This is a genomic window from Streptomyces sp. NPDC002209, from assembly GCF_042890265.1.
In the GTDB taxonomy this organism is placed as follows: domain Bacteria; phylum Actinomycetota; class Actinomycetes; order Streptomycetales; family Streptomycetaceae; genus Streptomyces.
In genome coordinates, this window is record NZ_JBIARX010000009.1 from 1 (window position 1) to 110,157 (window position 110,157).

Genomic DNA, 110,157 nt, shown 5'->3' on the forward strand with positions numbered 1-110,157 from the left:
GCCCGAGTACTGGATGTACTCGGGCGCCCCGACAACGCGGCGAGGTGCGGTGCCAGGCGGCGCGGGTCAGGCAAGATCCGGAAGAGACGGCCTAGTCCGAGCCGACGCAGCAGTGCGGGCCGCCACCCTCCCCGGGTGGCGGCCCGCACTGCTGCACTGTCCAAGGGCCCCCTGGGCTCGCCCTGCGTTCAGGCCCGCTGCCTGACCGCGACCAGGGCGTCCTTGACCTCCTGCGCCACGCGGGCCGCGTCCTCGGGGTTGTTCACCACATCTGTGTGGTTCATGTCGACGACGAGGACTTCGCTGGCCGAGTAGTGCTTGTGCACCCAGTCGTCGTAGCCGGACCACAGCGTCCGGTAGTACTCGACGAGGCTCTCGTCCTGTTCGAAATCGCGGCCCCTCAGGCCGATGCGGTGCAGGACCGTTTCGAAGTCCGCCTTGAGGTAGACCATGAGATCGGGTGCCTTGCGGTACGGCAGGCCGTCGATTTCGCGCATCATCTCGCCCAGCAGTCCCTCGTACACCTGCATCTCGAGGGAGCTGATCCGGCCCAGGTCGTGGTTGACCTTGGCGAAGTACCAGTCCTCGTAGATCGAGCGGTCGAGGATGTTGTCGCCCTGCTTGTACGCCTCCTTGATCGAGGCGAACCGTGTCTGCAGGAAGTAGAGCTGGAGCAGGAAGGGGTAGCGCTTGGCCTGGATCTCCTCGGGGCTCGCCGTGTAGATGAGCGGAAGGATCGGATTGTCTGCCACGCTCTCGTAGAAGACTTCGCTGCCCAGCTCCTTGGCGAGCAGCTCGGCCACGCTCGTCTTGCCGATTCCGATCATGCCTCCGACGCAGATCACTGGCATACCTCGCTTCTCCCTGGGGGTCTTCTGTTCGTGGGCGGGTGGGCCGGGCACCTCACACCACTGAGACGCACGCCGACGGGCGCGCGATTCCCCGGGAGCTTCATGATCAGCATCACACGGTCCCCGTCCGGACCGGAACCCTGACACAGGCCGCTCTCATCGACTGGCCGGCCCGCCCTTTCCGCAGCCGCCCACAGCGACGAGCCGCGGCCCCGCGGCCAGCCTGAATCTTAAATGACGATTTGCTCCGTGCCGGCCAGAGCTTCGCCACCCGACTCACCCTCGCCTCTGACACGCGGCCGGGCCGGGCGGGCGGGGGCTGTCAGACCGGCCTCGTAGCGTCGAAGGCGAGGGCTCGGAGCGGCCGGGTCGCTGAGGACGAAGGAGCAGCCCATGGGCGAGATCAGTGTGGGCAGGCAGCACCTTGACCGGCTGCTGGCCGACAGCGCAGGTACGTACGGCGCCCCCTACCAGCGGGCCTTTGCCGAGCTCGCCGAGGTGCGTCGCGGTCGGCCCGTCGCCGAGATCCTGCCGTTGCTCCGGCGAGCCGCCGACGAAGCGCTGCTCGGCTTCACGGAGGCGGACCTACGGGAACAGGCGCAAGCCATCAGTACGGGCGAGCCGTACGTCCTGCGCGTCACCGTCACCTGATCCGTTGATCCGTCCGGCCTGGTACGCGATCGCTCGCCGTCCGGCCGGCCTCGCCCGGGGTCGCCGGGTATCCGGCACGTACGAACGGGACTGGCCGGAGCCGCGGGCTCCGGTGGCTCGGTTCAGGAGGCCGGGCCGGCCCCGGCGAGGTCGCGTACGGTCGCCATGTCGCTGAAGGGGAGGAGCTCCTCTCCCACGATCTGGTGCGGTTCGCTGCCCTTCCCGGCGATCAGGACGATGTCGTCGGGCCGCGCGGCGGCGAGCGCGAACCCGATGGCCCTGCGCCGGTCGGCGGAGCGTTCGTACGGGGTGCCTGTGGCCGCGATGCCGGGGGCGATCTGGTCCAGGATGGCCTCGGGGTCCTCGGTGCGGGGGTTGTCCGAGGTCAGGACGCACAGGTCGGAGTGGGTTCCGGCGATCCGGCCCATCTCGGCCCGCTTCGTGGTGTCCCGGTCGCCGCCGCAGCCGAAGACGGTGATGACCCGGCCGCGGGCGAAGCCCCGGATGGCCGTGAGGACCTTGTCGAGGGAGTCGGGCGAGTGCGCGTAGTCCACGATCACCGACGTGCCGGCGGGGGTCACGAAGCGCTCGAACCGGCCCGGTACGGGCGGCATCTGCGCGAGTGCGGCGACCAGTCCGTCCAGGTCGTGCCCCAGGACCCGGCAGGCCGCCACGGCCGCCAGCGCGTTGGACACGGAGAACCGGCCCGGCACCGGGACGGCCGCGGGGTACGCCCGGCCCGCGTGGTGCAGGGTGAACCGAGTGCCGGAGGCGTCCGCGACCAGGTCGGCGGCGCGGAAGTCGGCCTCCGCGTCGAGTCCGTACGTGGTCACCGCGCCCGGCATCATCGCCCGGATCCCGGCTCCCACGGCGTCGTCCACGTTGACCACCGCGTGCCGGCAGAGCCCCTGGAACAGCCGGAGCTTGGCGTCCGTGTAGCGGCCCATCGTTCCGTGGTCGTCCAGGTGGTCCTGGGTCAGGTTGGTGAAGACGCCGACGTCGACGAACGTGCGGTCCATCCGGTACGTCTGCAGCGCCATCGAGGTGGCCTCCAGTACCACGCTGCCCGTGGCCCGGTCGCGCATGTGACCCAGGAGGTACTGGAGGTCGGGCGATTCCGGAGTGGTCAGCACCGACGGCGGCATGGGGATCACCTCGTCGCCGATCCTGCTGCCCGCCGTTCCGATGACGCCCACCGAGGCGCCCTCCGAGATCCTCAGCAGCGACTCGACCATGTACGAGATGGAGGTCTTCCCGTTGGTCCCGGTGACCGCCACCACGTCCATGTGCCGTCCCGGCTCGCCGAAGTAGCGGGAGGAGGCGACGGCGGCGGCCTTGCGGGTGTCCGCCACCCGTACGACGCACACCGCGGGTGGCAGTTCCCGTTGCGGCGGCGCGGCGGCGGCTCCCGCCGCGTCGACGAGCACGGCCACCGCCCCGCGCGCGAGCGCCGCGCCGATGGCGGCGGGGCCGCCTCCTCGGTGGCCGGGTACGGCGATGAAGAGCGAGCCCGGCACGACCCGGTCGACGTCGAAGGTGGTGCCCGCGGTGATCCGCGTCGATGCGGCGTCACCCTGGATGACGTCGTGCTCGTGGCCGGTCAGCAACCCGCTCAACTTCACGGTGGTCCCTTCGGGAGCGGCGGCGGCCCGACGTGCGGCCCGCGCCTGGCGGCAGCGCCGACGGATCGCCGGCACTGCGGGTCATGGGGTGAGGGGCGAGGGGTCGCCCCGGGCGACGGGACCGGGAGGGGTCGGGGCGCGGTGGTCCGGCCGGGGCGGGCCGGAGGCGGGTGGGCTGTCCCGGGAAGGGGTACGGGAGGGGCCCGGATGAGGTGGGGTCGGCGGGGGACGGCGGCGGGAAGCGCTAGCCGTGGCCGTGCGGGGCGCCGCGGCCGACCGCGGGGGCCTGGCCGTCGACGGCGGTCCGGCAGCTGACGCCCGTCCGGTCCGCGCCGGCCGCACGCGCGGTAGGAGCGGCCTGCGGCAGGCACTCCTCCGTGACGCGTGTGCGGTTCATGGGCCGAGTCTACGGCCGCCCGCGCACCCCGGACGCCACGCCGGAGGCACGCAGCATTCCGCGCACGTCCTCGTAGCGGTCCAGGTGCGCTCGGATCTCCCGTTCGGTGCCAGAGGTGAATCGGGCCCAGGCGATCAGTCCTCGCGCACGGGCCCTGTCGGTTCTGCTGACTAGGGTGATCACTTCGATGGGCACGGATGGATGGGTGCCTGTGCCCGTGAGAGAGGGGGAGGCGCCATGAGTGGCGGCATTCAGTGGCTCGTGGATCAGGAAGAGTGGCACCACGGCGTGGTCTTCGCGCGTGGCATCGAGCCGATGGAGCTGGGCGTACGGATGGGCGGCACGCCGGGATCCGTCGTGTCACCGATCACGGACACAGAGGCGTGGAACATGGTCCTGGACCTGGCGACGGACGACGATGCCGTGGTGCGGGTCGGTGCCGGCGGTGGCTGGTCCTTCGCCGTCGAGTACGGGATGGGCAACGGGGGAGAGAAGCTGGCCGAGATCTCCCGGAACGGAGTGGAAGCCATCCACCTGGATCCCTCCCCGGACCATCCGCCGGCGATGTTCTCCTACGCCAGAGACGGTGCGGACGTCTGCAGTTTCGGAATCGGCGAAGAAGTCTGGCGATGGGGTGAGCAGCCGGACCTTCTGCTGCCGGAGCTGATAGCGGCCGGTGTGCTGCATCCGGACGGCGAGTACGCACGACCGGAGGACGAGTCCTACCGCGACCGCGACCGCCACACACTGGCTCTCATCGAGAGCCGATTCGGTCTCTCCCTGCCCCGCGATGAAGTGCTGAAGCAGCGCCTGCCGGCCTTCCTCATCGACTGAGCGGCGGCCTCGGATCGAGGCTCAGTAAGCGATCAAACTCCGATGGCACGCGCTGAACCCGGCCAACCTCCTTGGCGCCCGGGCTCATTGATCTCCAGGAAACAGGACTCCCGTCATGACCGAGGCCCTTGCACGTCTCTTCGAAATCGCCCCAGCGCCGAGTGAGCCCCGGCAGAAGGACTGGGGCGAGGCCGAGCGCCGCCTCGGAGTCGAGCTTCCCGCCGACTACAAGGACCTCATCCACACCTATGGAGGAAGTAACTGGGACGACTATCTGTACGTCCTGGAGCCCGGCTGCCCCAACGAAAACTACGACCTCATCGAATGGGCAGCGCACCAGGCCGAAGACCTGGAAGGCCTGTGGGAAATCGAGAGGGAGCCGGCGGAACTGGAGCTGGAGGGAGCCCGAGTCATCCCATGGGCGACCACGGACAACGGAGAATGCCTCTACTGGCTTGTCCGGCCGGGCCTTGAGCCGGACCGATGGACCGTCATGGTGAACGAGGCACGCGGCGACCGATGGGAGCATTTCTCCGTATCCTGCACGCAATTCCTCGCGTCTTCCCTTGACGGCGCGTTGCAGTCGAGCATCCTCTCGTCCCTGTTCCCGCGCGCTGCACATGAATTCCGCCGGCTCGGTGTGGTGTGACGACGGGCGCTCTGTCGGCCCCAAGGCTTCGGCGTAGCTGGGGCTGAGCGGCCATGGCCATGGCCGGTGCCGCCGTCCGGGCAGTCGATCTGCTCCCCGTCGGGCACGGGATCAGCCGCGGCAGCATGTGGCCGGCAGCAGGGCGCCGACCCGGCAGCGAGCGCGCTCTGTGCGCCGCGCCGCCGGAAAGATTCTCCGGATTCCTGTCACGTCTGGGCGTGCCCATCCGTCAGTGCTGTGAAGACGCCGATCAGGCCGACATGAAGGAGAGCAGCCATGACGAACACCTCCGCTTCCCGGATGTCCCGGATGCCCAACCCGGGCGAGTTCGTACCCGAGTTGAACGACATCAGCGCCGCCCTCTTCCGCGCCACCGGCAACCGCTCGGTGCCGCGCACCACGATGAGCCTGGTCCACCTGCGTGCCGGGCAGATCGTCGGTAACACCTACCTGACGATCCTGAACACCGGTTTCCTGCGCAAGGCCGGGGTGTCGGAGGAGCGCATCACGGCCGTGTCCTCCTGGCAGGACGCCCCGTACTTCACCGACGCCGAGCGCGCCGCGCTCGCCTTGGTGGAGGCCACCCTCCAGCCCGCCCCGCACGGCAAGGAGCGCGTCTCCGACGAGCTGTACGCCGAGGTGGCGCAGCACTACGACGAGAAGGCGCTGGCCACCCTTACGATCGCGATCGGTCAGATCAACTTCTTCATTGCCTTGGCCGTCATCGGCAAGCCCCAGCCGGTGACCTCCCTCGCCGATCAGCAGTGGGACTGACCCCCGACTCAAGGATGTGGACATGGCACTGGTCAAAAAGGGATCGCGGCTCATCACCGTGGACGGAACCACCTACCGGTGGCGACTCCGCGGACGGCCGACCTACGACCAGGGACTGGTCCAGTCGCCCCTTGCCTACGCGGTCGAGCACGCCGAGACCCCCGGCACCACGCTGGTCGTCACCACCAACCAGCCGCACCCGAGCAACTGGTTCGGAACACTCGGCAGGCCGATCCTGCCCGCCCAGGTCGCTGACAGCATCCGCACCGCTCTCACCACCGGCTGGACGCCCGGGAACCCCGGCTCACCGTTCCACCTCGACCAGTCAGCCCGGCGCCAACGTGCCCCCGTCGGCACGGTCGGCGACAGCGCCGGGCGCGCCGACGCCTTGCCCGCCGGGGGCACCCGGCTCCCGACCGATGGCGCAGGACTCCGTTCCGCCGCCCAAGACGCGTGGCCGCGGGAGGCTAACACGCGGGGGACGAGCCCTTCTGGCCGGTGAGGTCGCGGTTGTACAGCCACCCGGTGGTGTTCGTGCCGTCCACGCGCACGTACGTCCACTGGTTGCCGTACGAGTTGACGGTGTAGCAGTGGTACCAGAGCTTCGTGCCGTCCTTGACCAGGGCACCGGCGGGGCAGTTCTGGTACGGCGCGGCCAGCAGGTGGTGGTCGCCGGAAATGTAGCCGTAGGTGCCCGGCTTCGGGTCCTTGTGGGTCCAGCCGGCACAGCCCGTCGGTACGGGGCTCGGCTTGGTCGGGGCGGGCGCGGCCGCTGTCGAGGAGGGCGGTGCCGTGCTCGGCTTCTTGGAGGCGGCAGTGGAGGGCTCGGCCCCGGGACCGGAGCTGGAGGGGGAGGGACCCGGGGTGTCCGCGCCCGGCTGGCCGCCGGCCGCCGGGGAGTCGCCACCGGACACGGGCGTCGGCGCCACCGCCCGCACCCGGTCGCCGCCGCCCCCCGTGGTCACGGCGTAAGTGATACCGCCGGCGGCGAGTGCTGCGACGACCGCCGCGGCTATCGCCATACGGCTGCGGCGCCGCGCCCGGTCCGCGGCCTCGGAGTTCTGCGCCGCGGTCGGCGGCTGGCCCGGCGGGGGGAATCCGCTGTAGGGAGCCGGGACCTGGGGTTGCGTAAACGGTACGGCGCCCGCACCGCCATCGCCCCCACCACCGAAGACCGGCGGCGGCCCGAAGCCGGACGGCGGCCCCACGACGGACGCCGCCGTCGGGGTCGGCATCCCGGAGGCGGGTCCCGGCTGGACGGGCTGCGCCGCGGCAGCGGGACCCGGCTGCGCGGGCTGCGCTCCGGCCCCGCTCGCCGCCACCTGCTCCAGCATCGCGCGGGCCTGGTCGGCGGTGGGCCGGTTCGCCGGCTCCTTCGCCATCAGCGCCATCAGCACCGGGGCGAGCGGCCCCGCCCGCCGGGGCTCGGGCAGCGGTTCGGCGACGATCGCGGCCAGCGTGGACCACACCGAGGTGCGGCGGAACGGTGAGACGCCCTCCACCGCCGCGTACAGGGTCATCCCGAGGGACCAGATGTCCGAGGCCGGGCCCGGCTCCCTGCCCTGCGCACGCTCCGGCGGCAGGTAGTCGAGCGAGCCGACCAGCTGACCGCTGCGGGTCAGTTTCGCCGCGGCCTCTTCGTCGGCGGCGTCCATGGTGGCGATGCCGAAGTCGGTCAGCACGACCCGGCCGCCCCGCTCCAGCAGGACGTTGCCCGGCTTCACGTCCCGGTGCAGGACGCCCGCCCGGTGCGCGGCGTCGAGCGCGTCCATCAGCTGGGCGCCGATCGCGGCGGCCTCGTACGGGTCGAGCGCGCCGCGCTGCGCCACCACGTCGTCGAGCGAGGGCCCGTCGACGAGTTCCATGACGATGACCGGCAGGCCCCGCTCTTGGGTCACGTCGTGGACGGTGACGACCCCGCTGTGCCGGATGCGGGCGGCGGCCTGCGCCTCGCGCTCCATCCGGGTGCGCAGGTGGAGCAGTTCGGACTCGCTCGCGTCGGTGTAGGCCCGCAAGACCTTGACGGCGACCTCCCGGGCGAGCAGTTCGTCGACGGCTCTCGCGACCACTCCCATGCCGCCGCGGCCGATCACGGAGGTCACCCGGTAGCGCCCCCCGAGCACCTTGTCGACCAGGTCCCCGTCGTTCTCTTGCCCCTCTTGGCCCGCTGGCACCACATGCTCCGTTCCACGACCGGTCATTCGTCTGGATCGACGATCTGACGGGGCACAAGCGTAGATGCATGATCGGCGGGCAGACCGCGCGGCCTGCGCCCTTGCCCTGGCCATCCTCCGGTTCGCGGCGGATGCGACCGCGCGTCTTCGTGGCCGACGCTGCCGGGCCGCTCCGCTCAGCCGCCCGCGCCGCCGTCGATGCGTTGGAGCAGGTCGAGCAGTGTGGTGCGGTCGGCCTGGGACAGGTGCGAGTAGCACGAGGCGAGGACCTCGTCCGCGATCTGGTGCCCCGCGTTCAGGACCTCTTCGCCGGCGGGGGTGAGGTAGTGCTCGATGCGCCGGCCGCTGCCCGGTCTGCGGTCGATCAGACCCAGGGCTGTGAGTCGGCCGGCGAGCGTGCCGAAGGCCTGCTCGCTCTGGAACGTCGCCGCGGCCAGGGCCCGGGCCGGCGACCCGGGCGCGCGGCTGATCGCGCGGAGGGCGTCCCACTGCGCCAGCGTCGTGCCGACGCCGGCGAGGCGGCTGTCCAGTGCCCGGTGCTGCTTGTACTGGGCCTGCTTCACCGCTCTTCCAAGGACCTGCAGTTCATCGGACATGAGACCAGTCTAGAGCACAACTAAGCTTGTTTATATAAACAGTCTTAGTTATGGTCCTGGCATGCCATCGGACAAGAGCACCACCCTGTACCCGGACCTGCCCCTCACCCTGACCGAAGCCGGAACCGGCAGGCCCTGCCTGATCCTGCACGGCGGCGGGGGACCGGCCACGGTCGCCGGGCTCTCCTCCCACCTCGCCCGCACCGCGCACGCCATCACCCCGGTACACCCGGGATGGGACGGCACCCGCCGCCCGGCGTGGCTGACCGGCATCGACGATCTCGCCCTCGCCTACCTGCACCACCTGCAAGACCGCGGACTGCGTGACGTCCTGGTCGTCGGCTCCTCGATCGGCGGCTGGGCCGCGGCGGAAATGGCCGTACGGGACGCCGGCGGAATCATCACCGGGCTCGTCCTGATCGATCCCGTCGGAGTCCACGTCGAGGCCGAGCCGATCAGGGACTTCTTCGCGCTCGACGCCCACGGCGTGGCCGAGTACGCCTGGCACGACTCCGCCCGCTTCTACCGTGACCCCGAGACGCTCCCCGCCCGGCAAGTCGCCGTACAGCGTGACAACATGGCCACGCTGCGGGTCCTCGCCGGGGCCCCCTACATGCACGACCCGAAGCTGCTCCGCCGTCTGCGGCGCGTCGACGTTCCCGCACTCCTGCTCTGGGGTGAGAGCGACCGCATCGTCACGCCCGCCTATGGCGCCGCGTACGCCGAAGCCTTCGGGCGCGGCCGCCTCCAGGTCATCTCCGAGGCGGGCCACCTGCCACAGCTGGAACAGCCGGAAGCGACGTTCGCCGCGATAGACGGCTACCTGCGCGAGATGGCCGCCGACCCCCGTGGGCACGCGGCTGCCCGGTAGCGCGAGCCCAGGCCGGTGACGTCGGAGACGTGCCGGACGCGGCCGGACTCTTTTCCTCCGCATCACCGGGGGGTTACGGAGACGGCCCTCTCCTCGTTCGACTCGACAACTCGTCGTATCCGCAAGGGAATTATCGGCCCGCCTGTCGATTGTGGCGTACGTCACGCGGGGTGAGAGTGAGCGCCCTCACGACAGGAACGAGGAGCTATGGGCACGGATACCGGCACGGGCGGCGGCGCACCCCAGGTGCAGCGGCTCAAAGCCAATTCGGTGGGCCTGGTGGGCGTCGTCTTCATGGCCGTCGCCACCGCCGCCCCCATCACCGCGATGACCGGGAACCTCCCCATCGCCGTGGGCTTCGGCAACGGGACCGGCGCCCCCGCCGGCTACCTTTTCGCGACCGCCGTGCTGACCGTCTTCGCCGTCGGCTACGTCGCCATGGCCAAGCGGATCACCGCGGCCGGCGCCTTCTACGGGTACATCTCACACGGCCTCGGCCGGATCGCCGGCATGGCCTCCGGCATGCTCGCGGTCCTCGCCTACATCGTCTTCGAGGCGTCGATCGTCGGAGTCTTCTCCTACTTCGCCAAGACCACCGTCCACGACCAACTCGGCATCGACCTGCCCTGGATCGTCTACGCAGCCGCCATGCTGGCGGTCACTGCCGTCCTCGCGCATTTCGACATCAACCTCACCGCCAAGGCGCTGGGGGTGATGCTCGTCGCCGAGATCGCCGTGCTGTTCGCCGTCGCCACCTCCGTACTGGTCGCGGGCGGCGGCCCGGACGGGATACCCCTCGAGCCGGTGAACCCGAAGAACGCCTTCACCGGCACCTCCGCCGGACTCGGGCTCTTCTTCGCGTTCTGGTCCTGGGTCGGCTTCGAATCCACCGCCATGTACGGGGAGGAGTCCCGCGACCCGAAGCGGGTCATCCCCAAGGCCACCCTGATCTCGGTCATCGGCGTCGGCCTCTTCTACATCTACGTCTCCTGGATGACCATCGCGGGTAACGGCCTGGCCGAGTCCGTGGAGCTCTCCGCCTCCGCGAGCCCGCTCGACCTGTTCTTCGCGCCCACCCGGACCTTCATCGGCGGGTGGGCCGTGGACGCCTTCCAATGGCTGCTGCTCACCGGCTCCTTCGCCTGCGGCATGGCCTTCCACCAGTGCGCCGCCCGCTACCTCTACGCCATCGGCCGCGAGGGCTTCCTGCACCCGGGACTCGGCCGTACGCACGCCAAGCACGGGTCCCCGTACGTCTCCTCCATGGTGCAGACGGCCATCGCCACCGGCCTGGTCGCACTGTTCTGGCTGACCGGACAGGACCCGTACATCCACCTGTACACGCTGCTCGCGATCCTCGGCACGATGGCGATCCTCATCGTCCAGACGCTGTGCTCCTTCGCCGTGATCGGCTACTTCCGCAAGAACCACCCCGAGGACCGGCACTGGTTCCGTACCTTCACGGCTCCGCTGGCCGGCGGGATCGCCATGGCCGCCGTGGTCGTCCTGCTCCTGGTCAACATGCGCACGGCGGCCGGGCTGGCCGCCGACTCGTTCTTCTTCACGCTGATCCCGTGGATCGTCGGGGGCGTCTTCTTCGGCGGCCTCGGACTCGGCCTGTGGCTCAAGCACAAGGCCCCCGAGCGCTACACGATCATCGGCCGCGTCGTCCTGGAGGACGCTGCCGAACGCACCGACGGGCTCACCGACAGCCCCACCCCTTCCGCCGCGAACATCTGACGAGGAGCCACGACCATGGCCCGTACGCCACTGATGCACGAGCTCCGTCGGCTCGCCGCCGAACACGCCGCCGCCCGCCGGCTCGGCCTGCCCGTCGCCGAGGTCCGCGGCTCCACCCGCCGCCAGCTCCTCGGCCGGGCCGCCGCCCTCGGGCTCGGCGCCGCCGTCGCCTCGGCGGCGGGCCCCTCCGCGAGCGCCCACGCCGTGGAGGCCCTGCCCGAGAAGAAGCCCGTCACACCCGCCCGCGTGGCCGTCGTGGGCGCCGGGATCTCGGGGCTGACCGCCGCCCTCACCCTCAAGGACGCCGGCGTCGCCTGCACGCTCTACGAAGCCAATCCGAGCCGTGTGGGAGGCCGGATGTGGAGCCAGCGCTCCCTGTGGGCGTACGGGCAGACCTCCGAGATCGGCGGCGAGCTGATCGACACCAGCCACAAGAAGGTCCTGGAACTGTGCCGCCGTTTCAATCTGCCCGTCGAGGACTTCCTCGGCGGCGGGCCGAACGGAGCCGAGGAAATCCTCCGGTTCAACGGGGTCTACTATCCGCGCGCCCAGGCCGACGAGGACTTCAAGGCCGTCTACCAGGCGCTGCGCCGGGACCTCCAGGCGGCCGGCGAAGTCTCCTGGAACTCCTCGACCCCGGCTGGGACCGCGCTCGACAACATGACCCTGTACGAGTGGATCGAGACCCGGATCCCCGGCGGGCACGGATCGCAGCTCGGCCGCTTCATCGACGTGGCGTACAACGTCGAGTACGGGGCCGACACCGACCAGCAGTCGGCCTTGGCGCTCGTCCTGCTGATGGGCTACCAGCCCAACCCGGGCAACTTCAACGTCTGGGGCCTGTCCAACGAGCGCTACCACATCATCGGAGGGAACGACCAGCTGCCGAACGCCATGGCCCAGGCCCTGCCCGCCGGATCGCTCGTCATGGGCCGCGAGCTGGTCGCCGTACGCGTCTCGGCCGACGGCACGCAGACGCTGACCTTCAACGACGCGGGCGCCACCCGCACGGTCGTGGCCGACCACACCGTCCTGTGCCTGCCGCTGCCGATCCTCCAGCGGATCGACATCACCGCGGCCGGATTCGACCCGTTGATGAAGAACCTCCTGCGGGACGCCCGCATGGGCTACTGCACCAAGCTCAACATGCAGTTCACCAGCCGCCCCTGGCGCGGCACCGGCCCCTGGCCGGGGGTTTCCGCGGGTGACTGCTTCACCGACACCGATGTCCAGCAGACCTGGGACACCACCAAGGTTCAGCCGGGCAACGGGGGCATCCTCCTCCAGTACGGCGGTGGCAGCCTGGCCGGCTCGCTCACCCCCGGCAGCCCCTTCGCCACCGACTCCGACCCCTACGTACGCGCCCTCGCGGACCGGATGCTCACCGGGATCGACGCCTTCTTCCCCGGCACCAAGGCGGCCTGGACCGGTCGGGCGCAGCTGTCCGCCTGGCACCGCAACCCGTACTCGCTCGGCGCGTACTCGTACTGGCCGACGGGCTACCTGCACAAGTACGCCAAGTACGAGGGCACCGCGCAGGGCCGGATCCACATCGGTGGCGAGCACTGCAGCTACGACTTCCAGGGCTTCATGGAAGGCGGGGCGACCGAGGGGGAGCGGGCGGCGCAGGAAGTGATCGCCGCCCTGACCTGACCGAGGACCTGCCCAGGGATGCCCGTGCTGGGGGACGCCGGGGGCGCTGGCCTGTCCACCGCGTTCCCCTGCGACCGAGCGAGGCCGGCCCACCGCTGCGGTCGGGTGCTGTTCCAGCTTCTGGAGCAGCACCCGCTTCTCCACGGCACCGGTTCGGCAAACCCGCGGTCCGCTTCGAGGCCGCCGTCCTAGCCGGCGACGACCCCCGTGTTCTGGCAGGCGGTCAGCAGCCAACGACCGTCGGCTTGCTTCGAGATCACGTACAGCGGGGCGCCCTCGCTCTCCTCGCCCGGGGCCAGGTAACGCTGACGGACCTTGACCGCCGCGACGTCGGGGCGGATGAAGAGCACGTGGACCACCTCGTAGGTGACCTTGCCGTCCCAGCTCGCCGCGGGCAGGACCTTGCGGGTGAACTCCGAGATCGCGTCGAGGCCGATGAGGACCTTGCCGTGGGCCGTCGTCCAGATCGCGTCCGGGTGGAAGAGTCCGAGGAACTCGTCGGGGTCCTTGTTCTGCTGGGAGTGCTCGACGGTCGCGACGAGCTGCCTGATCGCTTCGACGTCTGCGGGGTGGGATCTGGATTCCGTGGTCATGCGGATCAGCGTCACGCCTCAAGTGTGGTTGAGGTCAAGCGTTTTGCGACCCGCTTCGTGACGCACTGGGCTCCGAGCCGCCTGGGCGGCTGCCTCACGTACGCAGGTACGAGGCCCCGTTGAGGTCCAGAACCGTCCCCGAGGCCCATTCGGCCGCCGGTGAGGCCAGCCACAGCACGGCGGCCGCGATCTCGTCCGCCGATGCCACCCGCCCGAACGGGCTCTGGGCGCGGATCGCCTCGCCCTCCGCCCCGCTCAGCCGGTGCGCGACCCGCTCCGTCTCGAAGAACCCGGGTGCGACGGAGGCGACGCCGATTCCGTAAGGGGCGAGGTGCACGGCGAGGGACTGACCCAGCGCGTGCACCGCAGCCTTCGTCGCCCCGTAGGCCGGATGGTCGGGCTCGCCACGGAAGGCCCCGCGCGAGCCGACGTTGACGATCCGGCCGCCGCCGCCCTGCTCGATCATGCGACGGGCCGCGAGGTGGCTCAGGTTCGCCGTCGCGAGGAGGTTGACGGATACGTGACTCTGCCAGGCGGCCGACCAGTCCTCGTACGAGGTGGTGGCGAGCGGGTGCGGGAGGTTCACGGCGGCGTTGTTGACGAGTACGTCCAGCCCGCCGAGTCCTGCGACCGAGGCCTCGGCGACGGCGTGCGCGCCGTCCGGGGTGGACAGGTCGCCTCCGGCGAGCACGTGCCCCGTACCGGCGAGCGAGCCGAGGGTTTCCTCGGCCTCCTCGCGCCGCGAGCCGAAGTGGACGGCCACCAGGTCGCCGTTGGCGGCGAACGCCTGAGCGAGCGCACGGCCGAGCCCGCGCGAGGCACCGCTGACGAGCACACGACGGCCGGTGGGCGGGAAGATGCTTGCGGAGGGGGAGGGCGCTGCGTAAGTCATGTGGATCATGATGCCCTCCCGGGCCGCGTCGTGAGAGAGCGAGCACATCCAGCTCGCCTCGGGCCGAGCGGCGGCAAGGACCGGCGGCCGCCTGCCGTCCTTGTGCGCGTCTTCGGACCACCCGGTAGCGTTGATGGCGTGCGTTCCGCCCACACCGCCGCGGCATCGCCCGGTGGGGCAGCCGTCGAGCGGCAGAGGACCGGGATCACATGGCAGAGCACAGCTTCCATATCGGGGCGCCGGCTGCAGGGGCCGCTGCCGCTCTGGCCCTCCTGGCAGCCCTCGGCCCGACGCCGGCGGGCGCCGCACCACCGCACACCGATCTCACCGGGCTCGGCACGGCCGCCGCGTCACGCTTCGTGCCGGGTCCCTGCCCCAGGACGCCTGAGCCGATCGAAGCGCTGGCCACCGCCCGGTGCGGTGTCCTGGAGGTCCCGGAGAACCGTGCCCGGCCCGGCGGCCGGACCATCCGGCTGGGCGTGGCGGTCATCCCGGCCGTCTCGGCGAAGCCCGCCAAGGACCCCGTGGTGTTCATGTCGGGCGGCCCCGGTGGCGAGACGTTCGACGACATCCCCTTCCTGGTCTCCTCCGGCCTGAACCGGGATCGCGAACTGATCGTCATGGCCCAGCGCGGCAATCTCTACGACGAGCCCGATCTTGCCTGCCCGGAACTGGACCGCTTCTACGCCCGGTCCGTGGGGCTCCCCTCCTACGCACCGCAGACGGAGCGGCTCATGCTCGATGCGGTGAAGCAGTGCCGGGACCGCCTGACGGCCGACGGGACCGACCTGAGCGCCTACAACAGCACCGAGAACGCGGCCGACTTCGCCGACCTGCGCACCGCGCTCGGCATCAAGCAGTGGAACGTCTACGGCCACTCGTACGGCAGCAACCTGGCCCTGACCTACCTGCGCCTGCACCCCCAGGGGATCCGCGCGGTGGCGCTCGACTCGATCGCCCCCGCGCAGTCCGTCTCCCTGCCGTTCGCCTGGGCCGGCGCGCGGGAGGGCCTCGACCACCTCTACAAGGCCTGCGCGGCGGAGCCCCGCTGCAAGAGCCGCTACCCGGACCTCGAGCGCACCCTGAACGAGCAGGTGCGCAAGCTGGAGGCCCGGCCGCTGACACTGAACGTCCGGCCGCCGCAGGGCGGAGACCCGGTGAAGGTCGTCCTCGACGGCGGAGCACTGCTGAACGTGCTGGTCGCCAAGGCGATCCCGCTCGCCGACGTCCCGGCGGCGATCGACGAACTCGGCCGCGGACATCCGGAGCGCTTCGCCCGGGCCCGTGCCGCCGGTTCGGTCCAGGTCATCGGCCAGACCGCCCACGGTATGACGAATTCGGTGGTGTGCAGCGAGTGGGTGCCGGGTCACTCGGCGGCCGATGTGCTGAACGCGGGCCGCCGCGCGTTCCCCGACTGGCCGCAGTCGGTCCAGGCCCAGGCACCTCAACTGGCGTTCCAGGAGCAGGTGTGCCGTGTCTGGAACGTCCCGGACCGCACCGCAACGCAGCGGCTGGCCCCCGCCGGTGCGGTGCCCACGCTCTTCCTCAACGGGACGTTCGACATGAAGACCGGGGCGAGCTGGGCGCAGAAGACGGCCCGCATGCTGCCCCACTCGACCACCGTGCAGATCCCCGGCATCGGCCACTGGGTGGTCCCGCAGTCGCCCTGCGCCCAGAAGGTGCTGGCCTCCTTCCTCGCCCGTCCGGCCGCGCCCGATACCGGCTGCGTGGCGGGCCTGAGGTGGGAGCCGTTCACGATCACCCCGAAGTGACCGGGAGGGCAGTGTCCGTGAACCGGATGGCGTCGTTGTGCACCGCCGGGGGCACCATCGTCGTGGTCGTCCTGGCCGGTATCGCGAGCCCGCACGCATACGCGACCGGCGATGACCGCGAGAAACGCAGTGCAGAGGTTCTCCGGAAGCTGGTGCCTTCTCCTGATGGCCCGGGCTGTGCGGCAGCCGTCGGCACACGGGGAAGCGTCGTCTGGGAGGCGGGGAGGGGGAAAGCTGATCTGACGACCGGGCGCGCCATCACCTCGAAGACCGTCTTCGACATGGCGTCCAACTCCAAGCAATTCACCGCAGACGCCGTCCTCTTGTTGGCCGGGCGACACCAACTCGCACTGGACGACCCCCTTTCCGACTACCTCGACAACCCGCCCGCATGGACGCGGAACGTCACGCTGGGCGACCTGATGCGTCACACCAGCGGTATCACCGACTACCAGGATCTGCTGGAGGCCAAGGGCATCAAGCTGACGGATCCGGCCGGCCAGAAGGAAGCGATCGCAGCCATCCTCGCCTCACAGCCGGAAGATCCGCCAGGCAAGCGTTTCTCCTACTCCAACTCCAACTACGTCCTCCTGGCGCATGTCGTCGAGAGGGTCACCGGAAAGCCGTTCCCGACCTTCCTCCAACGGGAGTTCTTCACCCCACTGCACCTGCGCATGGCGTTGTCCCCGGCAACGGACGTTCCCGGCAAGGCAAAGTCGTACGACGCGAAGGACGGCTCCTTCACTCCCAATTCCTCCCCCTGGAAGCAGTACGGAGACGGCTCCGTCCAAACCACCCCTGGGGAATTCGTCCGCTGGGCCGACAACTACCGCACGGGTCGCATCGGCGGAGCGGAACTGCTCGCCGGGGTCACGGAGGGAGCGGTGAGCGTGGGCGACGTCCTGCGCATGCGTGGCATCGATGCAGGGCGGTACGGGGCCGGAATCCTCCTTCTCCCCGACAAGAGCCTGGTGCATCGCGGCGACTGGGAGGGGTTCCACAGCACCTTCAAGGTGAGCCCGGACCGCAACACTGCCGTCACCGTCGTGTGCAACGTGGATTCGCCCGACAACTTCCGTGCGGCAAACCAACTCATGGACATCTGGACGAAATGACGCGCCCGGGCCGTCCTCATCGGTGTCACGGTGAGAACGGTGAGGACGGTGAGCCGGCCGAATGGCGACTCGCCCTGTTGCGTGCCGGCCCGGCCCCGGGATCGGGGCCGGGCCGGCACGCTCCTATGGGTTGTGGGTGTCAGCGGAGGGTGAAGGGCGCCACGTGGGTGGTGGTGTCAGCTCCACTGATGGTGAATTCGAGGTTGTAGTTGCCGTTGGGCAGCCCGTTCGTGCTGACGGGGAGGCCGTAGCTGGCGAACACGGGGTTGTAGGCGAACCGGCCCGTGACCGGCCTGGTGACCGGACCGGTGACCCGGACGGCCGTCAGCGTGATGTTCGAGCTGGAGAGGTTGTTGCCGTTGGCGTCGCAGATCCGCAGGCTGAGCACGACCTGGCCGAGCAGGCGGACCGGCCGGGCCGGGTCGTAGAGCAGGCAGATCCGGTACGCCACCGTGTAGGTGACGCTCTTGGTGGACGGGTTCGTGGCGACGTCCTTCGCATTCACCGTGAACGTGTGCGAGCCGAGCGTCGAGGTGTCGACCGCACTGCCGTTGGGCGCCGTGCCGACGCAGCTCGCCACTCCGGAGGTGGCGTCCGTGCACGAGTAGGAGGCGGTGACCGCCTGGCGGTACAGGTATGTGCCGGCCACCGGTCGGACGATGGTGATCGACGGCGCCACCGTGTCGAGCCGCACAGTGATCGTCTGCGGTGCGGAGGTGTTGCCGGCGTTGTCGGTGGCGGTGTAGGTCACCATGGTCACGCCGTTCACCGTGATCGGGACGGCAGCACTGGCGCCTGAGACGATGGTGGATGCGATCGGCTGGGCGCCGCTCGCACTGTAGGTGATCTTCTGGACGCCGGAGGCGCAGGCGCCCTCACTGGCGCTGATGTTGACGGTGGCCGGGCTGGTCGTGTTCCAGCCCGCGCCGTTCGGTGCGGGGGAGACGCTCGCGGAGACGGTCGGTGCGGTCGTGTCCGGGTCGTAGGTGAACTGGTCGGCGGCGGTGATCGGGCTCGTGCCGTTGGGGGTGGTCACGGTGACGTCCACCGTGCCCCGTGCCTGCGGCGGCACCTGCGCGGTCAGCTCCTCCGGCCCGCTCACGCTCACGTTCGTGGCAGCCACTGAGCCGAATTTGACGGTGGTGCCGCTCGTCGGGAACTCCGTACCGCGCACGGTCACGGTGTTCACGCACTGGGCCAGTTCGGGCGCGTGGTTCGGGGTGACGCCGGTGACGGTGGGCGGGGACAGCGTGACCCGGTCCATCGCGGTGCCCCAGTCGCCGCCGGAGATCCCGGTGTTGCCGGTCGCTCCGATCTGCTGGACCGTCCAGACGTCCTTGGGGTTGCTCGGGTCGCGGGCGGTGCCCGAGTAGTCGCCCCAGCGGCTGTCGCCGTTGCAGCGGCATGCGTAGGCCTCCGTGCCCGCGGCGTAGAAGTCGCCGAACGTGGTCGCCGGGAAGTTGCCGCCCGGCACTCCGATCGCGACGGCGGTGGGGAACATCGTGGTCGAGGACGCGGTGAACCCGGAGAACAGGTCGTCCTCGTCGTTCAGAGCCAACGAGCCGTAGTAGATGTCTCCGCCCACGAGGCCGAGATTGAGGTTGGTCGCCAGGCTCTGGCCGCCGCCGGTCGCGATCTGGACGTAACGCTGGCAGTTGTGGACCGCGGTGTCGCCGAGGGGGGTGCAGCTGACGTTGAAGACGCCCCACAGGTGGTTGTTCTGCCAGGCGACGGAGAGCATCCTGTCTTCGTTCGTCGCGATGGTGGCGTCGCCCCCGGGCGGCTGAGCCGCGCATCCCCTTTCGCCGCCACACGTCGGTGGTGGGGGCGCGGTTCCGATGGCGATGGTGTTCACGGTGCGGTTGACCGCACTGACGCCGGGCACACCGGTGATCGTGGTCACCAGCACGTCGGTGCCTTCGTGCTTCATCGAGAGCTGATCGTTGATCCCGGACAGCGAGGTGGCCGGGACGGCGTCGTCCAGGCTGGTGTCCTGGGCGAACGTCGTGAGGCTGATCGCGCCGCCGGCCAGCAGGTCCGCCTTGTTGACGACCACGTTCACCGCGCCCAGGAACACTTCGGGGTCGGCTGCGAGGTCGAAGTTGTTCCAGCTCAGTGTGACCTTGTCGTTGCTGTACCCGAGCAGTGGCCGGTCCTGCTGGACGTTGGAGCTGTTGCTTCCGATGTTGTACACGGTCCAGTGCCCGCGGGGGTCGGAGCTGTCGCTGACGGCGACGTCGACCTCGTCTCCGTTGGCCAGGATCCCCTCGTACGAGGCGAAGAACCGGCCGGAGCCCGCGTCGTAGTGCACCCGCGGATCCCCGCCCGTGCCCGCCGCGAACCCGAAGAAGGCCCCCAGGTCGAAGCGCGAGCCCACCGTGTTGCCGGCCTTGTCGTAGATCTGGCCGGAGCGGTTCACGAACTGGACGATGTAGGTGGGCCCGACCGCGAGATTGGTGTCGGAGGGGGTGATGCTGTCGCCGTTCCCGAGCGTGGAGAAGCTCTTCAGCCGCTCCACCACGGCCGAGGAAGGCGCCGCCTTCGGCGCCGTCGCGCCCTTCGGAGTCAGCATCGCAGTGGTGACCGGCAGGCTGGGCTGCTGCATCGGCCGTAGCGGCGCCTGCCGCTTCGGAGGGGCGAGGTAGGGCCGCATCCGCGGCTCGGCGGTGCGTTTGGGCCGAGGCAGCGCGCTCACGTCCACGTGCTGCTTCACCTCCGCCCGAGACAGCGTCCCCTCGCCCCCCGAAGGCGAGGGGACGCCGGCCGAGGGCGGGGTACTGGGCCGCGGCTCGGCGAGCGCCGCGCCGGCCGGCGCGGCCGCCGTGAGCGTCACGGTGAGTGCGAGCAGGAGCGCACGCGGCCAGCCGCGCGCCGCGCGCATCACTCGTCGGTTCATTCGGAGAGGCCGTCGCATCGACATGGGCTCCCCCCTTCGGCCTCGTTCGGAAGTCCGGTCCCACCCGCGCGTCGGCGGCGGGCGACAGCTGTTCTGCGGTAGCTGTTGATCACGGGCGGTGTCTATCGGAAGGAGCCGCCACGCGTCACGGCTCGCGGGGTGCCGTGCCGACACTTCCCCCTCCTGGCCTACAGCCGGGCGCGGAGTTCGCGCTCGAGGACTCACACCTGTGCGTTTGTTGCGCAGGCGTAGGCGTGGGGGCATGCCAGGCACCCGGCGGGCGCCAGGAATGCGGTTGATGACGGGGACGATGTCGCCAAGTTGCAGCACCGCCTGATTGCTTGACTCGTGTACTGCCCTCGCGGGGGTGGTGGCCGGTGCGGTGAGCGTGCCGCGTACGGTCAGCGCATGCACGATCAGCGAGACCAGGAAGAAGACGGAAGCAAGCCGGAGCACGGGCAGGCTGCCCCGCCCACCGGTACCACCGACGGGGTTGCAGAGGCCGAAGCGGTGGTGTTCGTGTGCGCCACATGCGGCGCCGCCCTGACGGGGCCACTGACCAGGCTGCCCGCCGTACCCGAAGCTCCGTACTACGCATGGTGGGACGCCGATGAGCCGGGTCCGTCACCGGCGACCGTGCCGTCAGGCTGCTATGCGATCGAGACGGAGCCCTACGGCGCGCCCTTGGTCGTCGCCCAGGTGCCCGGGCCGGTGATGCCACGCCACGGAGGCCACTGGAACGTGGACGGGAAGCCGTTGGTGTCGCAGGGCCCGCGAGGCAACATCGTCATCAACCCGGACGACGCCCGCGGCCTGCGGCTTGAACACGCCTCTCCCGCCTGCTGCGGAGCGACCCCCGACGGCGGATTGAACCAGTTGTGTGTCTGCGGAACCCTCGTCGCGACCCTCTGCTCCGACTGCTGCCTGCCCTACGAGCTCCATCTCTCGGCCGACCACGTCCGCAAGGTCCGCCCCTGAACCAACAGCGGGCCCTGCAACGCCTGCTGCCCGGCATGGCGGTCCCCCGCATGTCCGGCATGCCGGCAGTCGCGGGCGCGGACAACTCCCGCCTCGTGGAGGTGGGCGCTGCCCGCGGGTTGATGTCTGCGATCATCCGGTGGACGGCGACGGGTGACTCACGGACGTGGTGTTCCTCGTCGACTCGGACCACTTCAATGAGCCGGTGCGCCTGACCCCGCCGACGCCCGTCTTTCCGTAGCTGTCGAGGGGGACGGCCCTGGCCTTGCGCGGGGATCTGCACGGTGCGCGATGACGGTCAGGGCATTTCGTCCGGGTCGCAGGTTGCCCGGCGCAGACCGATGGTGCGCAGGGCGCGCATCAGTCCTTCCTCGTCGCCCGCGCGGACGATGTGGACGGCTCCGTCGACCGTGAAGCCGTCGAGGTCGCCGGGAGCCGCGTCGGCTCTGGTGCGGAGTACGACCCCGCTCGGCGGGTCCAGGGCGCGTACGCCGTGGAAGATGCCGACTGCGGCCGGGTCGTCGCGGAAGCCTCCGGCCAGGGTGAGCACGGTGATGTCGGGGAGCAGGACGCGGGCGTGGGCGAGAGCGACGTCGGGCGTGCGGGCGTGGGAGATGACCTGGAAGTGGGGGTTGCGCTGGATCCGCGACCTCAGCCGCTCCAGTTCCTCGCCTTCCGGTACGCCGACCACCAGGACTGTCATCACAGTTCCTCATTCTCCGCCTGTGGCGCGCGTTGAGCGGGACGTCGGTGAGCGCGGCGCCTCGCGGCGGCTGGTGCCGGCACGTACGAAACCGACGTTCGACGATCAGCTACACGGTGCAGTGGGTGCAGGACGGTCGGCTACAACGGGCTGTTTCATGCCCGATCGCGGTCACTGATCGATGCGCGGGCTGTCGTAACGACATTCCTGGTGGCAAACTCCTCGATCACAACCACGACGGCACAGGCCCTTCGTGAACAGCGCGACCGGCGTCGATCCACTTACCGGGAGATGATGAACTGCGCGCACGCATTCAACGAGGTCACCTGGCAGATCGACGACGTCGACGCGGCGCGTGACCGCGAGACCAAGGACCGGCTCCTGACGCGGATGTATGAGCGCATCGGCCCGGCCATCGGGAACATGAACAAGGCAACCCATGAGGTTCGGCTCGACGGTCCTGCCGAGGTTTCCGCCGCGGCGGAGCAGGTGAGGCAGATGGCGCGACGCCTGCAGCCGCCGCTGAAGGCGCTCATCGGTGACGACACCGCCGAGCGGAGACACGACTACGACGCTGCGTACCAGGATTTCCGGGGCACCTACATGACGTTCGTCGGCTTGGCGCAACAAGCGTTGGAGGTCAGGGGCGAAGAAGGGTGAACCCATCAGAGGGGAGCCCTCGTGGCCTACGCAGCACGACTTCGTAACCGGCCGTAACCGGCCGTAGCCGGCCGTAGCCGGCGAACTCGAAGTCGCCCCTTTCATACCCCGTGACCAGTCCTTTCATCGATTGGCATGCAGCACGGGTTCGTCGCCTGCCTGTCGTCCTGTGCCGGCGAATGCTGGGCGCGCGCGTGCCCTCGAAGCATGCGCGGCCCTCCTGGGGTCCCTGCCCGGATCAGGCCTGATGCCACGCCGGCGCATGCGGACGCCGGAGAGGCTGCGGCCTCTCCGGCGTTTGCTGTGTCGGGCGGCTCCCCGGGGCGTGTTTCCGGGGAGCTGTGGGGGTTCGTCCGGTTCTCACTTGCCGAGCTTGGCCTTGAGTTGGTCCTTGAGCTGGTCCTTGATGGTCTGCTTGTTGACCTGGCCGCCGGTGCCGGTGCCGTCGCCGCCCACGGCGGTGGCGTCGCCGGTGTTGACGGCATCGGCGCTGGCGCTGCCGCCGGTGGCGTTGCCGGTCTTGATGTCGCATCCGCCTTCGCAGTTGTTGACGCCGCTGCTGGCGTTGCCGCCGGTGGCGGTGCCGCCGACCGTGGTGTTCTCGGCGTTGGCGTCTCCGCCGGTGCCGATGCCGTCGGCGCTGTCCTGGGGGAGGGTGACGGCCTGCTGCGGGGCGGCGACGGGTGCGGCCATGGCGGTCGCCGGCAGGGCGATGCCGCCGCCGACCAGTGCCAGGGAAGCTCCGGCCAGAACGATACGGCGGGTCGGGAAACGCTCGAACATGGGAATTCTCCATTCGGCATGAATAAGGGTTTGTGTGCCGCCCCGCTGAATAGGCCGGGGAAATTCTTTCGGCCTGTTGTTCTCCGGTGGGTTTCCCCGGTGAGGGCGTACTTCAAATAAACCCTGTGGGGGAGCGGGCGTCACGCCACTCGAATACGTGGCTTGACGCCACGAGCCGATCTTGATAAACGGTCGGTCCGTCGCGGTCCGGTGTGCGGTGCGCACGGGCTTGGCGGCGGCCATGCATGCCTGGTCGATCCTCGGAATGTGCTCCTTTTTTCGGCGCCAGAGGGGGCGGCAGCAGCGCATCGTCGAGCCTGACGTCGTCCGGGTCCAAGCCGGTCCGCCGCAGGGACGCGGCCCGTGACGCCTCTCATTTGGCATTCCTAGGACCTCTAGGTTAAAACTATGAGTCCTAGGTTTGGGGAGGACGCATGGTGCGGGCAGGGCTGACAGCGGAGCGGGTGACGATCGCGGGCGCCGACCTGGCGGACGAGGTCGGGCTCGACCAGGTGACCATGTCGCAGTTGGCGCGGCGGCTGGGCGTGAAGGACGCGAGCCTGTACTCGCATGTCCGAGGCCTGGAGGATCTGCGCGGCCGGATCGCGCTGCTGGCTGCGGACGAGAAGACCATCCGTATCGCGGAGGCGACCTCTGGGCGGGCGGGCAAGGACGCGCTGGTCGCGTTTGCCGACGCCTGGCGGGAGTACGCCCACACGCATCCGGGCCGCTACACGGCGACGCAGACCCCGATCCAGATCGACCCCGAACTGGCCGCGAAGGCGTCCGGACCACGGCGCGCGGTCGAGCTGACCTACGGCATGCTGCGCGGCTACGGACTGGCCGAACCGGACCTGACCGACGCGGTCCGGTTGCTGCGCAGCACGTTCCACGGCTTCGTCACCTTGGAGGCCGCGGGCGGCTTCGCACACGAACGTTCACCGCAGCAGTCCTGGGTCCGCGCACTCGAGGCCCTCCACACCCTCCTGGAGCACTGGCCCCGGTCCCAAGAAGGAGACTCCGCATGACTGGCCCGACCATTGGCAGCCTGCGCGTGCACGGCGCGACCCTGCACTACGAAGTGCGCGGCCAGGGCCCGCTCCTGCTACTGATCCCCGGAGGGACGGGCGGCGCGTCCTCCTTCGACGGCATCGCCGACGACCTGGCCGCCGCGTACACCGTTGCGACCTACGACCCGCGCGGCATGTCCCGAAGCACGCTGGACGACCCCGAGGCCGAGCAGCGAGTGGCCGAGCACGCCGATGACGCCTTCCGGATACTGGACCTGCTGTCGCCCGGTGAGCCCGCGCGTGTTTTCGGCTCCAGCTCGGGCGCGATCGCCGCCCTGCACCTGCTCACGGCCCATCCCGAACGCGTCGAACGCCTCGTGGCACATGAGCCGCCGGTAGTGGAGGTCCTGCCCGATGCATCCGCACACCGCCTGCTCATCGCGCGCGTGCAGGCCACACTGCGCGCAGAGGGGCTCATGCCGGCGATGGCCGTGTTCGCCGCGGGCCTGAAGAAGGCCGGCGACAGCACCGAGCAGAAGGCCGAGACCAAGCTTCCGCCGCAGGCAGCGGCGCGGGTCGAGCGGACGATGGCCAACCTGCCCTTCTTCGTTGGGCGCATCGTGCCGAGCTTCATGTCCTACGCCCCCGACACCCACGGGTTGGAGGCACTGTCGGACCGGCTCGTGCTCGCGTGCGGCCAGGACTCACGCGGCGAGCTGCCCTACCGTCCAGCCGCTCTTCTGGCCGAGCGTCTCGGCACCGAACTCCTGCACTTCCCCGGCGGCCATACCGGCCTGACCACGCACCCCGCCGAGTTCGGCGAGCTCCTCGCCAAGGCCTTCCGAGCCTAGACCCGAGCCGGACTCGCCCGGGTCGGCGCCCCGAAGTGGTCACCGGGCATCACATCTGCAACTGGCCGGCGAGGCGGTCTGGTTCCGTCTAACCGAGCTCATCAAGTTGACCGTACGCAATCCAGCGTTACGCAGGGCGTGTTGTGGTACTGCGGCACTCGGGTGGTTCCGTCGACGTTCACGCTGTTGTAAGGGTCTCCACTCGGCCGGGTGACCCCGAGGTCGTCCTTCTCGACCGTGCGGGTCAGCTTCTTCACGAGCCGGGGCTTCTTGGTGAGGCGCTTGACCGTGGCGGAGGAGAGCGAGACACCTCCGCCGGCCAGGAGGGTGGCGATCAGGAGGGGGACTGCACGTCGGATCCGGAGGGGGCGACCGCGAGGGAGGCCTTGGGGATGGTGCTCAGACCGCCGGTGGAGTCGATGCCGGCTCCATGCGGGCGCCGCATGGGCCTGGAGCTGTCCGGTCGATCACGTGATCTGCCGGCGGACCTAGGATCTCCGCAAGCGAAGGCACAGCTCAGAGCGGGGAGCGATGGACGGGAAAGACTGGCACGACGACGTGGCGCCGCCCAAGCGCTCTGCGGCCCTGACGTCCCTGCGACGGCGCCAGGTCGGCGCGCTGGCCCTGTCGCGCTTGCGTGCGCCGCTCTTCGCGTTCGACATGGACGCGGAGTGGGGTATCGACCTCGCTGTACTGGAGTCGCTGTTCCAGGCGGCGGTGTCGGCGCCCGGCGAAGATTCGGACCGCCGGTACTGCCAGGCACTCGACGAGCTGCATGGCGCCCCGCTCTTCACCTCCGAGGTGGACTGCCCGAACGTGCGCGAGCTCGTCCAGTTGGAGACCATCGCCGGCCTGCTGACCTTCGGCGAGGCGCTGACGGAGCCGGGCACGGACAAGACCGATCGCATCGTCGACCTGCCGCGAGGGCTGGCCGACCACCTCGACCAGCATGTCGAGAACTCCTTCCACTCCCACCCATCGGAGGAAACCCACCACCAGTACCTGGCCACCCTGGCCGAGCCCGTCCGGAGCGCCGGCTTGGGCTACCTCGGCTCCCGCAACCGCGTCATCGAGAACACCTGCGACGACGCCCTCCAGGCCCTCCTGCCTTCCGGAGGCCTGCGCGACACGGCCGTCGGCCGGGACCTGATCGCACGCTGTGAGGACTTCGGCACGGAGCTGGCCGCGATGGTGCGGTGGATCGACACGACGGGCTACTAGCGAGCGGCGTCATCGGCAGGACGGTAGTGGATGCTGCTCGCGTCATCGAGCGAGAGACCGCGGTTCGCATCGTCGAGGAAGAGCTGGACCGCGAGCACCAGAAGTGGGCGGTTCTGGGCGTGAAGTTGCTACGCGCGACAGTGCTGCATGTAGAGGAACGCGAGCTGGTCTGGAAGGTGCGCACCGTGGGCAGATCGTCCGCACCTCCGTGGACGATCTACACGATGAGCTACGCGAGCTGCCGCCGCGCGCGGACGCATTCCATCCGTCGGGGAAGGCTCGACCGGCGCATCTGACACACAACGGTTGGCTTCCCCATCGGGAAGACCCTGATCGGGACGGGTTGGCCCCAGGGTGGTGAGCCGGGACGCGATGCGTGGAACCTGGTCAGACAGGTTGGAGCTGCTAGAGACGTGTCGCGGTCCGGACGAGGTCGGCGACGGCTCTGGACCGGCTGTGCGGTGGCCAGGCGATCACGGTGGTGACGGTCGGCGCGTCCAGGACGGGTACGGCCGCGAGGTCATCGTGCAGTTGGTCTCGGCACGACTCCGGTGAGACCGCGCAAGCGCGGCCGAGCGCGACGAGCTGCAACAGCTGCGCGTGGTCGCGGACCTGCGGGCCGGGGCCGGGCGGGTAGGTGCCGTCGGGGCCGGGCCAGCGTGGCAGGGGCAGGCCCGGCAGCCCGGTGATGTCGGCCATGAGCACATGGGCCCGGGTGGTGAGCGGATGACCGGCAGGCAGGACCGCAACCTGGCCCTCCGTGCTGAGTTCTTCGGTGTCGAACCCGGCCGTGGAGTCGAACGGACGGTGCAGCAGCGCCACGTCGGCCCGGCCCTCGCGCAGCAGTCGTTCCTGCTCGGCCGGCCCGCACAGGATGACTTCGACGGGGACCGCGCCGGGTTCGGCGGCGTACGCGTCGAGCAGTTTCGCCAGCAGTTCGCGGGACGCGCTGGCCTTGGTGACCAGGACCAGGCCGGGACGGCCGGTGGTGGAAAGGGCGGCGCGGCGGGTCCGGCGCTCAGCGGCGTCGACCGCGTCGAGGGCCGCCTTGCCCTCGGCCAGCAGCACCGAGCCGGCCTCGGTCAGCGTGACGGTCCGGCTGGTCCGGTCCAGCAGCGCTGCCCCGAGCCGGCGTTCGAGCTGCTGGATGGCCCGTGACAAGGGCGGCTGCGCGATGCCGAGCCGCTGCGCGGCGCGCCCGAAGTGCAGCTCCTCGGCGACAGCGACGAAGTAGCGCAGTTCCCGGGTCTCCATACGGCCACGCTACCCCGGATCAATACCCGGACGGTATCGCTGCCCACCCCATCGGTCTTGGACCTCGCGCCGGGGGCCGAGGCAGCATGATTCCCATGAGTGAACGAACGATTGCGCTGGTCACCGGCGCGAACAAAGGAATCGGCTACGAGATCGCCGCGGGCCTGGGCGCCCTCGGCTGGAGCGTCGGCGTCGGCGCCCGCGACGATCAGCGACGTAAGGCCGCGGTGGAGCGGCTGTGCGCGGCCGGCGTCGATGCGTTCGGGGTACCACTGGACGTGACCGACGACGCGAGCGCGAGCGCCGCCGCACGGCTGATCGAGGAACGGGCAGGGCACCTCGACGTGCTCGTCAACAACGCCGCCATCACCGGCGGCATGCCGCAGGAGCCCACCCGGGTCGAGCCCGCCACCATCCGGACGGTCGTGGAGACCAACGTCATCGGCGTCATTCGCGTCACCAACGCGATGCTGCCGCTGCTGCGCCGCTCGGCCTCACCACGGATCGTGAACATGTCGAGCAGCGTGGGCTCGCTCACCCGGCAGTCAGGAACCGCTGCCGAGCAGACGGCGGGGCCGGTGGCCGTGGCGTACTCGCCGTCGAAGACGTTCCTGAACGCCGTCACCCTCCAGTACGCCCGCGAGCTGAGCGGCACGAACATCCTGATCAACGTCGGCTGCCCCGGCTACGTCGCCACCGACCTCAACGGCTTCCGCGGCGTGCGCACCCCCGAACAGGGCGCGGCGATCGCCATCAAACTCGCGACCCTCCCCGACGGCGGCCCGACCGGCAAGTTCTTCGAGGACGCCGGCCAAGTGCCCTGGTGATGTGCACCCGGGGGTGATCACCCGCCAGGTGACGCCGCGCGCCGCACTGCTCGTATTCTCCGTCACTCGGGCGGCTCGCACCGCCGGGGAAGCGTCACCGTCCCGGGCCGGTGCTCGAAGGTGTCCATGACCAGCCACTCGTCCAGCTCGGGGTCGTAGAGGTTCTGGACGCCGAACTGCAGCACCTGCCAGAAGGTGCCCCGGTCGTGCTCGTCGACGTAGATGTCGCCGAGCGCGAGCGGCAGGCGCGGGTGATTCCCGGGAGGCAGCTCCGGGAAGACCACGCCGACCCTCCAGTGGTTCACCTTCCGCTGCGGGTGGGTGCCTCGCAGGGTCTCCGGCCCGACGAACCTGGCCTTCTCGAACCCCTGGTTCAGTGCCTCCAGGTTGAAGCCGGGGATGCGTGAGCAGGGATGTTCGTTGAGGCCGGGCCATTTGTACGTCAGCGTGTAGAGCGTGTCGTGGTAGATCAGGTTGGTGAACCAGATCGGGTACTGCGGACCCCCCGCGACCATCTGGCTGTTGCCGTCCCTGCCCTCCCAGCTGAACGGCACCGTGATGCCCAGGTCTCGGACGATCCACTTGCCCTTGCCGCGGAAGTCGCGGGGGAGGCGGGGCGGAGGCGGCGTCGGGGAGCCTTGCTGCCGCGCGGCCACGGTCCCGGACGACGGCACGGTCCCGGACCGGGACGCGGCGGCGACCGGGGGCGGAGCCGCCAGGACGAGGACGACCACTCCGGCAAGAGTGGCCGAAGTGGCCGTCCGACGTGTGCCTTTCCAACCCATGGTCTCCCTCAGCTGTCGCGTCAGGCGCCGTCATGGCGCGGGGACATATGCGGCGATGCTGGGACACCGTCCCCGGAATTAGAGATTCCGAAACCGATGGCTACGGGCGGAGCGGCCAGTATGGGGTCGGCTGTTTTGGGGCACGCTGGTCAGTACGTACGCCCCACCCGTGATCTTGGGGTCAGCTTCCGGGGGCGTGGGCCTCGTCGTTGGTGCCGCCGATCAGCCAGGCGAGCATCGCGGGCGTGGCGTCGAAGTGGCCCGCGTGCCCGGCATCGGCTTGTCTGATCAGCGTCGCGGTCGGCATGCGTGCGGCGAGCCACTCGCCGTGCGCAGCCGGCACCAGGGTGTCGAGGCCACCGTGCCAGATCCGCGTCGGGACCGTGATGTCTGCCGGGTCGAACCCCCATTCCGTGCCGAAGATGGCGGTGACGTCGTCCACCCAGCCGTCCAGCCCCGGCCGGACCGCTTCGGCGAACGCCGGGCCCATCATCGCGCTGACCTCCGGTCGGGAAAGGACCGCCTGTTCGATCTCCGGAAGCGGCGGGAAATTGGCCGTTCCGAGATTGGCCAGGTGTTCTGTGACGGCTTCCCTCCCGGTCAACGCCACGGCGGCGCTGTGGGAGTTTCCCTCGCTCATGCCGGCGGTCCAGTCCAGCCCGGCCGCGTCACGCGGCGCCGGGCTGGCCAGGGCCCCCAGCCGTGTCACCCGTTCGGGATACCGGGCGGCGAAAGCCATGGCATGCGGGCCACCGCCGGACACCCCGAACACCGCGAAGCGGTGCAGGCCGAGTGCGGTGGTGATGGCGGCGACATCGGCGGCGGCATCGATGATCCGACGCCCCGGCTTCGGTGTGGAGCCCCCGAACCCGGGCCGGTCATAGGTGATCAGTCGGACGCCGAGCTCGTGGAACAGGGAATCGTCCGGGTATCGGGCCAGTCGGCTCATCGGGCTACCGTGCAGGTAGACGACCGGTATCCCGGTGGGGTCGCCCCATTCCTCCACAGCCAACGTCCGACGGTCGTCGGTGATCAACTCGCGCATGGCCGCCAAGCTAGCCGCGGCACTGAGCGACGGCCAAAGCTTTTCATTCACAGCGCAATATCGCCGTACTGCCAAATGTGCGGGGATGGTTGAGGGTGCGGGGCCATTGCCATCCGGGAGGGTGTGGTGCGCGGACCGCGCGTGCGACGGCTCCGGCCCCGGCTGCCGGGGGCACGGTGGCGAGGACGGCGAGGACCGGGTCCACGTAGGCGGGGACCAGGTCGTACCGGCGCTGCTGGTGATCCTCAGCTACTGCGCATGACTGCTGCGCCCTGGCGGCGGGGCGCCCCCCTTCAGGTGCGCGGCACCGGGACCGGCCTGGCCAGCACCTGGTCCAAGACCTTGGTCAGGAACCGCGCCGGATCCGTCGCCGATGCCGTGGCGCGCATCGCGACGATCCCGTCCGGACGGACGAGCAGCGCCCCTTCATCCGCGAGCCACGGGACCGCGACGCGATGCGCGGGAAGTCCGACGTCCGCCGCGGCGGTGAGCCAGCGGTCGCCGGCGACACCCACCAGCAGGGTCCACCGGGACGCCACCAGGTCGAGCGTGGAAACCCCGTCGATCCATGCGTGGGGCACCCGTGAACCAGGCGACCCGTCCAGCACCAGGTCCACTGTGGAGGGGAGTTCGGGCCGCGGGTCGACGATGGCGGCCGAGGCGTACCTCTGGCCGAGGTGCACGACCGGCGCCGCCCACACCCCCGCCGCCGCCCTGGCGGCGTCGGCCTCGGGTCCGCGTCCCCAGTGCAGCGCAGGGTCGGCGAGCCTGCGCATCGCCTGGTCCAGCGTCGCCGCAGCGACCGGTTCGCGTTCGTGCGCGTAGGTTTCGAGCAGCCCTGCACCGGCCTCCCCGTGGTGGACGGCGGCCAGCTTCCACGCCAGGTTGTGCGCGTCGGCGACCCCGGTGTTGAGGCCGAACGCGCCCAGGGGAGACACGGTGTGCGCGGCGTCGCCCACGAGGAACACGCGGCCGACGGCGAAGCTTTCGGCCGCCGCGCTCCGGGGCCGCCACGCGAGAACGCTCCGCACCTCGACGTCGAGGTCTGGATCGCCGACCGCCAGCCGGACGACCGCGGCGCAGCGCTCGTGCGTGAAGTCCTCGGGGCGTTCGCCGCCGTCGACGTCGCAGTGGACGTGGAAGACCCAGTTCGTCTCGCCGTCCACGGTGGCCAGCAGGCCGGGCGCCTCCGGCGTGGTGATCGTGCAGGTGGCGAAGGACATTCCCCGCAGGTGCGGTCGGAGGTCGGCGCGGAACAGGATGTTGATCATCGACTTGCCCAGGTCGCCCGGCCCGGAGGTGCCCACGCCGAGCGCGGTCCGCACGGTGCTGTGCGTGCCGTCGGCGGCGACTACGCGCGTGCACCGCAGCGAGTAGCGGCCGTCGGGTCCCTCCAGTTCGACGTCGACCCCGTCGGTGTCCTGCGCGATGCCGACCAGGCGGGTCGACCAGCGCAGGTCCGCTCCGCGGCGTGCCAGGTCGGCTGCGACGACGGCGTCGAGCCGGTCCTGGGCGCAGACGCCGCGCAGTCTGAACGGCGTCACGTCCAGTTCGTCGGCGGACGGGGTCGGCATGGGCACGGTCACGACGTCGCCCGCGCCCATCTCGACGACGGTCCGTGCCACCGCCTTGCCCGCGGCGCCCCGGAGGTCGACCGCGGCGGCGTCGACGGCGGTGTCGAGCCCGAGTTCGCGGAGGATCTCGACGGTGCGCGGTCCGATGCCGGTGGCACGTGGGTGCACCGACGGCCCGGAACGGCGTTCTACGAGCACCGCGGGGACGCCGTGGTGGGTGAGCAACGCCGCGGTGAGCAGGCCGACGCTGCCGCCTCCGACCACGAGCACCGGCACTTCTGGATACATCGTCTCCGTCATGGATACACCGTATCCAGAAGGTAGGATGCGGGTCAACGAGGAAAGGAACCGCCCCCATGACCGAACCCGTTCCCTCGTCGGTGTGGACCCGGCCGCGCCCCGAGCCGCGTCGACGCGCGCCCGGGGTGGACCAGTACGTGGCCGCCGCACTGGCCGTCGCGGACGCGGAGGGATTGGCGGCGGTGTCGATGCGGCGGGTCGCGGGTGACCTCGGTTCCGGGACTGCCTCGCTCTACCGGTACATCACCAACCGCGACGAGCTGGTGGACCTGATGGTCGACGCGGCGCAGGGCGAGGACCCGCTGCCCGAGTCCACCGAGGACTGGCGTGCCGATCTGGGGGCGGTCGCCCGCGCGTTGCGTGCGACGCTGCTGCGGCATCCCTGGCTGGCCGGTGAACTGGCGGGAAGGCCCGCGCTCGGCCCCAACTCGTTGCGGCGGTCCGAGTCCGCGCTGCGCGCCGCCGTCGCGCTCACGCCCGACATCACCCTGGCCTCGCAGGCGCTCGGCGCCGTGCACGCGTACGTACTGGGTTCGGTCGCCGCCCAGCAGGCCGTTCGACGCGCGGAGCAGCGCACCGGGCTCAGCGAGGAGGAGTGGCAGCGCAGCGTCGGCCCCTACATCAGCGAGGTCCTGGCGGCGGGCGAACACCCGATGCTCGCCCGCCGCGTCCTCGAAGCCGAGGAACTCGACCCCGACGTCGAGTTCGCGTTCGGCCTGGACTGCGTGCTCGACGGGCTCGCGGCCCGGCTGGGTCGCTGAGCGGTCAGTACGCGTAGCGGTCCGCGGTCCGCGGTCCCCGGGTGGAGGGCGAGGCGTACCGGGTCCGCGGCCAGGTCGTGAGCTCCGTCGAGTCCGACCGTGAGGGTGCCCGCGATCGATCCCCAGTGTTCGCGCCCACCCACCGGGGTGGCGACGACGATCGAGGCCCGGGGGTCGCGGCGCAGAAGGCGCATCGTCGTCGGATCCCAACGGAGCGGACGTGCCGACGCGGCACCGCCCCCGGTCGCTGACGGGACTGCCCATCCTTGGGCTCCGCTCGCCCGGGAGGTCTGGGCGGCGCTGCTGCCCGGTGTTGAGCCGGCGGCGACGTGTCGCCGCGTGGCCGTCCAGCGGCCGATGTCCTCGCGAAGGGGGTATTCCGGGGCATTGGATCGTCCCAGTCTCGCGGAATCGTAAACTCCGAATTGGTGGATTCTTTGATTCCGGATTGTTGGCGGGATCTGGAGTCGTCTTAACTCAGATGATCCTCAAATGATTTGGGATCGATTGACGTGCTGCGACGCCCTCGTGCACTCTTTGTGAGGCGCAGCCGCTGGGACCTAAAAGGCGGGCCGCGACACGGGGGGCCGGGGTATTGGGGGCGCGCGTTTGTGCACCTCTCCCTTTCCTGCCCGAATTAATCGAGTGGAAAGCGAAGAGGAGAGAAAACCATTATGCGATCCGCGATCAGAAGAGGCCTCACCACCACTGCCGGCGTCGCTCTTGCCGGAATGGCTCTGGCGATGCTGCCCGGTTCGGCCCAGGCCGACGACGGCTTGGTCTCGCAGGCCTCCCGGGTCGCCAAGTACCAGGCCTACCTCGCGATGAAGGCGGCTCAGGGCGACGAGCAGGCCAGGGAGACCGCGCAGGGATTCTCGGCCCTTTCGAGTGCCCAGAAGACCCGGTTCCTCGACCTGCTCGAGGACCGCTCCCTGATGAAGCAGCTCTTCGAGTCGGCCGAGTCCCCGGCTGCCGCGGGCATCACGCGATCGGTGCTGGCGGGCGGCGACGTCGTGGTCGAGCGCGAGTCCGCCGGCGGCGGTGACGACGCGTCCCCCAACTCCAGCGTCGCGCTCAGGGCAGCCGGCTACCGCGACATGTGGGCCTCGTACTCGTACACCGACAAGTTCATGGGCGTGAAGGTCTCGCGGGTCACGGTGCGGACCAACTACCAGGTCAAGGGCAAGGACACCACGAAGGTGTACCCGGGCAGTGCCTCCCACTACCTCTTCGTGCCGGGATGCGACTTCTCCCACAGCCCGGTGAAGGAGTGGATCTCCTCGCCGCCCGCCGACAACGCCCAGAGCGAGACCATCTGGACGGCGTCGTGCTGGGGCAGCTCCTGGGACGAGCGGGAGCGCGTCTGGGGTGACTACCGGGGCTTCGTCGGCGGTTACCTCAAGGACGAGTAGGCCCAATCGGCCTGTAGTCACCGAAAGGGCTGCGCCGGTGATCGCAGGCATCGGCCCGATCGAACGCGGGGATGGTCAGTGCATGGCTCTCGCGCCGACGTCCCGAATCGGATGGCCGACTTCTCTGTGGTCAAGGAGACGTTGTGTTCGAAACCATGGGCTTCGGCCCGTTCATCCCCGTTCTGTTCGTACTCCTCATAGCTTGCGTGGCGGGTGGCGCAATCTGGAAGAAGTGCCACTCCCGCCCGGCTGACGACGACTGATGGCGTCAGCGAAACACGCCATGTAAACAGCTGCATGCGAAATATCCCCGCCTCTCGCGAGATGCGGGGATATCTGCATGGCGCGGATGAAATGGCTTTGACTGTGCCGAGGGGAGGAGTTCGATGGAAATGTCGTCGCGAATGTCTTTCCGGTTTCCGGTGTCGGCTGACCAGTGGACAGATCGTCTTCGGTCGCACCGACGGCGCATAGTGCCTTTTGGGTTCGACTTTGGCTACCCGGACGCTCACCGCGTTCGCCTCCAGCGTCCCGGGCGTCCACGCCGTGGCCGTGACCCGAGGCCCTGGCGAACCCGGCTTCGCACGCTGCGACACCCTTCCACCCGAGGGGTCGCTCCTCTCCCGGTACGGCTGCTTCACCACCACGGGCAACGGGGCCGGGTCGGATGGGGAGCAGCCGGGCGTATCAGCGACGTGGGGTAGCGTCGTCGGCGCCGAAGGCCAAGGGAGATGACATGCAGATTGCTGGTGCCGAGGTCTTCTCTTGCGCCGTGTGCAGCGCCCGGTTGTCAGAGCCGGTGCGCGAGGTGGACCCGCCGGCGGAGGACGAGGCCTGGACGCCGCTCGACTCTCCCGTGGACCCCTGCCCGCCCAGGATGGCGGCAGGCACCTTCGCCCGCGACCCGCAGCCGGGACGCGTCACCTGGGGCCCGCCGCCCAAGGGCTTCGGAATGTCCCGGGCGGGGCACGCGCCAGGGGTGGACCTGCTGTTGAGCCCGGGCGACCTGGTCGGTACCACGAAGATCCTGAGCCGCTGGGGCGGCTGCTGCGGTCCCGGCGGGCACGAGGGGCCGAATCTGGCCTGCGCGGGGTGTGGGGCGGAGGTCGGGCTGTGGATCGGCGACTGCTACACCTGGCTCGAGGTCGTCCTCGATGGGCGCCTGGTCAGCCGCTCCTCGTTGGCCTGATGCCTCTTTCCGGACCCGAACGCGCACCGGCCACGACCGATCCGGTCCAGGCTGCCTGAACCGGAGAACCGTACGTCTACAGGCCGGCAACGGGCCGGGAGGACACGACCCACTCAAACCAAGGGATCGGCAGCGCCAGGGTGGCCATGACGCTTGCACGCTGAGTCGTTCGAGGGAGCGCCTCGCCGGCCTGCGCCGGACGGACTCATTGGCCGCTGCGGATCTCGTCGATCCGCTTCGCCAGAGCCTCCGTCTCCGCGATCAGTCGCGCCTGCGCCGTCTTCTGCTCCTTCCCACCCTGCGCCCTGAACGCCGCGCTGAAGTGGGGTTGGAGCTGGGTCCACCAGCCGTAGTCCAGCATCGCCCACGCCTGTGGGCAGAGGGGGGCGCGGGTCTTCGGGAGATACCCGCTGTCGACCAGGGACTGCTGGTACTTCTTCGGGTTGCTGCCCTCCAGATAGCACAGGAAGTTGAAGGCTCGTTGCTGGGTGACGGGGTGGTCGCTCGACATGCCCTCCAGGGTCGGCGTGCCTTCCTTGCGCGCGATCTCGTCGAAGAGGATCGCGGCGGCCAGCGACGGGCCCGGCCCGACCTCGTTGACGGTGTAGAAGGACGCGAAGCCGTCAGCGGCGTCCTCCTCGAGACCGAGGTTGGCCAGGAGGAGCTGGCGTTGCAGGGCATGGCCCATCTCGTGGCCGAAGATGAACTCGGTCGACAGCACGGTCAGGTCGTCGGTGTTGTACTCGGACGCGGGGAACGGGGCGGGCCGCTCCACGGTCTTCACGACGTCGGCGAGGGCCTTCTCGATCTCGGTAAGGAACTGTGGCGGGACGAAGATCGTCCTGCCGTCGGGCTGGGTGACGGCGTCGGTGACTCCGGGCGGCACCTCGGCGGTGACCTTCACGACCATGTCGTGCGGGAGGGTGAGTGCTCTGTTCACCCAGTCGGCCGTCCGCTCGAGCACACGGGATTTCCGGATCAGTGCCACGACCTCCCGGTCCGCGGGTTTGACCGTGGCGTCCTCGTAGACGACGGTGACCCTTCCGGAGCGCGCTGCCTGGGTGTGAGGCCCTGCTTCGGGCCCCTGCCCGGCGTCGCGGGCTTTGCCGCTGCACCCGGTCACGACGACCCCGGCGAGGACCAGCACGCCGGACAGGACGATGCGCGCCTTCTTCGAGCAACCGGCGGTGTTCGGCATCCTTGGTCGGCTCCCGTCGCGTGTTCCCGCACTGATCCTCCGGCTGTCCGGAGGCGGGTGCCCGTCGAGACGCCCGTTCGGGGGACCGTTCGCCCTCCGAGACCAGAGCGCCGCCATCGCGCCCGCCGGCGGCAGCCGACGGGCGCGACCAACGATCCGATGGTCCGAATGAGCCGGCCTAGTTGTCGAACCAGACGACGAGCCGCACGTATTCAGGACCGTGCACGTCGGCGAGGGCCTTCATGGTCGCCCAGACCGGGGCCCACTCGCTGTCCTCGGGCACCGCCTCCCGGCGCGTCATGCGGCCCACCCGCATGATCTTGTCCTCCTGCATCCACACATCGTCCTCCGAGCGGCCGACGAGGTTCTGGAACGACTTCCCCGACTCGTACCAGCCGCGCTCGGCGCTGTACCGGTACTCGCGCACGCGCGCGTCGAGGGTGAGTGCGGGCTCATCCCAGTCGACGGCGGCCAGTTCCTCCCACCCGATCCAGGAGGCACTGTGGAAGAGGTCCGGTGCGCCTTCGTACTGGCCCCGGACCTCGGCGGTCACATCGGGCGGCAGCCCCCGCCCTTCAGCGAGGGGCCGGAAGCCGGCGTAGTTTCGGACGCCGAACAGACAGCCGAAGGCGTCGTAGCACCGTCCGCCGTACAGCAGATCCAGGTCGATGGCGGCGTGCCAGCTCGAATCCTCCTCGTCGAGGGTGCCGTACGTGCACCGACACTCAATGAACCCGTGTATGTCCGCTCCCATGGCGACGGATTCTCGTATGCGGAGGCATGGCACTCCAAAGGGGTTTCCCACCGCACGGCCCACCTCGGGAATCAAGATCCGAAAGAGAGGGCCAACTGGTCCACGTGTTTCAGTGGCAGGCAGCAGGTGTGGGCGTTGGGGGAGGCGGGGGCTGGCCTGCGGTGTGCGCTCTTCCGAACATGTCGGCAGTGCCGTGACGCTGAGGCAGACGGACGAAGGTGCGAGGATTCGTTCGTGGTGACAGATGCCGAGTGGGCCCGGATGCGGAAGGGCCTGCGCTTCGGGCAGGTCTTCGAGGGCACTGTGGTGAAGGTTCCCAGGCCCGGTGCCATCGGGATCTTCGTGGACATCGGCCTGAGTGTCGGAGGCTTTGTCGACGTCGTGCTGCTCCCCGAGGAGAGCGAGGACTGGCCGGCGGAAGGCACAGTTGCCGCTTTCGAGATCTGGTGGGCTGACAGCCGTCAACAGATCCGGCTGAAGCCGTCTGATTCTCGGTTTCTGCGGAACGACTTCGCAGACTTCGTCGAACGCTTCCGTCCCAGTTGGCCATCCGACGTCGGCCGGCCCGTGCGTGACCCAGGGCCTGTGACCCCCGAAGTGTGAGGAGTCCCTACTGGTCCGTAACGGCGAAGACCTGGGTTCCCCATCCGCCCGGGGTGGCCACCATGTGCTGCGCCAGGTCCCGCAGCTCGCCCGACTCCGGCGACATCCGCCCGATGTCGATGTTGACGCACATGAACGCGACCAGCCCGAGAGTTCTGTCTTCCAGCGGTATGGTGGTCGCCTTGACGATTTGTCCGGTAGCGGGCTGCCGCAGCTTGTAAGCGACCTTGGGTCCCGTCCAGCGGCGCCCGTATGCCCGTACGACATCCTCACCGAAAACCGAGACCGGGTCACCTTCCCGGCGGCCGGTGATGGAATTCCTGATCGTGTGGATGGAGTTCAGTGGGTCTCGGGTGTCATGGAGGACGAACTCGATCGGCAGTCCGCTGAAGGTCTCCCCGAGGGCGTCGGTTATCTTGCCGAACTGACGCAGTATGTATTCGCGCTGCTCGCCCAGCTGTTTGGGTTCGACCAGGTGCCGGTACCGGCGGCGGTAGCGTCGGCGCACCCGATCGATCGCGAGGGCCGCAGGGGGAGAAATGGCATTCCTGTTGCGCTCGGCCAAGTACAGAAGGTCGATGGCGGCTCGAGGCTCTCGATTTTTCAACAGGTAATTGCAGGCTGCGATGACCTCGGCCATGTCGAGATGGATTTTTCCGTCCGCGCCGACCCTGACCGGATAGTTTTCCAGTTCGGCCAGCGGACGCCCCCGCAAGATCGTTTCAGAGGGTGGTCGCCACGCAGTCATGGCCATGGTTACGAGAACGCCCACCACGGCGCCGATCGTCGTGCTCAGGATTTCGGTGAGCATGAGCTATCCCCTTGGGCTTCCGGTGACACGTGAGTTGGTGAGGTGCAGGCTAAGGTCGTGCGAAAAGTATTCGAACCAGGCAGCGCCGCCTATCGGCGCCTGAGAATTGAGATCGCCCGTGGAGGACCAGGTCGTCGTTGATGACGAGCAGTTCGCCGGGCCGAAGACTGTGGTTGAGCTGAACTTCGGGACGCATGATCGCCGCGTCCAGAGCGTCGAGGGCCCCGACCTCGGAGGGTGACAGCGGCACACCCGTGATCTCGGCCGCCATTTCGATGCGCTGACGGTTCCAGTGAACCTTCACGTCGGCACGGCTGAGGTCGAATACAGGTGCAAAGAATACGGGGGCACCTCCGGCCGGGGTGACGTGTGTGCGTTCGAACGCGAACGGGCGACAGAGGCGTTCAAAATGCTGGGGATGTTCTCGCCGCACGATGTTCATCACGGTGAGAGTGCTGACGAGCGTGGTGCGGCCACCTTCGGCTGCGGCCTCGACGCAGAGCAGTGACGATATGTAGATCTGGTGCCCGTAAGGCTCCATTGCGCCGTCGTTGTGAATGTCGATCGCGTCTCGCGATTTCGAGGTGTAGACGCCTTGCTGAAACCTTCCGTTCGAGCGGAAGCGATCGACTCCCTCATAGCGGACAAGCCACTTCAGGGACGAGCCGGCGGGCGGCCCTTGACGCAGGGGCCGGCCCAGACGGCTCAAGAGATCCATGGCGACCTCGGCGGAGCCCTCGGGGTCGAGCGGGTCCACCGAGAGGCCCGTCACGATGGCGAAGCCGAAGTGGATGTTCAACTGGTCGGATATTTGGCGAGCGACAGATCCGTGATCGTTTTTATACGGAATGGGGAGATCGATGGAAGATTTTGCCTGTTCTGCCAGCCAATCGCGCACGGATCCTGCTCCTTGTCTCATCGATCTGCAGACGTCTGCCGAAGTGATCTCTCTGCCCTGGGGTACACGTGAGATGACGCCGGGCATGACTTTTCCGTTGCCGGCTCGGGGTCGTCTCTTCGGCGGTAGACTCCACGCTCGGCGGACCCCATGCAGGCGGCGATATCTCGTGACCTGCCCGCCCCCGTCGCTGAATTGATCCACTCGATTGGAAGATCGCCGATGCGTGCGAAGTTCGATCACCCAGGCGCTCCCTCCCCTTGCCAGCCATTGCCTCCCCTCCCGCTGGGCCCTTACTCCCCTACCGTTACCGCCGGAGGGTTCGTATTCGTCTCAGCCCAAGCGGGAGTGGATCCGGTAACCGGAGAGATCCCGTCAGGGGGATTCGACCAGGAATGCAAACAAGCATTTGTGAATCTGCTGCAGGCAGTTGCTTCTGCGGGTGCATCGGCGCGTGACGTGGTGAAAGCCACCGTGCTGTTCTCGGACGCAGAGGACTTTCCGACGGTGAACGCGGTGTTCGCCGAGTTCTTCCCCGACCATCCGCCGGCCAGAACGGCGGCCGTCGTGCAGCTGATGGGTGACAAGCGGATTGCAGTCGATGCGATCGCCGTAGCCTCCGGTGACGGGACGGCATAGCGAGAAGGCTCGGGTAGGGCGCCATCGCGCGGCGACGTACACCGGAAGGTGCACGGCGGTTCACGCCCGACGGGCGCTCCGGCGGCCGGTGCGCGCTGCTCCCACGGGCGGGAGTCTGCCGAGGGAGGATCTCATCGGCCTCGGGGGCAGTGGATCCGTTCGGTTGCAGGGGCCGCCGGATCGGAGCCGCGGGTTGGTATGCAACTGCGTCTGCATGCAAGCGAGTTACCCCGACATGCTGATCGTCGAACTATGAGTTTCCGGCGAAGTGGCAAGCCCGATCAGGGGTGCTGTGGGGGTGGCGTCCGTTCCTGGTGAGCCGGCACTGAGGCCGGGGACCTCGTGAGTCGTTTCCTGTCTCTGATTCTGGGTCTCGCCTGACGTGACCTTCCCAGCTGACATCCGCAGCTGCCCTGGCCAGTTGGACAGCTCGACCCGGCGTGGCTCGTCCGAGGCCGCGCCGGGCCATCCCTCGGCGGGGCCGAGCAAATGCCGACTTGAGCAGCTTGACGTGCCGTCCGGGTGGATTCCGCCGGCAGATCCCGGCCGTCGACGAAGGGACGTACCTCCGCCCACTGCTCGATCACGGGGAGGTGCTGCGGTGTGACGAACCGCCGGGCTCTGGGCAATTGCCGTGCAAGGGTCCCGCCATGACGCCGAAGCCCACTCTGACGGAACGCCGCTCCCCTCGGGTGGTGCTGGATGCCGACGGCGAGCTCGATGAGTGGCGGCAGCGCATCGCCCGGCACTTCGTCTTCCTCCTGGACCACACGGCACCCGCCGGTTTCACGGAGACGGCGGCTCGCGGCAAGGCGAGCACGCCCGGCCGGCTTCACCATGAGCCGCGCCGAATACAGCAAGGGCTTCTCTTCCTGAAGGGTCGCTCGCAGCCGGGTAGGCGGCTGAGGCCGCCGCGACAGCCGCGGATGTAGAGGCCCAGCATTGCGCGTAGGACGCCGCGATGTCGTGGTGGTCAGTCAGCTCGCTTCGGTTCTGCCGGGGCTCGAGGCCTCGTTGTGGTGTGGCAGCCGGCGATGTCGCCTTGCCGTAGCGGGCGGATGTGGGTGACGGTCACCGGCCGCTCAGGGTTGCTCTGCGTCCGCGCCGCGTACGTCGATCTCGACCCCCTGGGGTTGCGGCCGGAAGCGATGGCCGTCGGCTTGATCTCTTGGCGGACTGTTTGTTGGCAACGCCGGTGCCAGCGGGTTCCTCCTGCCCCTGTCGCGTACGATCGCCGCGACGAGGGGGAGAGCATGGAGGACGTTTTCGATCTGAGTGGAACGCCGCCGCAGGGCTGGATGCATGCCCTTTTCGGTGCCGGGCCCTACGGTGATGACGTCGGCCGGTGTGTGCCCGGCCCGCCTGCGCCGGAGACTGTTGCTGTTCCGCTTCCGGAGGGCGGTGAGTTCGTGTACCGGTTGGTCACGGTGGGCTCGTGGTCGGCGCCCGATGACCCGATCGCCGTCTACAACGACACCGGACCGGTGCCCGCGCCGCCTCTGTCGGAGCAGGAGAAGTTCTGGCTCAGCCGTCGTGCCGACCGGTAGGTCGAGCATGTCGAACGGTCAACCGGCGGGCCAGCTCACGGTACCGATGCCGGGCTCTGTCCGGGGGCGAGTCCGAGGGGGCCTTCGGCGGCACCACCGGTTGAAGGATCGACGGTCCGCCGAGGCGCGTCAGTTTGTCGTGCCTCCGGAGACCCGTACGTTTGCGAGGTCGTTCTCCTTGAAGCGGATGTCGACGTGCATGAGGTCGGCGCGACCGTCGCCGTCCACATCGACATCGGGGTAGGAGCAGAGATCGGCTTCCAGGCAGTCGCGGTTGACCTTCGCGTCTGGGTAAGCGGCGTGTAGCCACGCTTCCGCCTCCGCACGCGTGACCTCGAAGTCCATGTGGTACCAGGTGGACTGCCACTGGCCCTTCGTGCATCGCTTGTCCCGCGCGGTCTCGGGGGGCTGGTTGGTATGGAGGAAGCGGATGGCTTGGCCGCACGAGACAGGCGCCTTTCCGTCCATTTCCAAGCTGGCGCCGTACAGCCACCAGCCCATGCACGTCAGCACGGTGACGACAGCTCCGCTCGTGAGCCAGATCGCAATCTTTGTGCGTCGTGTGGACAAGGGAACCTCCTGGAAGATGATCACTGAACATGTTCAAAGATGCGTCTTGATCGTATTCGGTTCCATGTCGCCTCACATACACGCGATGTCTGCCCGGCAGAGTCGGGCAGTCGGCATCCACCCGGGGCTGCGCAGCCGCACACCAAGAGGCCTCCGCCATCGAGATGACCAGGGAGCAGCGCGGTGCAAGCGCCCGCGCCTGGCGCCGGGCCACATCTTTGGTGAGGGGCTGTCGTTGTGCCTGGTGAAGGGGCGCGGCCGGCCGGCCGCGGCGTTTGCTGTCGTGCGGTGAAGGGGTGTGGGGGCGTTGGTGGCGGGGTCGGATGGGCGGAGTGTGCTGGTGACGGGGGCGACGGGTGGGTTCGGCCGGGTGATTGTGTTTCGTCTCGCGGCCGCGGGCTGGGACGTGGTCGCCGGAGCACGCGATATGGACAAGGCCCGCAACCTCGTAGCGGAGGCTGCTGAGCGGGGCCTGGCCCTGCGCACGGTGCGGCTGGACGTCGCCTGCGAGCAGTCCTGTCGCCAGGCGCTGGAGGAGTCGGCCGAGATGACCGGTGACGGCCCGTGGGCCCTGGTCAACAACGCCGGCGTTCCGCAGGCGGGCGCGGTCGCCGATGTCGATGACGAACAGGCCCGGCGTCTGCTGGAGGTGAACCTGCTGGGTCCGGCCCGGCTGTGCCGGATGGTTCTGCCGGGCATGGCCGCCCGGGGCGGCGGCCGGATCGTCAACATCTCCTCCGGGCTGGGCCGGGTGCCGTGGCCGATGGGTGCCTGGTACAGCGCGGGCAAGCACGCCCTCTCCGCCCTCACCCACTGCCTGCGCGTAGAGGCGGCCCACCTGGGCATCCGCGTCAGCCTGGTCGAACCCGGCGCGTTCGCCACTCCCATGCTCAGCCGCGCCCTGGACGACCTCGAGACCGTGCGCAACCCCGCGAACCCCGGCTACACCGCCACCACACGCCTGTTCACCGCCGTGGACCGGCGCGTACCCGGTCCCGAACCGGTGGCACGAACCGTCGAGACCTGCCTGACGGCCCGTCGGCCACGCCCCCGCTACGTCGTCGGCCGCGACGCCCGTCTCCTGGTCCCGCTCCACACCCTGCTGCCGCTGGCGTGGACCGACCGTCTCAAGCACGCGGTCACCGGCCTGCCCCGCACCCCCCAACCCGCCGCCCCGCCGGCGCCCCGGCCCGCAGAGCAGGCCGCGGCCGCCAAGGAGACGGCATGAGCCCCTACAGCCGCATCACTCATGCCGCAGTCCACCTGCCCGTCCGACGCCAGCGCGCCACCGAGATCGAACAACTCCTGCAGCGCCACAGCCCGTCCCTCAAACTCCCCGCCGGTCTCCTGCAGCGCACCTTCGGCTTCGAGCAGCGCACCGTCGCCGATCCCGGTGACCTGCCCTCCGACCTCGCCGCCCGCGCCGCCGCCCAGCTCCTTCACACCGCCCGCCTGGACACGGCCGACATCGACCTGCTCCTCTTCGCGGCCGTCAGCGCCGACGTCCGCGAACCCGCCAACGCCCACATCGTCGCGGCGAAGACGGGCCTGTCCTGCCCGGCCTTCGACATCGGCAATGCCTGCAACGGAGTCATCAACGCCGTCCAGGTCGCCGACGCCCTCATCCGCACCGGCCAGCACCGCCGCGTCCTGATCACCTGCGGGGAAACCCTCACCCGCCTCTCCCGCTGGAACCTCACCCGCGACCAGCTGCGCACCGGACTGACCTCGCTGACCGGAGCTGACCTGGGCGCCGCCCTTCTGGTGGAGGCCTCACCCGTCCCGGGCATCATCGGATCGGTGTTCCTCGCGAACTCCGCGGGATGGCATGCCGCAACCCTCTACGACCCCCACCACGCCCCGGACTGGCCTCAGGGCCTTCACGTCGACTCGGAAGCGCTCCTGGGCTCCTTCGTCGACCTGGACGTCCAGGGGGCCCAGTGGCTCAAGGAACAGCACGTCGATGTCGGCGACCTCGATCTCGTCTGCGTCCACCAGCCGTCCGTGCCCTTCGTGGACACCTTCCGCACCCGCATGGGCATCGACACCGCGCAGATCATCCCCACCTTCCCGCACACCGGGAACGCCGCCGCCGCGACCCTGCCCCTCCAACTCGCCGACGCCGTCGGCCGTCGACGGCTGGCCCCGGGTGACACGGTCGCGCTGTTCGGACTGGCCAGCGGCGCCAGCGGCGCGGTGATGCTCCTGCGCTGGTGACACGCAGGCCTCGGGCCGGCGGTACCGTCCCTCGTGTCCGGGCAGGCGTCGTCGCGCGGGAGGCGGACGCAGCGGCGGCCCGTCGGCAGCGGCCGCGAGTCATCCGGCCGTACGGGGTTGAACTTTGGAGCATGGCCGGTGGGATGGCTCCGCCCGGTCGCCACGTCGCGGCCGATGGCGTCGAACGGACGACTACGAATAGACGTAGGCCGCCGAGCGCGGGCCGGGCTGGTGCGCTGCGGGCTCAGGTGTGGATGCGGCTGTTGGTGCCGTCGTGGTGGTCGGCGTGTTCGTCGTCGAACCAGTAGTCGCCGGCCGCGAGGTAGCGGAAGGAGTGGCTGGTGTGCGCGGGCAGGGACACCCGTGCCGCGCGGGTGCCGTCACCCCTGGACTCCATGGGGTGGGCGGCGGGGTTCCAGTGGTTGAAGTCCCCGACCACGCTGACCGGTCCCTCCGGGGAATCCGCGGGCAGGACGAAGGTGACCTGGGTCCGGTCCTTTACGCGCTTGCGTTCCAGCACAGTGTTCTCCTGCCGTGAAGAGGGTGGGCCCGTGCATCCTTGCCCTCGTACGGGTCGGCCGTGGTGGTGTACCGGCCGGCGCGCCGTGCGTGGCTCACCCGACCGGAACCGTCCCCGGGGCGGGAAGCGAGGTGCTCCCGGGCGCGTCGCGAGCCGAAGTCGGGCGGTCGCGCGTGCCGGTACGCGTTGGCGGGGCCCGGCCGGGGCTTCGTCGACCGGCCGGGCCCCGCGTACGTGGACCACTCGTTCCCCTGCCACCGTGCCACGCACGGGCCGGGGCCGCCCGCGCTGGGGCGGGCCGTGTAGGCCGGTCGGGCTACCAGCCCGGCACTGCCACGACAACCAGCGGCACATGGAGTGCGGGCCTCCGCGCGGTGGGTACCTGCCGGTTCGGCGGGCCCCGCGGCTGTGTAGTCCGGGACGCCGACAAGCGCTCGGCAGCGGGGACGTCCACCTCGTCACCCGCATGACGTACTCGGGGCCTCGGCCCCCGAGCGCCTGCCGCCATCCGGACGGATGATCGACACAGGTCGCAGTCGGTACCCGGCGGCCTCCCTCGGCGCCGTGAAGAGGTGACACAGCCGTGTCGGACAGGGCAGGCAGACGGGGCGCGGACGGCCCGGCAGGCGATGGCATGGCAAAGCCTCCGGCCCGGCGGCGCAGGCGCCGGCTGCTGCGCTGGATCGGTCTCGGCATGGCACTGCTGTTGCTGGTCGGGGCCGGGGCGGGCTGGTGGATCTACCGCAAGCTCGACGGCAACATCACAGCCGACGTTCCCGCGGCCTCCGAGCTGGGACGGCACGAGGCGGAGCGCCCGCCACCGGTCGTGCGCACGGCGCTGAACATCCTGCTCATCGGATCGGACTCGCGCGCGGGCCCGGGTAACGGCAGGTACGGACGGCGTCGGGAAACGGGGCGTTCGGACACCGCGATCCTGCTGCACGTGGCGGCGGACCGGAAGAGCGCGACGGCCGTCTCACTTCCCAGGGACCTGATGGTCGAGATCCCCTCCTGCCTGACGTCCGACGGAAGCCGCACCGAGGCGCAGTTCGCGCAGTTCAACTGGGCCTTCCAGTTCGGCGGCGCGGCCTGCTCGATCCGTACGGTCGAGAAGATGACCGGGATCCGGATCGACCACCACGTGGTGGTGGACTTCCAGGGATTCAAGAAGGTGGTCGACGCGGTCGGCGGGGTGGAGGTCTGCCTCGACGAGCCGGTGAACGATGCCAAGGCGAAGCTTCGGCTGCAGGCCGGACGCCAGACCCTCAACGGTGAGCAGGCGCTCGGTTACGTGCGGGCCCGCTACAGCCTGGGCAATGGCAGTGATACCGAACGGATGACCCGCCAGCAGCAGTTCCTCGCCTCACTCGTGAAGAAGGTGCAGAGCAACAGGGTGCTGTTCAACCCCGCCCGCCTGTACGCGGTACTGGACGCGGCCACGTCCGCCGTGACGACCGACCCGCAGCTCGCTTCCCTGCGCAGCCTGTACGAACTGGTCTTCACCATGCGAGACATCCCCGTGGCCGGGGTGCAGTTCCTGACCGTGCCCCGGCAGCCCTACCGCGCCAACCCGAACCGGGACGAACTGATCGATGTGGATGCCGCCCGGCTGTTCCAGCGGCTGCGCACGGACGAGCCGGTGGACGTGGTCCAGGCCGAGGCGGACCACGGCCGGCCGTCCGCAAAGCCGACCGTGGCCCCCACACCGTCCCCCACACCGGCCCCCGCCTTCACGGGCACCACTGCGGCTGCGCCGCCCTGCCGGTGAGTGGCGCCGGGCAGAGGCCGAGGTGACCAGCGCGCCGGCGCGCCGGCTTGGCAAAGGGCCTCGTAGGCTGGCCGGATGCGTCACCACGACCTCGTCGTCATCGGTGCAGGATCCGGCAACGCCGTCGTCGACGACTCGTTCGGCGATCTGGACGTGGCCATCGTCGAGGAGCGCTGGTTCGGCGGAACCTGCCTGAACGCCGGATGCATCCCGAGCAAGATGCTCGCCTACACCGCGCACGTCGCCCGGACCGTCCGGGGAGCCGGGGCGTACGACGTGGACGCCGAGCTGCGAGCGGTGCGCTGGCGCGAGGCGCGCGACCGGATCTTCACCCGGCTGGACGCCGAACGGGACGAAGGCCGCACGGGCCGCGAGCAACAGGACCGGGTCACCGTGTACGAGGGCAGCGCACGCTTCACCGGACCGAGGACCCTCCGCATCGACCGGGCGGACGGGGCCGTCGACGTCAGCGCCGCGCAGATCGTCGTCGCGGCGGGCGGCCGGCCCCTGGTCCCCGGGCCCGTCGCGGACGCGGGCCTGCCGTACGAGACGTCCGACAGCATCATGCGCATCGACGCGCCGCCCCGGCACCTGGCGATCCTCGGCGGCGGTTACATCGCCGCGGAACTGGCCGATGTGTTCGCCGAGACGGGGAGTTCCGTCACCGTCGTCGAGAAGGAAGAGCATCTCCTCGGCCCGCAGGACGAGACGGTCCGGGAGCGGTTCACCGAACTGGTCCGCTCCCGCTACGACCTCAGGCTCGGTCGGGAGGTCACGGCCGTGGGCGGCCGGCCGGGCGCGCTGCGGCTCGACCTGGACGACGGATCGACGGTCGAGGCGGACATGCTGCTCGTCGCCGTGGGCCGCGTCCCGAACAGCGACCGGCTGGACCTCGAAGCCGCCGCAATCGCCACCCACGACGACGGCCGAGTGATCGTCGACCGACATCAGCGCACCACGGCGGAAGGCGTCTTCGCGCTCGGGGACATCTGCTCGCCGGTGCCCCTCAAACACGTGGCCAACCGCGAGGCGGAGGTCGTGGCCCACAATCTCCGACACCCGGACGACCTGATCGCGGCCGACCACGAACTGGTGCCGGCGGCGGTGTTCACCCGGCCGCAGATCGCCTCGGTCGGCGCCACCGAGCAGAACTGCCGCGACAGGGGGTTGGACTACCTGGTGGGCACGGCCGGTTACGGCGATGTCGCCTACGGATGGGCGATGGAGGACAGCACCGGATTCTGCAAGGTACTCGCCGAGCCCGGCACCGGCCGTCTCCTCGGCGCCCACCTCATGGGCCCGCAGGCTCCCACCCTCATCCAGCCCCTCGTCCTGGCGGCGACCCTCGGCATCGACGCCACGACGCTCGTCAAATCCCCGTACTGGATCCACCCCGCGCTCACGGAGGTCGTGGAGAACGCCCTCCTCGACCTCGGTCTGTGAGCCCCGCCGACGAGCGACGTCAGGGCCGACCGGGCTCGGTCCGCCCGGCCCGGCCGGGGTGATGCAGCGCCGATGGGTACCGATCACCGCCCCGGGCAGCCGCCTGAGGGCCACTGGACGATTCGGAACACGAGGAGGCGCCGTGACGGAGCTGGACCCCTTCACCGACGGGCTCGACGGCCCGATGTACGTGGTCACCGCCGCGTCCGGCGGTGAGCGAGCCGGCTGCCTGGTGGGTTTCGCCTCGCAGTGCTCCATCGACCCGCCGAGGTTCGCCGTCTGGCTGTCGGTCGCCAACCACACCTACCGCGTCGCGTGTGAGGCCGAGTGCCTCACCGTGCACCTGCTCCACCGGGAGGAGCGGGCGCTGGCCGAACTCTTCGGAGGGGAGACGGGCGACCGGGTGGACAAGTTCGCGCGGGTCGCCTGGCGGCCGGGAGATTCAGGCACTCCGGTCCTGGAGCAGGTGCCCGTCTGGTTCACCGGGCGGATCGAAGGGAGGATCGAGGGCGGTGACCACGTGGGCTTTCTCCTGGCTCCCGTGGCAGTGTGCCCGCCGACCCAGGGCCCGCCGCCCGCACCGCTCCGGTACCGGGAGCTGCGCGACCTGGAGCCCGGCCACCCCGCCTGAGGCCAAGAGCCGCGGCTCCCCTCGCTCGCGCGGGCCGGCCGCGTTTCAACGGGCCCGAAGCGGTAAGGCGCCGGTCATGGTGTGCATCGGGTCGTGAACGAGGCCGGGTTCGGGCCCGAGCTCGGTTGCTGAGCCTTCCGGGAGACGGACATGAACCGCGCTGCGTTGTTCGATGCCGACGGCACCCTCGCCGATACCTATCACCTGCACGTGGTCTGCTGGTGGGAGGCCTTGCGGCAGGCGGGCCACGACGTCGCGATGCACGACATGCACCGCGCGATCGGACTGCCCGCGACGGCGAGCTCCGACGACGTGGACGAGGGCAAGCCCGCACCGGATCCGGTGCACCACGCCCTCGGCCTCGCCGACGCACCCGCGCAGGGCGCCGTAGTCGTCGGCGACACCGTCTGGGACATGCAGGCAGGCTCCCGGGCCGGCGTCGTGTGCGTGGGCCTGCTCTGCGGCGGCATCCCGCGGCGTGACCTCGAAGAGGCCGGAGCTCGAGCCGTCTACCGGCACCCCGCCGACCTGCTCGCGCACATCGACAACAGTCCGTTCGCGGACCGATCGGGGAAGTGAAACCGGGGCGCATCACCCTTCGCGGCGGGCAAGGTCTGGGACGGTGGCGCCGTCTCCGGCTGACGGCGGGCCTGTGGCGGTCTCCCGTGCACCGGCCGTGGCGTGCGACCCGAACCCGTTCGAGTGGTCGTACGGACGGAATGCCGTAGTACAGGAGTGTCGTCATCCCGCCCCGCCCACCCGGCTCGATCATGTCGTGGCATGGCACCTCATGAACTGCGCCGGACGTGGGCCTCGTGGCGCCCCTGGGCACTCGGGATGGCGACGGCCGCGCTGCTGGCCGCGACCCCCTCGTATGCTGCGACGGCGGAGCCGTTCCCGAACAAGGCTCCGATCAGCGACGACGGCACGGGCGCCGTGTGGTGCCCACCGGGCTACGGGGACTGGATCACCCCCCACAGCCAGCTGGCCTTCCACGGCGGGCTTTGGTGCCATCCGCACCACTGCGGGCATCGGTGCCGCCCGGTTCCCTGCCCCGGCGGCTCGCCCGGCTGTGGCGGACCCGGCCTGCCCGACACCGGTGCGATCACGGTGATCAAGGAGGACCAGAACACGGGCACCCCGCTGGCCGGTGCCGTCTTCCAGCTGTGGGAGGAGACCAACGGCATCCCGGGTCTCCAGACCGGCGGCGCCGACCCGGACGAGGAGATCGACGGTCCCTGCACCACCGGAGCCGACGGTGTGTGCTCCCGAACCATGCCGGTCGGCGTGTACTACTGGTTGGAGACTCAGGCTCCGCCCGGGTACGAACTGCCGCTGAACCCGGTGTTCGGCCCCCTGGTGTTGAGGCCGGAGAACGTCGACGAGGGCGTGACGGTCATTGCCGAGAACGCACCGGAACCCGGTGCCCTCAAAGCCCGTCACGTCGTCCGGGCCGCCCCACCGGCCCTCGGTGCAAGCCATGTCACGAGCGAGTGACGCATCCATTCCAACGGGGCACCGCGCTGCCCCGCCCTGCGCCCCGTACCAGGGTGTACGGCCGAGGGTTCCTCAGCGGCCACCGTCCGCGGGGTTCGCCCGGCGCAGCAGCTCGTCGTGGAGCAATCGGCCGGTGAGCGCGCCGCCGAACACGACGACGCCGATGGCGACGAGCCAGGACTGGATGACGAGGACGGTGCCGAAGGGCCCGTACGTCACGGCGCTGGAGGCGATCAGCGGTGAGAAGACGAGCCGGGAGAAGATCCGGAGCCCGAGCAGCCCGACCATGGTGGCCGCCGCCCCGGGGAACAGGGCGGTCCACCGGATCCGGCCGCCGAGCAGCAGCCGCTGGGACCACCAGAAGAACAGCATGCCGATCCCGAACGTCACGTAACCGCGGGCGGGGGAGTCGCGCCACGGCGGGGAGAACGCCGACAGGTAGAGGACGCCGACGAGTACGGCGAGCCACAGCACGTGCCGCCATCTGGCCCACCAGCGGGCCGGGGGAAGGTCCCAGATCCTTTCGTAGCCGTTCTGCAGCAGCGTGCCGAAGGACAGGCCGAACACGGCGAGCAGCGCGAGGCCGAACGCCGTCGTGGTCCGCCACGCCTGGCCGGGCAGGGCGAAGAGCCGCTCGATCTCGACCCGGGCGGCCGCCGACACTCCGAGTCCGTCCCCGAGCCATTGGGCGAACCCCCGCCCGCCGGCGGCGTCCGCCGCGCTGATGACGATCAGCAGCGGTACCAGCGTCAGGAACCCGAGCGCGGCGAACCCCAGCGCGCGGTGCCACAGGTCCACTTCCCGCACGCGCCCCCAGCGGCGACCCGCGCGGGCACGGCGGATCACGCTGCCCAGCCGCCCGAAGGGCGACATCCGTCCGGGCCGCTCAGAGGCGGGCATCGCGACAGGGCCCCCGCGGGCGCCGACGCCCCGGTCGGCACTGCAGGGTTCTCGTTGCCGGGCGTGGCGGTCCGGATGCGGAGTCCGGGAGTGATGTGACGAGCATGGCCGCTCCAGCTTCTGCTGTTCCCACGGTGGGTCGCCCCGGGCGGGCTCCACCGTTTGGGCCGCTCTGGTCCGGGCTCAGGAGAGGGAGTGGGTCCGTCCAGACCTGACCGGCCGGCCCGCCAGGCCGCCAGCCTGAGGAGGTTCGTGCCGATGCGGGCGGGCGGCTCCCCGTCGCGCCAGGCCCGGGCAGCGGTCTCGACCAGGGCGCGGACCACGGCGGCGAGGAGCACGGGCGTCGATGCTTCGAGGCATACGTCCGCCACCCTGATCTCCACGGTGGGGTAGGAGGCCGGCGAGGTGGCGATGGCCGCCACGCGCGCGCCGGCGGATGCGGCGTGCCGGCGTGCCGCGTCGCGGCAGCGGGTGATCTCGTCCTGGAGTTCACCCATGTCTGGCACCGGCTAGGTGGCGAACTCCACCTGCTCCTTTCGCATCCGCCGCAGTCCATCGCCTCCGCGTTCAGGCATCGGTCTGGGCGCGCCTGCTGTCCGGGCCGAGGCCCCGCGCCCGCCGTGAGCCCGGGACGGGAACACGACGGGAACACGACGGCCACCTCGGCGGGTCAGCCCTTGAAGACGTCCTTGATCTTCTCCTTGGCCTGGCGGGCGTCGCCCTTCGCCTTCTCGGCGCGGCCCTCAGCGGTCAGGCTTTCGTTGCCCACCGCACGGCCGGCCGTCTCCTTGAGCTTGCCCTTGGCCTGCTCGGCCTTGGCCCGGCTCTTCTCCTTCTTCGACACAGCTGATCACTCCCTCGGGAGATGGGGACAAACCGTACGTGCTGCTTCTGACCGCGATTCCGGTTGCCAAACCAGCGGGCTCCGGGTCCCGCGCTTACAGCGCACGTGGGCGGGTAGGCGCCCGCCGAAGATCCGTTCCAGCAGCGGGAGGATCGATGACCCGACGAGTGCACGAGGTGATGACCGACCATCCGGTGACGGTCGAGCCCCTGACCTCACTGGCGGAGGCCGCGCGGGTGATGCGGGACGCCGGCATCGGGGACGTCTTGGTGGTGGACCAGGGCCGGCTCCGCGGCATCCTTACCGACCGGGACCTCGTCGTCCGCGCGGTGGCGGAAGGCCGGGACCCCGCCGAAACGACGGTGCGGGCGATATGCAGCACCGATCCGCTCACGGTCGGGCCCGACGACCTCGTCGACCGGGCCGTGGACCTGATGCGTCGGCACGCGCTGCGGCGTCTCCCGGTGGAGACCGAGAACGGGGAACTCGTCGGCATCGTCACCCTGGGCGATCTGGAGGTCGAACGGGACCCGGGGTCGCCGCTCGCTTCCATCGCGGCGGCGGAAGGCAGCATCGCGGCGGCGGAGGGCAGCGCCGAGCGATAGGCATGGGATCCCCCGGGATTGCTCCGCCACGGCCTGCGCCTGCACGCTTCCGGTACGCGCATGCCCGCGGAGGCGGCAGGTGTGGCCGGTCCGGTCAACGCGCCCGGCACGGTGCGCTCTCCCGTCCTTCGGCGTGCACGGCCTGCCCGCCCGTGTGGAACCGGGCGCATGCCGGTACGAAGGGGCGGCGCGCCATGCTTACGACCAGTGGAGCCGTGGGAATACCTTCCATGCGCGTGTCTGCGCGTTCTCCTGCCTTGGATTGAAGGGGTCTCGTATGCCTCCAGTGGGAAGTCCGTCCCCGCCCCCGTCCCCGCCTCCGCCCGCCGCAGTCGATTCCTCCGGCGGACCTCGTTCCGGTGCTCCGGCGATCGCGCGGGCGGTAGGGATGCTGATGGCCGCGACGCCGTGCACGGCCCGTGACGCGCGGCGGATCCTCGAGGTCGCCGCCGATCTCGCGCACACCACTCCCGACGCACTGGCCACCGCCATGGTGGCCGGGACCCGCGGCACACCCGTTCCCGTGCACGTGGAGCGGGCGCTGCACCGTGCGATGGATGCGGGACGCATCCCCGTACCGAGTGTGAGGCGGGGGAGCGTTCTCACTCCGGCCCGGGCCAGGGCCGAAGAGGTCCTGACGCGGTTGCGCGGCTGCCAGGCCCGCCTCGCCGCCGCGCCCGATGACCCGGCGGCCCTGCGGGCCATGGACGACGCCGGCTACACCCTGTGCGTCCTCATGGGCAGAGCCACCGTGCACGAGGCCGTCCTGGCAGCGGAGGCGCGCCTGTTCTCGTCGGCCCCGTAGCGGCGGCCGGAGCGGTTCACCCCGCGTGCACGGGCCCTACCGGTGCCCGGCCGCCGGACGGAGGGGTCCACCGGGCGCACGCGCCGGGGCCGTCACTTCGAGTTCCGCCGCGAAGACCTCGGCCGCGCGACGTCGGCGCAGGTCGTCCAAGGTGCGGACCTGTGTGTCCGCGCGGGCGAGGAGACGGTCGAGGTCGGGGGCGTCGAGGCGGTCGTCGGTCGAGGTGAGTTCGCGTAGTGCCCGCCAGCACGCGGCCTTGCCCTCGACGCCCAGGAGCATCATCTCGAGTTCGACGACATCGCTGAGCGGGGAGCGGCGCACGAGGTTCCCGTTCGGCTTGAGCCGCCCCGCTGTCTCGCCGATCCTCCCCACGACCTCGCGTACGCGTCGTACGGGGACGTCGATGTCGCGCATGACGCGGCGCAGGCTCTGCTGGTCCTCCTCGATCTGCTCCGCCAGCTTCGCAAGCTCCGGGCCTCCGTCCGTGCGGCGGTGCCGCTTGGCGAGTCGCCGGGCGAGGCGTACGCCGGCACCCGAGCCGGTGAGGTGATCGTTCAGGTACACGGTGAGGAACGGCCTTGGCGCTGCCGGGAACTTGATGTCGCGCATGGTGAAACCTCCGGTCGGCGCGTGCCCTTGGCGCGGTGGGACAAACATCGCAGCGGTCCGGACCTGTGCTCCCTACGGGCGCAGGATCAGCTCGAAGCCGCTGCGGGGCAGGGTCGGGATGCGCGACAGGGGGATCGCCAGGTCCTGCTCGGGGACGTCGAAGTCGAGGCGGGCCAGTTCCGTCGCGATGACCGCGAGGGCGCTCACGGTGATGTCCTCCCCGGGGCACCGGTGACCGTGGGCGGGGTCGCCGCCGCCCTGGGCGACCAGGAGGTCGAGCGGGCTGTGCGGGCCGGTGAAGCGGTGCGGGTCGAACCGGTACGGGTTGGTCCACAGGGCGGGATCGTGGTTCTGGCCGTAGAGGTCGAGCAGGATCAGGGTGTCCTTCGCGATTTCCTCGCCCCGCCAGGTCAGGTCGCGGGCCGCGAGGCCTCCCACGAAGGGGGCGAACGGGTAGAAGCGCCGCACCTCGTGGGCGAACGCGACGGCGTAGCCGCCGTCGGTGCCGGAGCGCAGCAGTTCGCGGTGGTGGGGCCAGCGGTGCAGGGCGTGGGCGGCGAAGGTGGCGAGCCACGCGATCGCGATCGTGGGCCGGATGACGTTCAGCAGTTCGACGGCGGCGATCCGCGGGTCGAGGAGATCGCCCTCGGCGTCACGGTGCCGGGCCACGGCGCCGAGTGCGGATCCCTCGGTCACCGCGTCGGCCCGCGTTGCGCGGACGTCGGTGACGAGTTTCGCGAGGGCCTGCTCCTGCCGGGCCCGGGCCCGGTGGGCGCGGACGTGGCGAGGCCCGGGGGACGCGAAGCCGTCCACCATGGCCGTGCAGTCACGGGACAGGTCCGTGATCGCTGTGTCGGCCAGGGGGAGGCCCGCCCAGTCGCACACGGCCAGGGCGAGGGACTCGGCGGCGGTGTCGAACAGGACTTGGCGCTCCCACGGCCGACCGGTCACGGCCGCCAGGAAACGCCCCCGGACGAGCGCGCCCAGTGCCGCCACACCGTCCGCGTCCTTGAGGAGCGAGAGGAACATGGCCTTGCGGACCCGGTGTGCCCGGCCGTCGAGGGTATGGACGGCGCCGTGCCCGAACAGGGTGTCCAGAACGGGGTCCGGCAGTGCAGCGGCCCGTACGACATGGTCCTCGTCGTAGAAGAAGGCGACCGCTTCCGGACCGCGCAGCGCGATCGTCGGCCGGCCCAGCAGGTGGGTTCTGACCGTGCCGTCCGCGGCGACCCGCATACGGTCGGGAAGCCACGCGTAGCCCTGTGTCATCAGGGCGAGCGTGCTGTCGTGCCAGGGTGCTACGGGATGTCTCAAAAGGGTCATGTCCTGCGCCTGCCCGATAGGGCGTGCCGCACACAACGACCACAGGGGCCGTCGGCTTCGGCTGGGTCGGAGGCCTTCGGAGTGTTCGTCTCCGGTGCCGGTCGGTGCGGGCGGACGTGCCGCGGTCCCGAGCCCTTGACGGGTTCGGGACCGAGGCGCGCTCTCTGCGCAGCGGTCAGGTCACCGCTTGAAGATGTCCTTCATCTTCTCCTTGGCCTGGCGGGCATCGCCCTTCGCCCCTTCGGCGCGGCCTTCGGCGGTCAGCCGCTCGTTGCCCACCAGGCGGCCGGCCGTTTCCTTGAGCTTGCCCTTTGCCTGCTCGGCCTTGGCCTTGCCCTTTTCGTCCTGCGACACAGCTGATCACTCCCTGGGGGTTCGGGGACTGCCTTGCTCTTCGCGTCTGACCGCGTTCGTGGCCGCCAAACGTCGGCATCCGGTCAGACGGGATGGGCGTCGGTGACCTCATCGGAGTGCTCGTCGACCTTGCCGATGCCGCCGTCGAGCGCCTCGACCCCATAGCCGGTGAGGTCGCCCGCGAGGTAGGCGACGCCGACGCGGTAGGACCGGACGTTCTCCGTCATGCGAAACACGTCGACCCACTCCGAGAAGAAGTCCCCTCGGACCGTTTGGATCGACGGAAACCGGCCAGAAGCTTGGTCACGGGAGTCTGCGACGGTGAGCGGCGCGGGTTCCCCGGCGGACCCGGGCCGCGTGGTGGCACCCCCCGCCATCACGCGGCCGGGCTCCTGCGCATTCCGGGCCGGTGCCACGGCTCTTCACGACCAGGCCTCGGCCTGTCGCCCCGTTCGGTCCCCCCTCAGCGCCCGGCGGCCGGGTCGTCCCCGCTCAGAGGTCGGCCCGGGTCGGGCGGTGCCGTGGGGCGAGGCCTGACGGGGGACACGCTCCATCCGGCGAACGCCACGCCGAGCAGCAGCACCACAGCTGCGGCCACGGGCAGGAGCGGCATCCGTGGGGTCAGCGCCTACGGCCCCGGCCCCGTCCGCGGGCCGCCCACCCGTGGCCGGTGCCTGCGACGTGGAGCGCGAGCGCGGCGAGACCGATCAGCATGAAGTTGGTCGAGCTGAACGCTTCGTTGGTGCTGATGGTGGCGGCGTTGATCAGGAACGCGATGAAGAACAGCACTGCGGCGGTGATGCCCAGCATGTCCATGCCCCTTTCGGCGGATGGCGGCCGTGTTCCCCGGGCGGGCCGGAACATGAGTGGCTGCTCCAGCAGCACTTCGCTGTGCTGCGGAGAACGGAAGCCAACCCGAACCTCCTGTGTCAGCTCCCTCCCAGCGGGCAAGGGCGTGAACGTCCATGTCGCCTACATCCGTCGAGGAGATATGAACAGCGCTCTTCGTGTGCTGACCGTCCTGGGCGGCTCCCTCCTGCTCACCTTCGCGGCCGGTTGGGTCGTCGACCTGCTGCTGCGCCGGGCCGACGCGCGCCACCCCGAGACGCCCCTGTGGAACCTGCTGCGCCGGTGCCGGCGCGCCCTGCTGATCGTGCTGTTCGCCGCGCTGCTCAGGGGTGCCTACCGGCAGATCGCGTGGCCACCGCTGCACGACCACGCCGCCGCCGTGGGCCGGGCGCTCTCCCTCACCCTGATCGGCGCAGGGGCCTGGCTGCTGGTGGCCGTGGCCTCCGCCGTCGTCGAGTCGGGGTACGCCCGCTACGCCACCTCCACCCGCGACCCGGCCCGACTGCGCCGCGTCCGCACCCAGGTGACCCTGATCATGCGGGTGGTGACGGTCCTCGTGGCCGTCATCGCCGTCGCCGCGATGCTCGTCACCTTCCCGAGCTTCCGCGCGCTCGGCACCTCCGTGCTGGCCTCCGCCGGAATCATCGGAATCGTGGCCGGCGTCGCCGCCCAGTCCGCCCTCGGAAACCTCTTCGCGGGCTTCCAGATCGCCTTCGGCGACATGGTGCGCATCGGCGACACGGTCGTCGTCGCGGGCGAGTGGGGGGTGGTCGAGGACATCACCCTCACCTTCCTCGCCGTACGCACCTGGGACGAACGCCGCATCACCATGCCCGTTTCGTACTTCACCACCCGCCCCTTCGAGAACTGGTCGCGCGGCGGCATCCAGATGACCGGCACAGTCTTCCTCCACTGCGACCACCGCGCACCCGTGGACCTCATGCGCGACAAGGCCGAGGAGATCCTGCACAACTGCAAGGAGTGGGACGGCCGCGGCTGGGATCTCGTCGTCACCGAGACGACGCCCTCCACCATCGTGGTGAGGGTCATCGTCACGGCCAAGGACCCCGACGACCTGTGGACGGCGCGCTGCACCGTACGGGAGCAACTGGTCGCCTGGCTCGCGGAGAAGCACCCGGATGCCCTGCCGCGCCTCGTGCTGGACCAGGCATCGGCGCCGGTGCCGGGACAGGCGCCCGCGCCGGACGCCGCCGGAGCCGCGCGCGCCCGGCCGTAGGCGGCGGGGGTCAACCGCGCCTCCCCGTGCGGGTGCGATCCCGGCACTCCGGGGAAAGCTTGGCACGCGGTCGTCGGGACACAAGCGGAGCATGCTGAAGACGCCCCCCCCGATCCTGCCCGGCGCCGCAGCGGCGCTCGCTGCTGAGGCCGGAGATCCAGCAGTACTTCATCGAGCGCAACGTCGAGGGGCGCCCCTTCGACCACGACACCCGCAGCATCGTGCAAGACCTGCAAGGACCAGCGGTCCGCCGGCTGAGCCCGTGACGAGAGGCTGAGCCCTCGTCCGCGGCAACCGGCCAGGCGGTCGGGCCGTCAACGCCCCAGCGCGGCACGGACCGTCAGGCCGTGGTGGCGGCGCAGTCGGTGCATCTCCCACCAGGACAGGGCCGTGACGGTGATGGGGGCGCCGAGGATGAAGACCGCCCGGGCGCCCGCCGGGACCTGCGGGTACGCGCCTGTGACCACATCGAGGAGGGCCATCTCCCACACCAGGATGCCGGCGAGGATCGGCGGCACCACCTCGTGGATGTCGGCGGTACGGAAGACGTGCACGAGCGACAGGCCGATGCCGTAGAGAGCGAAACCGATCGACCACAGGCACAGCACCCCGATGACGATCTTTCCCGGCAGCCCGACAGCGTCCCGGAGCCCCGCCAACTCCGGCGCCATTGCGAGCGCCGAGGTGCCCATGGACGCCATGATGGCCACCACCGCGCCGAGCGAGCGAAGGGCCCGTCGCAGGTAGAGGCGCCGCAACCCGCCCCGCGCGGCTGCCACGAACGCGCCGACCACCACGGGGAAGGTGCACACCAGCACCAGGACGCTGGACCAGCTCTGGTCGAGGCGATCGTCCGCCACGGCCTTGACGTCGTCGGCGCTGACGACGGCGTTGTAGGTGACCATCAGGCCCACCCAGGCCGCGAGCCCCAGCACGGTACGCCACAGCTGGAGCTTGCGGACCTCCGGATCGTGCACCATCCCCGGACGCGAAGGGCGGAACGCCAACTGGGCGGCGTAGAACGGGTTGTAGAGGCCGCGCAGGATCTTCCGCCCCCGCGACGGCTCGACGCGCGACGGCGGAACCGGCGGAGGGGCCCAGGCGTACGGATACCCCTGCGGCGGGACCGGCTGCGCGTACGGATACCCCGGCGGCGGGGCGTGCGGGGGTCCCGGCGGCGGGACCGGAGGGCCCTGGCCCGCCCACCCCGCCGGCGGCCGACTGCCCGCGCCGCCCGCCGGACCGCCGTACCCGCTCCCGCCGTAACCGCTCACGCCGCGCACCCCCGCTGTTCTGCCCTGCCGAACCCACGCATCGTAGTCGCCGCGAACCCACGAAGCGGGCCACCGGCGGCTCGTGACGGAGCGACACCCCGGCGGCGGATCCGCCGTAGCAACGGCCGTCCAGGACCCGACGCCGACGATCGGCGGGCGGGCGGCCCTGATCGTCGGGACGCTGACGCATGATCGAACGAGCCCTAGTACGGGCTGCTGCGAACGTACACGCTGCCGTGGTGGCGCGGGCGGTCGCCGCGTTCGTGCGCCGCGTCGGAGCGGTCGGCGGGGGCCGAGCGGTCGGCCAGGACCCGGAGGGTCGCCAGGCCGGCCAGCACCTCGTCACGGCGCGACGCGGACTTCATCCAGGCCGGCAGCCGGGCGAACATCCCCCTCGTCGGGGAGGCGTGACGCTCGCGCAGCCGGGCGCCCACGTAGGCGGCGAGGGCGTCGACGTGCTCCTCGTCGTAGGCCCACAGGATCCGCCCGGCACAGCGGGTCTGGAGCCAGAGCGGCTGCCGGAAGAAGGGGTCCTCGGTGCCGCCCGGTACTGCGCCGACCAGAGCGGTACCCCGCTGCTCGGCCGTCCAGTCGGCGACCGCACCGCAGCCGGCGCAGGTCAGGCGGCGCGGCCGGAAGAGCAGGTCGCTGAAGTACCCCGGCGCCGCGAGGTCGGGCCGAGGCACGACGAGCGCGCGGCCACCGCACCTCGGGCAGACCACGAGCACCCGGCCGGTGAATCGGGGTAGCCACGTGCCGTGGTCGTGGTGGCGGATCGGCTCGGGGTGCACGGGCTTGGAGCTCATGACGGACACCCTGCCAGGCCCGCCCCACCCTCGGCGACCGGGAATCGAAGGGCACGGGAGGGGCACCCGGTCGCCCCGGAGGCCGGCTGTCTAGTCTCGGCTGCATGACGAGGACGACACCGCCGCGCCCCCTCGACGTCGAGGCGCTCTTCCCGGAACTGGCCGGGCACCGCGCCACGACCACCCGCCTGCACCCGCGGCCGGGCACTCCGGACCTGTCGCAGAGCTCGGTGGGAGGGCCCATGCTGTGGCCGGCGGACGAGCCGTGGCCCGTCTGCAGGGAGGCCCACGGCCGAGGCCGCGGACGGCGCATCGGGGACATCCGCCGGGAACGCCGGATCTGGGCGGCAGCGCGGGCGAGACAGCCGTACGAGGGTCTCACCGACGACGAGCGGCAGCTCGTGGCGATGCTCGGCCGCAAGCACCGCGTGTCCGGCATGAGTGACACCAACCCGCTGCCCATGCTCGGCGTCGCGCAGTTCTACCGCCGGGACCTCCCCGATCTGCCGGCCGGGCCGGACGGATGCGACCTGCTCCAACTGTTCTGGTGCCCCTTCGACGCCCATGGCCCCACCCGGTACGGCATGCTGCTCGACCTGCGCTGGCGCAACTCGGCGGAGGTCGGCGAGGTGCTGGCCGAGCCGCCGCGGCCGCCGGTCGTCGGTTATGAGGGGTACGTGCCCGAGCCGTGCGTGCTGCACCCGGAGCAGGTGGTGACGTATCCGTTCGCCGGGCTCCTGCCCGAGGAGCTGTGCGCCCGGATCGACGCATGGGAGGAGGCTCTGGAAGAGGCGGCCGAGGAGGACGACGAGAACGAGGCCGGCGCGGCCGAACTGCCCGGCTACCAGTACGACCTGTCGATCCCGCCCGGCTGGCGCGTCGGCGGTTTCGCCTCCTGGCACCTCACCGACCCCTCCCCGATGGACTGCCACGCCTGCGCGACGCCGATGCACCTCCTGCTGACGGTCGACACGTCCGAATGGGACGGAGGCAGCAAGAGCTGGGCACCCGTGGAGGAACGAGGCCTGCCCCCGAGGCAGGCGGCCGAACCGACCGGAGTAGTCGTGGGCAACCACGGCGAGGTCAACGTCTTCGCCTGCCCCGCCGACCCCGGACATCCGCACCGCTGGAGCATCCAGTAGGGCGTAGAGCCAGGGGTGCCTCATCGGCGACGGGAGGATCGTCTAGCGGGCGGTGAGGAGGCCGTTCACCAGAGCTCGGAGCCCGTCCAGGTAGGTGTCCTCGCCGGTCAGCGGTGCCCAGCGGTCCGCGACCTGTGCCAACCGGGGCAGCTCGCCCGGGTCGAGATCGCCGAAGACTTGCTCCCGGTAGGTTGCACGGTCATCGTCTGCGCGTCGCCGGGCCGCCGTCGCCCGGACCACGATCTCTCCAGCGGTGTAGTACCAGATCGCACGATAGCCGTGCACGGCCCGCTCGGGGGACAGTCCGCATTCGACCAGCCCGTCGACGATCTGCTCGACGAACCACAGCGCGGACGTGGACATCAGGTCATCGGCCGTCAGTACCTCCACGATCCAGGGACAGGCGGCGAGCGCCTCGTGGATCGCGGCGGCGGCGACGACGATCCGCTCGCGAGGGCGCTCGGGCAGTTCGGGTCGGCGCAGCGCCCGCGCGGCGTAGTCGTCCAGCAGCAGGACGAGCAGTTCTTCCTTGTTGCGGACGTGGTGGTACAGCGCCATCGGCGTACTGCCGATCTCCGCGGCCAGCCGCCGCATGGTCAGCCGGTCCACGCCTTCCTCGGTCACGATCCGGCGGGCCGTCCCGATGACCTCCTCGCGGGAGATGCGGGGAGGTCGCCCGAGGGCTTTGCGGGGTGCGGACGGTTGCGGCATGCCCAACATCATCCCCCAGGTGTCGACAGCGACGACCCCTGAGGTTACTTTCTATACATGTATAAAAACTTGCGGGGGCGACCCCGGTCCGTGCTGGCGGCGGCGGCCGTCGCCCAGTTCGTCTTCGCCCTGGACATGTCGGTGGTCAACGTCGCATTGCCCGCGATCCGCAGCGCGTTGGGATTCGCGCCACTCGACCTGTCGTGGATCGTGCACGGCTACGCGCTCACCTTCGGCGGACTCCTGTTACTGGGGGGCCGCGCCTGTGACCTGTACGGTCACCGTCGGCTGTTCGTGGTGGGCCTGGCCGTCTTCGGGATGTGCTCGCTGGCGGGCGGGCTGGCCCAGGCGCCCTGGCAACTGATCGCCGCCCGTGCCGGACAGGGGCTGGGTGCTGCCGCGGCCGCCCCAGCCGCGCTGGGGATGCTCACCACCGCCTTCGCCGAGGGCCCTCGCCGGGTCCGGGCACTCGGGGTGTGGAGCGCGGTGAACGCCGCCGGAGGAGCGCTGGGATTACTGGCAGGTGGTCTGCTGGCCGAGTACGCGGGGTGGCGCTGGGTGATGCTGATCAACCTGCCCATCGTGGCGGCGGCGCTCGCGCTGGTTCCGGCGGGTGTGCCCGCAGCGGCACGGCCCGCCCGGGGCGAGCGGCCGGACGTGCTCGGAGCCGTCCTGGCCACCGGCGGAGTTGCGCTGCTGGTGTTCGGCGTGGTCCGCACCGACATCCGGGGATGGGGGTCCCGGGACACCGTGGCGATTCTTGCCGCCGCGGCCGTGCTCCTGGCCGCCTTCGTCCTCGCCGAGTACAGGGCCCCCGCGCCCCTGCTGCGCCTCGGTCTGCTGCGCAGCCGCTGGGTGGCCGGCGCCAACGTGCTGGTGTTCCTCGCCGCGGCCGGGCAGTTCGCGGCGTTCTATCTCGTGTCCCTGTACATGCAGCAGGTCCTGGGCATGGGTGCCGCGGCGACCGGCGCCGCGTTCCTGCCCTTCTCCGTGAGCCTGGTGGCGGGCGCCGTCGTCGCGACCCGCGTCACCGCGGCACGCACGCCCCGAACCGCCCTGGTGCCCGGCGCTCTGCTGGCCGCGGCGGGCCTGGCCTGGTTCGCCTTCATCAGCCCCGGGGGCGGCTTCCGCACCGACGTGCTCGGCCCGTGCCTCATCTCCGGCGTCGGCGTGGGTCTGGTCATGGCCCCGGTCGCCGCCGCCGCGACCACCGGTGTCGCCTCCCGCGAGGCCGGCATGGCCTCCGGCCTGTTCAACAGCTCCCGCCAACTGGGCGGCTGCGTCGGCCTGGCCGCCCTGGCCACCATCGCCGCACACCGCACCGGCACGGCCACCGACCCCGCCGCGCTCAACGACGGCTACGCCCTGGGCCTGGCCGTCACCGCCGGCCTCTTCGTCCTCGCGGCAGTCGTGGCGATCGGCGTACTGCCCCGGCGCCAGGCCGCCATGGCTGCCCCGCAACCCGCCGCCCCCACGAAGAACCGACTGGAAGGAACGCCATCATGACGACGACCCCCATCGACCTGTTCGCCTCCGCGCTGCAGTTCCGCCCCGACGGCGACGTCCGACCCGCCGAACGACGGATGACGGGCAGCGACTCCGGCGCCTGGCAGATCGCGACTTTCCACGTGGAGACCGACGCCGACGTCCACGCCGACCACTGGGAGATGCACCCGGAGGCCGACGAGGCGGTGTGCTGCCTGACCGGCGGCGTTCGTCTCCACTTCCGTCCCACCACGCCCGGCGGCGCCGAGGACATGGTGCAGTTGCAGGCGGGCACCGCCGTGATCGTCCCCCGTGGCCGCTGGCACCGCCTGGAGCTGAACGCCCCCAGCGACCTGATGTCGATCACCCTTCGTCACGGCACCCGCCTCGAAAGGCGCACCGACAGTCACTGACCGGAGGGCGGCCCGGCAGATTCGCTGCCGGGGAGGAGGGCGCCGGCGTGTCATCGTCCGTGCTCGTCGCGCAGACATCCCGCATGATCGCTCCGCTGATCAGAGCTCTTCAGCCGAGGTGTCGGTGGCGTCGGGTTCGGCGCGCGTGACCAGGCGGTAGCCGGATGCGCGCCTGCGTCGGTTCGAGCGCGGGCCGGCTTGTACGGTGCGCCCTTGCAGGATGGCGGCATCGAGGAGTTTGTCGACGGCGGGGTTGTTGCGGCGCATCCGTGTGAGTTGATCGCGCCTGAGACCGACTGCTGCGGCGGCCGTGCCGACGTGGATCCCTTGGGCGATGGATTGCAGCAGGATGCGGAGGCCGAACGCATTGGCCTGTCCTGGCGGCGTCACTTTGTGTGCGCCGGCCATGGCGGCGGCGGCGGACATCGCGGTGTCGAAGGTGGTGTCGCTGCTCCGCCAGTTGGCGAGGAGGGATTCCGTGATGCCGGCCGCGGCCGCGCATCCTGCCGGGCCCAGGCCCATGGCGGCCGCGCGCAGGGCGTTGGCACGCCGAAGGTCGGTCTCGGCGGTGTGGTCCGGACGGCCGTGGATCGCGCTGATCAAGGTCTGCTCGATGTGGTCCGAGGACGTCAGCTGGGCGACCAGGTCCCCTGCCCGTTCTTCAGGTCGGCCTGCTTCTTCCGGTTTCGGATTCTTCAATGGCTGCGAGCCTCCTGCCGGACTGTCTCGGTCTCCGAGCACATTGTGCAGGTGGGACCGGCCTGTTGGCAGGCCGGTCCCAAGGAAGGAGTCACTCGCGCGGGTTACACGGCGAAGGGCTACGCGACGGCGGGTGCGGGGTGCGTCTGTGCGTGGCGGTTCAGGGACTGGGAGTAGCGGCGCAGGAGGAGGGCGGCGGTGGTGGCGAGACCGGTGAGGAGACCGAGCCAGATGCCGAGCGTGTCGAGGTTCAGCGCGTAGGCGAGGAGCCAGGAAGCGGGCAGTCCGACGGCCCAGTAGCCGATGAGGGTGATGCGGAAGCCGCTCTTGGTGTCGTCGAGGCCGCGCAGGAGTCCGACGCCGATGTTCTGGGCGCAGTCGAAGAACTGGAGGAAGGCGGTGACGAGCAGGAGCTGCGTGGCGATGGTGAGGGCCTGGTCGGACCCGGAGTCGAGGAAGGGCGCCAGGATCAGCCGGGGAATCGTGAGGTAGAGCAGCCCGACGACGGCCATGACCGCGGCGGCGCAGGCCAGGGCGGTGTTCTTGATGCGGCGGGCGTCGTCGTGGTTGCCGAGCGCCAGTTCGCGGCTGACGTTGATGGACGCGGCGTGCGAGAGGCCGACGGCGACCTGGAAGACGATGTAGACGAGCTGGTTGACGGCCGTGTGCGCCGCGAGTGCGTCCGGCCCGAAGGAGCCCGCCATCAGGGCGGTGATGGAGAAGAAGCCGGCTTCGGAGCCGTAGGTGGCGGCGATGGGGACGCCGAGGCCGACGAGGCGCCGCACGGTGGCCCGGTCGGACTTGGTGATGTCCAGGGTCAGGAGCGGTGCCAGCTCCTTGTCCTTCTTCGCGGAGAGGTACAGGGCGAGGAAGGACAGCAGGTAGACGCTGGAGGTGGCGATGCCGACGCCGGTGAGGCCGAGCTTCGGGAGGCCGAAGGTGCCGTGGATGAGGACCCAGTTCAGGCCCGCGTTGACGGCGATCGAGGCGATGGTGATCTGCAGGAGGGCCTGGGGGCGGCGCATGCCGACGGTGAACTGGCGGACGGCCTGGAACCAGAGGCAGGGCAGCAGGCCGGGGGCGAGCGCGAAGAGCATGGTCTGGGTGAGGTCGACGACGTCCGCGTCCTGGCCGAGCCAGGTCAGGGCCTGGCCGATGAGGATCATCAGGACCGCGCCGGCGAGTCCGGCGAGCGTGGCGACCGCCATGCTCGCCCGGACTATGGAGCGGACCTCGTCGTGCGCTTGCTCTCCTGCCGCGCTGCCGTCGCCCTCTTCGGTCTTCCGCTCGGCGCGGGCGGCCGCGGAGGCTATCTGGTTGCCGACCGAGGTGAGCAGGCCGACGCCCATGGTGCGGATCTGGTTGAAGATGACGATGGCCAGGCCGCCGGCGGCGAGTTCCGTGGTGCCGAGGAGGCCCATCATCACCGTGTCGGTGGTGGTCAGCGCCACCTGGGCGAGCTGGGTGAGGATCAGGGGCACGGCGAGGACGCCGAGGGCGCGGCTGTCGCGGAGGAGAGTCTTCAGCATGGGTTTATCGGTTCCCGCGGAGTTTGGTGAGTAGCTCGTCGATTTCCCGCTCGGCCTCGGCGTCGAGGAGATCGCGGTCCTGCATCCACTCGTCGTTGAAGACGGTGTCCATGTACTTCTCGCCGCCGTCGTTGACGAGGGCGACCATAGTGGTGCCCGGCGGCAGGGTGGGCAACCGGGTCAGGGCCTCGTAGACGACGCCGCCGGCGGAGCCACCGATGAGGAGCCCGGTACGGGCGACGGCGCGGCAGGTGGCGAAGGCCTCGACGTCGCCGACCTTGACGCCCTCGTCGATGAGGTCGAAGTCGACGAGCGCGCCGATCTCGGCGCCCTCCGGCGTACCGGTGCCGGACTGGTAGTAGTCGTGGGCGGGTCCGCCGAAGGCGATGGAGCCCTTGGGCTCGACGCCTATGACGGTGAAGCCGGACATGAGCGTGGTCAGCTCCCGGCTCGTGCCGCACAGGGCTCCGCCCGTGCCGACGGCGCCTATGAGGACGTCGATCTTCCCGTCGAGGGCCTCGACGAGTTCGTGGGCGACGGGGAAGTAGCCGACGCCGTTGGCGGGGTTGTTGTGCTGCTCGGTGAAGATGGTGTTGTCCTGGCCGCGGGCCATGTCCTCGGCCAGTTCCTCGCGGGCGGCGGTGGCGAGTTCCTCGGCGCCGTCGTCGACGACGTAGACCAGTTCGGTGCCGAGCGCCTTCATGCCGCGGAGCTTGTCCACGCAGGCGTGGTTGTCGACGACGGCGGTGAAGGTGTAGCCGCGTTCGGCGGCGATCACCGACAGCCCGAGGCCGGTGTTGCCGGAGGTGGACTCGATGATCCGGCCGCCGGGCCGCAGCTCACCGGACCGCTCGGCGGCGTCGATCATGGCCCGTGCCATACGGATCTTGGCCGTGCCGGTGGGGTTGAACATCTCGAGCTTCAGCAGCAGTCGGCTGCCGGTCTCGGTGGAGGCAAGTTCCAGCAGCGGGGTGTAGCCGATGAGATCGGACACGCGGGAGACCACGGCAGGGCGCGTAAGGGCTCCGGGCATCGGTAACTCCAGAAGGGTGTGGGAGGCGGCAGGCAGCAGGCGGAGGGATGCGCTCGGGGGCGGTACGTCAGGTGAAGTGGCGGTCGAGGCGCCAGCGCGGGCGCGGCTCGTCGGTGCGATCGACGACGACCTTGGGCGGCAGGGCCAGGTCGTGGAAGGGGGACTCGTTGGAGTCCATCTGGTAGCCGGCCGTGTTCGGGTAGACGAGCAGGTCACCGGTGCGGGGGCGGCAGCGGAAGGGAATCTTCCGCCAGGTGAGCATGTCCGATTCCAGGCAGGTGGCCGCCCCGACGCTCGCCGGGAAGACGCCCTCGGGGCTGTCCGGGTCCTGCGGGATCAGGATCGGGTCGGGCAGGTACTCGCTGTTGAACCACTGCTCGGACAGGCTCAGGCTCGTCCCGTCCACGGTCAGGATCTGGTATCCGTCACGCTCCTTGACGCCCTGGACCCGGAAGACCGTCGCCCCTGCCTGGTGCAGCAGTGCCCGTCCCGGCTCCAGGAGCAACAGGACGCCCGCGTCCCGCACGAGCCGGGCCAGTGACTGCTCGTGGCCTTCGGGCTGGGTGGCGAGCAGTGCGGCCAGGGCGTCGGCCCCGGCCAGGGGGGAGTGGTACGGGTAGAAGTCGCCGGTGTGGAACGTCTTGCCCGCGTGGTAGTGGCTGCTCTTGTGCTCGGCGAGGAAGGTGTGCCAGCTGTCCGCGTCGGTGTAGCTGATGGGCAGGCCGCCGCCGATGCTGATCCGCGAGGCCTCCAGCCCCTGGACGCGTGCCTTGAGGCACAACTCGACGAGGCGGGCCGCCAGGTCGGCCCGCGGCTGGAGGGCGTAGCCGGACAGGTGGAAGCTGAACCCCTCCATCCGGACGGCGTCCCCGGCCTGGACGCACCGGTCCAGGGCTGTGGCCAGTTCGGCTTCGGTGAGCCCGAAGCGGCTGTGCGGCTGGGCCGGCGGCAGAACGCGCAGCAGGATCCGGGAGGGCCGGATCTGGCCGGTCAGGGCGATGGTGACGAGGGCGTCGAGCTCGTCGAGCGCGTCCACGGCGACCAGCGCCCCGTGCTGGACGGCCAGTTGGAGGAGCGCCGGGTCCTTGGCGGGACCGGTGACGACGAGGTGCTCACCCCGCACGCCGTGGCCGAGGGCCTCGCGCAGCTCGGCCACGGAGGCGACGTCCACGCCGGCCCCGCCCGCCGCGGCGCGTTCGACGAAGAGCGCGGCCTTGTTGGCCTTCTTCGCGAAGTACACGAAGCCGTCGACCCCGGCCGCTGCGAGCGCGCCCTGCATGGCCCGCAGGTTGGTGTCGAAGGCGTCGGGCAGCAGGAAGTGGAACGGGCCGCCGAACGCGTAGGCCAGCTCGGGAAGAAGGCCGCTGGCCAGGACCTGATCGGCGGCTGCGTCGGGCAGCACCGGGAGGGTGGGCAGGGGGCGGCTGTTCACTGCCACAGCGCCACCTCGGTGCCCAGGCCCTGCGCGAGGGCGAGCTGCGCGAAGCGGTGGCCGAGGGCGATGTCGGTGACGACGAGGCCGCTGTTGTACGCGAAGATCCGCTCGTCCGGGCCGGTGCGTCCGGCGCTCTCGCCCGCGAGGACGGGCGGGAACTCGGAGTCCACGGCCGGGAGTTTGCCCTCGGCGTCGGCCATGTCCGTGCCCGTCACGTTCATCTGCGCCTCGCTGGTGGCGATGACGCGGTCGGCCTCGTGCAGGGTGGAGGGCGCCAGGCCGTGGCCGACGAGGATCGACAGCGCGCCGGGCTTGAGCCAGGAGGCCTCCACGGCGGCCTGGGTGTGCCCGCCGGCGGTGGCGACGATGACGTCGGCATCCGCGGCCGCGGCCTGCAGGTCGGTGACGATCTCCACGTCCCGGTCGGGGAAGTACGTGCGCAGCTGCTCGCGGACCGCGGCGATGCCCTCGGGGTGCGATCCGGACAGCATCAGCCGGTCCAGGTCCGGCAGGGTGGTGAGCAGGAAGGGCAGCGCGAGCCGCCCCTGGGTGCCGGTACCGATGACCAGGGCGTTGCGGGCGCCGGGGGCGGCGAGTTCGCGGGCCAGCAGGGCGGAGACGGCCGGGGTGCGCAGGGAGCCGATGCGGGAGCAGTCCATCATCGCGACGGGCAGGCCGGTGACGTCGTCGTAGATCGTCAGCGCGGTGTAGTAGTGCTGCTCCTCGCGGCCCTTGTCGAGGCCGTGCTTGTAGGAGGTCTTGATGGCGACGACCTCGCGGGAGCCGTCGCGGCCGAGCATCGCGTAGGAGACCGAGTGCCCGTCCTGCGGCTTGACGGTCAGTTTCCGGGGGTTGTCGGACTGGCCGGCCTGGAGGGTGCGGTAGGCGCCCTCCACGGTGGCCACCACGTCGGCCAGGGATATGTCGATCCCGGCGAGGTCGGTGGTGGACAGGATGCGCAGGTGCTTGTCGTCGCCGGATGCGGCGGCGCCGGCGGGGGCGGCCGAGGTGTCGGTCATGGTGGTCTTCCTCCGGGTACGGGGCGGGTGGTCAGCTCGCGTGTGCTTCGAGGGCGCTCTGGCCGTAGCCGTGCTCGTCGGCCTCGGCCTCGGGGCGGGTGCGGCGGCCGGGTACGCGGACGGAGGCACGCTTGAGCCAGCGGTCACTGCCGTCGTAGCGGGCCCGGAAGGGCACTCGGCCGTGGACGACGAGGTCGTTGTCGACGACCAGGATTTCGCCCGGGCTGAGGCTGACGGCGACCGAGACACGGGCCAGTTCGTCGGAGAGGCGTCCGTACGCGGAGCGGTAGGCCTCGTCGGCTTCGTCCAGCGGGGTGTACGCGGGGTCGAAGCGCAGCGTCATGCCGTCGTCGGTCGCGAACAGGGTCGGCACCGCGGGCGGGGCCTGGTCGGCGTAGCCCTGGGCCTCCTCGTAGGCGTCGTCGGGGAGGATCGGCAGCGCGGGCCCGGTGAGGAGATCGATGTCCTGGTCGGCGAGTCGGGTCTTTCGGATGCTGGCTGCGGTGGTGGCGATGTTTTCGTGGTTGCGCATGCAGCCGAGCATCAGGAGGTGGGCGCGGCCTGGGTGGAAGGCGTCCTCGGTGTGAGGGCTGAGAAGTACGGTGCTGCTGGCGCCGGTCTGTTCGGTCTCGTGGCCGGGGGAGGGGACGATGTTGTGTACGAAGCGTCCGTTCTGCTGGCCTTCCCAGGCGATGGGGTTGCCCATCACGGTGGCGAGGAGAAGCAGGGCGATGTCGTACACGGCGCCGCTGTCGCCGGCGGTGGCCCAGCTCGAGGGCGTGTCACCGATGGTTTCGTCGTCGACGTCGAGGCCGCGCAGGACGAAGAGGCCGTCGGCGGTGTCCACGGGGCGGCAGTGCTCGCGCAGGGTCTCGCTGAAGCCCTGGGCGATCTCGGCGACCCGGGCCAGGAGTTGGGGACTCGTGGCGGAAGTGCCGAACTCGGCCAGGATGTTCTCCGCGGCTCGGCGAAGTTCACCCACGGTCTGGGCGTCGAGCTCGCGGACGGGTGCGGCTGCCGTGCTCATGGCGAAGAGATCCGTTTCGTCGGATGGCAGGGGGATCCGCGGTTCTGGGTACGGTCTCCCGCGGTCGGACGGCGGAATTGCGTAACGAGCAAGATGCGACGGGTGGTTGGAGTCCTGTCGTGGATCTGCGGAACCGGCGAACGACTCGAACCGTAACATCAAACTGAGGTAAGGCAAACCTTACTCTCCGGTCGCGCGAGGGCGATATTCGGACATGCATCCCATCGCGGTCGCCGACTTGCGGTAATGGTTGTCATTAGGGTAGGCAACCCTAAGCATCTCCCCCGTTGCTTCAGTGGATCGAGGACGTAAGTGAACTTCAACAGGCGCCAAGTGTTGTGGGCCGGCGGAGCGATGGGCGCGGCAGCGCTGCTCGCCGCCTGCTCTTCGGGGAGCGGGGACACCGGCACCGACAAGGCGGCCGCCGGGGACGGAAAGCCGAAGAGCGGCGGCACGCTGCGGATCGGTGCGCTGGGCCGTGCCGGCGCCATCACCCGTGACCCGCACGGTACGCAGGCCAACGAGAGCGACTACCTGGTCATCGCCCTGGTCTTCGACACCCTCGCCATGCCCGGGGCGAAGTCCAACACCGTGCCGCGCCTGGCCGCCTCCTGGGAGCACTCGGAAGACCTGAAGACCTGGAAGTTCAAGATCGCCCAGGGTGCCGCCTTCCACGACGGGACCCCGGTCACCGCCGAGGACGTCGTCTGGTCGCTGCGCCGCCTGCGCAACACCAAGTCAGGAGCCTCCCGTCTGCCGGGAGTCAAGGGCCCGGAGAGCATCACGGCCGAGGGCGGCGACACCGTCGTCATCGTCTCGGACTACGCCAACGCCGACTTCCCCCTCCTGACGCGGCTCACCACCTTCGTCATGAAGAAGGACACCGCCGACGACGCGCTCGACAAGGCCCCCGGCACGGGCCCCTTCAAGCTCGACTGGTACCGGGGCGGCAACGCCCGCCTGGTCAAGAACGAGAAGTGGTACGGCGGCACCGTGCACCTCGACGCCATCGAGGTCACCATGTTCGAGACCCCGCAGGCGATGGCCAACGCCCTGCTCGCCGGGCAGATCGACGTCGCCTCCAACGTCGGTGCCGTCGCGGCCCGTACCGCCGAGACCCGCAAGGACATCCAAGTCCTGCGCCGTCCCAACGACATGGCGATGCCCATCGTCATGCGCGCCGCCGCCGGCAGCCCGTTCGCCGACCCCCGCGTGCGCGAGGCGATGCGCCTGGTCGTCGACCGCGACGCGATGGTCAAGCAGGTCCTCTCCGGCTACGGCACCGTCGCCAACGACATCCTGGGCACCGGCGACCCCGCCTTCGCCAAGGACATCCCCCAGCGCAAGCGCGACCTGGACAAGGCCAAGAAGCTCCTCGCCGAAGCCAACTTCGACCTGTCCAAGACCTACTCCCTGGTGACCACCGAGGACATCTCCGGACTCGCCGAGTCCGCAACCCTGTTCGCCAACCAGGCCCGCGAGGCCGGCATCAAGGTGGAGGTCGTCAAGCAGGAGTCCGGCGCGTTCTGGGACAAGACCTGGAAGACCGGCGACTTCTACACCACGTACTGGGGCACCAACGACTCGGTGATCTTCTTCGCCTCCAAGACCATGGCGAGCGAAGCCGGCCAGAACGAGGCCGGCTGGGCCGACCCCGGCTTCGACGCCGCCTACCGCAAGGCCATCTCCACCGCCGACGAGAAGGAACGCACCGCCGCCCTCAAGGAGCTCCAGCAGATCGAGTACGAGCGCTCCGGCTACCTGCTGTGGGGCATGGCCGACGGCATCGACCTGGCCGTCGCCAAGGTCAAGGGCCTTCCCACGCTGCCCGGTTACGGCCGCGTCCAGCTCGAGAACGCGTGGCTGGCTTGAGCCGCACGGGCCAGCAGCGTGCTGTGGCCGCCCCCGTCACGACGGGGGCGGCCGCAGCGCAGCGCCGCGCCCGCCTGCCGCTGCGTCTCGCAGCCGCCGTCGCCCGGCGCGCCCTCATGCTGGTCATCCTGCTCGCCGTGGTGTTCGCCGCCGTCGAACTGCTCCCCGGTGACGCCGCGAGCGCCAGCTCGGAACGCGGCGACAGTGCCGCGGACGTCGAGGCACGCCGACACCTCCTCGGCCTCGACCGGCCCGTCTGGGAACGCTTCGCCGACTGGATGACGGCCCTGCCGACCGGGGATCTCGGCACCAGTGCCCGTGGGCAGAAGGTCACCGACCTGCTCGCCGATCCCCTGCCCAACACCCTCGTCCTCGGCGGCACCGCCTTCGTGCTCACCGTCATCGCCTCCCTCGCCCTGGGCTGCTGGGCAGCCACCCGTCCCGGCCGCCTCACCGACCGCTTCATCGGCCACACCTCCACCGCCGCGTTCGCGATACCGGAATTCGTCGTCTCGGTGGCCCTGCTGCTCGTGCTGTCGCTGTGGACCGGCTGGCTTCCCGCCGTCACCCTCACCGGAGCCGACGGTTCGCCGGCCAGCTGGACGATGCTGGTCATGCCGGTGCTGGCCCTGGTCATCCCACAGACCGGCTGGAACACCCGCATCGTCCGCGGGGCCCTCGCCGACCAGGCCCGCACCCCGCACGTCGAAGCCGCCCACCTCGACGGACTGCCCCTGGCCCAGGTCGTGATCAGGCACGCCCTGCCCGGAGCGGTCCCCGCGATCGCCACCGGCATCGCCACCTCCACCGGCATGCTGCTCGGCGGGGCCGTCGTCGTGGAGACCCTCTTCAACTACCCCGGCATCGGCGCGGTCCTGGCCTCCGCGGTCAGCAGCCGCGACACCCCGCTGATCGCCGGCGTCGTCGCGTGCGCCGGAGCCGCCATCAGCCTCGTCCTGCTGGCCGCCGATCTGCTGCGCGCCCGCATCCTGGGAGCACGCTCATGACCGCCGTCCCCGCCAGCGCCGCTGCCGCCGGTGCCCGACCCGCCCGCACCAGGGCTCGGACGGTGCTGCGCATCGGCCCCGGCCTGCTTCTGGTCGTCCTGGCCCTGACCGGTCCCTGGCTCGCCGCTCACCCGCTCGACAAGCCCGTCACCGCGCCGTACGCGGCCGCCGGCGACGGAGCGGTGCTGGGTGGGGACCAGCTCGGGCGTGATGTGCTGAGCCGCCTCCTGCACGGTGGCACCGCCCTCATCGCAGGTGCCCTGCTGATTGCCTTGGTCGTCACCGCCGTTGCCACCGTGGTGGGCGCTCTCGCCGTCCTGCGTCCCCGCCTCGGAAGCGCCATCGAGCGCACCGCCGACGTCTTCATCCTCCTGCCGCCGGTCCTCGGCATCATGCTGATCGCCCTGGCCTGGCCCGGCGGCGGACGCTGGGCCGTCATCGCCGCCGCCATCGTCCTGGGCACCCCGTACGCCGTCCGGATCGTCGCCTCCGCCGCCGCGCCGCTGGCCTGCGCGGGATACATCGAAGCCGCCACCGCCCGCGGGGAGGGCTCGGCGTACATCGCCCTGCGGGAACTGCTGCCCAACCTGCGCGCCACCGTCCTCGCCCTCTTCGGACTGCGGTTCGTCGAAGCCGTCTACGTGATCTCGATGGCCGGCTTCCTCCAGATCGGTCCCCAACCCCCGGCGGCCGACTGGGCCTTGATGATCCGCGAGAACGCCCCCGGCATCCTCCTCAACCCCTGGGCCGTCCTCGCCCCGAGCCTGGCCATCGCCGTCCTCGCCATCAGCTTCAACCTCGCCTCGGCCTCCCTCGCCTCCCGCTCCGCACCCAAGGCGGTCACCACCCCGTGAGCGACACCGCACCCGCCCCGGCCCCCCGGTCCACCCTGGCCACGGACCCCCCTGTGGCCACGGCCGCCGGCCTCGAAATCGCCGTACCCGGCGGACCGGTCCTGCTGCATCCGGCATCCCTGACCGTCCGGCCCGGGCAGGTCACCGCCCTGACGGGACCTTCCGGCTCCGGCAAGACCACCCTGCTCCGCGCACTCATCGGCCACTTCCCCGACGGCGCGGCCGTCACCTCCGGAACCCTCGACGTCCTGGGCCACCGGCCCGACGTACTGGCACCGGCGGAACTGCGGAACCTGCGCCGCCATCGCATCGCCTACGTCGGCCAGGACCCCGGCTCCGCCCTCAACCCCCGCATGAAGATCCGCAGCATCGTCGCCGAGACCGCCACCGACCCGAGCGACGAGGCCGTGCTCGGCCTCCTGCGCGAGTGCCGCCTCCCGGTCGACGACGGCCTCCCCGACCGGCGGCCCACCGCGATATCCGGCGGCCAGCAGCGCCGCGTGGCCCTCGCCCGGGCCCTGGCCCGCACCCCCGAGGTCCTCCTCCTCGACGAGCCCACCGCCGGACTCGACTCCGCCCTGCGCGACGAGATCGCCGAACTGCTCCGCGACCTGGCCGCGAGCCGGGGCCTGGCCGTCGTCATGGCCTGTCACGACCCCGAACTCGTCGAAGCCTGCGCCGACCATGTCGTTCGCCTCACCGCCCCGCAGTCGGCACACCTGCCGTCCCAGCGGGCCGCCGGACCCGACGCCGTCCCCGCGGCGCCGGCCCCCACCGCGGTCGGGGAAGGGCTGCGCGCACAGGGCATCAGCGTCGCCTTCACCCACCGCGCCGGCCGCCACCAGGCTCTGGACGCCGTCGACTTCAGCGCCGCCCCCGGAACAGCCACCGGCATCGTCGGACCCTCCGGCTCGGGCAAGACCACCCTGCTCCGCATCCTGGCCGGACTCCACCCCGCGGACTCCGGCAGCCTCACCCTGGACGATCACCCGCTCGCCCTCACCGCCCGCAAGCGCCGGCGCGAGCACCACCGGCGGATCCAGCTCGTCCCGCAGAACCCCCTCGACGCCCTGAACCCCTCGCGCACCGTCGGCGACGCACTCACCAGGCCCCTGCGCCTGCACAGCGGACTGTCCCGGCGGCAGATCGCAGGGAGGGTCGGCGAGCTCCTGGAACAGGTGGAACTCCCCGCTGACTTCGCCGCCCGCCGTCCCGGCGAGCTCTCGGGTGGCCAGCGCCAGCGCGTCTCCATCGCCCGCGCCCTCGCCACCGATCCCGGCTACCTGCTGTGCGACGAGATCACCTCCGCCCTCGACCCCGAGACGGCGGCGACGGTCATGGACCTGCTGGCCCGCCTGCGCACCGAACGCGGTCTGACCACGGTGGTGGTCTCCCACGAGCTCCACCTGATCGCCGCGTACACCGACACCGTGCACCTCCTGGATGCCGGTCGGCTGACGGCCCGCGGGTCCACCGCCGAGCTCGTCCCCGGCCCGTGAGCGGCTGAGGTCGTGCCGACCTCAGGGGTTCCGTGAGATCTCCCCGGCCACGGTCGTCAGCGCCTGGGTGAAGACGGCGACCAGTGCGCCGGGCATGGCGTAGCCACGGATGCGCCGGTCTTCGTCGGGGTGGGCGGTGGGTGTCAGCGGGACCTGGATCCCGGCGGGCCACAGCCCGCGCCGGGCACCGCGGGCAACCGCGTTCGCGAGCGTGATGTTGACGCCCTTCCAGGCCTCTTCGCCGTTCGGGCCGCGTAGCGTCTCCACGCAGGCCCAGCCGGAGCCGTCGACGACGTGACGCAGGACGTTGACGGCGCGGGCCGGCAGGTCGCGTACCAGGTGGGCTGCACGCTCGGGGGTCCAGTCGCTCTCCACGAGCACGGTGGCGCCGCCGGCGCCGGGCGCAACGGGGGAGTGGTGGGCGACGAGCGCGAGGACGCCGAGGGCTATCTCACTGCCGAGGTCATCCGGGATGTCCTCGATGACGATCCGCATCGCCGCTCCTTCCTCTGTCGGTCCGGTTCCGGAGGAGCGTATGTCACCGTACGGGCCCGGTCCGGTCGGGTGTGGCTGCCGCAGGACCCCTCGCCGTCGCCGCGCTGCCTGCGAGCGGGCGTCAGGCGCTGCCGTCGGCGCGGGCGCCGCGCCTGGAGCGCAGCAGCTCCAGGCCGACCGGGATGAGGGAGAGGGCGACGATGACCGCGATGATCGGGAGCAGGTAGTGGTCGACGTTGGGCACGGAGGCGCCGAGCGCGTATCCGGCCAGGACCAGGCCGACGGTCCACAGCAGACCGCCCAGGACCTGCCAGAGGGCGAAGGTGCGGGCCGGCACGTTCAGGATCCCGGCGAGGGGGTTCAGCATGGTCCGCACGATCGGCAGGAAGCGGGCCAGGACGATCGCCTTCGCGTACCCGTAGCGCTGGAGGATCTCCGCGGCCCGGGCGGAGCCTTCGCTGATCTTGCGGGACTTGGTTCGGGTCAGGAACGCGGGCCCTGCCTTCCGGCCCAGCAGGTATCCGGTCTGCGCGCCGACGAGGGCGCCGGCCGCCGAGGCGAGGAGGACCCAGGGCAGTGACAGGTGCCCCGGAGAGGAGGCCGAGCCCGCGCACAGCAGTCCGGCGGTGAAGAGCAGCGAGTCGCCGGGGAGGAAGAATCCGAGGAGCAGGCCGGTCTCGGCGAACAGGATGACCGCGATGCCGATCGTTCCGAACGCGGCGAGCAGGGACTGGGCGTCGAGCAGGTTCACGGCGAGGTGTACCGGCGGTGCTGCGGCGAGCTGCGTGAGGGGCATCGGACGGTCCCATCGATAATGGTGGTCGGGGTGGGGCTCACCGCCGCGGACAAGAGACTGCCGGACCGCCTCGGATGCGGTCCGCCTATTCTCTGTCTACGGGACAGTAGTCGGTCTACCTCACTGTAGACGATCTCCGTGAGAGGAAGGTTCCATGACCGACAGAGCGAGCGAACGCCGCCCGGCCGGCGAGCTGGAGGCCAGCGTCCTGGCAGCCCTGTGGGCCGCGGGGAAACCGCAGTCCGCGGCGCAGGTCAGGGAGGCGATACCGCAGCCGCTGGCCCGGACCACGGTGGCGACGCTCCTCGCCCGGCTGCACGAGAAGGGCGTCGTCGACCGGAACCCGGGCGGGAGGGGCTTCCTGTACTTCGCGGTGGAGGACGCGCACGGCCTCACCGCTCGCCGGATGCACCGCGAGCTCGATCAGGACGGCGACCGCAGCGTGGTCCTCGCCCGGTTCGTCGAAGGGCTCAGCTCCGACGACGAGGCGGAGCTCAGGCGCCTGCTGGAGGGAGGCGATCGGTGATCGCGCTCCTGATCGTCCCCCTCCTCCTGCCCTGGATCCTGCCGCCGCTCGCCCGGCGCGCGGCCGGCCGGGTGCGGCCCGACGTCGCGCTGTGGTCGATCACCACCGCCGCCGTGGTGCTTGCCGTCGGGGTCGTGGTGTGCCTGGGCGTCCTGCTGCTGCCGCTGGCTCTGACGATCCCGCCCCTGGCCGCCCTCGTTCACCTCATCCAGCCGCTCCGGGCGGGCCCGGCGCCCCTGACCCTCGGGGTCTCCGTGTTGTCCGCCGGAATCGCCGCGGTCACCGGCGTCACCGTGCTCCGGCGTGGATGGTCCGAGGCGCAGCGCCTGCGTACCGCCCACGGCGATGTGGCCCACCTTCCGCACGTCGGAGGGTTGTGCGTACTGGACGACTCCCGCCCGGACGCCTACGTTCTGCCCGGCCTGACCGGCCCGGGCCGGGTCGTGGTGACCAGTGGCATGCTGCGCTCCCTGGACCTGCACGAGCGTGAGGCGCTCCTGGCCCACGAGCGCGCCCACCTGGCCTCGCGCCACCACCTCTTCCTCGCCGCGGCGCAGCTCGCCGGATGGTGCCACCCGGCGCTGGCCGCCGTCATCCCGCAGGTGTCGTTCGCCGCCGAACGCGCCGCCGACGAATCGGCCGCCCGCGCCACCGGCGACCGGACCCTCACCGCGCGGGCCGTGGGGCGTGCAGCGCTGGCCGCCACCCGTGGCGGCGTGCGGCCCCGGGGGTCCGTGCTCGCGGCGGGCGCTGTCACCGGACCCGTTCCCGCTCGGGTGAAGGCCCTGCTCGCCCAGGCGCCGGCCCGGCGTGTGGCGCCCGCGCTGCTGGCGATGGCCCTGCTGTGCACCATGGCGGGCGCTTCCTCTCTGGCCGGGTCGATCTGGCTCCACCGCGGTGTCGAAATCGCCCAGGGGGAGTACCTGTCCGACTGAACTCCGCCCGGCCCTCGAGCCGTCGTCGGATCTCCGCCTCCACCACCTCCGGATCGGCACGCTAAGGGCAGCCTTCCCTTACCGTCTACATGTGAGTAGACTCCGCGTCGGCCGGGTCCTTCCCGGTGCTCGCATCCCCGCGTGAAACGAGGCCCCCATGTCCGCGAGATCCCGTCATCTGCTGGCCGGCACCAGCACCCTCATAGCGGCCGTCGTATCCCTTTCGGGATGCGCCCAGAAGTCCGCGAGCGGCGACGGTGCGATCAAGGTGACTGCCTCGGATTCGACCTGCGAGGTCTCCAAGGCCGAGTTCCCGGCCGGGCACGTCACCCTGGACGTGGAGAACGCGGGCTCCAAGGTCACCGAGGTGTACGTGCTGTTCCCGGACGACCGGATCGCGGCGGAGCGCGAGAACATCGGCCCCGGTACCAAGACCTCGATCACCGCCGAGCTCAAGGCGGGTGACTACCAGATCGCGTGCAAGCCGGGCATGAAGGGCGACGGCATCCGACAGCAGGTCAAGGCCACCGGCCAGAACACTGCCGCCAAGCGGAGCCCCGAGGCGGATGCCGCGGTCGCCGCCTACCGCGCCTACGTCCTCGAACAGGCCCAGGAGACCTTGCCCAAGGCCAAGGAGTTCGCCGACGCCGTCAAGGCGGGCGACCTCGAAACGGCGAAGAAGCTCTACGCGCCCTCCCGCATCGGCTGGGAGCGTACCGAGCCGGTCGCCGAGTCCTTCGGCGACATCGACCCCAAGGTGGACGTCCGCGAGGACGGCCTGGAGGCCGGCCAGGACCCGGCGAAGGACTGGACCGGCTGGCACCGCCTGGAGAAGGCGCTGTGGCAGGACGCCAAGATCGGCGACCGGGAGAAGGAGCTCGCCGACCAGCTCATGACCGACTTGGGCGACTGGGTGAAGAGGGTCGGCACTGCCGAGATCACCCCCACCTCCATGGCCAACGGCGCCAAGGAACTCCTCGACGAGGTCTCCCGCAACAAGATCACCGGCGAGGAGGACCGCTACTCCCACACCGACCTCGTGGACTTCAAGGGCAACCTCGAAGGTGCCCAGAAGACGTACGAACTCCTCAAGCCCGTCGCCGCGAAGAACGATGCCGGGCTCACCAAGGACCTCGACACCCAGTTCGCCGCGCTGACCGCCCTGCTGGACAAGTACCGCACCGGCGGCAACGCCTACGAATACGCCTCCTACGAGAAGGTGGACGACGCGCAGCGCAAGGAACTCTCCGACGGCGTGAACGCGCTCGCCGAACCGCTGTCCAAGCTCGCCGCCGCCGTCGTCAAGTAGTCCGGAAGGACGCAGCCACTCATGTTCGGCAACTTCCTCATCGGACTGCGCGAAGGCCTCGAAGCGAGCCTCGTCGTCTGCATCCTCGTCGCCTACCTCGTCAAGACGGGCAACAGGCGCCAGCTCCCGCCCTTGTGGGCCGGTGTCGGCATCGCCGTCGCCCTCAGCCTCGCCTTCGGCGCCCTTCTCCAGTTCGGCTCCTCGACCCTGACGTTCCAGGCCAAGGAAGCTCTCGGCGGCACCCTGTCCGTCCTGTCCGTCGCCCTGGTCACCTGGATGGTGTTCTGGATGCGACGCACCGCCCGCCACCTCAAGAGCGAACTCCAGGACAAGCTGGACGCCGCCCTCGCCGTCGGCACCGGCGCGCTCGTGGTCACCTCGTTCTTCGCCGTCGGCCGCGAAGGCCTGGAGACCTCCCTGTTCATCTGGACGGCGGTCCAGGCCACCGGCGACGGCGTCCGACCCCTCATCGGCGCCCTCCTGGGACTCGCCACCTCCGTCGTCCTCGGCTGGCTCTTCTACAAGGGCGCCCTGCGCATCAACCTGGCCAAGTTCTTCCGCTGGACCGGAGCCATGCTCGTCGTGGTCGCCGCAGGCGTCCTCGCCTACGGCGTCCACGACCTGCAGGAAGCCGGCATCCTGCCCGGCCTGCACAGCCTCGCCTTCGACATCAGCACCACCATCCCGCCCGACTCCTGGTACGGCACCCTCCTCAAGGGCGTCTTCAACTTCCAGCCCGACCCCACCGCTCTCCAGGTGGTCGTCTGGGGTCTGTACCTGACCCCGGTCATGGCCTTCTTCCTCGCCCCCGAACGAACCCGGCCACTTTCCCAGCCGGAGGCGACGGGGACACCGACCGCCGGATAGGCGGCCTGGGCCTCCGCCCTCCGATCCGCTGCGGCACTGGCAGCGGCCCACGGGCTGAGCGTCGACGGCGCGGCCATACCTGCGATGGTCCAGGTCGCGATGGTGGCGCTCGGCCGAGGAGCGACCCCGCTCATCCCCGGTCCTCTTCGAGGCGGTATCCGTAGCCGCGCAGGGTGGTGACGGTGGGCGGGTCCACGGGCGGTTGCGCGTCGGCCGCAGCCTGCTGGAGGCGCCGGCGGAGCGAGGCGAGGGTGACGTCCAGCGTTTTGGTCGGCCCGAACCAGTTCTCGTCCCACACCTGCGCCATCAGGTCCTCGCGGGACACGGCCGCGCCGGTGTGCCGGACCAGGACGGTGAGCAGGTCGAATTCCTTCGGGCGCAGGGGGACTTCGACGTCCCCGACGAGGCATGTGCGGGCTCGGATGTCCAAGGTGACGTGTCCGACCCGGTACGTCGTCTCGCGGTCGCCGTGAGCGGTGGGGAGGCGGCGCAGGTGTGCGCGCAGCCGCGCCAGCAGTACGGACAAGGTGAACGGCTTGACGAGGTAGTCGTCCGCTCCGGCGTCGAGCCCGGCGATGACGTCGATCTCGTCGGTTCGGGCGGTCAGGATGACGAGCAGCATGTCCGGGTGGCGGCTGCGCAGTTCGCGGGCGACGTCGATGCCGTCGATGTCGGGCAGGCCGAGGTCGAGCAGGACGACGTCCGGGGGCGTGGCGTCGGCGGCGGTGAGACCGTCGCTGCCGGTGCGCCGCCAGGCGGTGTCGTATCCGTGGCTGCGCAGTCCGGTGTCGAGGTGCCGTCCGATGGTGTCGTCGTCCTCGATCACCAGGAGGACGGGAGCGGGGCTGCGGTCCTGGGGCGCGGGCATGGTCAGCAGCCTAGGCGCACGCCTCACAGTTCGCGCAGTTCCTCGACGGGCGGGCGGGAGGAACGTCGGGCGGCGTTGAGCGCGGCGGCGGTGAGGGCCGCGACGGTGGCGACGGCGGTGAGGGTGAGGTAGGCCCAGGGGACCGCGATGGTGGCGGGTGGCGGGTCGAAGACGCCGGTGAGGACCTTGACGAGCATCTGAGAAAGGGACCAGCCGATGAGCGCACCGCCGGCGAGCCCTCCGGCGGTCAGCACGGCCGCTTCGGTGAGGACGAGTCCGCGCAGTTGGCGCCGGCCGGCGCCGAGGACGGTGGCGAGGGCGAAGGTGCGTCGCCGCTCCGCCAGGCCGAGGGCCAGGACGATGCCGCCGGAAGCGGCCGCCAGCAGGAGGGCGAAGCCCAGTTCGATCCGGGTGAGTCCGGCCAGGTCCACGGCGGTGAGGCTGGAGCCGACGGCGGAGCGGGTCTGGGCGAGGTCCGTGACCGTGGCGGTGGTGCCCAGCTGTCGGCGGAGCGCGGCGGCGATGCGGTCCTGGTGCGCGCCTCCGGTGTCGACGAGGAAGGCGCCGACGGCGTCGTTTCCCGTGCTGCGTGCCACGTAGTCGGCGTTGGCGACGAGGAAGCTGTCCTTGGGTGCGGTGGGGAACTCCTTGACGATGCCCGCGTAGTGGAAGGGCACGGCCCGCAGGGCATGGGTGCGGCTGTCCTGGAGCCGCAGGTTGACCGTGTCGCCCGGGGTCAGGCGGAAGTCCTTGACGGTCTCCTCACTGACCAGGAGGGCGTCGGGGCGGGCGGTGAGGCGGGCCATCAGGGAACGGGCGGTGCCGCCGGCGAAGTAGGCGTCCTGGAGTGAGGTCGCCGTGGCGATCGTGGCGGGCTGCACGCCGTACAGGTCCTGGAGGTCGGCGCCCACGTACGCGAAGCGGTGCTGGAGGGGTTCCACGTGTCCTACGCCGGCCACCTTCAGGGTCGATGCGGCGCCGGGGCCGACGCGGACGCCGGGGGACTGGGTGACGGTGACGTCGGCGCCGTTGGAGAGGCGGGCGTCGACCTCCGCCTGCTGGCGGTAGGTGGCGTTGAAGACGGCGGTGGAGGCGGCGAAGGACAGGGCGAGCGCCAGCAGGACGATCGCGCGCGCCAGCGGGAGGCGCCTGCGCGACATGCTCGCCACCGTGGTTCCGGCGAGCGTGCCGGTCAGGGGCCGGGCCAGGGCGGCAAGAGGCCGCCGCCCGTGGGCAAGGGCCAGATAGGAGAGGCGCCACAGCAGCAGGGCGCCGCCGAGCCACAGCAGGGCGGGCCCCAGGAAGGCCCAGTAGGACACGGAGATGCTCGGCACTCCCTCGGGGGCCAGTACGAGGGCGTACTGGTTGCCGCTCGCCGCCTTGAACACCAGCAGGGAGACGGCGAGGAGGACGAAGTCCAGGCCGAAGCGCATCCACCGGGGGGACCGGGCGCGGCCCACTTCGCGACGGGCCCCGGCGACCGTGCCCAGGCGCAGATCGCGCAATGCGGGCAGCAGGACCGCCGTGCCGGCGACGGCGAGACCCAGCAGCAGGGCGAAGGCGGACCAGGCGACCGTGGAGGCGGTACTCGCACCGAACGAGGCGGTGCCGAAGGCGGCCCGGCCGGTGAGTGCGGCGATGCCCACCCCGAGCAGGCCCCCGGCGAGGCCGACCACGGTGGCCTCCGCACCGGCCAGGGCAGTGACCTGACGGGTCGGCAGGCCGCGGGTCCGCAGGAGGGCCTGCTCCCGGCGCCTGCGGTCGGCGCCCGCCCCCGCCACCGCGGCGGTCAGCAGGGCGGCGAGCACCGCGCCGGGTACGCCGAGGAACAGGAAGAGCACCTGGGCGTAGAGGGCGTCCTTGCGGGCGGCGTCGAGTGCGGCGCCCAGGTTGTCCCCGACGACGGCTCCTCCCGAGGTGCGGGCTTCCAGGTTGCGGGCGGCGGCGGTGACGGCGGTGTAGGCGGCCGCGGGGTCTGCGGGCAGCGGTGCGTCGCGGGCGATGTGGATCTGGGTGGTGACGGCGGCCGGGTCGACGGCGGCGACCGGTGCGGTCAGGCGGGCGAAGAGGGCTTGCGGCAGGAGGATCACGTTGTCGGGCGGGGCGCTGGGCTGGGACTGGGGCGGGGCGCCGACCTTCTGGAACAGGGAGTCGGCCTGCGGGAGGTCCACGACGCCCGCGACGGTGACGGAGGCGGGTCCGGTGCCGGGCAGGCCGATGGAGACGGCGTCCCCTGGGGTCACGTGCAGATTGGCAGCGGTCTGCTGGGCGAGGAGCACCCCGGTGGTGGCGCCGGTGAGCGGGCGGACGGCGCCCGGGAAGGTCTGGCGGTAGGCGTCGGGGAGGCCGAGCACGACACCCGGTCCGGTGCTCTGGGTGCTGCCTGCTCCGGTGCTGGCCTGGAATCCGGTGCTGCGGGCAAAGCCGACGGGCTCGGCGCTGCGTACGCCGCCGGCGGCGCGGACCGCGGCGAGGACCGTGCCGGGGTCGGCGCCCGGCTGGACCTCGGCCTGCCAGGCGACGGCCACGGAGCGCACGGCGCGGGCCGTCATCGTGGACTTCGACGCGGTCAGGAAGGAGCCCAGGGCGGCGACGAGGGCGACGGCGAGGGCGATGCCCGCGGCGGTGGCGGCGAGCCGCCCGGCCCGGTGGCGCAGTAGTCCCGACACCCACGAGATGATCACGGCCGGGTCCCTTCGGATGCATCCGTCGGCGCGTCCCCGGGCGGGTTGGGCCCGGTCCGCAGACGGCCGTCGTGCATGGACCACTGCTCCGTCAGCCGTCTGGCGACGGCGGGGTCGTGGGTGGTGACGACGAGAGCGGCGCCGAGCGCGTCGGCGGTGGCCAGGAGCACGTCGACGACATGCCGGCCGGTGGTGCGGTCGAGTTGCCCCGTGGGTTCGTCCGCGAGGATCAGGCGGGGCGCCGCGGCCAGTACCCGGGCGACGGCCACCCGCTGGGCCTGGCCCCCGGACAGTTCCTCCGGCAGCTTGTCCGCGAGGCCGGTGGCGGCGACGAGGGCGAGAGCGTCCAGGGCACGCCGCCGGGCCGACTCCTGCGGATGACCGGCGAGGACCAGAGGCAGCGCCGTGTTCTCCACGACGTCCAGTGCGGGGATCAGGCTGGGTCCCTGGAAGACGACTCCCACCTGGACCGGCACCGGTCCGCGGACCAGGCCGGGCCAGGAGACCCGGCCGGTGGTGGGTCCCTCGAGGGCGGCCATCAGGTGCAGCAGGGTGGACTTGCCCGAGCCCGAGGGCCCGGTGATCGCGATGCGGTCGCCGGTACGGACCTCGCAGGTGGCGCCGTGGACCGCGACGACCGCCGCGGCCCCCGCGCCGTAGGTGCGGGCCGCGCCCTGGCAGCGTACGAGGACGTCGGCACTGGTCACGGCCCGCTCCTTCCGTCGCGCAGGGTGATGACCCGGTCGGCGATCCTGACGACTTCGGCGCTGTGCGTGACGAGCAGTACTCCGGAACCCGCCCGCGCCCGTTCGCGCAGCAGCTCGAGGATCCGCTGCTCGGTGGTTCCGTCGAGCTCGCCGGTGGGTTCGTCGGCGAGCAGGACGTCCGGGTCGTTGGCGAGGGCGACGGCCAGTCCCGCGCGGGCGAGTTCACCACCGGCCAGTTCGCGGGGCAGCGCCGCGCCCCTGGCGTGCAGGCCGACCTGGTCGAGGAGTTCGGAGCTGTCGAGCCGCTGTGTGCCGGGCGCGCGGCCGGCGGTCTGTGCAAGGCGTATGTTCGCGCGGAGGTCGAGGTGGGCGAGGAGGTTCCCGGACTGGAGGAGGATGCCGATGCGACGGGCACGGATGCGGGCCCGTTCGGACTCGGGGCGATGGCTGAGGCGCTCGCCGGCTATGTGGACGACGCCTCCTTGGGGTTCGTCCAGCCCGGCCAGGCAGGCGAGGAGCGTGGACTTGCCCGAGCCGGACGGGCCGGTGACGGCAACGGTCTCCCCGCGCCGCACCCGCAGGCAGACGCCGCGCAGCGCGAGCGTCTCCTCCTCGCCCGTGCGGTAGAACCGGTACAGATCGCGCGCGGTCAGCACCTCGGCTTCGGCTCCCGCCCCGGTTCCGGCCGGGCCCATCACTGCCACCTCAGGGAGTCGGTGACGGTACGCCAGGGGTCGACGTTGTCGGCTCCGACGGGTCCGGACAGGGTGAGGACGGCCTGGCGTCCGTCCTTGAAGAAGGCGTAGCGCTCGAAGGAGTCGCGGACGACCTTGCCGGTCACGGAATCGGCGGGACCGTCACCCTGGTAGGTGAGGACGACGGCCTGCCCTGCCGGGCGGGACACGGTGGAGACCTTGCCCTCGGTGAAGCCGCGCACCTGCCCGCGAAGCGCCGGTACGACGGCAGCGGTCACGTCCCGGGGCGTGGGAGCGGCGGTGGCGGGGGCGCTGACGATCTCGATCCGGTTCAGCTTGTCCGTGAAGCTGACGCCGCCGTCGGCCGCGTCCGTGCGGGACCACCCTTCGGGGACCTTCACGGTGAAGCCGCCCCGGTCGTACCGGTAGGCGACGTAGGCCTGGTTGTCGGGGATGTCACCGGCCGGGTTCGACTCCACCGGGGCCGGCGCGGTGGCGGCCGGCGGGGCAGCGGCGGGCCGGGAGGAGCTGCCGCATCCGGCGATCGCCGCGCCGGTCACCGCGAGTGCGGCCAGGGGGAGGGCAAGAGTGCGTCGCATGGTCCTCGCGTCCTTCGCGGGAAGTCTGACTGCTCTGTCCACGACGCTAGGAGGGGGACGGTTAGCGCCCGGCCCGCGCACGGTGAGAGGACGGCAAAACCCGCCGTCGGATTTCGAAGCCGCAGCCGTCGGACATGCGGCCCTCATGATGGGCGGTATGAGAGCGCGCGTGGTCCGAGTGGCCTTGGTGGCCGCGGCTGTGGCCCTTCTTCTGCTGGCCGTGCCGCTGGCGGTGGCGGTCCGGTTCACGTTCCTGGCCGACGAGAACGGGGAGCTGGAGCGGGAGGCCATGGCGACCGTCGTACGGGTCGGCCCCGACTTCGCCGCCGGCGACCCGGTGGAGCTGCCCGGCGGGCGGGATGAAGTAGGGCGGGGGATCTATGACGCCGCGGGCAGGCTCCGCTCCGGAGCGGGCCCGGCCACGGGAGGCGACACCGTTCGGGAGGCGCTGTCCGGCCGTGTGGCTCAGAGGCAGTCCGATGGCGAACTCGTCGTCGCGGTACCCGTCTCCAGCGGCGAGCGGGTCATCGGGGCGGTGCGCGCCTCGACCAGCGCCCGCACCGTCTGGAGCAGGGTGCTGTGGGGCTGGGCCGCCCTGCTCGGGCTGTGTCTGCTGGCGCTCGGCGCAGCCGTCGTCGTGGCCCGCAGGCAGGCGTCCGTACTCAGCTCCCCGCTGGAGGCCCTCGCCCGTACCTCCCTCGCGATCGCCGACGGAGATCTGACGGCGCGGGCCGACCGCAGCACGATCGCCGAGATCGACGAGGTGGCTCGTGCTCACAACGCGATGGTCGGGCGTCTGGCACGGCTCCTGGAACGCGAGCGGCACTTCACTGCCAATGCCTCCCACCAGCTGCGCACCCCGCTGACCGGACTGCAGCTCGGCCTGGAAGCGGCCCTGGTCGATCCGGACGCGGACGCGCGCGCCGCCCTCGCCGAGGCGGCGGAGCGGTCACGGCATTTGGACCACACCATCGACGAGGTGCTGCGGCTGGCCACGTCGGGCGCCTCGACACCGGCACCCGCCTCGCTCCAGCCGGTCGGTGACCTGCTGGAGGCGGCCGAGCGCCGCTGGCACGGCGTGCTCGCCCGGGACGGCCGCCGACTCGCGCTGGCCGGGGAGCCTGCGGCGGGACAGCTGCCCGTACCGGGCCGCTCCACCGACCAGATCCTCGACGTCCTCCTGGACAACGCCCACCGGCACGGCGCAGGGACCGTCACGGTGAGCCTGCGCGATCTGGGAGGTGCGCTCGCCCTGGACGTCGCCGACGAAGGATCCGCCGTACTGGACGCGCGGGCGATCTTCGAGCGGGGCACCGGAACCGGTTCGGGCATCGGGCTGGCTCTGGCACGAGAACTGGCCGGGGCGGCCGGAGCCCGGCTGACGCTGAGCGGGACCGCTCCCACCCGTTTCACCCTGCTGCTCCCGCTGGACGGGGACGCGTGACCCGGCTCGCGGCGAGTTTCTGCAGCAGGCTGAAGGCGAGGACGGGCAGCGTGCTCAGGATGCGTTCAGGCTGCGGCTGGCAGCGTCCACGGCATGACATACGAGACGCACCAGTCCCACGGCTCGGCCGCGCCCGCCGTGGCCCGCCGCAACAAGGTCCCCGAGATCACCGCCTACTTCTGGGTGATCAAGGTGCTGTGCACCACGGTGGGCGAGACCGCGGCGGACTACCTGAACGCGCAGCTCGGCCTGGGGCTGACGGGCACCTCCTGCGTGGTGACGGCCCTTCTGGCCTTCGCCCTGGTCGCGCAGTTCCGCACGGCCGCCTACCGGCCCGGCGTCTACTGGCTGGTCGTGGTGCTGGTCAGCGTCGTCGGCACGCTGATCAGCGACAACCTCACGGACAACCTGGGCGTGCCGCTGGAGGCCACGACCGCCGTGTTCGCAGTGGCGCTGGCGGCCACCTTCATCCTCTGGTTCAAGGCGGAGGGGACGCTGTCCATCCACCGCGTGGATTCGGTGCGCCGTGAACGGTTCTTCTGGGCGGCGGTGCTGTTCACCTTCGCGCTGGGCACGGCGGCGGGCGACCTGGTGGCCGAGCGGATGGCGCTGGGCTACTGGGTGGCCGCAGTCCTGTTCGGCCTGGTCATCGCCGCGGTCGCGCTCGCGCACTACGCCATGGGGCTCGGCACGGTGCTGAGCTTCTGGACCGTCTACGTCCTCACGCGTCCGCTGGGCGCCTCGGTGGGCGACTACCTGTCGCAGCCCTCCGATGAAGGCGGCCTGGGCCTCGGCACGGTGATGACCAGCGCATTGTTCCTCGCGGTGATCCTCGGCCTCGTGGTGTTCCTCACGGTGTCCCGGCGCGATGTGACGGACGGCGAGCAGTTCAGCCCGCCGGCAGCCTGACCACGAACCGCGTGCCCGGGCGATGACGTTCGTCGTACCCGACGTCACCGTCCACGGAGCGGGCCAGGCGCCGCGCCAGCGGCAGCCCGAGGCCCGCTCCGCCGTGTCCGTCGCCGGGGTCGGCGCGCCGTCCCGGGCGGAAGAGGTCCGGGGCGAAGGACGGCGGCACACCCGGTCCGTCGTCGGTGACCTCGATCAGGATGGTCGCGTCCTGGCGGCGGGCGCTCAACCGGACCCGGGAGCGGGCATGGCGCAGGGCGTTGTCGAGCAGGGGGCTCACGGCGCGTTCGAGCAGGGCCGGCGGTACGCCCGCCGTCAGGCCCTCGGCCACGGCCACGACACGGACGTCGACGACACGGACGTCGACCGGCCCCGGCGGGGCGAGCCGGACAGTGAGCCGGTTCAGTGCGGACCGGACGTCGACGGTGCCCCGATGGGCGCCGGTGCTGCCGCGGGCGTCGTCGAGCAGGGTGTCGCAGATGGTGCGCATGGACGTTGCGGCGTCTTCGATGGCGGCGCAGGCGAGTCGTGCCTCGGAGGCAGAGCGTGGCCGGCTCTGCCACCAGTCGAGTTCGGCGATGATCCGGGCGAGCGGGTTGCGCAGTTCGTGGGAGAGCTCCCGGGTGAGCTGCTGTTCGTGGCGCAGTCCGGCCCGGATCCGGTCCAGCAGGGCGTCCAGCGAGCTGCCGAGCCGGGCGAGTTCGTCGGGCCGCCGGGCGTCGCCGAACCGGTCGTCGCAGGTGAGCGTGCTCCAGGCAGTGGCCTGTTCGGTCATGGTGCGTACGGGACGCAGCGCACGGCCCACCGCGAGGCGGGTCAGCAGGTACGTACAGGCCAGCATGACCGCGTCCAGTGCGAGGGACGCGTACAGCACGGTGTCCGCGGAGCTGCGGTAGGGCGTGAGGCCGATGGCCGTGACCACGGTGGCCTGAGCGCTTCCGGAACCGGTGACGGGCTGGGTGCACAGCCGGACCGGCTCCTGCCCTTCGGTGGTGGCACAGCGCCGGCCGCCGCCGGCCGCCAGTGCGTCAGCGGCCCTGCTGAGCGGTCCGCCCGCCGCCGTGCCGGGCGGGGTTTCGAGCCGCACCGGTCCGGAGTAGATCCAGACGTCGGCGTCGAGGGCCTCGTCGTCGGGTACTTCCACGACGCGGGCCGTGGTCCCTGTGGTGTCCACGGTCGCGGCGATGGCGGCGGCCCGGGTGTGCAGGTGGTCGTCCGCCTGCTGCTGGAGTCGCTGGCGGACGACGGTGTTGAAGACGACGGTGAGCACGACCATCAGCAGCGCCGCGGCCACGAACGCGACCAGCGAGAGCCTGCCCCGCAGAGTACGCGGCCCCCGGCCGCGCAGGGGCCCCTTCATGACAGGCGGTGTCCCATTCCACGGCTGGTGGTGATCGCCTGGCCGCTGCCGGCGGTACGCAGCTTGCGGCGCAGCCGGCTGAGGTACTGGTCGAGGGTGTTGTCGCTGACCTGGGCGCCCTCGGGCCAGCCGGCCCGGACGAGTGCGCGGCGGGTGACGAGGCCGCCCGCAGCGGCGATGAGCACGGCGAGCAGCCGGAACTCGGTCGGGGTCAGCTCCACGGGGGTTCCCGAGACGGTGCACGTGTGGCGGACCGGGTCGAGCAGCAGATCACCCGTCGTGGCGGGTGGCCGCGGGCCCGCCCTCCTGAGGGCCGCCCGCAGGCGGGCCGCGAGCTCGGCGAGGTGGAAGGGCTTGGCGAGGTAGTCGTCGCCTCCGGCGGAGAATCCGGTCAGCCGGTCGGTGAGGTGGTGGTGTGCCGTCAGGAATACGACGGGCCCCGGGAACCCGCGCGCCCTGAGGGCCTGGCAGACGTCCCGGCCGTCGGCATCGGGGAGGCCGACGTCCAGGACGACCGCGTCGAAGCCGTCCCCGGCCAGCCGCAGGGCGCAGGCCCCGTCCGGTGCGGGCGCCGGGTCGAAGTCCTCGTCGCGCAGGCCGCGCAGCAGTACGTCCCGCAGCGCGTGATCGTCCTCGACGACGAGGATGCGCTGCCGCACGTCAGCCGTCGGCCGCAGGCCGGTCACCGGTGCGCCACAGGTACGCGAAGGTGAGGAGGGACAGCCAGGCGGTGGCGAAGAGCCAGCCTCCGATGACGTCGGTGAACCAGTGGACTCCGAGGTAGACGCGCGTGAGGCCGACCACGGCACCCCACAACCCGATCACTGCGACCGCGGTGCGCGGCACCCTGGAACCGCGCAGGAACAACGCGGCGATCAGGAGCCCGGCAGTCATCGCGGCGGTGCTCGTATGCCCCGAGGGGAAGGACCAGCCGGAGGCGGGCGTCGCCCAGTCCTCGACTGCGGGGCGGGGGCGGGCGATCAACGTCATGACGGCGTAGCGCAGGGTCTGCCCCGCGCCCAGGCACAGGAGCAGCGCGGCGGCCGTGATGGCGCGCTGACGGGTGGTGCGCCCTGCGTACAGGCCGGCCAGCAAGAGCAGGACGTACGGGATGAAGCCGGTGCCGGTGTCGGTGACGACGCGGGCCGACGCCGATGCGATGGCCGGGCGGTGCTCCACGGACCAGCGGTGCAGGTTCACGTCGGCGGGCAGCAGATGATCCGGGGTGCGTACGACCCACATCGCCAGCAGGGCGAAGAGGACGGCGGCGGTCAGGGCCAGCCACCCGGCGCGGCGGGCGAGTCGGGCGCGGGTCATGTGGCGGCCAGCAGCGGACGCAGAGGGCCGCTCTTCAGCCGGTCGGCCAGCGTGTTCTGGCTGCGCCGGACGGTCCAGGCCGAGGCGGCGGCCACGAGTGCGCCGACGAGGAAGCCGGCCAGCACGTCGTGCGGGTAGTGGACGCCGACCCAGACTCGGGAGGCGGCCATCAGTACGGCGGCCACCAGGGCGACGGCGCCGAGCCGACGCGATACGAAGAGCAGCGCGACGGCGGCCGCGGCCGCGAGGGCGGTGTGGTTACTGGGGAAGGACCAGTCGCCCGGTGCGGGGCACGCCTCCAGCGTGGGCACCCCCAGGGTCTGGCACGGCCGGTCCTCGCGGACGGCGAGCTTCACCAGCAGGTCGATGCCGAAGGCGAGGAGGGTGATCAGCGGGACCGCGAGGGCGGTGACCACGGCCGGGGTGCCGGCGCGGCGGGCCCGCCACCATGCCGCCAGCATCAGCAGGGCGAACAGGGCCAGGCCGTAGCTGGACCAAGCGGAGATCAGCGTGTCCAGCCAGCCTGGAGCCCGGTGGGCGAGGTCGACCACGTCGGAGTAGGCGGAGCCGTCGACGCTCGAACCGTCGTACGCGGGGGTCATCAAACGGATCCGTTCTGGTGCTGGCCCGCCCGTCGGGAACGGAGCAGTTCGATCGCCAGGGGCAACAGGGACAGGGCGACGATGACGGCGACGATCGGCAGCAGGTACCGGTCGACGTCGGGGATGGACGAGCCGAGCGCGTACCCGGCCAGGACCAGGCCGACCGTCCAAACGAGACCGCCGACGACCTGCCAGAGAGTGAAGACACGGGCCGGGACGTTCAGGGCGCCGGCGAGCGGGTTGAGGACCGTACGGACCACGGGGACGAAGCGCGCCAGCACGATCGCCTTGGCGTGCCCGTACTTCGTCAGCAGTTCGTCGGCACGCTGGGCGCCCTCATGGAGGCGCTTCGACCGGCTGCGGGTGAGGAGGGTTCCGCCCGCGCGACGCCCGATGAGGTATCCGCACTGAGCGCCGGCCAGCGCACCGACCACCGAGGCGGCCAACACGGCAGGGAGCGACAGCGTCGCGCTCTTGTCCGTCGTACCCGCGCACAGGAGGCCCGCTGTGAACAGGAGCGAGTCCCCGGGCAGGAAGAAACCGACCAGCAGCCCGGTCTCGGCGAACAGCACCACCGCGATGCCGATCACCCCGAAGGTGGCGAGGAGGGAATGGGCGTCGAGCAGGTTGACCGCGAGGTGGGTTGCGGCGTGGACGGAAGCGGCCATGCAGGTGGGGCCTCTCACAGGAGCCAGGCGGAAGGCGACCGGGCGGGTCTACTGCACTGTAGACGATCGTGGGATAAGGGCGAGGTCAATGGGCCGGGCCACCAGCCGACCGCAGGCCGGCCGGAGAAGTGGAGGTATGCGTGCTCGCGGGGGCGGCGGCCGTGAGGATGCGCTCGCACGGTTCGTCCGTGCGATGTGCTGCGGGACCTGCCGAAGGCGGCCGCGAGCGACGGGACGCAGGGAGGTCCTCACGGCCGACGGCCGACGGCCGGGGTCCGCGGGTTCGGCCGGGCCTGTTGCCGGTGAACGAGGTCAGCCCCTGCTCCGAGGAGCTGAAGTCTGTGGGGTCCGGCCGCGGCCGGACCCCACGCAAGCGGAGGCGGCTGTCAGGCGGTGAGGACCCCGGTACCGAGAAGGCCGAAGAGCAGGACTGCGATGGCGATGCGGTAGATGACGAAGGCGTTGAAGGAGTGCTTGGCGACGAACTTGAGCAGCCAGGCGATGGAGGCGTAGGCGACGGCGAAGGACACCAAGGTGCCGACGACCAGCGGGAGGGTGTCCACGCCCGCGCCGACCGCGTCCTTGAGCTCGTACAGGCCCGCGCCGGTCAGGGCGGGGATGCCGAGGAAGAAGGAGAGGCGAGTGGCGGCGACGCGCTCGAGGTCGAGGATGAGGCCGGTCGACATGGTGGCCCCGGAGCGGGAGAAGCCGGGGAAGAGCAGGGCGAGGATCTGTGAACAGCCCACCAGCATGGCGTCCTTGAGGCCGGTGTCGTCCTCGCCGCGCTTGTGGCGGCCCATCTGGTCGGCGGCCCACATGAGGCCGCTGCCGACGATCAGGGAGCCGGCCACCACCCACAAGGAGGCCAGCGTGCTCTCGATGAGGGGTTTGGCGGCCAGTCCCACGACCACGATGGGGATGGTGGCGTAGATGACCCACCAGGCGAACTTGTAGTCGTGGTGGTACCGCTCCTCGCGGTTGACCAGGCCGCGCCCCCACGCGCTCATGATCCGCACGATGTCCTTGAAGAAGTACACCAGGACCGCGGCGATGGCTCCGACCTGGATGACGGCGGTAAAGGCGACGACGGCCTTGTCGTCCACCGGGATGCCCATCAGCCCCTCGGTGATCTTCAGGTGGCCGGTGGAGGAGACCGGCAGGAATTCGGTGACCCCTTCGACGATGCCGAGGATCGCCGCCTGTCCGATGCCGATGGTGCTCAATTCGTCAGCCCCTGAAGTTGGTCCGATGTGTTGGTGGTGAAGCGTCAGGCGGGGCCGCGGCCCCGGCCGGTGCCCGGTCCGGTCGCAGCGTTGGCGGCGGGGGGATCGGGGGAGAGCCGGCCGTGGCACACTCGGGAAGACCCCCACCGTCTACACGCGTGTAGAAGACGAGGGTGACTGTAGAGGATGGGCAAGGAGGCAGCCAACAGCGGCCGCGCACGACCACCCCGGGAGCGGCCGCGGCCTGTTGGGTTCGACGTACACGTCCGCGGTTGCGTGCCCTGCGCAATGGTGGGGGTTGCGCAACGGGGAAGGTACGCCCCTGCAACGCTTCCGTGCGCTGAGAGGGGGGCGTGGTTGCCGGGCGGCGACTCGGTTAGCGTCCCGGTAGGCGGGGCGCGGGCACGCACCCCGGGGGACGCGACGCGAGGGGGGCTCGTGTTGTTCAGCGCGCGACGGAACAGGGCGTTTCGAGGACGGTTGATGTGGCTCCCGGCCTTGGTGCTGGTACTCGTGGCCGCCATGCTGACCGGTTTGGCGGGCCGCGCCTCGGCAGCCCCGATCGGGACCGTCAGCGATACCGGATTCGAAGAGCAGAACAGCCGCACCATTTCTGCTCCATGGTCAGGCGAGGGCCCGGACTACAAGGGCATCGACATCGACCTCGGTTACCACAAGACCGGACGGAAGAACGCGTTCATCCGCACCTCCAGCCGCAACTGGAACGCCGTCGCTCAGAAGGTGACGGTGAAACCCCAAACGGTGTACTACCTGGAGGGCTGGGTGCGGACTTCCGGCAACTACACGACCGGGTACTTCGGAGCACGCGGAACGAACGGCCGCACGATGGTCCAGAAGAATTACGGAAAGGTCATCTCCAACGGGGCCTACCAGTTCCTCCACATGGCCTTCAACTCCGGCACCAACACCTCGGTCACCCTCTACACGGGCTACTACGCCCCCGGCGCGGACTCCTGGGTCCAGATCGATGACATCGCCCTCACCGACACGCCCCCCGGCCACTGGGCCGGCTACGCGGTGCCCAGCAGCCCGGTCAACGCGGCGCCACACGCCGTGACCGCAGTGTGGACCGAGCCTTCCGTCATCTGTCGTCAGGAAAACCCCGACAACCACCTCAGTGTCTGGGTGGGCCTCGACGGGATTGCCAGCAGTCCCACCGAAAGCCTGGTTCAGGTCGGCGTGCATGCCACATGCCGAGGCGAGCTCTACCCACAGCATCAAGCCTTCTGGGAAGTCATCAACGCGGGCGTCGATACCCGCGAGCAGCCCATCTCCATGGTCGTATACGCCGGGGACCGCATGTCGGCCTCGGTCGTCCGAAGCGCCGCCGACCCCGCCAACTACATCCTCACCATCGAGAACCTCTCCCGACCCGGACAACGCCAGACCCTGACCAAGAGGGCACCCGCGGCACGCTCGGAGAGCGCTGAGATCATCGTGGAGCGCCCCTACGTGTTCACTTTGGACTCGACCTGGCCGAAGACCGTCAACGTGCCGTTCTCCTATGTCACCGTCGACGGCGCCCCGCTCTCAGGCTATGAGACGCTTCCGTTCCAAGGGCGACAGAACGACACGGGAACGGTCTACAGCCCCTCGCCCGCCATCACCGACAGCGGCGGCTACAGCAACTTCACCGTCTCCTCTCATCCGGGGTAGGCAGCTGCGGCTGCTTCGGGCGACACTCCGGCACGGCACGCTCGGAGGAAGCAGCGCCGGGATCAGACCGCCGACGAGGCAGAGCGCCCGGCTCTGGCCGCCCTCGCGGAGGACCGCCCCGTGACGCACTGAAGGCGTGGTGCAGTGCCCAGATCCCTTCTCGACCAGGCACGGCAACAGGGCCCGGATCCATTGAGGATCCGGGCCCTTCCGGTGCGGTTGCGGGGACAGGATGTGAACCTGCCTCGCCGCCGCCGCCGCCTCCTCCTCGGCGGCCGAGACTCTCGCGCCCGACCCGGGCATCCGCCACACCAAGGTCGTCGTGCCGACGGCGATGGAAGGCATGGTGTGCGACAAGGGCAACGGCGGTTTCCGCTTCGGCAGCGACCTGGACGTCATCGTCACGGGTGACGAGGGCCTGAAGGAGATCGAGGCCGACAGCGGTCACTCCGTGGACGAGGTGTCCTGCTTCGGCAGCCCGCGGAACGTCGTCCGCAAGGGCACTCGCTCGGCGACCGTGCCCACCTTCACCACGCGGACGAACCTCTACGCAGCCGCCGCCCGGACCAGGGACTTCGTCATGCAGTCGCTCGGAGCGCCCGGCAGTCCGACCGGGTTTTGGCGGTAGATCCGCGATCTTGATACCGGTTCGGCGACTGGGGCGGTATTGCCAGGTCAGGGGTTCTCCGTTCCGGTTCTGCCAGTTGATTTCCTCTCTGATGGCCAGGTTTCCCGCTTCGGCCGGTTCGCCGCTGATCCGATCGGCAACCCGGCCCCCGCGGTGCCCCCGTGGCCGAGGGCCGCCCGAGCGGCCCGCTCACTGCTTCGTCAGAAGCAGCCCGGGAAGCGCGATGACCGGAGCCGCCCCGTTGCCGTCGACGATGTGCACCTGGGTCGCGGGTCCGCCCGGAATGCACGCGAGCGCGCCCTCACGGTGTAGCCACAGCTGGACCGAAGTCGACATCTGCGGGTAGTCGAAGACCCATCTGCCCTGCTCCGTGCACGTCCCGACCCGCAGGGTGTACTCACCACCCTCCCCGTGATCCGTCCGCTCGGCCAGGGTCAGAGACGCGTCGTCCTTCGAGGCGGTCCACACTCCCGGATAATCCGTGTACGGCCCGGAGTAGGAGCCGCAGACCGACGCCACCAGCACGACGACGGCGATTGCGACTGCGGCGCGGGACGGCTGGATCGACAGCCCCGTCGGGCTGCCGGTGCACAGGACGGTGGCCGCGCACGAGGCGGCCATCGCGACGGTGCACCAGACTACCCAGGGCCCCGAGCCTGCCCTGACCAGCATGACCAGGAGTGCGAGCGCGAGGATCCACGAGGCGGCTGCCCGCCAGACGACAGTGGTGTTCCGGGCATCGCGCAGCCTCAGCACCACGACCGCGATCGGCAGGACCGCCAGGGTCATGGCGAGGAGCATTGCGCACACCAGGACGAGGGTCCCATCGAATTCCGGCACCAGCATGGTGGTGTCCGCCAAAGCGAACGTCCCCACCAGCCCCGCGACCTCCACCGCGAGCGCCGACCACAGCACGACGGCGAGCCGTCGGCCCGTCGTTTCTTCCCCCACCAAAGCCCCCAGGATTTGAGCATGTTCAATTAGCGGAGTGCATCGTACTGGAACCTGCCATCCCGTCAGGAAGCAGGTACCCGGAGCCGGGCCTGCCCGCCGTACGAAGCAGTGGCACCGCGCCGGACAGCGACGGCAGTGGTCTGCAGGACGGACAGGTCGGCGATCTCGGTGGTGACGCCGGCGAGGAGGAGGCCGAGAAATGCGGTACGGCTGCGTCGGCCAGGCGCTGCACGCTTCGGGAGGTCATCCGGAGTTCGCGGGCGACCGCCCGACGGCTGTGGCCTTCGCCGAGCATTCCGCGCACGATACGCATCGCTCGGTGACTTCCCCGAGGTTGCGCCAGAGATGGAATCGGTCTGCCTGCCGGTTTCGACATCGACCAGCACAGTCCCGTAGATACGGCCCTTGTGCATCGCGTACTCGTCGATACCCACCACCCGCGGGGCCGACGGCTGAGGGTCAGGCATCGCATCGACCAACCGAAGCACCGTGCTGCGGCTGGCGGAGATACCGAAGACGTCTGCAAGACGGACTCCAGCGCGGCCGGCCAACGCAAGACCCACCTCGGCCAAGGCCGAACGCAGCCGATCAGTCCGCTGAGCGTGACGGCGGGTCAGTCCCGGGATCTGCTCAACGAAGGTCTGCCGTCCACAGGAGGTGACACGGCAGCCATGGGGCATTTCAGGACGATCGAGCGATGGCCGCTATGGAGATCAACAGTCACGGGGCGTGGATGGTCCACAGAAGTTGAGCCAGAACCTCACTTTGGGCAGCACTTGACGATCTCGACCCAGCAGTGATGAGGATCGTTGAAACTGGGTCTCACCGCAGTTCCGTGAGAGATCTCGGAGCGCCTTGCCCTGGCAACAGGGGCGTCTCCGCGCTACTACTGTGCTGCTGGTAGATCGTCGTGACCAACGAAGGGAGCTGAGTTGTGCTGACCACTACGCACCCGCCGTAGGTGCCTCTGGAAAGCCCAGAGGGCCCTACGGAGGCTCTCGATGTCCCGAACTGTCCGCACGACTCCCTGGCGACTCCGCGTCCAAGAGGGCGCATCGGAGTCCATGTCGCTGTACGACCTGCGCTATGCGAATGCCGAACTGGCTCGAGCCGCCCGCGAAGGCCGTCGCCCCGCCCCGGCGAAGTCGCTGCGCCGGATCACCTCTTGGCAGTGGATGGTGCTCGACTGCAGGAAGGGCTCGTTTTCCGCAGAGATCGCTACGGCTGAGGGCCGCGCCCGGCTCCAGGGTCGACTCGAGGCCCAGCGGATCCGCGGACTGCACCGCGCTGGCCACGAACTTGACGACGCGGACATGCCGCCGGTCCGCCACCGTCATGGTGCGCTCTGGGATGCCTGGTAGAGGCGAGGTGCCCAGGACTGACCGGCACTCACGAGCGTAGGAAGTGCGCACTGGTGACGGCCCTCCACCCTCCGGGCGGAGGGCCGTCGAGCAGAAGCCTGCGCGGTCATCCGGCCTTGGCAGGCGCTTCGGTCGAAGGTCAGTCGGTCGGCGGCCGCGCAGAGGCGGGGGTCGGTGAAGGTCTTCGTCCAGCCGCCGAAGGACTCATTGGAGGCGATGGCGACGCTGTTCTTCTCCTTGCGCTCGGTGAGGACCTGGAAGCTGCTTCTCGTCGCTGGCCTCCACCAACTCGTTCACCAGCTCGGTGGCGAGCGCGTAGCTGACCCGGTAGCTCTGCAACGCAGCCTCGATGGCCATGGTGCTGAGCATGGGGGACTTGCCGGTGCCGGAGTCGCCGATCAGGCAGAGCGGCTGGCTCGTCTAGATCCACTCGCAGTCGGCGAGGGTGTTGATCACGGCGGGGCGATGTTGGGAACGGCGTCGGAGTCGAAGGTCCGCAGCGAATGTCCCGGGGAAACCCGGCCTTGATCCGCCGCTCCGAGCGGCGGCGGGCGCGGTCGTCACACTTGACGCCCAAACTCGGGCTCTGGCACAACTTCTGAGGCTATGGCGGCGATGCGGCAGGTTCGTGCGCTGGACTACGTTCAGGTTGGCTGCGGTGCCGACGGGATTTGAACCCGCGGACAGATGGGAGCAGGTCCGCCCCTTCTCCGTCAGTCGGCGTGGGAGGGACCTCGCCCACGGCGATCGCAATGGGCCGCTCTGCCACGGCACCGCAACCAGCGGGAATGCGCGCACTCCCGCTGCGACTCAGGGTAGAGACACCGTTCTCTGCAGACGAATCCTTATCCGGGAAGCCGGAGAACGTTGCCATGGGTCCACAGAGGTTGTGCCGGAGTCCAAACTCGTGAACAACTGACGTCAGGACTCGGGTTCTGGCGCAGATTCCGTGAACGATCTTGAATCGGATGTCAGCGGCCAGTTCGACTTCCCTGTCGTAGGCCAAATGACAGGGGAGCCACCTGGCCGCCGATGACTACTGAACGTGAGGCTGGCGTCCCATCGTCGGGCAACGCTGGTCCTCCGGAGGCAGCCAGGCGGTCAGGCGGGCGAGCCTCCAGACTCAATCATCCTGACCAGGTTGGTGATGTCCTTGTGGAAGGTGAACTCGCGCAGGAGCGTGGCCCAGCGACCGTCTTGCCACCGCCAGACGAAGTTGTAGAGCACCGGGACCCCCTCATCTACCCGGCGCATGATGATCGACCCATGGCCGTCGTACACGCTGGTAGCCAGAAGACGGACGTCGTCGAGTGACTCACCCACCTTCAATCCCTGGTCCCGCAGTGCACGGAAGCGCGCCATGAACTGGTCCTTCGTCAGGGTCACTACCTGGCCTTCTTCGTCGAACCGAATGTTCTCGAAGCTAGGGTCGTAGAGGGCATCCAGCCTCTCCACGTCCATGGCCAGGCCGGCGTTCATGTACTCCCACATACGATCCACGAGCGACTGATTCACGATCGGCTCTCCCTCATTTGGTGGTTCCGCACGCACGGGTCTCACGGGCGGTCGTGGAAGGCATGAAGTTTCATGGACGCCACCGACCTCATCCCCAAGGTCGCTGCACCCACCGACAAGGCGCCGACAGTCGTTGTCCATGACCGACAGACGTCCGACACCGCTGCACCAGCCACGGAGGGTGCCGTCGTGACTGGCCGTACTTGGGGATGCGCAACTGGCCGCCGACACTCGGGTTCCACCAGCCTCGTGTGACATCCAATCCGCGCAACTCACGTGATGCGTTCCTCCTGCCGACGGAGGGCCAGCAAGATCGTTCACGGAATGTGTGCCAGAACCAGGACTCGTGATTTGAAGCCAGGCTGCCGCTCGCGCCTCGGTGCGGGCCGGGGCACGGCCAGCCGGTTTCGGCTTTCCGTCCGCCGCTGTACTCGGTGGGGCGGTGGGGCGGTGAGGTCAGGGGCGATACCCGAGGAGCTTCTGGGCGCCCGCATCGAGCAACTGCAGGCCTGCGCGCCGACCGACGGGGCCCGGCTCGGTGGCGGGCCCCGTCGCGGAAGTGCGCAGCGGGGCCTGGCCCGTAGGGTCGAGGACGACCGCGTGGACGGTGAGCCGGCCGGTGGCCTCGTCGACGACGGCGTGGGCGGAGGCCGCGGTCATGCAGCCGCCGTGCAAGGCAGAGAGGGCCGCGCGTTCGGCGTCGAAGAGCGTGTGGGTGCGGATGTGGGTGAGCGGGGTGAGGAGAGCCCGGGTGGTGTGGTCATCGGCGCGGTGCTCGATGACGACGATCCCGGCGCCCGCCGCCGGCAGCCACACCGCCGGATCCAGGATCTGCGCAGCCCGATCGGCGAGGTTCAGGCGGCGTAGCCCGGCCAGCGCGGCGATCATCGCGTCCGCTCCCAATGCCCCTTCGTCCAGATCGCGCAGGCGGGTGTCCGCGTTTCCTCGGATGGGCACGGCGACCAGTTGGGGGTAGAGGGCTTTCAGAAGAGCAGCCCGGCGGGGTGCGCTGGTGCCAACGCGACTGCCCGGCGGCAGATCGGCCAGGGTGGTCGGCGGCCGGCCGGCGGGCAGGACGAGGACATCGGCCACCTCCTCGCGGGGCAGGACCGCTCCGGCAACGATCCCGGGGGCCCGGTCATGGGGACCGGGGATGTCCTTGGCGCAGGCGATGGCCGCCTCGATACGGCCGTCGAGCAGGTACTGGTCGGCCCGGCGGGTGAAAGCACCCTTCCCGCCGACCTCCGCGAGCGGGCCGCGGTGCTGATCGCCTTCGGAGGTGATCTCCAGGACTTCGAGGTCGAGGTCCGGGTACTGCAGGCGCAGGGCTCGGGCGAAGCGGCCGGTCTGTTCCATGGCCATGGGGCTGGGCCGGGTGCCCAACCGGAACGACTTGGTGGTCGTGCTGAATGTCATCGTGCATCGCTTTCGGTACGAGGGGGGGCGGGCCTCCGGGGCCCGGCGGTGGGGCAGGGTCCGCTGGAGGGTCTCGTCGGGGGTGAGGAAGGTGGCGCCGATGGCTTACCGACGTGGGGGAGCCAGGTGACGGCGGCGGCCACCTGGTAGGCGGTGGCGGTGGCGGTGACGGTGTGCGCGCTCTTCCCGCCGTCGAACGGCCCGCTGAGCCAGATGATCACCGCCGGCTTTCCCCCTCAGGTACTTCGCGCTGCCCAACGCCGGGGCGAGCGGCTTCGTCACGCCTCGGCCGGCCCGGAGGCCCCTCACCCCCGCCCGATCTGCCGTGTCACCTACCGCGCTGAGCTGCGCCAACGGGTGAAGGGCGCCCACGGCGAGACGATTTCTGGAAGGCTGCCGGCTGTGACCGAAGAGCCATTTGAAGAGTGGGCCGTGAACTTCCTGGCCCGGAGGGCCGCCCGCGTCGGCACGCTGCGCGCCTTGCCGATAGACGGATCCGCCGGCCGGGGCGCGCACGTCAATCCGACCGCGCCCCGGCTGATGGCCCGCTGGGACGGATACCGGTGGGTGCCCGAGACGGTGGCCGCCGACTACGCCGCTGCCCAGCGGATGCTCCATGGGATCAGCGCGGCGGAGGCCGAGCCGGCCTCCGCCCCGCCTGGGCAAGCCCTGCCGAGGCCAACCGGCCGTCACCGTAAGCCGCCGGCCCCGTAGCCGGCCTTTTGACCAGAGGTAACCCGGTGGCATGTCACACGGTGAGCTGTCGCTGCTGTCGCTGCCCAACCGGCCCGGGCGCGGCACCGAGACGGGTGTAGAACTCCGTCGCGATGATCGACTCCCGTGCAGGGGCGGACAGGCGGGCCAGGATTCCCGGAAGGGGCCGTTCCCGTGCGACTTCGCTGCGGTGGGCCAAGATCGCGGCCATCTTCTGCTCCGACCAGGCGGTCACGTCGACCGTCGCGGTGACGTGCTCGTCCGGCACGCTCAGTACCGTCTTGCCCACCGCCGTGAGGAGCGCGCCGAGCGTGCCCACTCCCGAGTGCGGGTGGGTGGCCGTGTACAGGGCGGCGGGCTGCCAGGGTGCTCCCGCGTGCGGGTAGCGGTGCTCGAGGCCGGCGGCGTGGAAGGCGATGACGGTGGCCTGGTGGGTGCGGACGTGGTCAGGGTGACCGGTCAGCTGACCGTAGGCGTCGTGGGTGATGACGACTTGTGGCTTCACCGCACGGATGTGCTCGACGATCCCTTCCACCACCTCATCCAGCGGGGCGTCGCACAGCCGGGGCCGGCCGGGCGCGGAGTCGGGGACCCGGGCGTCGGCGAGGCCGAGCATCCGCGGCTTCCCGGCCCCCAGGACGGCCAGGGCGTCGGCGAGCTCGTCGGCCCGGTGGCTGTCGGGGGCCCAGGTGGCGGTGACCACGGCGGTCGCCGCGCCTGCTGCCGCGTGCTGCGCGAGAACGCCGCCGGCCAGGAGGGATTCGTCGTCCGGGTGTGCGAAGACTCCCAGAAGGGACGGCAAGGATGAAGAACGCGCTGGTGTCACGGTAGGTGGTGCCTTCCTCTAGGTCGGGTGGGCGAAGCGCGGCCGGTGGGATCGCCTCCCTAGGCGCGCTCGGCGGCTTTGTACGCCTGGAAGCCGGCGGGCGCGTGGTCGATGCGGAGTGCCGGATCCCATGCCGTCAGGCACTGCGCGCTGGGTACGAACAGCGGTTGGGGGAGCGCGTCCAGGGGCCAGAAGCGCCAGGACCCGATGGCATCCTCGCTCTGTCGCGGCAGGCCGGACCAGCGGGTGACCAGGACGGGCACCGTCACCCGGACGACGTCGCCCACCCGGTCGAGGAGGGTGCCCAGCACGATGGTGTCGTCTGCTTCGGCCACGAGGCCGGCCTCTTCGTGGAGTTCGCGTACTGCGGCCTCGGCGAAGGACTCGCCGGGTTCGACGGATCCGCCCGGCAGTTCCCAGGTACCGCGCCGGTGGTGGCCCAGCAGGACACCGTCCGGGCCGGAGATGATCACGCCGACCCCTACGGCCGCGTGCGGTGGCGGCGGTGTGCTGGTGCGCGGGCGGCTCGGCACCCGCTGCGGACGGCGAACCTCGTACAGCCGGTAGGAGGCCGCGTTGTCCGGCTGCGGGGCGTCGATCGTCGAGACCTTCTCCACGGCGAGGCCGTGCCCGGTGAGCAGGTCCTCCCACAGCTGAGGGGTCAGGACCCACATGTGGACGGGGTGGACCTGGGCGGTGCCGGGCAGCCGCAGGTCCTCCGGGCGCGGGGTGACGGCCGTCGAAGGGCCGGCGCCGGTCGAGTTGGTGTGCAGGGCGGAGAACAGCAGACGCCCGCCGGGCTTGATGGCGTTGGCCAGCGCGGGAAGGAGCCGGTTCGGGTCCAGGTAGGGCACGCCGTTGACGGAGCAGATCAGGTCGTAGGGCGCGACGTCCTGCAGGTGGGCGACGGCATCGGCGCAGACGAAGCGGAGCCCGGGCGTGTTCGGGTACCGGGTGAGGGCGCGCTCGTGCTGGGTGGGGGAGGCGTCCACGGCGGTGACCTCGGCGCCCAGGCCGGCGAGGCGGGCGGCGTGCCGGCCCAGTCCGCTGCCGAGGTCGAGGACGCGAAGCCCCTTCACGTCCCCGAGGCTCTCGATGCCAGGTCCGGTGTCCGCGATGCCCCAGTCCCAGCGCGCGAGTTCCGGCAGATCCGGGCGCACGGTCAACTGGTGCGCCCCGTACGTGGTCCAGATTCCGGCGGTGTGCTTCTCGATGTCCGGCAACGTGTCCTCCAGGAGGGCGGGGGTGGATTACGGGCGCAGGGCGTAGCAGCGGAGCACGTCAAGGTCGTTGGTCCGGACGACGGACCAGCCCGCGGTGAGGATCTCGGCCTCGGCCGGGCTGATCCCGAGGCCGTGGAGCGGGTCGGTGTCCTCGCGGCGGCCGGTGATCTCGGTGACGACCCAGAAGACCCCGCCGGGTACCAGGAGGCGTCGGACGCGGTTGACGAACGCGGCCTTGTCGTCGAGCCACCGGTAGACCAGACGGCAGGTGATGGCCGCGTACGCGGGTTCGGGCAAGGCGGTCAGGTCGTCGGCCCCGACGTCGGCGCACCTCCACAGCGGGCCGGGCCTCTCCGTCGAGTCCTTCGCGGCGGCGAGTACGAGGGCGCTGGGGGAGCAGTCGATCCCGGTGGCGCGGTATCCGAGCTGGTGATGGAGGTGACGGGCCAATGCGCCGTCGCCGCAGCCGATGTCCAGGGCCGCCCGTCCTCGGCCGGGCCCGAGGTGCTCGTCCAGCAGCCGCGTCTCGGGTTCGTCGAGCCGCCGGTACCGGCGGCCTTCCAGCCAGAGCGGCTCCCAATACGCGGCGGTCGCGGTCGTCATCATGAGGTTCCTTCGCGGGCGGAGGGCAGCGCCGTACGCGGGGCGGGGCGGGCATGTCCCGCAGCGTGCGGACAGGGGAGAGGAACAGGAGGGCCACCGGAACGAGTTGGAAGACCGCGCCAACTGCGAGGGTGGTGTGTACACCGAGGTGGAGAACCAGGGCGCCGGCGGCTGCGGCGGCAGGCGGACGTGCACCGGCGGTCACCGACTTCCTCGGCCGGTTCACGCGAGGCACTGCGGTGTGCGGCGGCGCTCACGGGCGGCTCTCCCTCATGAGCCGGTCCAGGGTCCTCCGGCCTCGGGCGGTGACCGTCTGGTCGTTGTCGTCCGGGCCCCAGGCCAGGCAGCTGACCGCGTCCAGCGCGGTCAGGCAGCGCAGGGCGTGCCGCTCGGCATCGGTGAGCTCGCGCCCGTACGACTGGAGGAACGCCTTCTCGCGGTCCGGGTGGTCGACCCACTGGGTGGCGGCGAGGATGACGAGGTCCTGGACACGGGCGGCCGGTCGGGTCCGTTCGAAGTCGACGAGGGCGAGCCCGGCCTCGGACCACAGCCAGTTCCGCGGCTGGTTGTCGCCGTGGACGTATCCGACGGGCACCGGGCCGACGCGGCGGAGCTGGGCGGCGTGGTCGCGGATCAGCTGCTGCTCACCTTCGGTGAGCCGGTCACCGGCGCGGGCCAGGTACTTCTGCGCTCCGTCCGCGGCGGCTTCCAGGGAAGCTTCGGCCTCCACCCGATCGGCGCGGTCGAGTTCGCCGGCCTCGTGGAGCCGGGCACACAGTGCTCCGGCCTGCCGGTGTACGGTCCGCCAGTCACCGGTGGCCTGGCCGAGCTCCTTCGCCGGGACGCCGGGCACCGCGGTGAGCAGCAGGACCAGGTCCTGGGCACTGCTGTCGATGAGGTGGGGCGCCCGGCGGTACCCGAGCGCGGGGACGACATGGCGGTACGCCCGGGTCTCGCGGGTGAAGAACTTCTCGCTGGGCGAGACCTTCACGTACCGGTGCACCCCGTCTGCGCCCTCCAACTCCCACACCCGGGAGCGGTCCCGGTCGTGCGAGGCGTCGCGTACGGACACGAGGGGCCCGATCCGCTGCTCCGCCCAGCGCCGCACCGCCGCGGGCAGCGGCTTCGCCGGCCTCATCCGGCGGACCTCCTGCCCGGGCGTGAGGCCCCCACGAGGCAGGGCACACGGCTGTCGGATGCGGTGAGATGAGGAAACACGGGTTCTCCTGGAGGTGTCGGCCGCACTGGTCGGTAGCGGTCGGGCGGGGTGAAGCCGGTCAGCGGTCCTGGGAGAGGGCGAGGAGTTCGGCGAAGGTTCCGCCGCCGTGGACGAGATCGTCATAGCGGCCCTGCTCGGAAATCCGGCCGTGTTCCAGCACGATGATGTGGTCCGCGATCTTGGTGTTCTCCAGGCGGTGGGTGACCATGATGGTGATGCGGTCGGCGGCGACGGCCTTGATCCGCTCGAAGATCCGGTGTTCACCGCGCGGATCCATCTGAGACGTCGGCTCATCCAGGACCAGCAGCCCGGGCAGCCGGTACAGGGCCCGAGCGCACGCCTCGCGCTGCCACTGCCCGCCGGAGAACTCCACACCTCCCCAGATGTCGCGGGCTTGGAGGCTGTCGAGACCGTTGGGGAGGTCGTCGACGGCCTCGCGCAGGCCGACCGCGTCGATGGCCTCCCACACGGGCCCGTCGTCGTGGGTGCGGGGCTGGCCGAGGGTGATGTTCTCGCGGACCCGCAGCGGCCACTTGGCGAAGTCCTGCGGCACCAGGCCGGTGAGGCGCCAGACGGTGGCCGGGTCGGTGTCGGCGAGGTCGGTGTCGTTCCAGGTGACCTTGCCCTTGTCGGCGAGGTAGATCCCGGTGACAAGCCGGATCAGGGTCGACTTCCCCGAGCCGTTCGCTCCGACGATCGCGAGGATCCGGCCGCGCCCCAGGGTGAGGGAGACGCCGTCCACGGCGGGTTTGTCCTTGCCGGGGTACTGGTAGACGACCTCGTCGAGCCGGATCTGCTCGACCGGGCCGGTGATCCCGTGCGGTCCGCGCCGGGGCGCACGGGCGGCGGCCTCGTCGAGGAAGGACTGCATGTCGCTCAGGTACAGGCTGGTGTGGAACACCGCGGCGCCGTTGATGACGACCTGGGAGAGGGCGGCGAGCGCGGTCTGGACGGCGATGACGGCCGTGGCGGCGACGGCGGGTTCGATCCGGCCGGTCACGGCGAGCCAGGCGAGGGCTCCCCAGGTCGCGAGGAGGAAGACGCCGCCTGCCAGCGCGGAGAGCAGGGAGATCCGCAGGGTCCGCGGCGCTGCGGCGAGGTTCCGCCGGTCACACCGGTCGGACAGAGCCCGGTACCAGTAGACGAGGTAGTCGGTCATCGAGTTGGCGCGGACTTCGTCGCCGTACTGGGAGGCCGTGGCCCACCAGCGCATCATGCCGCGCACGTTCCTGTCGGAGACGTTGGCGTAGTGGATCTCGTAGTCGACGCGGGCGGTCAGTACGGCGCCGACCCCGGCCGGCAGTACGGCGAGGAGCAGCAGGGGCAGCATCAACACGTTCAGCAGCGACAGGACGCTGCCGGCGGTGACCAGGCGGATCAGCGAGGACATGAAGCGCTGGGCGTCGGTGACCATCACATGGGTGCGGACCACCCCCATCTCGGCCGCCTCCTGCCGGTCGGAGAAGCCGTCCCCGGCGTAGGCGGAGGCCTCGACCCGACAGACCGCCTCGACCAGGGTGCTGTCCGTCTCCGAGGTCAGCAGAGGAGTGATCCGCCGCTCGGCGTACGTGGCCACGGCCCCCGCGACGCGGTTCATCGCGGCGGCGAGCGCGACCACGAGCAGCGCGGGCAGCGCTCCGTGCAGACGGTCGGCAGCACTTCCGGAGCCGAGTACGGGCCCCATCGCGCGGGCGGTGGCGGCCAGCAGCACTGCCGCGGACACGCCCGTGACGACCTGGCACCCGATCAGGAGTCGCACGGCCCGGCGGTCGGTCCGCCACGACAGGCGACCGATCCCGGCCAGGACCGCCGGGAGCGTGGCGCACATCTTCCGGAAGGAGACCTCGGCGAGCGGATTGACGGAGTACTGCCCGCTGTAGGTGATCTCCGCCGGTGGCGGCGGAGGCGGAGCACCGGTCGCGTTGCCGGGCGCTTCGGATGCGGTCATCGGGTCCCCCTGGATCGCCGTTCGGACGCTGTCGTGAGCTCAACGACGGTTCCCGATTTTTCGAACACACGTTTTTCGGTCGGCCCTGAAGTCCCGGGATAGAGCGGGCGGCGGACCGTGGAAACTACACCGACCCGCCTCCCGCAACGGCGCTGCCACAAAAGGAGGTTGGCCGAATCGCCGAGGGTGCCGAGCGCCGCACGGCGGCGGGCGCGTTGATGCGTATCGGGCCGGGCGGGCATGTTGAACCGACCGCCGCCCGCGGCTCACGCGATCCGGTCGTGTGGGCGAGGGCATCCTGCGCCCGGAACGAGGTTCGATCGGCACGGGCCCGCCCGGCCGAAGCCGTGCCTGCTGGGCGCCGACTCGCATCGTCCGTAACGGGGCCCCAGGCCCGCAGTTGCGGCGGCCCCCTGTCGATCACAAACCGCACAGCCGGTAAGCCGTGACTCCTAAGGAGTGAATTGCGCCAGGATCCGTGACCTTTGGCCGGAACCTTCCATACGTTGGCCCCTCTTCGCTCATCACCACAACTGGGGGGCCGGTGCGCAACCACCGACTCGTAATGACCGCTGCCCTCGTGGCGGCCGGTATCGGCATCATCCCGGGCACCGCGCAGGCGGCGGATCCCGTACCCGTCGCGGCCGGTGTGGCCGAGGCGATAGCCAAGGCATCCACCTCCGAGGGCTTCCACAGCCCGGCCGACCGCACCATCCGCACGGCCCTGCCCGCCGCCGAAAGGAACGACAAGGCGAACGCCAAGACCGCCGCACCGCAGGCCGCGCAGGCCGCGCAAGCCGCGCTGGACGCGGGAGCCAACCCGGCCCTCGCGGTGGACGTCAGCGGCACCAGCTACACCGCGCACGGGATCGAGCTCACCGCCCTGGTCACGAGCGCCGACTTCGCGCTCGACGTCGTCATCGACTGGGGCGACGGGAAGAAGGACACGGTCACGGCCCAGGGCAACGCCGAGCTGCACCACTCGCACACGTACGACAAGTCCGGCGAGTACCAGGTGAAGGTGACGGTGACCGACACCGCCAACGCCGTCCAGGCCGCCAACGGGGGTGCCTTCCTCACCCCCGGCGCCGACTTCACCCCGCACACCCCGACCCGGCTCCTCGACACCCGCAACGGCACCGGCGCGACCGTGGGCAAGGTCTCCGGGCAGGGCTCAGTCCGGGTCAAGGTGGCCGGCAACGCTGCCGTCCCGGCGGGCGTCACCGCGGTCGCCCTCAACGTCACGGTCACCGAGACCGTCGACAGCGGGTACGTGACCGCGTGGCCCGGAGCGGGCTACGACCGCCCCGGCACCTCGAACCTGAACTACACCGCCGGCCGCTCCGTCCCGAACCTGGTGATCGTGCCGGTCGGCGAGGACGGCTACGTGGAGCTCTTCAACGGCGGCTGGAGCCCGGTGGACCTGATCGCCGACGTCACGGGCTACTTCACCCGGGCCTCGGACAGCGGCTACACCTCGATGACGCCCGCCCGGTTCGTGGACACCCGTGAGGGCATCGGCGCGGCCCGGGGCATGCTCGCCGCCCGCAGTGCTTTCACGACCCGGATCAGCGGCCTGCAGGGCGTGCCCCAGAACATCACGGCCGTGGCACTGAACGTCACGGTGACCGAACCCCAGGGGCCGGGCCACCTGACCGCCTTCCCCGGCACCGGGCCGGTCCCGACGGCGTCGAACCTGAACTTCGTGCCCGGCCAGACGGTGGCCAACGCCGTGATCGTGCCGGTGGCCCCGGACGGAACGATCAAGATCTTCAACGGGGCCTGGTCGCCGACCCACGTGGTGGTCGACGTCGTCGGCTACTACAGCAAGGACAGCAAGGCCGCCTTCCTGCCCTTCACGCCGTTCCGGACGCTGGACACCCGGCAGGAGGCGTACGGCTGGCCCGGCGGCAGGTTTCGGGCCCGGGAGTACATCACGCAGGGGTTCACCCCCGAGGCCGCGACCCCGGCGGGCGTCGAGGCGTACGTGCTGAACGCCACCGTCACCGAGACCGGCGGCACCGGATTCCTCTCGGTGGCGCCGAGCCCCTACGCACTGCCGGCGCCGGGCGAGCCCGCCGCACCCGCCGCGCCACGCCCCGGCTCCTCCACCCTGAACTGGACGGCCGGCACGACCGTCCCGAACCTCGTGCAGGCGAGCGACGGCGACCACGGCGTCATCACCTTCTGGAACCAGGGCCATCAGGAC

General features: G+C 70.7%; 108 protein-coding genes, 1 tRNA gene and 3 pseudogenes (1 of these 112 only partly in view). 52 read left to right on the forward strand and 60 right to left on the reverse strand.

Features of this window, described 5'->3' with window-relative positions; all coding sequences use genetic code 11:
• Positions 1-188: 188 nt before the first annotated feature.
• Positions 189-851, reverse strand: a complete 663-nt coding sequence (locus ACFYXK_RS18945; protein WP_389412123.1) for a deoxynucleoside kinase — start codon at positions 849-851, stop codon at positions 189-191.
• 393 nt (positions 852-1,244) lie between these two features.
• On the opposite strand from ACFYXK_RS18945, the gene ACFYXK_RS18950 reads away from it, so the two are divergent.
• On the forward strand, positions 1,245-1,502 hold the full coding sequence (locus ACFYXK_RS18950) for a hypothetical protein (RefSeq protein WP_389412124.1): 258 nt from the start codon (positions 1,245-1,247) through the stop codon (positions 1,500-1,502).
• Positions 1,503-1,624: 122 nt separating this feature from the next.
• Here ACFYXK_RS18950 and ACFYXK_RS18955 read toward each other — a convergent pair whose 3' ends face one another.
• Together ACFYXK_RS18955 and ACFYXK_RS18960 are read right to left on the reverse strand one after the other, a co-directional pair.
• Positions 1,625-3,124, reverse strand: a complete 1,500-nt coding sequence (locus ACFYXK_RS18955) for a UDP-N-acetylmuramoyl-L-alanyl-D-glutamate--2,6-diaminopimelate ligase (RefSeq protein WP_389412125.1) — start codon at positions 3,122-3,124, stop codon at positions 1,625-1,627.
• 244 nt (positions 3,125-3,368) lie between these two features.
• Entirely contained in the window at positions 3,369-3,521 is a 153-nt protein-coding gene (locus ACFYXK_RS18960; RefSeq protein WP_389412126.1) for a hypothetical protein, read from the reverse strand.
• Positions 3,522-3,758: 237 nt separating this feature from the next.
• On the opposite strand from ACFYXK_RS18960, the gene ACFYXK_RS18965 reads away from it, so the two are divergent.
• From ACFYXK_RS18965 to ACFYXK_RS18980, 4 genes are all read left to right on the forward strand, one after another.
• On the forward strand, positions 3,759-4,355 hold the full coding sequence (locus ACFYXK_RS18965; protein ID WP_389412127.1) for a DUF6461 domain-containing protein: 597 nt from the start codon (positions 3,759-3,761) through the stop codon (positions 4,353-4,355).
• Between the two features lie 115 nt (positions 4,356-4,470).
• Positions 4,471-5,004 carry an SMI1/KNR4 family protein gene (locus ACFYXK_RS18970; protein ID WP_389412128.1) on the forward strand — a complete coding sequence of 178 codons (534 nt, stop codon included), beginning with the start codon at positions 4,471-4,473 and terminating at the stop codon, positions 5,002-5,004.
• Between the two features lie 276 nt (positions 5,005-5,280).
• Positions 5,281-5,778: a carboxymuconolactone decarboxylase family protein gene (locus tag ACFYXK_RS18975; RefSeq protein WP_389412129.1), complete on the forward strand. Its 498-nt coding sequence runs from the start codon at positions 5,281-5,283 to the stop codon at positions 5,776-5,778.
• Between the two features lie 22 nt (positions 5,779-5,800).
• Positions 5,801-6,280, forward strand: coding sequence for a hypothetical protein (locus ACFYXK_RS18980; protein WP_389412431.1), 480 nt, complete (start codon positions 5,801-5,803; stop codon positions 6,278-6,280).
• A gap of 850 nt (positions 6,281-7,130) precedes the next feature.
• On the opposite strand, the pseudogene ACFYXK_RS18985 reads toward ACFYXK_RS18980, so the two are convergent.
• Both ACFYXK_RS18985 and ACFYXK_RS18990 read right to left on the reverse strand, forming a co-directional pair.
• Positions 7,131-8,066: pseudogene (locus ACFYXK_RS18985) on the reverse strand (serine/threonine-protein kinase); the annotation flags it as partial.
• Between the two features lie 62 nt (positions 8,067-8,128).
• The gene (locus ACFYXK_RS18990) at positions 8,129-8,548 is read right to left on the reverse strand and encodes a MarR family winged helix-turn-helix transcriptional regulator (protein WP_389412130.1); all 420 of its coding nucleotides are present in this window, start codon (positions 8,546-8,548) and stop codon (positions 8,129-8,131) included.
• A gap of 61 nt (positions 8,549-8,609) precedes the next feature.
• Between ACFYXK_RS18990 and ACFYXK_RS18995 the strand changes: the two genes are divergently transcribed.
• The 3 genes from ACFYXK_RS18995 (at position 8,610) to ACFYXK_RS19005 (ending at position 12,812) form a co-directional block, all read left to right on the forward strand.
• A complete protein-coding gene (locus ACFYXK_RS18995) occupies positions 8,610-9,419 on the forward strand; it encodes an alpha/beta fold hydrolase (RefSeq protein WP_389412131.1) in 810 nt (269 codons plus the stop codon).
• 207 nt (positions 9,420-9,626) lie between these two features.
• Positions 9,627-11,159 carry an APC family permease gene (locus ACFYXK_RS19000; RefSeq protein ID WP_389412132.1) on the forward strand — a complete coding sequence of 511 codons (1,533 nt, stop codon included), beginning with the start codon at positions 9,627-9,629 and terminating at the stop codon, positions 11,157-11,159.
• 15 nt (positions 11,160-11,174) lie between these two features.
• The gene (locus tag ACFYXK_RS19005; RefSeq protein WP_389412133.1) at positions 11,175-12,812 is read left to right on the forward strand and encodes a flavin monoamine oxidase family protein; all 1,638 of its coding nucleotides are present in this window, start codon (positions 11,175-11,177) and stop codon (positions 12,810-12,812) included.
• Positions 12,813-13,000: 188 nt separating this feature from the next.
• On the opposite strand, the gene ACFYXK_RS19010 is transcribed toward ACFYXK_RS19005, so the two are convergent.
• Positions 13,001-13,405 carry an SgcJ/EcaC family oxidoreductase gene (locus ACFYXK_RS19010; protein ID WP_389412134.1) on the reverse strand — a complete coding sequence of 135 codons (405 nt, stop codon included), beginning with the start codon at positions 13,403-13,405 and terminating at the stop codon, positions 13,001-13,003.
• Between the two features lie 94 nt (positions 13,406-13,499).
• Positions 13,500-14,297 carry an SDR family NAD(P)-dependent oxidoreductase gene (locus ACFYXK_RS19015; RefSeq protein WP_389412135.1) on the reverse strand — a complete coding sequence of 266 codons (798 nt, stop codon included), beginning with the start codon at positions 14,295-14,297 and terminating at the stop codon, positions 13,500-13,502.
• Between the two features lie 209 nt (positions 14,298-14,506).
• Between ACFYXK_RS19015 and ACFYXK_RS19020 the strand changes: the two genes are divergently transcribed.
• On the forward strand, positions 14,507-16,069 hold the full coding sequence (locus ACFYXK_RS19020) for an alpha/beta fold hydrolase (RefSeq protein WP_389412136.1): 1,563 nt from the start codon (positions 14,507-14,509) through the stop codon (positions 16,067-16,069).
• Between the two features lie 26 nt (positions 16,070-16,095).
• Positions 16,096-17,184 carry a serine hydrolase domain-containing protein gene (locus ACFYXK_RS19025; protein WP_389412423.1) on the forward strand — a complete coding sequence of 363 codons (1,089 nt, stop codon included), beginning with the start codon at positions 16,096-16,098 and terminating at the stop codon, positions 17,182-17,184.
• A 139-nt stretch (positions 17,185-17,323) separates the two neighbouring features.
• On the opposite strand, the gene ACFYXK_RS19030 is transcribed toward ACFYXK_RS19025, so the two are convergent.
• On the reverse strand, positions 17,324-20,080 hold the full coding sequence (locus ACFYXK_RS19030) for an OmpL47-type beta-barrel domain-containing protein (protein ID WP_389412137.1): 2,757 nt from the start codon (positions 20,078-20,080) through the stop codon (positions 17,324-17,326).
• Positions 20,081-20,488: 408 nt separating this feature from the next.
• Between ACFYXK_RS19030 and ACFYXK_RS19035 the strand changes: the two genes are divergently transcribed.
• Entirely contained in the window at positions 20,489-21,058 is a 570-nt protein-coding gene (locus tag ACFYXK_RS19035) for a hypothetical protein (protein WP_389412138.1), read from the forward strand.
• A gap of 298 nt (positions 21,059-21,356) precedes the next feature.
• Here the strand turns inward: ACFYXK_RS19035 and ACFYXK_RS19040 are convergent, their stop codons facing one another.
• Entirely contained in the window at positions 21,357-21,761 is a 405-nt protein-coding gene (locus ACFYXK_RS19040; RefSeq protein ID WP_389412139.1) for a hypothetical protein, read from the reverse strand.
• Between the two features lie 210 nt (positions 21,762-21,971).
• Between ACFYXK_RS19040 and ACFYXK_RS19045 the strand changes: the two genes are divergently transcribed.
• Positions 21,972-22,421, forward strand: a complete 450-nt coding sequence (locus tag ACFYXK_RS19045) for a hypothetical protein (protein WP_389412140.1) — start codon at positions 21,972-21,974, stop codon at positions 22,419-22,421.
• Between the two features lie 360 nt (positions 22,422-22,781).
• On the opposite strand, the gene ACFYXK_RS19050 is transcribed toward ACFYXK_RS19045, so the two are convergent.
• Positions 22,782-23,204, reverse strand: coding sequence for a hypothetical protein (locus ACFYXK_RS19050; RefSeq protein ID WP_389412141.1), 423 nt, complete (start codon positions 23,202-23,204; stop codon positions 22,782-22,784).
• A 434-nt stretch (positions 23,205-23,638) separates the two neighbouring features.
• Here ACFYXK_RS19050 and ACFYXK_RS19055 point away from each other — a divergent pair, with 434 nt between their 5' ends.
• The 4 genes from ACFYXK_RS19055 to ACFYXK_RS19070 all read left to right on the forward strand — a co-directional run bounded on the left by ACFYXK_RS19055 (position 23,639) and on the right by ACFYXK_RS19070 (position 26,582).
• Positions 23,639-24,232: a TetR/AcrR family transcriptional regulator gene (locus tag ACFYXK_RS19055; protein ID WP_389412142.1), complete on the forward strand. Its 594-nt coding sequence runs from the start codon at positions 23,639-23,641 to the stop codon at positions 24,230-24,232.
• The gene (locus ACFYXK_RS19060) at positions 24,229-25,065 is read left to right on the forward strand and encodes an alpha/beta fold hydrolase (protein ID WP_389412143.1); all 837 of its coding nucleotides are present in this window, start codon (positions 24,229-24,231) and stop codon (positions 25,063-25,065) included. The genes ACFYXK_RS19055 and ACFYXK_RS19060 overlap by 4 nt, the downstream gene beginning before the upstream one ends.
• A gap of 531 nt (positions 25,066-25,596) precedes the next feature.
• Positions 25,597-26,286, forward strand: a complete 690-nt coding sequence (locus tag ACFYXK_RS19065; RefSeq protein WP_389412144.1) for a hypothetical protein — start codon at positions 25,597-25,599, stop codon at positions 26,284-26,286.
• Complete coding sequence (locus tag ACFYXK_RS19070; protein WP_389412145.1) at positions 26,262-26,582, forward strand: hypothetical protein; 321 nt, start codon at positions 26,262-26,264, stop codon at positions 26,580-26,582. Before ACFYXK_RS19065 ends, ACFYXK_RS19070 begins: the two co-directional genes overlap by 25 nt.
• Positions 26,583-26,691: 109 nt before the next feature.
• Here the strand turns inward: ACFYXK_RS19070 and ACFYXK_RS19075 are convergent, their stop codons facing one another.
• A complete protein-coding gene (locus ACFYXK_RS19075) occupies positions 26,692-27,540 on the reverse strand; it encodes a LysR family transcriptional regulator (RefSeq protein WP_389412146.1) in 849 nt (282 codons plus the stop codon).
• 95 nt (positions 27,541-27,635) lie between these two features.
• Between ACFYXK_RS19075 and ACFYXK_RS19080 the strand changes: the two genes are divergently transcribed.
• A complete protein-coding gene (locus ACFYXK_RS19080) occupies positions 27,636-28,367 on the forward strand; it encodes an SDR family NAD(P)-dependent oxidoreductase (RefSeq protein WP_389412147.1) in 732 nt (243 codons plus the stop codon).
• Positions 28,368-28,429: 62 nt separating this feature from the next.
• On the opposite strand, the gene ACFYXK_RS19085 is transcribed toward ACFYXK_RS19080, so the two are convergent.
• Positions 28,430-29,101 (reverse strand): hypothetical protein, encoded by a 672-nt coding sequence (locus ACFYXK_RS19085; RefSeq protein WP_389412148.1) that lies wholly within the window; start codon positions 29,099-29,101, stop codon positions 28,430-28,432.
• A gap of 232 nt (positions 29,102-29,333) precedes the next feature.
• Complete coding sequence (locus tag ACFYXK_RS19090) at positions 29,334-30,188, reverse strand: alpha/beta fold hydrolase (RefSeq protein ID WP_389412149.1); 855 nt, start codon at positions 30,186-30,188, stop codon at positions 29,334-29,336.
• Between the two features lie 115 nt (positions 30,189-30,303).
• On the opposite strand from ACFYXK_RS19090, the gene ACFYXK_RS19095 reads away from it, so the two are divergent.
• A complete protein-coding gene (locus tag ACFYXK_RS19095) occupies positions 30,304-30,459 on the forward strand; it encodes a hypothetical protein (protein ID WP_389412150.1) in 156 nt (51 codons plus the stop codon).
• A gap of 31 nt (positions 30,460-30,490) precedes the next feature.
• Here ACFYXK_RS19095 and ACFYXK_RS19100 read toward each other — a convergent pair whose 3' ends face one another.
• Entirely contained in the window at positions 30,491-32,071 is a 1,581-nt protein-coding gene (locus ACFYXK_RS19100; protein ID WP_389412151.1) for an FAD-dependent monooxygenase, read from the reverse strand.
• A gap of 56 nt (positions 32,072-32,127) precedes the next feature.
• Between ACFYXK_RS19100 and ACFYXK_RS19105 the strand changes: the two genes are divergently transcribed.
• The 3 genes from ACFYXK_RS19105 (at position 32,128) to ACFYXK_RS19115 (ending at position 35,433) form a co-directional block, all read left to right on the forward strand.
• Positions 32,128-32,832: a TetR/AcrR family transcriptional regulator C-terminal domain-containing protein gene (locus tag ACFYXK_RS19105; RefSeq protein ID WP_389412152.1), complete on the forward strand. Its 705-nt coding sequence runs from the start codon at positions 32,128-32,130 to the stop codon at positions 32,830-32,832.
• Between the two features lie 731 nt (positions 32,833-33,563).
• Entirely contained in the window at positions 33,564-34,244 is a 681-nt protein-coding gene (locus tag ACFYXK_RS19110; protein ID WP_389412153.1) for a hypothetical protein, read from the forward strand.
• A 736-nt stretch (positions 34,245-34,980) separates the two neighbouring features.
• A complete protein-coding gene (locus ACFYXK_RS19115) occupies positions 34,981-35,433 on the forward strand; it encodes a hypothetical protein (protein WP_389412154.1) in 453 nt (150 codons plus the stop codon).
• A gap of 205 nt (positions 35,434-35,638) precedes the next feature.
• On the opposite strand, the gene ACFYXK_RS19120 is transcribed toward ACFYXK_RS19115, so the two are convergent.
• Complete coding sequence (locus tag ACFYXK_RS19120) at positions 35,639-36,631, reverse strand: DUF4344 domain-containing metallopeptidase (protein WP_389412155.1); 993 nt, start codon at positions 36,629-36,631, stop codon at positions 35,639-35,641.
• Positions 36,632-36,809: 178 nt separating this feature from the next.
• Positions 36,810-37,385 (reverse strand): hypothetical protein, encoded by a 576-nt coding sequence (locus ACFYXK_RS19125; protein ID WP_389412156.1) that lies wholly within the window; start codon positions 37,383-37,385, stop codon positions 36,810-36,812.
• A gap of 234 nt (positions 37,386-37,619) precedes the next feature.
• Here ACFYXK_RS19125 and ACFYXK_RS19130 point away from each other — a divergent pair, with 234 nt between their 5' ends.
• Positions 37,620-37,988 carry a hypothetical protein gene (locus ACFYXK_RS19130; protein ID WP_389412157.1) on the forward strand — a complete coding sequence of 123 codons (369 nt, stop codon included), beginning with the start codon at positions 37,620-37,622 and terminating at the stop codon, positions 37,986-37,988.
• 7 nt (positions 37,989-37,995) lie between these two features.
• Here ACFYXK_RS19130 and ACFYXK_RS19135 read toward each other — a convergent pair whose 3' ends face one another.
• Both ACFYXK_RS19135 and ACFYXK_RS19140 read right to left on the reverse strand, forming a co-directional pair.
• Complete coding sequence (locus ACFYXK_RS19135; protein ID WP_389412158.1) at positions 37,996-38,799, reverse strand: PAS domain-containing protein; 804 nt, start codon at positions 38,797-38,799, stop codon at positions 37,996-37,998.
• Between the two features lie 49 nt (positions 38,800-38,848).
• Positions 38,849-39,697, reverse strand: coding sequence for a TauD/TfdA family dioxygenase (locus tag ACFYXK_RS19140; protein ID WP_389412159.1), 849 nt, complete (start codon positions 39,695-39,697; stop codon positions 38,849-38,851).
• A gap of 222 nt (positions 39,698-39,919) precedes the next feature.
• Between ACFYXK_RS19140 and ACFYXK_RS19145 the strand changes: the two genes are divergently transcribed.
• Positions 39,920-40,336, forward strand: coding sequence for a RidA family protein (locus tag ACFYXK_RS19145; protein ID WP_389412160.1), 417 nt, complete (start codon positions 39,920-39,922; stop codon positions 40,334-40,336).
• A 1,253-nt stretch (positions 40,337-41,589) separates the two neighbouring features.
• Positions 41,590-41,883 (forward strand): hypothetical protein, encoded by a 294-nt coding sequence (locus ACFYXK_RS19150; protein WP_389412161.1) that lies wholly within the window; start codon positions 41,590-41,592, stop codon positions 41,881-41,883.
• A 129-nt stretch (positions 41,884-42,012) separates the two neighbouring features.
• Here ACFYXK_RS19150 and ACFYXK_RS19155 read toward each other — a convergent pair whose 3' ends face one another.
• Positions 42,013-42,477 carry a hypothetical protein gene (locus ACFYXK_RS19155; protein ID WP_389412162.1) on the reverse strand — a complete coding sequence of 155 codons (465 nt, stop codon included), beginning with the start codon at positions 42,475-42,477 and terminating at the stop codon, positions 42,013-42,015.
• Between the two features lie 316 nt (positions 42,478-42,793).
• On the opposite strand from ACFYXK_RS19155, the gene ACFYXK_RS19160 reads away from it, so the two are divergent.
• Positions 42,794-43,681 (forward strand): SDR family NAD(P)-dependent oxidoreductase, encoded by an 888-nt coding sequence (locus tag ACFYXK_RS19160; RefSeq protein WP_389412163.1) that lies wholly within the window; start codon positions 42,794-42,796, stop codon positions 43,679-43,681.
• Entirely contained in the window at positions 43,678-44,670 is a 993-nt protein-coding gene (locus ACFYXK_RS19165) for a 3-oxoacyl-ACP synthase III family protein (RefSeq protein ID WP_389412164.1), read from the forward strand. The genes ACFYXK_RS19160 and ACFYXK_RS19165 overlap by 4 nt, the downstream gene beginning before the upstream one ends.
• A gap of 244 nt (positions 44,671-44,914) precedes the next feature.
• On the opposite strand, the gene ACFYXK_RS19170 is transcribed toward ACFYXK_RS19165, so the two are convergent.
• Positions 44,915-45,190 carry an isoamylase early set domain-containing protein gene (locus tag ACFYXK_RS19170; RefSeq protein ID WP_389412165.1) on the reverse strand — a complete coding sequence of 92 codons (276 nt, stop codon included), beginning with the start codon at positions 45,188-45,190 and terminating at the stop codon, positions 44,915-44,917.
• 634 nt (positions 45,191-45,824) lie between these two features.
• On the opposite strand from ACFYXK_RS19170, the gene ACFYXK_RS19175 reads away from it, so the two are divergent.
• From ACFYXK_RS19175 to ACFYXK_RS19195, 5 genes are all read left to right on the forward strand, one after another.
• The gene (locus ACFYXK_RS19175) at positions 45,825-46,958 is read left to right on the forward strand and encodes an LCP family protein (RefSeq protein ID WP_389412166.1); all 1,134 of its coding nucleotides are present in this window, start codon (positions 45,825-45,827) and stop codon (positions 46,956-46,958) included.
• Between the two features lie 75 nt (positions 46,959-47,033).
• Positions 47,034-48,401, forward strand: a complete 1,368-nt coding sequence (locus ACFYXK_RS19180; protein ID WP_389412167.1) for a mycothione reductase — start codon at positions 47,034-47,036, stop codon at positions 48,399-48,401.
• Positions 48,402-48,543: 142 nt separating this feature from the next.
• Positions 48,544-49,032: a flavin reductase family protein gene (locus tag ACFYXK_RS19185; RefSeq protein ID WP_389412168.1), complete on the forward strand. Its 489-nt coding sequence runs from the start codon at positions 48,544-48,546 to the stop codon at positions 49,030-49,032.
• 150 nt (positions 49,033-49,182) lie between these two features.
• Entirely contained in the window at positions 49,183-49,611 is a 429-nt protein-coding gene (locus tag ACFYXK_RS19190; protein ID WP_389412169.1) for an HAD family hydrolase, read from the forward strand.
• Between the two features lie 201 nt (positions 49,612-49,812).
• On the forward strand, positions 49,813-50,529 hold the full coding sequence (locus ACFYXK_RS19195; protein WP_389412170.1) for a collagen binding domain-containing protein: 717 nt from the start codon (positions 49,813-49,815) through the stop codon (positions 50,527-50,529).
• Between the two features lie 72 nt (positions 50,530-50,601).
• On the opposite strand, the gene ACFYXK_RS19200 is transcribed toward ACFYXK_RS19195, so the two are convergent.
• The 3 genes and pseudogenes from ACFYXK_RS19200 to ACFYXK_RS19210 all read right to left on the reverse strand — a co-directional run bounded on the left by ACFYXK_RS19200 (position 50,602) and on the right by ACFYXK_RS19210 (position 52,273).
• Entirely contained in the window at positions 50,602-51,429 is an 828-nt protein-coding gene (locus ACFYXK_RS19200) for a ribonuclease BN (RefSeq protein ID WP_389412171.1), read from the reverse strand.
• 170 nt (positions 51,430-51,599) lie between these two features.
• Positions 51,600-51,821 (reverse strand): annotated as a pseudogene (locus ACFYXK_RS19205) (carboxylate--amine ligase); the annotation flags it as partial.
• Between the two features lie 278 nt (positions 51,822-52,099).
• Positions 52,100-52,273, reverse strand: coding sequence for a CsbD family protein (locus ACFYXK_RS19210; protein ID WP_389412172.1), 174 nt, complete (start codon positions 52,271-52,273; stop codon positions 52,100-52,102).
• A gap of 155 nt (positions 52,274-52,428) precedes the next feature.
• Between ACFYXK_RS19210 and ACFYXK_RS19215 the strand changes: the two genes are divergently transcribed.
• Together ACFYXK_RS19215 and ACFYXK_RS19220 are read left to right on the forward strand one after the other, a co-directional pair.
• Entirely contained in the window at positions 52,429-52,878 is a 450-nt protein-coding gene (locus ACFYXK_RS19215; protein WP_389412173.1) for a CBS domain-containing protein, read from the forward strand.
• A 394-nt stretch (positions 52,879-53,272) separates the two neighbouring features.
• The gene (locus ACFYXK_RS19220) at positions 53,273-53,683 is read left to right on the forward strand and encodes a DUF5133 domain-containing protein (RefSeq protein ID WP_389412174.1); all 411 of its coding nucleotides are present in this window, start codon (positions 53,273-53,275) and stop codon (positions 53,681-53,683) included.
• Positions 53,684-53,719: 36 nt separating this feature from the next.
• Here the strand turns inward: ACFYXK_RS19220 and ACFYXK_RS19225 are convergent, their stop codons facing one another.
• From ACFYXK_RS19225 to ACFYXK_RS19245, 5 genes are all read right to left on the reverse strand, one after another.
• Positions 53,720-54,292, reverse strand: a complete 573-nt coding sequence (locus ACFYXK_RS19225; protein WP_389412175.1) for a hypothetical protein — start codon at positions 54,290-54,292, stop codon at positions 53,720-53,722.
• A 72-nt stretch (positions 54,293-54,364) separates the two neighbouring features.
• Complete coding sequence (locus ACFYXK_RS19230; RefSeq protein ID WP_389412176.1) at positions 54,365-55,561, reverse strand: cytochrome P450; 1,197 nt, start codon at positions 55,559-55,561, stop codon at positions 54,365-54,367.
• A 234-nt stretch (positions 55,562-55,795) separates the two neighbouring features.
• Positions 55,796-55,969, reverse strand: coding sequence for a CsbD family protein (locus tag ACFYXK_RS19235; protein ID WP_389412177.1), 174 nt, complete (start codon positions 55,967-55,969; stop codon positions 55,796-55,798).
• An 83-nt stretch (positions 55,970-56,052) separates the two neighbouring features.
• Positions 56,053-56,196, reverse strand: a complete 144-nt coding sequence (locus ACFYXK_RS19240) for a hypothetical protein (protein WP_389412178.1) — start codon at positions 56,194-56,196, stop codon at positions 56,053-56,055.
• 394 nt (positions 56,197-56,590) lie between these two features.
• Positions 56,591-56,779, reverse strand: coding sequence for a hypothetical protein (locus ACFYXK_RS19245; protein ID WP_389412179.1), 189 nt, complete (start codon positions 56,777-56,779; stop codon positions 56,591-56,593).
• Between the two features lie 181 nt (positions 56,780-56,960).
• Here ACFYXK_RS19245 and ACFYXK_RS19250 point away from each other — a divergent pair, with 181 nt between their 5' ends.
• Positions 56,961-58,055 (forward strand): mechanosensitive ion channel family protein, encoded by a 1,095-nt coding sequence (locus ACFYXK_RS19250; protein ID WP_389412180.1) that lies wholly within the window; start codon positions 56,961-56,963, stop codon positions 58,053-58,055.
• Positions 58,056-58,369: 314 nt separating this feature from the next.
• Here ACFYXK_RS19250 and ACFYXK_RS19255 read toward each other — a convergent pair whose 3' ends face one another.
• Entirely contained in the window at positions 58,370-59,329 is a 960-nt protein-coding gene (locus ACFYXK_RS19255; protein WP_389412181.1) for a hypothetical protein, read from the reverse strand.
• Positions 59,330-59,532: 203 nt separating this feature from the next.
• Positions 59,533-60,135, reverse strand: coding sequence for a hypothetical protein (locus ACFYXK_RS19260; protein ID WP_389412182.1), 603 nt, complete (start codon positions 60,133-60,135; stop codon positions 59,533-59,535).
• Positions 60,136-60,239: 104 nt separating this feature from the next.
• On the opposite strand from ACFYXK_RS19260, the gene ACFYXK_RS19265 reads away from it, so the two are divergent.
• Positions 60,240-61,277, forward strand: coding sequence for a hypothetical protein (locus tag ACFYXK_RS19265; protein WP_389412183.1), 1,038 nt, complete (start codon positions 60,240-60,242; stop codon positions 61,275-61,277).
• A 42-nt stretch (positions 61,278-61,319) separates the two neighbouring features.
• Here the strand turns inward: ACFYXK_RS19265 and ACFYXK_RS19270 are convergent, their stop codons facing one another.
• Positions 61,320-61,988, reverse strand: a complete 669-nt coding sequence (locus tag ACFYXK_RS19270; protein ID WP_389412184.1) for a TetR/AcrR family transcriptional regulator — start codon at positions 61,986-61,988, stop codon at positions 61,320-61,322.
• 57 nt (positions 61,989-62,045) lie between these two features.
• Between ACFYXK_RS19270 and ACFYXK_RS19275 the strand changes: the two genes are divergently transcribed.
• Both ACFYXK_RS19275 and ACFYXK_RS19280 read left to right on the forward strand, forming a co-directional pair.
• Complete coding sequence (locus ACFYXK_RS19275) at positions 62,046-63,494, forward strand: MFS transporter (RefSeq protein ID WP_389412185.1); 1,449 nt, start codon at positions 62,046-62,048, stop codon at positions 63,492-63,494.
• Complete coding sequence (locus tag ACFYXK_RS19280; RefSeq protein WP_389412186.1) at positions 63,491-63,886, forward strand: cupin; 396 nt, start codon at positions 63,491-63,493, stop codon at positions 63,884-63,886. The genes ACFYXK_RS19275 and ACFYXK_RS19280 overlap by 4 nt, the downstream gene beginning before the upstream one ends.
• Positions 63,887-63,985: 99 nt before the next feature.
• Here ACFYXK_RS19280 and ACFYXK_RS19285 read toward each other — a convergent pair whose 3' ends face one another.
• The 6 genes from ACFYXK_RS19285 to ACFYXK_RS19310 form a co-directional block, all read right to left on the reverse strand.
• The gene (locus tag ACFYXK_RS19285) at positions 63,986-64,585 is read right to left on the reverse strand and encodes a hypothetical protein (RefSeq protein WP_389412187.1); all 600 of its coding nucleotides are present in this window, start codon (positions 64,583-64,585) and stop codon (positions 63,986-63,988) included.
• A gap of 119 nt (positions 64,586-64,704) precedes the next feature.
• Positions 64,705-66,114: an MATE family efflux transporter gene (locus ACFYXK_RS19290; RefSeq protein ID WP_389412188.1), complete on the reverse strand. Its 1,410-nt coding sequence runs from the start codon at positions 66,112-66,114 to the stop codon at positions 64,705-64,707.
• A gap of 4 nt (positions 66,115-66,118) precedes the next feature.
• Positions 66,119-67,147 carry a cysteine synthase family protein gene (locus ACFYXK_RS19295; RefSeq protein ID WP_389412189.1) on the reverse strand — a complete coding sequence of 343 codons (1,029 nt, stop codon included), beginning with the start codon at positions 67,145-67,147 and terminating at the stop codon, positions 66,119-66,121.
• A 67-nt stretch (positions 67,148-67,214) separates the two neighbouring features.
• Positions 67,215-68,585, reverse strand: coding sequence for a Y4yA family PLP-dependent enzyme (locus tag ACFYXK_RS19300; protein ID WP_389412190.1), 1,371 nt, complete (start codon positions 68,583-68,585; stop codon positions 67,215-67,217).
• Entirely contained in the window at positions 68,576-69,601 is a 1,026-nt protein-coding gene (locus ACFYXK_RS19305) for an ornithine cyclodeaminase family protein (RefSeq protein WP_389412191.1), read from the reverse strand. The genes ACFYXK_RS19300 and ACFYXK_RS19305 overlap by 10 nt, the downstream gene beginning before the upstream one ends.
• A 31-nt stretch (positions 69,602-69,632) precedes the next feature.
• Entirely contained in the window at positions 69,633-70,628 is a 996-nt protein-coding gene (locus ACFYXK_RS19310; protein WP_389412192.1) for a TauD/TfdA family dioxygenase, read from the reverse strand.
• 354 nt (positions 70,629-70,982) lie between these two features.
• Here ACFYXK_RS19310 and ACFYXK_RS19315 point away from each other — a divergent pair, with 354 nt between their 5' ends.
• The 4 genes from ACFYXK_RS19315 to ACFYXK_RS19330 are packed head-to-tail and all read left to right on the forward strand — an operon-like array spanning position 70,983 to position 75,860.
• Complete coding sequence (locus ACFYXK_RS19315; RefSeq protein ID WP_389412193.1) at positions 70,983-72,500, forward strand: ABC transporter substrate-binding protein; 1,518 nt, start codon at positions 70,983-70,985, stop codon at positions 72,498-72,500.
• Positions 72,497-73,507, forward strand: coding sequence for an ABC transporter permease (locus tag ACFYXK_RS19320; protein WP_389412194.1), 1,011 nt, complete (start codon positions 72,497-72,499; stop codon positions 73,505-73,507). The genes ACFYXK_RS19315 and ACFYXK_RS19320 overlap by 4 nt, the downstream gene beginning before the upstream one ends.
• Positions 73,504-74,361 carry an ABC transporter permease gene (locus ACFYXK_RS19325; protein WP_389412195.1) on the forward strand — a complete coding sequence of 286 codons (858 nt, stop codon included), beginning with the start codon at positions 73,504-73,506 and terminating at the stop codon, positions 74,359-74,361. Before ACFYXK_RS19320 ends, ACFYXK_RS19325 begins: the two co-directional genes overlap by 4 nt.
• A complete protein-coding gene (locus ACFYXK_RS19330) occupies positions 74,358-75,860 on the forward strand; it encodes an ABC transporter ATP-binding protein (RefSeq protein WP_389412196.1) in 1,503 nt (500 codons plus the stop codon). Before ACFYXK_RS19325 ends, ACFYXK_RS19330 begins: the two co-directional genes overlap by 4 nt.
• Positions 75,861-75,881: 21 nt before the next feature.
• On the opposite strand, the gene ACFYXK_RS19335 is transcribed toward ACFYXK_RS19330, so the two are convergent.
• Entirely contained in the window at positions 75,882-76,355 is a 474-nt protein-coding gene (locus ACFYXK_RS19335; protein ID WP_389412197.1) for a hypothetical protein, read from the reverse strand.
• Between the two features lie 121 nt (positions 76,356-76,476).
• Entirely contained in the window at positions 76,477-77,151 is a 675-nt protein-coding gene (locus ACFYXK_RS19340) for a DedA family protein (RefSeq protein WP_389412198.1), read from the reverse strand.
• 154 nt (positions 77,152-77,305) lie between these two features.
• Between ACFYXK_RS19340 and ACFYXK_RS19345 the strand changes: the two genes are divergently transcribed.
• The 4 genes from ACFYXK_RS19345 (at position 77,306) to efeU (ending at position 80,788) form a co-directional block, all read left to right on the forward strand.
• Complete coding sequence (locus tag ACFYXK_RS19345; protein ID WP_389412199.1) at positions 77,306-77,677, forward strand: BlaI/MecI/CopY family transcriptional regulator; 372 nt, start codon at positions 77,306-77,308, stop codon at positions 77,675-77,677.
• Positions 77,674-78,612: a M56 family metallopeptidase gene (locus ACFYXK_RS19350; RefSeq protein ID WP_389412200.1), complete on the forward strand. Its 939-nt coding sequence runs from the start codon at positions 77,674-77,676 to the stop codon at positions 78,610-78,612. The genes ACFYXK_RS19345 and ACFYXK_RS19350 overlap by 4 nt, the downstream gene beginning before the upstream one ends.
• 157 nt (positions 78,613-78,769) lie before the next feature.
• On the forward strand, positions 78,770-79,921 hold the full coding sequence (gene efeO, locus ACFYXK_RS19355) for an iron uptake system protein EfeO (RefSeq protein ID WP_389412201.1): 1,152 nt from the start codon (positions 78,770-78,772) through the stop codon (positions 79,919-79,921).
• A gap of 21 nt (positions 79,922-79,942) precedes the next feature.
• Positions 79,943-80,788 carry an iron uptake transporter permease EfeU gene (efeU, locus tag ACFYXK_RS19360; RefSeq protein ID WP_389412202.1) on the forward strand — a complete coding sequence of 282 codons (846 nt, stop codon included), beginning with the start codon at positions 79,943-79,945 and terminating at the stop codon, positions 80,786-80,788.
• A gap of 130 nt (positions 80,789-80,918) precedes the next feature.
• On the opposite strand, the gene ACFYXK_RS19365 is transcribed toward efeU, so the two are convergent.
• From ACFYXK_RS19365 to ACFYXK_RS19385, 5 genes are read right to left on the reverse strand one after another with little or no spacing between them, the layout of a single operon-like run.
• Complete coding sequence (locus ACFYXK_RS19365) at positions 80,919-81,656, reverse strand: response regulator transcription factor (protein ID WP_389412203.1); 738 nt, start codon at positions 81,654-81,656, stop codon at positions 80,919-80,921.
• A 23-nt stretch (positions 81,657-81,679) separates the two neighbouring features.
• Positions 81,680-84,325, reverse strand: coding sequence for an FtsX-like permease family protein (locus ACFYXK_RS19370; protein WP_389412204.1), 2,646 nt, complete (start codon positions 84,323-84,325; stop codon positions 81,680-81,682).
• A gap of 11 nt (positions 84,326-84,336) precedes the next feature.
• On the reverse strand, positions 84,337-85,047 hold the full coding sequence (locus ACFYXK_RS19375) for an ATP-binding cassette domain-containing protein (RefSeq protein ID WP_389412205.1): 711 nt from the start codon (positions 85,045-85,047) through the stop codon (positions 84,337-84,339).
• A complete protein-coding gene (locus ACFYXK_RS19380) occupies positions 85,044-85,742 on the reverse strand; it encodes an ABC transporter ATP-binding protein (RefSeq protein WP_389412206.1) in 699 nt (232 codons plus the stop codon). The genes ACFYXK_RS19375 and ACFYXK_RS19380 overlap by 4 nt, the downstream gene beginning before the upstream one ends.
• Positions 85,742-86,341 (reverse strand): hypothetical protein, encoded by a 600-nt coding sequence (locus tag ACFYXK_RS19385; protein WP_389412207.1) that lies wholly within the window; start codon positions 86,339-86,341, stop codon positions 85,742-85,744. Before ACFYXK_RS19385 ends, ACFYXK_RS19380 begins: the two co-directional genes overlap by 1 nt.
• 157 nt (positions 86,342-86,498) lie before the next feature.
• Between ACFYXK_RS19385 and ACFYXK_RS19390 the strand changes: the two genes are divergently transcribed.
• Both ACFYXK_RS19390 and ACFYXK_RS19395 read left to right on the forward strand, forming a co-directional pair.
• Positions 86,499-87,785 carry a sensor histidine kinase gene (locus ACFYXK_RS19390; RefSeq protein ID WP_389412208.1) on the forward strand — a complete coding sequence of 429 codons (1,287 nt, stop codon included), beginning with the start codon at positions 86,499-86,501 and terminating at the stop codon, positions 87,783-87,785.
• 93 nt (positions 87,786-87,878) lie between these two features.
• Positions 87,879-88,694, forward strand: coding sequence for a hypothetical protein (locus ACFYXK_RS19395; RefSeq protein WP_389412209.1), 816 nt, complete (start codon positions 87,879-87,881; stop codon positions 88,692-88,694).
• On the opposite strand, the gene ACFYXK_RS19400 is transcribed toward ACFYXK_RS19395, so the two are convergent.
• The 6 genes from ACFYXK_RS19400 to ACFYXK_RS19425 all read right to left on the reverse strand — a co-directional run bounded on the left by ACFYXK_RS19400 (position 88,675) and on the right by ACFYXK_RS19425 (position 93,864).
• Positions 88,675-90,054 (reverse strand): sensor histidine kinase, encoded by a 1,380-nt coding sequence (locus tag ACFYXK_RS19400; protein WP_389412210.1) that lies wholly within the window; start codon positions 90,052-90,054, stop codon positions 88,675-88,677. The two genes, ACFYXK_RS19395 and ACFYXK_RS19400, sit on opposite strands and share 20 nt — an antisense overlap.
• Positions 90,051-90,713 (reverse strand): response regulator transcription factor, encoded by a 663-nt coding sequence (locus ACFYXK_RS19405; protein WP_389412424.1) that lies wholly within the window; start codon positions 90,711-90,713, stop codon positions 90,051-90,053. Before ACFYXK_RS19405 ends, ACFYXK_RS19400 begins: the two co-directional genes overlap by 4 nt.
• A 1-nt stretch (position 90,714) precedes the next feature.
• Positions 90,715-91,371: a phosphatase PAP2 family protein gene (locus ACFYXK_RS19410; protein ID WP_389412211.1), complete on the reverse strand. Its 657-nt coding sequence runs from the start codon at positions 91,369-91,371 to the stop codon at positions 90,715-90,717.
• The gene (locus ACFYXK_RS19415) at positions 91,368-91,973 is read right to left on the reverse strand and encodes a phosphatase PAP2 family protein (RefSeq protein WP_389412212.1); all 606 of its coding nucleotides are present in this window, start codon (positions 91,971-91,973) and stop codon (positions 91,368-91,370) included. The genes ACFYXK_RS19410 and ACFYXK_RS19415 overlap by 4 nt, the downstream gene beginning before the upstream one ends.
• Positions 91,973-92,641, reverse strand: a complete 669-nt coding sequence (locus ACFYXK_RS19420) for a DedA family protein (RefSeq protein ID WP_389412213.1) — start codon at positions 92,639-92,641, stop codon at positions 91,973-91,975. Before ACFYXK_RS19420 ends, ACFYXK_RS19415 begins: the two co-directional genes overlap by 1 nt.
• A gap of 386 nt (positions 92,642-93,027) precedes the next feature.
• Entirely contained in the window at positions 93,028-93,864 is an 837-nt protein-coding gene (locus ACFYXK_RS19425) for an undecaprenyl-diphosphate phosphatase (protein WP_389412214.1), read from the reverse strand.
• 513 nt (positions 93,865-94,377) lie between these two features.
• On the opposite strand from ACFYXK_RS19425, the gene ACFYXK_RS19430 reads away from it, so the two are divergent.
• The gene (locus ACFYXK_RS19430) at positions 94,378-95,541 is read left to right on the forward strand and encodes a hypothetical protein (RefSeq protein WP_389412215.1); all 1,164 of its coding nucleotides are present in this window, start codon (positions 94,378-94,380) and stop codon (positions 95,539-95,541) included.
• A 322-nt stretch (positions 95,542-95,863) separates the two neighbouring features.
• Positions 95,864-96,169, forward strand: coding sequence for a hypothetical protein (locus ACFYXK_RS19435; protein WP_389412216.1), 306 nt, complete (start codon positions 95,864-95,866; stop codon positions 96,167-96,169).
• 189 nt (positions 96,170-96,358) lie between these two features.
• Here the strand turns inward: ACFYXK_RS19435 and ACFYXK_RS19440 are convergent, their stop codons facing one another.
• Positions 96,359-97,123 carry a hypothetical protein gene (locus ACFYXK_RS19440; protein WP_389412217.1) on the reverse strand — a complete coding sequence of 255 codons (765 nt, stop codon included), beginning with the start codon at positions 97,121-97,123 and terminating at the stop codon, positions 96,359-96,361.
• 1,064 nt (positions 97,124-98,187) lie between these two features.
• Here ACFYXK_RS19440 and ACFYXK_RS19445 point away from each other — a divergent pair.
• Positions 98,188-98,484, forward strand: a complete 297-nt coding sequence (locus tag ACFYXK_RS19445) for a hypothetical protein (protein ID WP_389412218.1) — start codon at positions 98,188-98,190, stop codon at positions 98,482-98,484.
• Here ACFYXK_RS19445 and ACFYXK_RS19450 read toward each other — a convergent pair.
• The 4 genes and pseudogenes from ACFYXK_RS19450 to hemC form a co-directional block, all read right to left on the reverse strand.
• Positions 98,457-99,061: pseudogene (locus ACFYXK_RS19450) on the reverse strand (ATP-binding protein); the annotation flags it as partial. The gene ACFYXK_RS19445 and the pseudogene ACFYXK_RS19450 overlap by 28 nt on opposite strands.
• A 79-nt stretch (positions 99,062-99,140) precedes the next feature.
• Positions 99,141-99,259 (reverse strand) — tRNA-OTHER (locus ACFYXK_RS19455).
• A 326-nt stretch (positions 99,260-99,585) separates the two neighbouring features.
• Entirely contained in the window at positions 99,586-99,999 is a 414-nt protein-coding gene (locus tag ACFYXK_RS19460; protein ID WP_389412219.1) for a hypothetical protein, read from the reverse strand.
• Between the two features lie 456 nt (positions 100,000-100,455).
• On the reverse strand, positions 100,456-101,415 hold the full coding sequence (gene hemC, locus ACFYXK_RS19465; RefSeq protein WP_389412220.1) for a hydroxymethylbilane synthase: 960 nt from the start codon (positions 101,413-101,415) through the stop codon (positions 100,456-100,458).
• Between the two features lie 159 nt (positions 101,416-101,574).
• On the opposite strand from hemC, the gene ACFYXK_RS19470 reads away from it, so the two are divergent.
• Positions 101,575-102,129, forward strand: a complete 555-nt coding sequence (locus ACFYXK_RS19470; protein ID WP_389412221.1) for a DUF6087 family protein — start codon at positions 101,575-101,577, stop codon at positions 102,127-102,129.
• A 34-nt stretch (positions 102,130-102,163) separates the two neighbouring features.
• On the opposite strand, the gene ACFYXK_RS19475 is transcribed toward ACFYXK_RS19470, so the two are convergent.
• The 5 genes from ACFYXK_RS19475 to ACFYXK_RS19495 form a co-directional block, all read right to left on the reverse strand.
• Complete coding sequence (locus ACFYXK_RS19475) at positions 102,164-102,931, reverse strand: PIG-L deacetylase family protein (RefSeq protein WP_389412222.1); 768 nt, start codon at positions 102,929-102,931, stop codon at positions 102,164-102,166.
• Between the two features lie 83 nt (positions 102,932-103,014).
• Positions 103,015-104,178, reverse strand: coding sequence for an NUDIX domain-containing protein (locus tag ACFYXK_RS19480; RefSeq protein WP_389412223.1), 1,164 nt, complete (start codon positions 104,176-104,178; stop codon positions 103,015-103,017).
• 27 nt (positions 104,179-104,205) lie between these two features.
• The gene (locus ACFYXK_RS19485) at positions 104,206-104,781 is read right to left on the reverse strand and encodes a class I SAM-dependent methyltransferase (RefSeq protein ID WP_389412224.1); all 576 of its coding nucleotides are present in this window, start codon (positions 104,779-104,781) and stop codon (positions 104,206-104,208) included.
• A 253-nt stretch (positions 104,782-105,034) separates the two neighbouring features.
• Entirely contained in the window at positions 105,035-105,919 is an 885-nt protein-coding gene (locus tag ACFYXK_RS19490; RefSeq protein ID WP_389412225.1) for a phosphotransferase, read from the reverse strand.
• Between the two features lie 139 nt (positions 105,920-106,058).
• Complete coding sequence (locus ACFYXK_RS19495) at positions 106,059-107,948, reverse strand: ATP-binding cassette domain-containing protein (protein WP_389412226.1); 1,890 nt, start codon at positions 107,946-107,948, stop codon at positions 106,059-106,061.
• Positions 107,949-108,513: 565 nt separating this feature from the next.
• On the opposite strand from ACFYXK_RS19495, the gene ACFYXK_RS19500 reads away from it, so the two are divergent.
• Positions 108,514-110,157, forward strand: the 5' portion of a protein-coding gene (locus tag ACFYXK_RS19500) for a PKD domain-containing protein (RefSeq protein ID WP_389412227.1). Its footprint extends 45 nt past the window's final position; the window shows 1,644 of its 1,689 coding nt (coding positions 1-1,644); the start codon lies at positions 108,514-108,516; the stop codon falls past the right edge of the window.

Excerpts from the sequence above, each read along its gene's own strand:
- ACFYXK_RS19015 (WP_389412135.1), bottom strand. The coding sequence starts at position 14,297 with ATGACTTACGCAGCGCCCTCCCCCTCCGCAAGCATCTTCCCGCCCACC.
- ACFYXK_RS19340 (WP_389412198.1), bottom strand. The coding sequence starts at position 77,151 with ATGCCCCTCACGCAGCTCGCCGCAGCACCGCCGGTACACCTCGCCGTG.
- ACFYXK_RS19250 (WP_389412180.1), top strand. The coding sequence starts at position 56,961 with ATGAACAGCGCTCTTCGTGTGCTGACCGTCCTGGGCGGCTCCCTCCTG.
- ACFYXK_RS19315 (WP_389412193.1), top strand. The coding sequence starts at position 70,983 with ATGGGCGCGGCAGCGCTGCTCGCCGCCTGCTCTTCGGGGAGCGGGGAC.
- ACFYXK_RS19055 (WP_389412142.1), top strand. The coding sequence starts at position 23,639 with ATGGTGCGGGCAGGGCTGACAGCGGAGCGGGTGACGATCGCGGGCGCC.
- ACFYXK_RS18945 (WP_389412123.1), bottom strand. The coding sequence starts at position 851 with ATGCCAGTGATCTGCGTCGGAGGCATGATCGGAATCGGCAAGACGAGC.
- ACFYXK_RS19180 (WP_389412167.1), top strand. The coding sequence starts at position 47,034 with ATGCGTCACCACGACCTCGTCGTCATCGGTGCAGGATCCGGCAACGCC.
- ACFYXK_RS19175 (WP_389412166.1), top strand. The coding sequence starts at position 45,825 with ATGGCAAAGCCTCCGGCCCGGCGGCGCAGGCGCCGGCTGCTGCGCTGG.
- ACFYXK_RS19005 (WP_389412133.1), top strand. The coding sequence starts at position 11,175 with ATGGCCCGTACGCCACTGATGCACGAGCTCCGTCGGCTCGCCGCCGAA.
- ACFYXK_RS19165 (WP_389412164.1), top strand. The coding sequence starts at position 43,678 with ATGAGCCCCTACAGCCGCATCACTCATGCCGCAGTCCACCTGCCCGTC.
- ACFYXK_RS19120 (WP_389412155.1), bottom strand. The coding sequence starts at position 36,631 with ATGCCGAACACCGCCGGTTGCTCGAAGAAGGCGCGCATCGTCCTGTCC.
- ACFYXK_RS19150 (WP_389412161.1), top strand. The coding sequence starts at position 41,590 with ATGGAGGACGTTTTCGATCTGAGTGGAACGCCGCCGCAGGGCTGGATG.
- ACFYXK_RS19075 (WP_389412146.1), bottom strand. The coding sequence starts at position 27,540 with ATGGAGACCCGGGAACTGCGCTACTTCGTCGCTGTCGCCGAGGAGCTG.
- ACFYXK_RS18975 (WP_389412129.1), top strand. The coding sequence starts at position 5,281 with ATGACGAACACCTCCGCTTCCCGGATGTCCCGGATGCCCAACCCGGGC.
- ACFYXK_RS19220 (WP_389412174.1), top strand. The coding sequence starts at position 53,273 with ATGGCCGCGACGCCGTGCACGGCCCGTGACGCGCGGCGGATCCTCGAG.
- ACFYXK_RS19415 (WP_389412212.1), bottom strand. The coding sequence starts at position 91,973 with ATGACCCCCGCGTACGACGGTTCGAGCGTCGACGGCTCCGCCTACTCC.
- ACFYXK_RS19410 (WP_389412211.1), bottom strand. The coding sequence starts at position 91,371 with ATGACCCGCGCCCGACTCGCCCGCCGCGCCGGGTGGCTGGCCCTGACC.
- ACFYXK_RS19215 (WP_389412173.1), top strand. The coding sequence starts at position 52,429 with ATGACCCGACGAGTGCACGAGGTGATGACCGACCATCCGGTGACGGTC.
- ACFYXK_RS19030 (WP_389412137.1), bottom strand. The coding sequence starts at position 20,080 with ATGAACCGACGAGTGATGCGCGCGGCGCGCGGCTGGCCGCGTGCGCTC.
- ACFYXK_RS19400 (WP_389412210.1), bottom strand. The coding sequence starts at position 90,054 with ATGAAGGGGCCCCTGCGCGGCCGGGGGCCGCGTACTCTGCGGGGCAGG.
- ACFYXK_RS19115 (WP_389412154.1), top strand. The coding sequence starts at position 34,981 with ATGCAGATTGCTGGTGCCGAGGTCTTCTCTTGCGCCGTGTGCAGCGCC.
- ACFYXK_RS18960 (WP_389412126.1), bottom strand. The coding sequence starts at position 3,521 with ATGAACCGCACACGCGTCACGGAGGAGTGCCTGCCGCAGGCCGCTCCT.
- ACFYXK_RS19310 (WP_389412192.1), bottom strand. The coding sequence starts at position 70,628 with ATGAGCACGGCAGCCGCACCCGTCCGCGAGCTCGACGCCCAGACCGTG.
- ACFYXK_RS19060 (WP_389412143.1), top strand. The coding sequence starts at position 24,229 with ATGACTGGCCCGACCATTGGCAGCCTGCGCGTGCACGGCGCGACCCTG.
- ACFYXK_RS19295 (WP_389412189.1), bottom strand. The coding sequence starts at position 67,147 with ATGCCCGGAGCCCTTACGCGCCCTGCCGTGGTCTCCCGCGTGTCCGAT.
- ACFYXK_RS19225 (WP_389412175.1), bottom strand. The coding sequence starts at position 54,292 with ATGCGCGACATCAAGTTCCCGGCAGCGCCAAGGCCGTTCCTCACCGTG.
- ACFYXK_RS19100 (WP_389412151.1), bottom strand. The coding sequence starts at position 32,071 with ATGACGGAGACGATGTATCCAGAAGTGCCGGTGCTCGTGGTCGGAGGC.
- ACFYXK_RS19390 (WP_389412208.1), top strand. The coding sequence starts at position 86,499 with ATGAGAGCGCGCGTGGTCCGAGTGGCCTTGGTGGCCGCGGCTGTGGCC.
- ACFYXK_RS19080 (WP_389412147.1), top strand. The coding sequence starts at position 27,636 with ATGAGTGAACGAACGATTGCGCTGGTCACCGGCGCGAACAAAGGAATC.
- ACFYXK_RS19290 (WP_389412188.1), bottom strand. The coding sequence starts at position 66,114 with ATGCTGAAGACTCTCCTCCGCGACAGCCGCGCCCTCGGCGTCCTCGCC.
- ACFYXK_RS19195 (WP_389412170.1), top strand. The coding sequence starts at position 49,813 with ATGGCACCTCATGAACTGCGCCGGACGTGGGCCTCGTGGCGCCCCTGG.
- ACFYXK_RS19365 (WP_389412203.1), bottom strand. The coding sequence starts at position 81,656 with ATGCCCGCGCCCCAGGACCGCAGCCCCGCTCCCGTCCTCCTGGTGATC.
- ACFYXK_RS19395 (WP_389412209.1), top strand. The coding sequence starts at position 87,879 with ATGACATACGAGACGCACCAGTCCCACGGCTCGGCCGCGCCCGCCGTG.
- ACFYXK_RS19490 (WP_389412225.1), bottom strand. The coding sequence starts at position 105,919 with ATGAGGCCGGCGAAGCCGCTGCCCGCGGCGGTGCGGCGCTGGGCGGAG.
- ACFYXK_RS19305 (WP_389412191.1), bottom strand. The coding sequence starts at position 69,601 with ATGACCGACACCTCGGCCGCCCCCGCCGGCGCCGCCGCATCCGGCGAC.
- ACFYXK_RS19200 (WP_389412171.1), bottom strand. The coding sequence starts at position 51,429 with ATGCCCGCCTCTGAGCGGCCCGGACGGATGTCGCCCTTCGGGCGGCTG.
- ACFYXK_RS19010 (WP_389412134.1), bottom strand. The coding sequence starts at position 13,405 with ATGACCACGGAATCCAGATCCCACCCCGCAGACGTCGAAGCGATCAGG.
- ACFYXK_RS19230 (WP_389412176.1), bottom strand. The coding sequence starts at position 55,561 with ATGACACAGGGCTACGCGTGGCTTCCCGACCGTATGCGGGTCGCCGCG.
- ACFYXK_RS19485 (WP_389412224.1), bottom strand. The coding sequence starts at position 104,781 with ATGACGACCGCGACCGCCGCGTATTGGGAGCCGCTCTGGCTGGAAGGC.
- ACFYXK_RS19445 (WP_389412218.1), top strand. The coding sequence starts at position 98,188 with ATGTCGCTGTACGACCTGCGCTATGCGAATGCCGAACTGGCTCGAGCC.
- ACFYXK_RS19240 (WP_389412178.1), bottom strand. The coding sequence starts at position 56,196 with ATGACGGAGAACGTCCGGTCCTACCGCGTCGGCGTCGCCTACCTCGCG.
- ACFYXK_RS19025 (WP_389412423.1), top strand. The coding sequence starts at position 16,096 with ATGGCGTCGTTGTGCACCGCCGGGGGCACCATCGTCGTGGTCGTCCTG.
- ACFYXK_RS19040 (WP_389412139.1), bottom strand. The coding sequence starts at position 21,761 with ATGACAGTCCTGGTGGTCGGCGTACCGGAAGGCGAGGAACTGGAGCGG.
- efeO (WP_389412201.1), top strand. The coding sequence starts at position 78,770 with ATGTCCGCGAGATCCCGTCATCTGCTGGCCGGCACCAGCACCCTCATA.
- hemC (WP_389412220.1), bottom strand. The coding sequence starts at position 101,415 with ATGACATTCAGCACGACCACCAAGTCGTTCCGGTTGGGCACCCGGCCC.
- ACFYXK_RS19260 (WP_389412182.1), bottom strand. The coding sequence starts at position 60,135 with ATGAGCTCCAAGCCCGTGCACCCCGAGCCGATCCGCCACCACGACCAC.
- ACFYXK_RS19125 (WP_389412156.1), bottom strand. The coding sequence starts at position 37,385 with ATGGGAGCGGACATACACGGGTTCATTGAGTGTCGGTGCACGTACGGC.
- ACFYXK_RS19325 (WP_389412195.1), top strand. The coding sequence starts at position 73,504 with ATGACCGCCGTCCCCGCCAGCGCCGCTGCCGCCGGTGCCCGACCCGCC.
- ACFYXK_RS18965 (WP_389412127.1), top strand. The coding sequence starts at position 3,759 with ATGAGTGGCGGCATTCAGTGGCTCGTGGATCAGGAAGAGTGGCACCAC.
- efeU (WP_389412202.1), top strand. The coding sequence starts at position 79,943 with ATGTTCGGCAACTTCCTCATCGGACTGCGCGAAGGCCTCGAAGCGAGC.
- ACFYXK_RS19335 (WP_389412197.1), bottom strand. The coding sequence starts at position 76,355 with ATGCGGATCGTCATCGAGGACATCCCGGATGACCTCGGCAGTGAGATA.
- ACFYXK_RS19495 (WP_389412226.1), bottom strand. The coding sequence starts at position 107,948 with ATGACCGCATCCGAAGCGCCCGGCAACGCGACCGGTGCTCCGCCTCCG.
- ACFYXK_RS19270 (WP_389412184.1), bottom strand. The coding sequence starts at position 61,988 with ATGCCGCAACCGTCCGCACCCCGCAAAGCCCTCGGGCGACCTCCCCGC.
- ACFYXK_RS19265 (WP_389412183.1), top strand. The coding sequence starts at position 60,240 with ATGACGAGGACGACACCGCCGCGCCCCCTCGACGTCGAGGCGCTCTTC.
- ACFYXK_RS18990 (WP_389412130.1), bottom strand. The coding sequence starts at position 8,548 with ATGTCCGATGAACTGCAGGTCCTTGGAAGAGCGGTGAAGCAGGCCCAG.
- ACFYXK_RS19385 (WP_389412207.1), bottom strand. The coding sequence starts at position 86,341 with ATGCGACGCACTCTTGCCCTCCCCCTGGCCGCACTCGCGGTGACCGGC.
- ACFYXK_RS19190 (WP_389412169.1), top strand. The coding sequence starts at position 49,183 with ATGAACCGCGCTGCGTTGTTCGATGCCGACGGCACCCTCGCCGATACC.
- ACFYXK_RS19135 (WP_389412158.1), bottom strand. The coding sequence starts at position 38,799 with ATGCTCACCGAAATCCTGAGCACGACGATCGGCGCCGTGGTGGGCGTT.
- ACFYXK_RS19245 (WP_389412179.1), bottom strand. The coding sequence starts at position 56,779 with ATGCTGGGCATCACCGCCGCAGTGCTGTTCTTCATCGCGTTCCTGATC.
- ACFYXK_RS19345 (WP_389412199.1), top strand. The coding sequence starts at position 77,306 with ATGACCGACAGAGCGAGCGAACGCCGCCCGGCCGGCGAGCTGGAGGCC.
- ACFYXK_RS18995 (WP_389412131.1), top strand. The coding sequence starts at position 8,610 with ATGCCATCGGACAAGAGCACCACCCTGTACCCGGACCTGCCCCTCACC.
- ACFYXK_RS19020 (WP_389412136.1), top strand. The coding sequence starts at position 14,507 with ATGGCAGAGCACAGCTTCCATATCGGGGCGCCGGCTGCAGGGGCCGCT.
- ACFYXK_RS19035 (WP_389412138.1), top strand. The coding sequence starts at position 20,489 with ATGCACGATCAGCGAGACCAGGAAGAAGACGGAAGCAAGCCGGAGCAC.
- ACFYXK_RS18970 (WP_389412128.1), top strand. The coding sequence starts at position 4,471 with ATGACCGAGGCCCTTGCACGTCTCTTCGAAATCGCCCCAGCGCCGAGT.
- ACFYXK_RS19110 (WP_389412153.1), top strand. The coding sequence starts at position 33,564 with ATGGCTCTGGCGATGCTGCCCGGTTCGGCCCAGGCCGACGACGGCTTG.
- ACFYXK_RS19420 (WP_389412213.1), bottom strand. The coding sequence starts at position 92,641 with ATGGCCGCTTCCGTCCACGCCGCAACCCACCTCGCGGTCAACCTGCTC.
- ACFYXK_RS19050 (WP_389412141.1), bottom strand. The coding sequence starts at position 23,204 with ATGTTCGAGCGTTTCCCGACCCGCCGTATCGTTCTGGCCGGAGCTTCC.
- ACFYXK_RS19275 (WP_389412185.1), top strand. The coding sequence starts at position 62,046 with ATGTATAAAAACTTGCGGGGGCGACCCCGGTCCGTGCTGGCGGCGGCG.
- ACFYXK_RS19280 (WP_389412186.1), top strand. The coding sequence starts at position 63,491 with ATGACGACGACCCCCATCGACCTGTTCGCCTCCGCGCTGCAGTTCCGC.
- ACFYXK_RS19380 (WP_389412206.1), bottom strand. The coding sequence starts at position 85,742 with ATGGGCCCGGCCGGAACCGGGGCGGGAGCCGAAGCCGAGGTGCTGACC.
- ACFYXK_RS19145 (WP_389412160.1), top strand. The coding sequence starts at position 39,920 with ATGCGTGCGAAGTTCGATCACCCAGGCGCTCCCTCCCCTTGCCAGCCA.
- ACFYXK_RS19000 (WP_389412132.1), top strand. The coding sequence starts at position 9,627 with ATGGGCACGGATACCGGCACGGGCGGCGGCGCACCCCAGGTGCAGCGG.
- ACFYXK_RS18950 (WP_389412124.1), top strand. The coding sequence starts at position 1,245 with ATGGGCGAGATCAGTGTGGGCAGGCAGCACCTTGACCGGCTGCTGGCC.
- ACFYXK_RS18980 (WP_389412431.1), top strand. The coding sequence starts at position 5,801 with ATGGCACTGGTCAAAAAGGGATCGCGGCTCATCACCGTGGACGGAACC.
- ACFYXK_RS19105 (WP_389412152.1), top strand. The coding sequence starts at position 32,128 with ATGACCGAACCCGTTCCCTCGTCGGTGTGGACCCGGCCGCGCCCCGAG.
- ACFYXK_RS19065 (WP_389412144.1), top strand. The coding sequence starts at position 25,597 with ATGGACGGGAAAGACTGGCACGACGACGTGGCGCCGCCCAAGCGCTCT.